This window comes from Mesorhizobium sp. B2-5-3, from assembly GCF_006441005.1.
In the GTDB taxonomy this organism is placed as follows: Bacteria; Pseudomonadota; Alphaproteobacteria; order Rhizobiales; family Rhizobiaceae; genus Mesorhizobium.
The window spans coordinates 608,016-721,532 of record NZ_VFUS01000001.1; the positions used below are offsets into that span (position 1 = coordinate 608,016).

Here is a 113,517-nt window from a genome sequence, read left to right on the forward strand (position 1 = left end):
CCGGCGTATCGTCGATTCCTATCTGAGGGACGGCGAGCCCGTGGGATCGCGCAGCCTGTCGCGCATCCTGCCGTCCTCGCTGTCGCCCGCCACCATCCGCAACGTGATGAGCGACCTCGAACATCTCGGCCTGATCTACGCGCCGCACATCTCGGCCGGCCGTCTGCCGACGCAGGCCGGCCTGCGCTTCTTCGTCGACGCCTTCATGGAACTGGGCGACCTCTCCGACGAGGAGCGGCGCAGCATCGAGGCGCAGGTGCGAGCCTCCGGCTCGGGCGCCACGCTGGAACACATGCTGACCGAGGCCAGCCAGATGCTGTCGGGCATGTCGCGCGGCGCCGGCCTGGTGCTGGCCGCCAAGAACGAGGTGGCGCTTAAGCACATCGAGTTCATCCAGCTCGAACCGACCAAGGCGCTGACCGTGATGGTGTCGCAGAACGGCGACGTCGAGAACCGGGTCATCGATCTGCCGGCCGGCATCACCGTCTCGCAATTGCACGAGGCCTCGAATTTCCTCAACGCCCATATTCGCGGCCGTACGCTGGCCGAGGCGCGGGCGGAGGTCGAGCGTATCAAGGAAGAGACAAGGGCAGCGCTCGACACGCTGTCGCAGGACCTGGTGGAGAAAGGGCTGGCGGTGTGGGCCGGCGCGGAAAGCGGCCTGCCGGCGCGCCTGATCGTGCGCGGCCGCGCCAATCTGCTCGAAAACGTCACCGCCCAGGCCGACATCGAACTCCTGCGCCACCTGTTCGAGGACATGGAGACGCAGGACGGGCTGATCCAGCTGCTCGACCTCGCCGAGGCGGGACCGGGCGTGCGCATCTTCATCGGCTCGGAAAATAAGCTTTTCTCGCTCTCCGGCTCGTCGCTGGTCGTGGCACCCTACCGCGACAAGGACGCCCGCGTCGTCGGCGCGCTCGGCGTCATCGGCCCGACCCGGCTCAACTATGCCCGCATTGTCCCGATGGTCGACTATACGGCGCAGCTGATATCGCGCATGCTGCGCTGAGAGCTGGGATCGATCCAGACGGCCGAGGAGAGAAAAGATGGCGCTGGAATCGTTCAAGGCCCAGATCAGCCTGCTGCTGGAGGAGATGGTCAACCAGCCTGAGGATGTGCGCGAAGTGCAGGAGCAATTGCGCGAGAAGCTGCGCGAAATCCGCGCCATGGGCATGCCGCTGCCGGCCGATCTCGTCGAACTGGAAAAGAACCTCGACGCCGATCTCGATCTCGACGCGGATAGCTGACCCGAATTCCTTCAACTCCCCGTGTCGTCCGGAACGACTGCCGAGCCCGCCCGTTCCCTTGATGCATGTGACTTCGGTCTTGGGACAACGACATGCATGAAGAAGCGAGAAGCTGGAGACTGGGATGATCCGACTTGCCGGCGCCGTGGTAATCGCTGCTGCCTTGCTCTTCGCCGCGACGGCATTGGCTCAGCAGGAAGAGCCGGTGCTGAAGGGCGCGGCCGCATTCGGTGACTGGCGGGCCGATGCGCCGGGCGTGCGCCGGTTGATCAGCCCGCAAGACCAGCCCAGGCCCTATGTCACCAGATCCGCCTCGAACGGCGCCGGTCCGGTGCAAAGGCCGCAAGGCGCCGAGCCGCGGCTGCCGGCGGGCTTTTCGGCGGAACTGATCGCTTCGGGCATCGACAATCCGCGCGTCGTGCGCGTCGCGCCCAATGGCGACCTGTTCGTCGCCGACAGCGAGGCCAACCAGATCCGCGTCTACCGTCTCGGCGAGGGCAGCGCGAAACCTGTCAGGGACGGCATCTTCGCCCGCAATCTCAACCAGCCCTACGGCATCGCCTTCTACCCGCCTGGGGACAACCCGCAATGGGTCTATGTCGCCAACAGCGACAGCATCGTGCGCTTTCCCTACCGCGATGGCGACCTGGAGGCCTCCGGCGAGCCGGAAACCATCGTCCGCGATATTCCGGCCACTCATCACTGGACCCGCGACATCGCCTTCTCGCCGGACGGCAAGACGCTGTATCTCTCGGTCGGCTCCGGCTCGAACGCCGCCCAGGACATGGCAAGGAAACCGCGGGGCGGGCTCGACGCCTGGGCCAGGTCGAAGCCGCTCGGCGCCACCTGGGGCGCGGAGGAAGGCCGCGCCGACGTCAGGGCTTTCGACCCGGACGGTAGGAATGGGCGCATCGTCGCCACCGGCCTGCGCAACTGTTCGGGCATGGCCATCCAGCCGGCGGCGGGCGCGCTGTGGTGCGTGGTCAACGAGCGCGACGCGCTCGGCGACAACGTGCCGTTCGAATATGCGACCGAAGTGAAGGAAGGCGCCTTCTACGGCTGGCCCTGGTACTATATCGGCGACAATGAGGATCCGCGCCACAAGGGCGCGCGTCCCGACCTTGCCGGCAAGGTCACCGTCCCCGACATTCTGATGCAGGCGCATTCGGCGCCGCTCAACATCGCCTTCTACGACGGCAGGAATGTCCGCGCAGGATCCGGTTTTCCGGCCGAATACAGGGGCGACGCCTTCGTCGCCCTGCACGGTTCGTGGAATCGCGGCAACAGGACTGGCTACAAGGTGGTGCGGCTCAAGTTCAAGGACGGCAAGCCGACCGGCGAATATGAGGATTTCATGACCGGCTTCGTCACCTCCGGCGGCGAGGTCTGGGGCCGGCCGGTCGGCGTGGCGGTGGCGAGCGACGGCGCGCTGATCGTCACCGAGGACGGCAACGGCACCATCTGGCGCGTGACCTACGGCGACGGCCGGTCCTGATCCGCTGGGAGGCCTCGAGCACGGGGCATGCCTGGTGCAACCAAATCCGGCTCCAGGCAATTCCCGCCCGCGAAACTCTGTGCGACAAGGCGCCGTCCCAGCAGTTTCGCGGACGCAAGGCTCGATCCATGACCCTCACCGGCTTTCTCGCCTACAGCGCCGCCCTCGGCTTGGCCGCGGCCATTCCCGGCCCCGGCATCACCGCGCTTGTGGCGCGCGCGCTCGGTTCCGGCTTCCGCTCGTCGCTGGCCATGTCCTTCGGCCTGATGCTCGGCGACCTCCTTTATCTCACCGCCGTGGTGCTTGGGCTTGCCTTTGTCGCGCAGACCTTCGGCCTGGTGTTCCTCGCCGTCAAATGGGCCGGCGTCGCCTATCTCGCCTTCCTCGGCTGGCGCTTCTGGACCGCCGGCATCACGCCCGAGACGGTCGAGGCCAGGAAAGGCAAGGGCGGGCTAGCGTCGAGCTTCCTCGCCGGCCTGACGGTGACGCTCGGCAATCCGAAGACGATGATCTTCTATCTCGCCATCACGCCGACCATCGTCGACCTCAAGACCATCACGCTGGCCGATTACGGCATCCTCGCCGCACTCACCGTCCTCGTCCTGTTCGTGGTGCTGGTGCCTTATCTGGCGCTGGCGGCCAAGGCGCGCTGGTTCCTGCGCTCGCCGCGCGCCCTGAAGGCGCTGAACCGCACCGCGGCCGGTTTCATGGTCGGCGCGGCGGCGGCGATCGCCGCCCGCCAATAGGGCCATTTTTGCCAAGGCATTCCGCCGGACTGGCTTTTGCGGGAACGCTTTTCCGAGGCCGAGGCGTTTTAGACACGGGCCCCACTCGGATATTTTCGGGCGACGGTCTATCTTGCGTCCGTGGAAGGCCTATCTTGGCGGCCATCCGTCTGAGATCAGTTCCATCCGCCTGACATTCTGGGAGCCAAACCAATGAACAAGTTCGCCGCCTCCGCTCGTGTTCCCGGCCGTGGCCGCATCTACAATTCCATCACCGATACGATCGGCGACACGCCACTGGTGCGGCTCGACAAATTCGCCAAGGAGAAGGGCATCGCTGCCCATCTCCTTGCCAAGCTCGAATTCTTCAACCCGATCGCCTCGGTCAAGGACCGTATCGGCGTGGCGATGATCGAGGCGCTCGAGGCATCGGGCAAGATCGCTCCCGGCAAGACGACGCTGATCGAGCCGACTTCGGGCAATACCGGCATAGCGCTTGCCTTCGCTGCCGCCGCCAAGGGCTACAAGCTGATCCTCACCATGCCCGAGACCATGTCGGTCGAGCGCCGCAAGATGCTGGCGCTGCTCGGCGCCGAACTGGTGCTGACCGAAGGGCCGAAAGGCATGAAGGGCGCCATCGCCAAGGCCGACGAACTGGCGGCCACCATCCCCAACGCCATCATCCCGCAGCAGTTCGAGAACCCGGCCAATCCCGAGATCCATCGCACGACGACTGCCGAGGAGATCTGGAACGACACCCATGGCGAGGTCGACATCATCGTCTCCGGCATCGGCACCGGCGGCACCATCACCGGCGTCGGCCAGGTGCTGAAGAAGCGCAAGCCTTCGCTGCATGTCGTCGCGGTCGAACCGGAAACCTCGCCGGTGCTGTCGGGCGGCCAGCCTGGCCCGCACAAGATCCAGGGCATCGGCGCCGGCTTCGCGCCAAAAATCCTCGACACCACCATCTATGACGAAATCGTCACGGTCTCGAACGAGGATTCGGTCGCCAATGCCCGCCTCGTCGCCCGGCTGGAAGGCGTGCCGGTCGGCATCTCCTCGGGCGCCGCTTTGCAGGCGGCGATCGTCGTCGGCTCGCGGCCGGAGAACAAGGGCAAGAACCTGGTGGTGATCATCCCGTCCTTCGCCGAACGCTACTTGTCGACCATCCTGTTCGAGGGCTTGGGGGCGTAGGGTCTTCGTTGGGCGAAGCGATACGGCGCGTCGCCTGTCGAGTTCCGACACGCTCTCTTCTGCCCTGCCGGGCGCTTAACACAAAAGGCGCTTAACCTGGCCCGCTGAAAAAACCCGCGGTGGCGGCTGCCACGGGCTTGAGCAGCGCCCTGCTTCCGGTTCATATCGCCCCCGGCCCCCGCAGGGCCGGCGGAGGACCTCATGTACAAGCTCTACACCCGTCCCGGCAGCGGCGGCTTCGTTGTCGAGGCGGCCCTGGCGCTGGCCAAGGCGCCGTTCGAGCAGATCGACGTACCGAAATCCGATCGGCCCGATCCCGCTTTCCTCCACATCAGCCCGCTGAACCAGGTGCCGGTGCTGACCTTGCCGGACGGCCGCTCGCTGACCGAATCGGCGGCCATCTGCATCCTGCTCGCCGAACGCCATCCGCGGGCCGGGCTGGCGCCGGCGGCCGATGAACCGGCCCGCGCCGACTTCCTGCGCTGGATGGCGTTCATGTCGTCCGCCCTCTATCCGGCGGTGCTGCGTTTCTACTACGCGCCGCGCTACACGGCCGACGCCGACGGCGCCAAGGCCGTCAAGCAGGCGGCCGTGGCCGAGATGGACCGCGGCTTTGCCGTCGTCGATGCCGCCTTGCGCGGCCGCGACTGGCTGGCAGGCGAGGCGATGTCGGTGGCCGATATCTATTTGGCCATGCTGGTGGCCTGGCATCCCGACAGCGGCAAGGCACGCACTGCCTGGCCCGACATCGAACGCCTGTGGGCCAGGCTTCGCGAGCACCCGCTGATGAAGACGCTCAACGCATCGCACGAAATGTGGCCGGGCTGAACAATTCATCGGCAAAGCACCGCGCTCAGGCATTTCAATGCCTGAGCGTCGCGCGTTTTCCCTGCAGGAAGCGGCGTACCGCCGGATCGCTTTCAAGGCCGATCGCACGGTCATAGGCTTCGACCGCCTGCGGCACCTGGCCGAGCCTGGCCAGAAGGCCGGCGCGCGCTGCCCAATAGGGCTGGTAATCATTGAGCCGCTTGTCGTCGCCAAGCACGTACAGCGCCGCCAGCCCCGCCACGGCGCCCTCGGCTTCGGCGATCGCCACCGCGCGGTTGATCGCCACCACGGGCGATCGTGCGATCGAAAGCAACGCGTCGTAGAATTCGCGGATCGCCACCCAGTCGGTCTCGCCGCTCAGCCGCCGCGCCGCGTGAACGGACTGCACGGCCGCCTCGAGCTGGTAGCGGCCGATCACGCCCATGGAGGCGGCGCGGCCGAGCAGGGTTTCCGCCTCGTCGATCAAGGCATGATCCCAAAGCGCATGATCCTGCTCGGCGAGCGGCACATAATCTCCGGACCCATCGCGGCGCGCGGTACGGCGCGCCTCGGCGAACAGCATCAGCGCAAGCAGGCCCAGCGCCTCCGGTTCGTCCGGCAGCAGCGAGGCCACCAGCCTGCCGAGCCAGATCCCTTCGGTGGCCAGGTTCCGGCGCCGCGTCTCTGTGCCCGCCGGGTCGGACCAGCCCTCGGCGAAGGTCGCGTATATGGCCTCCAGCACGGTATCCAGGCGCTCGCCGAGTTCGGCCCGCTCCGGTACGCGGAACGGAATGCCGGCTTCACGGATGCGGGCCTTGGCCCGCACCAGGCGCTGGCCCATTGTCGCCGGCGGAACCAGGAAGGCGGAGGCGATCGTCGCGGCGTCGAAACCAAGCACGGCCTGCAGGATCAGCGGCGCGCGCACGCCAGGTTCGATCGCCGGATGCGCGCAGGCGAACATCAGCCGCAGCCGTTCGTCGGGCAGGTCCTGGTCGGTCATGCACGCCTCCGCCTCCTCGGCAATCAGCTTGAGATGGTCGCGGCCGGCTTCGCTGGTGAGCCGCCGCCGCACCGCGTCGACACGCCGCCGCCTTGCCACGGCAAGCAGCCAGGCCTCCGGCTTTTCGGGCACGCCGGTTCGTGGCCAGCGTTCGAGCGCCGCTGCAAAGGCGTCGGCCAGCGCGTCCTCGGCGGCGGCCACGTCGCGCGTGGGCGCCGCGAGCCAGGCGACCAGCTTGCCGTAGCTTTGCCGGGCGGCGGCCTCGGCGGCTGCCCGGGCAATCTGCGAGCTGCTGTCCATCACATCGTCATTTCTTGGGCATGTATTCGGCCATTTCCCAAATCGGCCGCAACTCGACCGTGCCTGTGCTGGCCGCCGGGCAGCGCGCCGCCCATTCGATGGCGGTATCGATGTCGGCCGCTTCGATCATGTAGAAGCCGGCAAGCTGCTCCTTGGTGTCGGCATAGGGGCCGTCGATCACGTTGGTCTTGCCGTCGGTGATCCGCACCGAGGTGGTTGCCTGAGTCGGGCGCAGCCTTTCTCCGGCCAGCCACGCGCCGGATTTCTTCAACGCTTCGGTATAGGCGCCATAGGCCGCGCTCATCTGTTGAGCCTTCTCGATCGGCGTGTTCGCCAGTGCGGCTTCGTCGTTGTTGATCAAAAGCATGTATCGCATGGGTCTTCTCCCGTGGTTTCGTAGGCCGCGTCCTTGCGAGCCGGACAGATGTCGCGCGGCAAGGGCCGATTTCGACAGGTGCCGGAAAAAATCTTTCGGCCACGGTCGCGTCCCGCGCAAGCCGGGAGCTGTTTCCGCATCCATTCAACCGTTCGTCTAATGAATGCAATTGCGGGTTGGCATTTGCGGCCCGCCGTCTAAACTTGGCCGGTTCGCATCGAGGAGGTGGTGCGGCAGCCAATATTTCAGGGAGGAAACCGGATGTTCCATTTCAGAACGAAGTTCGTTGCGGCCGGCGCAATGGCGCTATCGCTTGGGCTCGGCATTGCCTCGGCCAGGGCACAGGAATTCATCAACGTGCTGACCGGCGGCACGTCGGGCGTCTACTACCCGCTCGGCGTGGCGCTGTCGGAAATCTACAGCAAGGGCATCGCAGGCGCCCGCACCCAGGTGCAGGCCACCAAGGCTTCGGTCGAGAACCTCAACCTGCTGCAGCAGGGCAAGGGCGAGATCGCCTTCGCGCTCGGCGATTCCGTCAAGATGGCCGCCGAAGGCAATGCCGAGGCCGGCTTCCCCGGCAAGCTCGACAAATTGCGCGGCATCGCCGCCATCTACCCCAACTATATCCAGATCGTCGCCAGCCAGGAATCCGGCATCAAGACGCTGGCCGACCTCAAGGGCAAGAGCCTGTCGGTCGGCGCGCCGGCCTCCGGCACCGAGCTCAACGCGCGTGCCATCTTTGCCGCCGCCGGCCTGAAATACGAGGATCTCGGCCGGGTCGAATACCTGCCCTTCGCCGAATCGGTCGAGCTGATCAAGAACCGCCAGCTCGATGCCACGCTGCAGTCGGCCGGCCTCGGGGTCGCCTCGATCCGCGATCTCGCCACCTCGGTGCCGATCAACGTCGTCGCGGTGCCGGCCGAGGATGTCGCCAAGATCGGCGCCCCCTATCTGTCGGTGGTTATCCCCAAGGGCACCTATGAGGGCCAGGCCGAGGACGTCGCGACCGCGGCCGTCGGCAATTTCCTCGTCACCCGCGCCGATGTTTCCGACGAGACGGCCTATCAGATGACCAAGCTGATGTTCGAGCATCTCGACCAACTAGCCGCCGCCCACGCCGCCGCCAAGGCGATCGACCCTGCCAAGGCGCTCGACGGCATGCCGGTGCCGCTGCATCCGGGCGCGGAACGCTATTACAAGGAGAAGGGGCTGCTGAAGTAGGCGAGGACTATCTGAGATGTCTTCGCACTGTCATTCGCTCATTTTGGAGTGCATCGGATGAGCGAAACAACGCATGGAACGACAGCCGACGGCAAATCCTCCACCTTCCATCTCCCCGTCGCCGAAGAGCAGGTCGAAGGCTTGCCGCCGGGCTTTGGCGAGGGCATCGCCGGCAAGGCTGCCTTCCTCATCGCCGTCGCCTTTTCCGTGTTCCAGATCTACGTCGCCGCCTATGGCAGCATCCCGAGCCAGGTGGTGCGGGCCATGCATGTCGGTTTCCTGCTGCTGCTCGGCTTTGGCCTGATCGCCAACCTGCGCGCCCGAAGCCTGCCGGCCAAGGCCGTGTTCTGGGCGTTCGGCGTGCTCGGCTTCGGCACCGGCCTCTACAATTGGGTGTTCTACACCGACCTCATCCGCCGCTCCGGTTTCCTCACCACGCCGGATCTTGTCGTCGGCGCGGTGCTGGTGGTGCTGGTCTTCGAGGCGGCCCGGCGGCTGATGGGACTGCCGCTGGCGATCATCGCTTTCATCTTTCTCGCCTATTGTTTCGTCGGCAACCATCTGCCGCCGCCCTTCATCCATCGCGGCTACGATTTCGCCCAGCTCGTCGACACTTTCGCCTACGGCACCGAAGGCATATACGGCACGCCGGTCTATGTCTCGGCCGCCTATATCTTCATCTTCGTCGTCTTCGCCGCCTTCCTCGAACGCGCCGGCATGATCGCGCTGTTCAACGATTTCGCGCTCGGCCTGGTCGGCTCGTGGCGCGGCGGCCCGGCGCAGGTCTGCGTTTTGTCCTCGGCGCTGATGGGCACCATCTCCGGCTCCGGCGTTGCCAATGTCGTGGCCAGCGGCCAGTTCACCATCCCGCTGATGAAGCGCTTCGGCTTCCGCTCGGCCTTCGCCGGCGCCGTCGAGGCGACCTCCTCGATGGGCGGCCAGATCATGCCGCCGGTGATGGGCGCGGTCGCCTTCATCATGGCCGAGACGCTGAACATCCCCTATGCCGAAGTGGTCAAGGCGGCGATCATCCCGGCGCTGCTCTATTTCGGCGCCTGTTTCTGGCAGGTGCATCTGGAAGCCGGCAAGGCCGGCCTGCACGGCATGGCCAAGGCCGAACTGCCCAATCCCTGGGATGCCGTGCGCCAGCACTGGCCGCTGGTGCTGCCGCTGGCGGCCCTCATCTATCTCCTGTTTGCCGGCTACACACCGATCTTCGCCGGCACGATGGGGCTGGCGCTGACCATCGTGCTCATCCTCGGCACCCCACTGGCGGCCCTGATCGGACCGCTCGCCTTCCGCGTCGTCTTCTGGCTGGCGCTCGGGCTTGCCGCCGCCTCGTTCATGCGCTTCGGCGTCAACATACTCGGCCTCGTCATCGCCGCTCTCGTCGTCGCCTGCTTCGCCTTCAAGGGCGGGCGCGAAACGCTGCGGATCTGCGTGGATTCACTTGCCGAAGGGGCTAAGAACGCGCTGCCGGTCGGCATCGCCTGCGCCATCGTCGGCATCGTCATCGGCACGCTGACGCTCACCGGCATCGCCTCCACTTTCATCGGCTGGATCATCTCCATCGGCCAGGACAATCTGTTCCTGTCCCTGGTGCTGACCATGCTCACCTGCCTGGTGCTTGGCATGGGCATCCCGACCATTCCCAACTACATCATCACCTCCTCGCTGGCCGGCCCGGCGCTGCTGTCGCTCGGCGTGCCGCTGGTGGTCAGCCACATGTTCGTCTTCTACTTCGGCATCATGGCCGATCTCACGCCGCCGGTGGCGCTGGCCGCCTTCGCGGCCGCCCCGATGGCCAGGGAAAGCGGCCTCAAGATCGGCATCCAGGCGACCAAGCTTGCCATTGCCGGCTTCGTCGTGCCGTTCATGGCGGTCTACACGCCGGCGCTCATGCTGCAGGATCCAGGCCCGATCGCCGCCCAGTTCGGCTACCCCGTCGAGGTCGCCTACATCGTCGTCAAGGCGTGCATGGGCATCGTGCTGTGGGGCGCCGCCGCCGTCGGCTTCCTTGCCAGGCGCATGGCGTGGTGGGAACGGCTCATCGCCTTCTGTGCCGGCGTGCTGCTGGTCGCGGCGATCCCGCTCACCGATGAGACAGGCTGGGCATTGTCGTTTGCCTGGATCGGCTGGCATTTCTGGCGTGCGCGGCGGGCGACGGCCCAAGCATGAGCCTGTGTATCCTTGCCGCCGGCAAGACGGTGACGCTGGCGGCCGCCGCCTTCACCCTCTCCTGGACGCATTCGGTGGAGCGCACGCGCTGGGAGGAACACTGGAAGGTGATGCCTTCCGGCCTGCAAGTCACCGAGGCGCGCATAAAGGGCTCGGGCGCCGGCATGGAACCACCGGAGGGCGCGGTGCTGCGAGACGGCTGGTGGGTCTATGCTCCGAAGGTCGGGCCGCAGCGAAGCCTTATGCTCGCCGCCTCCGGCGCGACCGGTGATGGTTGGACACTGTGCGCAGATCAGGGTTGCCGAGAACTCGGCAAGGTGGCCGGCGGCACGATCGTGCTGGAGCCGTGTGCTCCGGACGGCACGAGCCTGCCGCGGTAGCGCACTATCATCCCGGCTGGAGCCAGCGCCGTCGAAGACGGTCAGCGGATGGCTTGCATCGAAGGGTATTCAGAAGGACGGCTTGGACTGGGCCCGACTGGACTGGGGCCGACTGGGCTGGAGAAGGTCGCTTACGCGGGCCTCGGCGGCTCGTGTCCTGAGACATTAAGCCGGCGAAGGCGGTCTCAAAGCCGCGGCGATGTCGCACGCCGCCGATCGGCGAAGGTCGGGCGCTCGGCGCGATAGGTGGTGGCGCGCGACTCGACGTCAGGCCTGCAGATGCGGCTGTTGTGTCGGCTCTCGAAAGTCATGGTCAGTGCGCGCCCAGCGAGGTGCCGCGACGAGCGCAGGCCGGGCCCGGCCCGCGCATGTAGTAGCGCTCGGGCCGATAGGTCGGCGCGACGAATTCGCGGATGGCTGCGGCATAGCCGATGAGGTGCGTGAGGAAGTTCATTTTACCTGTCCCTGTCCCGACTTTCGGGTGTCCCTTCCGAATTGCGGAAATCATAGCGTCGAGGCGTGAATAGTCGGTGAACGCGATGTTAATTTCTGGTCGAAAACCCGTCGCTTCATGGCCGGAATGCGGCTGATTCGGGGTCTTTCCACGCCTTTTGTCGCCATTTCGGCGTGTGTGACTTTTGCATCACATATGTTTCGTTTGGATGTCGCCTGGGTGCGGTTGCGTTTCAGCTTTCGCCCTGGCGGGAGAATTTTCCTTGCTCGCCGCCGCAAGTCCGGAACCCGGCCTGGGACGAGACGTTGATTCTTCGAGCCGGCATGGCCGGCCCATGGGGCCGCCGACCTGCGGCCCCACGCTAACCCGCAACCGCAAGAGCAAAGGAAGGGCCGCAATCATGGGCTTCTTTTCGAAGGACATCAAAACCCTGGACGACCTCTTCGTGCACACGCTGCGCGACATCTATTATGCCGAAAAGCAGATCGAGAAGGCATTGCCGAAGATGATCGACAAGGCGACGGATCCGCAGCTGAAGGCCGGCTTCGAGAAACATCTCGAGCAGACCAGGGGCCATGTCGAGCGCGTCGAGCAGGTGTTCGAACTGCACGGCGTCAAGGCCAAGGAGGTCAACTGCCCGGCCATAGACGGCATCCTCGAGGAAGCCGACGACGTCAGCGGCGACGTCGACGACAAGGAGGTGCTGGATGCGGCGCTGATCGCCTCGGCGCAAGCGGTCGAGCACTATGAGATGACCCGCTATGGCACCTTGATCGCCTGGGCCAAGCAGCTTGGCCGCAGCGACTGCGCCAACGTGCTGGCCAAGAACCTCAAGGAAGAGCAGGCGACGGATCGCAAGCTGACCGAAATAGCGGAAAGCAAGATCAACCTGCAGGCCGCCGAATAGGGGCTGAAAGAGCCGGGGCCGGTGGCAATCGCGCCGGCCTTGGCTCGACCGGATTGGAACCGTTGGGGTCGTCGTCCGTTCCAGCCAGGTCTTTCTCTACAGGAAATCATCATGGCGCCGCGTCCCGCCTGGAGAGGCTATCTGAAGCTTTCGCTGGTCACCTGCGCCATCGAACTGACCAATGTCGTCACTCATGCCGAGAAGGTCTCTTTTCGCATCCTCAACCGCGAGACCGGCAACACGGTGAAGCGCGTCTATGTCGACGCCGAAACCGGCAAGCCGCTTGAGGATGGCGACGAGATAAAGGGCTACGAGGACGACGATGGCAAGTTCATCCACATCGAAGAGGACGAGATCGAGGCCATCCAGATCGAGTCCTCGCACACGATGAGCCTCGACGGCTTCGTCGACAAATCCTCCATCGAGCAGATCTATCTCGATACGCCCTATTACGTCGCGCCGGCCGACAAGGTCTCGCAGGACGCTTTCGCCGTCATCCGCGACGCGATGGCCGGCAAGAAGATGGCGGGCCTGGCGCGCATCGTGCTCTATCGGCGCGAACGTCCCGTGGTCATCGAACCGCTCGGCAAGGGCATGGTGCTGACGACGTTGCGATACGACAACACGGTGCGCCAGCCGGACACCGTCTTCGGCGACATCGAATCGGTAAAGACGGATCAGGAGATGACCGATCTGGCCGAGCTCATCATCGACAAGAAGAAGGCGAAGTTCGATCCCTCGAAATTCGAGGACAAGTATGAGGATGCGCTGCTCGAACTGATCCGCGCCAAGAAGGCGGGCCGCAAGGCGCCAAAGGCCAAGGCGGCGCCCAAGCCGTCCAACGTCGTCAATCTTTTCGACGCTCTGAAGAAGAGCCTTTCGTCGGACGGCGGATCGGGCGAACGCCGCGGCAAGGCCTCCGCGAAAGCCAAACCGGCGGTCAAACGCGGCAAGCCGAGAGAAGCCGCGCCCAAGCGCAAATCGGCGTGAGGACATCAAGGGATGGCCAGCCTCGAACAATATCACGCCAAGCGCGATTTCAGGAAAACCGCCGAACCCCCCGGCAAGGTCGCCCGCGGCAAGAAGAGCGAGGCCGGCGGCATCTTCGTCATCCACAAGCACGCCGCGACCAGGCTGCATTACGACCTGCGCCTCGAACATGCCGGTGTGCTGTGGAGCTGGGCGGTGACGCGCGGGCCCAGCCTCGATCCGCACGAGAAACGGCTCGCCGTGCATGTCGAGGACCATCCGATCGACTATGCGCCGTTCGAGGGCACCATTCCCAAGGGCGAATATGGCGCCGGCTCGGTCATCGTCTGGGACGAGGGCACATGGGTGCCCGAGGGCGATCCGGCCAAGGCGATGAAGAAGGGCCATATCAACTTCGAGCTCAACGGCCACAAGCTGCACGGCCGCTGGCACCTGGTGCGGCTGAGACCGCGCCCCGGCGAGAAGCGCGACAACTGGCTGCTGATCAAGTCGGACGATGGCGCGGCCCGGCCAGGCGAGGATATTCTGGAGGAAGCGCCGAAATCGGTGAAGTCGGGCCTGACGATCGAGGAGGTCGGGGCGGGCAAGGCCGCGAAAGGGGAGAAGGCGAAAGTCTGGCACTCCAACAAACCGGCCGCCGAAAAGGCGAAGGCCGGACACGCAAAGCGCCTCGACTTCATCGAGCCGCAACTGGCCACGCTCGAGCGGGAAGCGCCGCCGGGCGAGGACTGGCTGCATGAGGTCAAGTTCGACGGCTATCGCATGCAGGCGCAGATCGCCGGCACGGACGTGCGGCTGCTCACCCGCACCGGCCTCGACTGGACGAAGAAATTCGGCGACGCGATCGTCGCCGAGCTCGCCGGATTGAAATGCAGCGACGCCATCATCGACGGCGAGATCGTGGTGCTGGCCGACAGCGGCGTCTCTTCCTTCGCGCTTTTGCAGGCCGACCTGTCGGCGAAGCGCACGGATCGCTTCATCTACTACGTCTTCGACCTGATGCGGCTGAATGGGCGGGACCTGCGCCGCGAGCCGCTGGTCGAGCGCAAGCAGGCCTTGCAGGAATTGCTGGCCAGCCAGCCGGAGGATTCGGCGGTCCGCTTCAGCGACCATTTCGCCGAGCCCGGCAAGGTGATGCTCGAGCATGCCTGCCGCATGGGACTGGAAGGCGTCGTCTCCAAGCGCGCCGACGCGGTCTACCGAAGCGGGCGCGGGCCGTCCTGGGTGAAGTCGAAATGCACGCTGCGACAGGAGTTCGTCATCGCCGGCTACCTGCCGTCAGACAAGACCGGGCGCGGGCTGCGTTCGCTGCTGCTTGGCTATTTCGAGGCCGGCAAGCTGCACTATGCCGGCCGCGTCGGCACCGGCTTCTCGACCGGCGGCGCCAATGCCCTGAAGAAGAAGCTCGATGCGCTGCAAACGAAGTCGTCGCCCTTCGACAAGGCCGTGCCGAGGGGCAAGGGCCTGGTCTGGGTGAAGCCGGAGCTTGTCGGCGAAGTGGAGTTCCGCAGTTGGACCTCCGACCGTATAGTACGCCACGCCTCGTTCCAGGGGCTGCGCGAGGACAAGCCGGCGGAGGAAGTCGTGCAGGAAAAGCCGAAGGCACCGACAGGCAAAAGCACGGCCCGGGCCAAGCCGGCGTCAAGCGGCGCAACGCCGGCAAGGGCGGCAACCACCACGGTGAAGCTGTCCCACCCAGAAAAGCTGCTGTGGCCCGACGAAAAAATATCCAAGCAGGGGCTGCTCGATCATTACGCGCTGGTGTGGCCGCGCATGAAACAATTCGTGGTCAACCGCCCGCTCAGCCTGGTCAGGGCCCCTGATGGTGTCGGCGGCCAGCGCTTCTTCCAGAAGCATGCCTCGCCCGGCATGCATGACAAGATCGAGAAGACGAGGGATCCCACGGATGGCGAGGAAATCCTGTTCATCCGTGACTTCGACGGCATCGCGGCACTTGTCCAGCTCGGCGTGGTCGAGATCCACATCTGGGGTTGCACCATCGACGAGCTCGAACGTCCCGACCAGATCGTCTTCGATCTCGACCCCGATGAAGGCGTCGACGTGAAGGCGGTGCGGGCGGCGGCACTCGACATAAGAGGCAAGCTTGACGAGCTGTCGCTGCCCAATTTCGTCAAGACGTCGGGTGGCAAGGGCTTTCATGTCGTCGTGCCGCTGAAGCCGTCGGCCAACTGGGAGGAGGTGAAAGGCTTCGCCCATGATTTCGCGCGCGCGCTGGAACAGGGCGCGCCCGACCGCTACACCGCGACGCTGTCCAAGAAGGCGCGCACCGGCAAGATATTCGTCGACTATCTGCGCAATGGCAGCGGCGCGACCACGGTCGCGCCCTACTCGTCGCGGGCCAAGAAGGGTGCCACGGTGTCGATGCCGGTGACCTGGGCCGAGATCGAAGCCGGCCTGCCGCCGAACGCATTCCCCATCGGCGACAAGACGACGCTGAAGCAACTCGCGGAAGCCGATCCGTGGAAGGATTTCTTCAAGAAGGGGAAGGTGTTGAAGCGGGGGTAATCCTGCCCGCATTTGCAGCGCGGCGATCCTTCGCGCCTGTCCCGCCGACGAATCGATGCTGGCAACAGCGCCGATAGCTCAAGCCAAAAACACCTTCTCGAACGCCTGTTTGCCGGGCGGCGAAAAAATCACGGCGCGGCTGTCCTTCTCCCGGCGCGCCCATTTCTCGGTGAGGATCTTGTCGAGGATGGCGGCGCCCAGCGTGCCGGCGAGATGCGAGCGCCGTACGCTCCAGTCGAGGCAGGCGCGGCACACCGGCCGCCGGGCCTTTGCCTCCACATCGATGCCCATCGTCGCGAAATGCGAGGCGGCCGAAGGCGCCAAGCGGATTTCGCCGTGGTCTCGCAGCAGCAGTCTCCGGTCGATGAGGCGGTCGAGCATCGCCACCGCCTGCTCGCCGGCAAGATGATCGTAGCAGACGCGCGCCACGCGCATGGCCCCGTCGCGCGGGCCCGGCCGCACGCGCCTGGGGCCGATGGTTTCGGCGACGCCGGCGATGGCTTCGATCATTTCAGCCACCTGCGGCCCGGCGAGCCCGTAATAGCGATGCCGGCCCTGGCTTGCCACGGTCAGCAGCCCGCCTTCCATCAGTTTCGACAGATGCGAGGAGGCGGTCGGCATCGATACGCCGGCCTCGAGCGCCAGTTCGCTTGCCGTCAGCGCCGTGCCGCCCATCAGTGCGTTGAGCATGTTGGCGCGGGCCGGGTCGCCGATCAGGCTGGCGATGCGGGCAATGTCGGGTCCTTCGCGCATAGTTTCATCCCTATCGAAGCATTCTCGCCAGATAATCACTATCCTTCGCTGAGCTCAAGGAGCGCTGACGATGCTCCTGACAGGAAACTGCTTAGCACAACGGCGTAGGCGACGTTTCGACAGAGATCGAATTATCTGTGCGTCAACTCAGGGAGACCGAAATGACCATCACCTGCTTCATCCGCTACGAGATCGATCCGTTCGGCAAGGCCGCGTTCGAGGAATATGCCCGCAACTGGGGCCAGGCCATTCCGCGCTGCGGCGCCGACCTGATCGGCTACTACGCGCCGCATGAAGGCTCGGCCACGACCGCCTATGCGGCCTACAACATAGAAAGCCTGGCTGCCTATGAAGCCTATAGGGCCCGGCTTGCCGCCGACCCGGCCGGCAAGGCAAACTACGAATTCGCCCGCCGTGAAAAATTCATCCTCAAGGAGGACCGCATGTTCCTGAAACTGGCGTCCGGCCCGCACGCGAAGCTGGTGCTGCCGTGATCGCCGTCATCTTCGAGGTCGAGCCGGCCGCGGGCAGGCGCGATGCCTATCTGGACATCGCCGCGCAGTTGCGGCCGCTGCTTGAAGGCATCGATGGCTTCATCTCGGTCGAGCGCTTCCAGAGCCTCGCCAATCCGGACCGCATCCTGTCACTATCGTTCTGGCGCGACGAGGAAGCGGTGAAGGCCTGGCGCAACACGCAAGAACACCGGCAGGCCCAGCAGGCCGGGCGCGGCGGCATCTTTGCCGGCTACCGCCTGCGCATCGCGCACGTCGTGCGCGATTATGGCTTGAGTGAAAGGCAACAGGCGCCGGTGGATAGCCGGGCGGTGCACGGGTAATCGGCAGGTCCTTCCCCCTATGCGTTCCCGATCAGCACGCCCGCCGCGAACACCAGCGCGCCGCCGAGCACCACCTGGAAGGCCGCGCGCAGGAAGGGTGTCTGCATGTAGCGGTTCTGGACGAAGGCGATGGCCCAGAGTTCGAAGAACACCACCACGGCGGCAACCGCTGTCGCCGTCCAGAAATGCGGGATCAGGTAGGGCAGCGCATGGCCGAGGCCGCCGAGCGTCGTCATGATGCCCACGGTCAGGCCGCGCTTGACCGGCGAACCCCGACCCGACAGCTTGCCGTCGTCGGAGGCGACCTCGGTGAAGCCCATCGAGATGCCGGCGCCGATCGAGGCGGCGAGGCCGACGAGAAGCGTCTGCCACGTGTCATGCGTGGCAAAGGCGGCGGCGAAGATCGGCGCCAGCGTCGATACCGAGCCGTCCATCAGTCCGGCCAGTCCCGGCTGCACATAGGTGAGGATGAACTGGCGCTGCTCGGCCGTGGCCTCCTCGACCTTCACGGTGCCCGGCACGTGCTGCTGCTCCAGCCGCTGCGCCATGCTCTCATGGCTCTGTTCCGCCGCCGCCAGTTCGTCGAGCAGCTTTCTGGTCGAGGCATCGGTGGTGCGCCTGGCCGCCTCGACATAGAACAGGTAGGCCTGCCGCTCCATCGCCTCGGCCTGGCGGCGTACCTGCTCGATGCCGAGCGGCTTGACCAGCCAGTCGGGCTTGCGCTCGTAATAGCCCTTCACATGCTCGCGCCGGATCAGCGGAATGCGCTCGCCGAAACGCCTGCGGAAAAGCTCGATCAGCGCGTCGCGATGACCGTCCTCCTCCTCGGCCATGTCCTCGAACATCTTGGCCGATTGCGGAAAATCCTCCGCCAGCCCATCCGCATAGGCGCGATAGATGCGCCCGTCGTCTTCTTCCGACGAGATGGCAAGCGCCAGGATCTCCTGTTCGGAGAGCGAATCGAAGGAGCGGCGGCCGAAGCTGAAAACACGGGAAAGCATGAGGAAATCACCCTAGTTTAGAATTGTTCTAAACTAAAGTTTGCTGCCGCATCGGTCAATCGTGCGTCTGGGCGGCAGTCAAGATTTGTTGAAGCAGCCATCCGGCGCCGGCCCTTCATTATCGGCAAATGTTCACTTATATGACGGAACTCAAGCCAACAACCGAGGAAGCCGCCGATGACTGCAAAGCCGCACGCCCATCACTTCGACCCGAAACCCGTCCTCGACCTCATAGCCAGCATCGAGGCCGATCTGCAGCGCCTGAAAGGTCTGGTCGAGCAGCAGATCGAGAAGTTCGATCCCGCCAACCCGCACAACAAGACCCTCGACGGCAAGCTGACCGAGGAAGGCGTCGAGTGCTGCTACCGCATGTTCGACGAAGGCAAGTCGCGCTATTCGGTCTCCCAGCAGATGAAGATTTCCTTTGCCGCCGCCACCCATCGCTTCAATGCCTGGCGCAAGGCCGGCGGCAACAAGCGGCAGCGGACGTTGTTGGGGTGAGGGTTGAACTGGACGGACCGGCAGGCAGGTGACTGCCAGCACTGCCGGCCGTCGTGATCCCAAACCTTGTGACGGTTACATTTTTTTGTTGGCCTCGCGCGGCCCTTTGCGTGCACCATGGCCGGACCACATCTTACAGGACCCGCCATGACCACGCCTCCCGGCATCGCCGATATCCACGCCGCCGCCGCCCGGCTCTCCGGCCTTATCGTCGAGACGCCGCTGATCGAATCGCCCGAGCTCAACAGCCGCTTCGGCGGCCGCATCCTGTTCAAGCCGGAAACGCTGCAGCGTACCGGCTCGTTCAAGTTCCGCGGCGCCTACAACAAGCTGTCCTCGCTATCGGCCGAGGAGCGTGGCCGCGGCGTGGTCGCCTTTTCCTCGGGCAATCATGCGCAAGGCGTTGCCGCTTCCGCCGCCATGTTCGGGGTCAGGGCGGTCATCGCCATGCCGTCGGACGCACCGGCCATGAAGATCGGCAATGTCCGCAAGATGGGCGCCGAAGTGGTCGCCTTCGATCGCGTCCGCGAAGACCGCGTGGCCGTGGTTCGGCCTTACGTGGAGAAGGGCATGGTCCTGGTGCCGCCCTATGACGATCCCGCCATCATCGCCGGCCAGGGCACGATCGGCCTCGAACTGCTGCGTCAGGCCAAGGCGCTTGGCGTGAGCCTCGACGCCGTCATCGTTCCCTGTGGCGGCGGCGGGCTGAGCAGCGGGATTTCGATCGCGGTCAAGGACGGTTCGCCCGCCACCGCCGTCTGGGCGGCAGAGCCGGAATTTTTCGACGACACCAGCCGGTCGCTGGCCAAGGGCACCAGGGTAGCGAATGAGCCCGGCCACACCTCGATCTGCGATTCACTTCTCGTCGCCGAGCCGGGCGCGCTCACCTTCGAGATCAATCGCAGGACGCTGGCCGGCGGCATTGCCGTCTCGGAGGAGGCGACGAAGCAGGCCATGCGCGACGCCATGGCCCATCTCAAGCTGGTCGTGGAGCCCGGCGGCTGCGTCGGGCTGGCGGCGCTCTCGTCGGGCAGGATCGACTTGGCAGGCAAATGTGTGGCCGTGGTGCTCTCTGGCGGCAATGTCGATTTCGACGCCTATGCCAAGATCATGGCTGCTGCCGCCTGACGCCCGCCCCGCGTGGCAGGGCGGGCAGCCTTTGTTGTTTCGCAATTCCGGATGGAAACCGCTGCGCACTTTTCCTGGAATTTGCCCCAGTGCCGTCAGTCGATAACCTTCACGATGCGACGGGTTCCGGGATCGACGAGGACGGTCTGACCGTTGACGACGACATAGCGGTACTGCACATCAGGAACATCGATCGCATGCAGCTCCACAGTGTCCGGCAAGGTCGAGCCGATGGCCAGCTGGACGCCCAGCAGGTCGACCGAGGCGATCGGCTTCTTGTGCACATATTCGCGGATGACGGTCTCCTGCTGCGGCTCGATGATCACGTCCTGAGCGGCGGCGGCACCGATTCCGGCCGCAAGCAGAAGCCCGGCCGCGGTGGCGGAAAGATACAGTCTCATCATTGCCTCCATTGCTGGTCGATAGAGCGCAATACAGTTGCAAGTCTGCGCTCTATCTCGTTGTTTTGACGGCATTCCGCCTCCCGCCAGATGATCCGGCCGGACTTCGGGGTGCCAAAGGCTTCGCTTGCACTGAGGGGGCCGTCTTGGCCCGCAAGTGGCAGCGGCGAGGCTGATCGACAACGCCGGGGCAGAAGCATGGTTCCAACGGGAGGGTCCAGGTTCGATGGAACCCTGGACCGCCCCAGCGGCTGTTTTCAGTCCAGCGTGCGGCGGAAGCGGACAAGGGCGACGCCGGCAAACAGCGCCACGAACACCACCAGCCAGCCGATCTCCACGGCCACCGCCGGCAGCTGCGCGCCCTTCAGCATGACGGCACGGGTAATGCGCAGGAAATGCGTGAGTGGAAAGATCTCGCCAAAGATCTGTGCCCAGCCCGGCATGCCGCGATAGGGAAACATGAAACCCGAAAGCATGATCGACGGCAGGAAGAAGAAGAAGGTGAGCTGCAAGGCCTGCATCTGCGTGCGCGCAACGGTCGAGATCGTGTAGCCGAGCAGCACCAGGGACAGCACGAACACCAGCACCGCCGACAAGAGCAGCGTCATCGACCCCGTAAAGGGGATGGCGAACAGAAGCTTCGACGCCGCCAGCACCACCACGACCTGAACCGCGCCGACCGCCAGATAGGGCAGCACCTTGCCCAGCATGATCTCGAGCGGGCTCGACGGCATGGCGAGCAGGTTCTCCATCGTGCCGCGCTCTGTCTCGCGCGTCAGCGCGATCGAGGTCATCATCACCATCGTCATCTGCAGGATGACGCCGAGCAGGCCGGGGACGATGTTGTATTGCGAGATGCCCTCCGGATTGTAGCGCCGGTGCACGACCACATCGAGCTGGCCCCGGGCGGCCTCGGCGGCGGCCTCCTGCATGCCTTGCGCTCTGAGCAGCGCCTGGCCGGCGACGGTGCTGAGCGTCGAGATGGCGCCGCTGGCAACCGCCGGGTCGGTGGCGTCGGCCTCGATCAGGATCTGCGGATTGTCGCCGCGCTCCACCCGCCGCGCGAAATCGGCCGGAATGGTGACGACGAAGGCGACGTCGCCGCGCGCCATCAGGAATTCGGCCTCCTCGGCACTTTGCGCCACATGGTCGAAACGGTAGTAGCCGGTGGTCTGCAGCGCCGAGACCATGGCGCGCGTATAGGGATCGCTGCTCGTCGCCACGAGTGCCGCCGGCAGGCTCTTCGGGTCGTTGTTGATGGCGTAGCCGAACAGCACCAGCTGTATCAGCGGCACGCCCAGCATCATGGCGAAGGTGATGCGGTCGCGGCGCATCTGGATGAACTCCTTGATCAGCAGCGCGCCGAGCCGGGCGAAGGAGAAGACCGCGTTCATGCCATGTTGTCCTTCGAGCCGGACATGAACTGGATGAAGACGTCCTCGAGGCTGGTTTCGCCCGGCGCAACCGTCACGCCCTTGTGTTCCTGCTCGACATCGGCCAGCGCCGTCTCCAGCTTCTTCCTGTCGGCTCCCACGACATGCAGCGTCGCGCCGAACGGCGCCACCTGGTCGACGCCCGGCCGGCCTTCGAGCGCTTGCGCCACCTGGTCGAGGCGCGGGCCCTGCAGGACGAAAGTGGTCAGGCCGGCATTCCTGACCACCTCGGCGACGGTGCCCGTCGCCAGCATCTTGCCGTAGGAGATATAGCTGATGCGATGGCACCGCTCGGCCTCGTCCATGTAGTGGGTGGAGACCAGCACGGTCAGCCCGCCGCTCGCCAGCCGGTGGATCTCGTCCCAGAACTCGCGCCGCGCCTTGGGGTCGACGCCGGCCGTCGGCTCGTCGAGCAGAAGCAGCTTGGGCTTGTGCATGATGCAAGCGGCTAGCGCCAGCCGCTGCTTCCAGCCGCCCGACAGCGTCCCGGCGAGCTGGTTGCGGCGTGTCGTCAGACCGAGTTCCTCCAAGGTCCTGGCGACATGCTCCTCGACCGGCTTCAACCGGTAGAGCCGCGCCACGAATTCGAGGTTCTCGCCGATCGTCAGATCCTCGTAGAACGAGAATTTCTGCGTCATGTAGCCGACCTCGCGCTTGATGCGCAGGCTGTCGGTGAGGATGTCGAAACCCAGCACCGTGCCTTCGCCCTCGTCCGGGGTCAGCAGGCCGCACATGATGCGGATGGTGGTGGTCTTGCCCGAGCCGTTGGGGCCGAGGAAGCCGACGATCTCGCCTTCCGCCACCGTCATCGTGACATTGTCGACGACGGTCTTGTCGCCGAAGCGCTTGACCAGTCCGTGCACGTCGATGACGTTCATTTCCCTGAAACCGCCAGCTCGACGTCGACGATCTGGCCCGGCTGCAAGGCGCCGGCGCTGCCCTCCGGCCGCGCCTCGACGAGGTAGACCAGCTTCTGCCGGTTCTCCAGCGAATAGATCACCGGCGGGGTGAATTCCGGATCGGGCGAGACATAGCTGACGCGCGCCTTCACATCCGGGCCGCAGCCGTCGCAATGGACGCGGAGCAAGGTGCCGACCTTGACCGAGGAGAAGGCGGCTTCCGGTATATAGACGCTGAGCTTCACCGCGCCGTCGGGCAGCACGGAGATGACGGGCGCGGTCGGACCTGCCGTGTCGCCCGGATTGCGAATGACGTCGCTGACGCGGCCCGGAGAAGGGGCCGCCAGGGTGCGCTTGGATAGCCGCCACGCCGCTTGGTCGAGCGCGGCCTGTGCCTGCTTGACCTGACTTTCGGCGGCCTTGATCGTCTCGGGACGCGCCGGCAGGCCGCCCGCGGCGAGATTGGCCTGCGCCTGTCCGACCTGCGCGTTGGCCGTCTCCAGCGTGGCCGAGGCGGTGTCGTAGTCGGCCTGCGTGCCGGTGCCGCGCTTGAAGAGGTCGGCAGCGCGGTCGTATTTGCGTCTGGCATCGTCAGCCTGCGCCTTGGCCATGTCGACCTGGGCCTTGAGGGCGGCGATTTCTTCCGGCCGCTTGCCTACCTGCAGATCGGCAAGCTGCGCCTGCGCCTGGGCGAGACTTGCCGTGGCCTGTGCGACCGCGATTTTCGCGTCGGCGTTTTCCAGCGTCACGATCGTGGTGCCCGATGTGACGCGATCGCCGCGCTTGACCGCGACGGTCTCGACCTGCGCCACCTCGATCGGCGCCAGCAGCACATAGTCGCCTTCGACATAGCCGACGGCCAGCGGAGAAGCCGGTGCGCAGGCGCCGAAGAGTTGAGCGGCAAGCGGCAGCGAACAAAGAAAGCTCATCGTCTCGATCCCTTCCGGGCGGCCAGTATGGCGCTGAGGTTGTCCGATGTGACGGCCGCCACCTTGGCGGCCTCGGCGGCGCCGATCTCGCGCCAGCCCATGCGGCGCATGACCGCCTCGCGGCCGATGCGGAAATAGATGACCTGTCCGATCAGCGTGAACACGGTGAGCCGGGTCGCCTCGCTCTCGGCCGCCTCGCCGGTCGCCTGTTCCCAAAGCAGGCACAGGCGCCGATGCGTCGGCTCGAACACGCCGTCATAGATGCGGTCGAGCGCCGCGGTCGGGTGCGAGAGCTCGCGCAGCACGAACTGCACGATCTCACCGGCCTGCGGCTGCGCCACGACGAAGCCCACCATCCGCTCCAGCGCCGCGAACAGCTGCGCGCGCGCCGTCTCGGGGTTCGCGATTGCCGACGCCCCCGCCTCGCCGAGTGCCTGGCCGGCGACCGATTGTATGGTGTCCACGATATGGTCGGCGGCGGCGAGGCGCAGCCCCTCCTTGCTGCCGAAGTGATAGGCAATGGAACCGATATTGGCCTTGGCCTCCGCCGCGATCTCGCGCGTGGAGGTGCCGTCGAAGCCTTGTCGTCCGAACAGCTTGAGCGCCGCGCGGACCAGCGCTTCACGCGTCATCTCCGCGGCGGGCGGCTCGCGGCGAGGAGTTCGGGCTTCGGGCGGTTTGATCATGCGGCAGACTTTAATCAATCGATTGATTAAAGTCAAATCCGATCCCGGACATGGCTTGCCATGCCGGCCCGCGCGGGCTTTAGTGCGCGGCCATGGGCAAGGAAGTCGAGCGCAAGTTCCTGGTCTCCGGCACGGCATGGCGGGATCTGGTCGAGGCGGACATCCGCATCCTCCAGTTCTATCTCGCCGCCGCGCCGGGACGCACGGTGCGCGTGCGCATCAGTGACGGCGCCTCGGCCAGGTTGACGCTCAAATTCGGCAGCAAGGCGCGCGAGCGCGACGAATTCGAATATCCCATTCCGCTGGCCGACGCCGTGGAGATGCTCGGCTTCGCCATCGGGCGTGTCATCGAGAAGACACGTCATCATGTTAGGCATGGCGGCTATCTCTATGAAGTCGATGTCTTTGGCGGCGCGCTGGCGGGGCTTGTGATGGCCGAACTCGAGACACCGGACGATGTCCCGGACGAAATGCTGCCAGACTGGCTCGGCCGCGAAGTGACTGGCGAACAGAAATTCTACAACGCGTCGCTCGCCCTCGGGGGGATTCCGGAGATCGCCGCATGAGCTTTCGCATCGATCCGCGCCTGCCGCTGACCGGCGAGGTCAGGCGTATCCTGGCCGAGGAAATCGGCAAGGCGCTTGCTCATCTCGACATGGCGCGTGACAGGCCGGAACAGGGACTGCACAAATCCCGCAAACGACTGAAGAGCGTGCGTGCCTTGTTACGTCTGGTTCGTTCCGGCGGCGAAACATTCTGCCGCACGGAGAATGAATGTTACAGGCAGGTCTCGGCGTTGCTCGCCGGACCGCGCGAGGTGACCGCCTTGATCGAGACGATCGACCGCCTGGCCGACGCCTTTCCGGGGCAAAGCGCCGGTCACGGCCTCGGCCCCGCCCGCGATCGCCTGGTGATGCGCCAGCACGCGCTTCATGCCGGCGCCGGTCTCGATGCGGCCATAAAAGCTGCCATCGCCGCCTGCCAGGAGGGCCTCGAACGCGTCGGCAGGCTGTCCTTGCCGGACCAGCCGGAGCAGGCCGCCGACATTCTGGCGGAGGGCGCCCGCGCCATATTGCGGCGCGCGCGCAAAGCGCTGGACAAGGCGGCCTCGAGCGGCGGGGCCGAGGATTTCCACGACTTGCGCAAGGCGGCCAAGACCCACAGCATGCATCTGTCGCTGCTCGGCCGCCTGTGGCCGACGCCAATCAAGGCTCGTCGCAAGGCGGTCGACAAGCTCGCGGAGCAACTCGGCGAACTGCACGACGTCTTCGTCATGCGCGCGATGCTGGAGGCCGGCGGCGAGCCGCTTGGGCCGCCCGGGGATACGAAACTCCTTGGCAAACTCCTGAAGCGTTCCGAAAAGAGCCTGAGGAAGTCCTGCCTTGCCGAGGCGGCCGAACTGTTCGGCGACAGTCCCAGGCGCTCGACGAAGAAGCTGGCCCGCAAGGCGCGCGACGATCTTGCCGGCGCCCCGCCCGCGGAGGAATTGGCGGCGAGGTGACGTGACGGCATTAATCGCCGGTCATGCGGGCATTCGCCGTGTTTGGCTCGCGGGGAGGGAGCTGGCCCTCCATTCGCGCACCGGCATCCGCACCGACGGCAAGTCGATCCTCTATGCCCCGCTGATGAACGAGGGCGAAGTCGCGGCGCTGAAGCTCGATTGAGAAGCCAGATATTCCGAGCGGACTCACGAGAGTCTTTGCCACATGGGCCGGGCGGATCTAAAACCAGCCGCCATGAGAATGGTCGTCCGCCGCCCGCTCGCCCGCTCGGACCTGCCGCACGATACGGCCGCTCTCGCGCGCTATCTCATCGGCAAGATCGTGGTCCGGGAATTGCCCGAAGGCATTGCCAGCGGTCGCATCGTCGAGACCGAGGCGTATGTCGCCGGCGATGCTGCCGGGCACGGCTTCAGGGGAATGACCCCGCGCAATCGCTCGCTGTTCCTCGAGCGCGGGCATGCCTATGTCTATCTCGCCTACGGCATCTCATACATGCTGAATGTCTCGAGCGAGATGCCCGGCATCGGAACCGGCGTCCTGATCAGGGCACTCGAGCCGCTCGACGGCATTTCGATCATGCGGCTCAATCGCGGCATCGAGCGCCTGCGTGACCTGGCGCGAGGACCGGGAAGGCTCGCCATGGCGTTGCGGATCGACCGTTCGCTCGACGGGCTCGATCTTTGCCGGGAAGGCCCTCTATGGCTTGCAAGCGATGGCCGCGACCCCGGCGAAATCGGGCAGGGCGTTCGGATCGGCATTTCGAAGGATGCCGACCGCCTGCTGCGATTTTACGTCCGGGGAAGTCCGTTTGTCAGCGGTTCACGATCGCTCAACCCATGAGAGGTGCTTCCCGGCGCGTTGAAAGGAAGAAGAATGCAAGCTACTGCGCTGCCCTTTTTCCCTCCAACTGCGCCTGCGCTGCCCGGATCGAGGCGGCGTAGGTCACCAGCGGGCGCTTGAGGCCGTGGTTGATCAGCGTGCGTCTTGTCTGCGGCGAAGCGCCAGATATGACAAAGCGCACGCCGGCGCGTCTGGCCTTGTGCGCCGCACCCTCGATGACATTGGCCGCGGTCGAATCGAAGAACGGCACCGCCGAGCAGTCGAGGATGAAGTTCTTGCGCTGGTCGGCGATGCGGTCGAGCACCGCGCCGACGGTCGAAGCGGCGCCGAAGAAGAATGCGCCGGAGATGCGGTAGACGACGGTGTCGGCGTCGGTCGCGTCCCTGGAATCATAGACGCTCTCGCGGTCGGCGACGTCCTCAGGCACCAGCGTCTGGTCGGCCTCGACGGCGATGGATTTCGCCATGCGGTCGATGAACAGGATCGAGCCCAGCGCGAAGCCGACAACGATGCCTTCGGTCAAGTCACGGAAGACCACGATCAGGAAGGTGGCCATCAGCACCAGCGCATCGCCGCGCGAGGCGCGCAGCAGCGTGGCGAAAGCCTGCTTCTCGAACATGTTCCAGCACACCACCGCCAGCACGCCGGCGAGGGCGGAGAGCGGGATGTAGCTGGCCAGCGGTGCTGCCGCCAGCATCAGGAAGAGCAGGATCATGGAGTGGACCATGCCCGAAACCGGCCCGTGCGCGCCGGCCCGCACATTGGTGGCGGTACGGGCAATGGTGCCGGTGGTGCAGATGCCGCCGAACAGGGCCGAGGCGATGTTGGCGAAGCCTTGCGCCACCAGTTCGCAGTTGGAACGGTGCCGGCGGCCGGTCATGCCGTCGGCGACGACGGCCGACAGCAAGGATTCGATGGCGCCCAGCAACGCGAAGGCGATGGCGTCCGGCAGCACGTCGATCATCCTGTCGAGGCTGACGGGGGGAAGCGCCGGCCATTGCAGGCTGCGCGGGATCCCGCCAAAGCGCGTGCCGATCGTCTCGGCCGGCAGCGCAAACAGCGCCACCGCGAGCGACGCCAGACCGATGGCGATCAACATCGCCGGCCATTTCGGCCGCCAGCGCTTCAGGAAAGCGATGGTTGCGATTGTCAGCACCGCCACGAAGGTCGCCGCGAGATTGATCGTGCCGGCCGCCTCGCCGATCGCCGTCAGCTTTGACACCAGCGGGCCTGGCTCCTTGCCGGCGAGCTTCAGCCCGAACAGTTCGACGATCTGGCCCGAGAAGATGATGACGGCGATACCGGCGGTAAAGCCGACCGTCACCGGATAGGGAATGAACTTTATGTAGGTGCCGAGCCGCAGATAGCCGATGGCGATGAGGAAGATGCCGGCCATCATCGTCGCCAGCAACAGCCCGTCCACGCCGACCCGCGCGACCGTCGCCGCCACCAGCACGATGAAGGCGCCCGCGGGGCCGCCGATCTGGAAACGGCTGCCGCCGAACGCCGAGATGATGAAGCCGCCGATGATCGATGTGTAGAGCCCGCGCTCCGGCGTCACCCCGGATGCGATGGCGATTGCCATCGACAGCGGCAAGGCGACGATGGCGACGGTCAGCCCGGCGATGGCATCGGCCCTGAGATGTTCGAGCCTGTAGCCTTCGCGCCAGACCGTCACCAGTTTCGGTGTGAACAGTTCGGAAAAAGTCGGCTTTGCCGGCCCATGGGTCGGTTTGCGCGCGGTTTCGTTGAGTGTCTGCCCGATCTCGTCCATGGACTGCTTCCGCACCTGAAAGGCGGCGGGATCGTCGGCAGGACTGTCGGCGGTCGCCGTCGCGACTTATGCCGGCTCAGCTTTCGGATTGGGCGGCACGGCAGGCTTGAGGCGCACGCCCCGGCCGCCGCGCTCACTGGGTTGATTCTCGCCGATCAGCTCCACCCCGGCCTCGTCGAGGGCCTGGATGACCTTCATCAGCGTATCGACCACGCCCCTGACCACGCCGTCGCTCGCTTCCATGCGCTGGATGGTGGGAAGCGAAACGCCGGCGCGCTCGGCGAGCGCCTTCTGATCGATGCCGGCCAGCGCCCTCGCGGCGCGCATCTGCGCGGCAGTGATCATCGGCCGGGATCCCCGTCTGAGTCTGCGGATATGATGTATAATACGATCATTATGATGTTTCAAGCATCAGGATGTACGCTTGAGCCTTGATCATCATCGCTATCGAGCATTTTTCGGATACTTCCCGAGCATTGAGAGCTATGGTGTTCCATCTGGGGCAGGGGATAACGTGGTTGACCATTTTCAAGACATTGACGACATCGGCATGCCTGGTATCGGTGGTCCTTCTGCTAACCGGCTGCGGACACTTGATCAACCGGCTGATCTGACCGCTTCCCGGTCGAGCGTCGTCAGACGTCGTCACGCACCACCCTGCGCCGTTGCAGGACCCTTGCCGCCAACCAGCACAGCATGGCCCAGGCAAAGCCCGCGCACCAGCCGGCCAGCACGTCCGACGGCCAGTGGACGCCGAGATAGATGCGGCTGATGCCGACCAGCACCGTCGTCATCACGGCGAGCGCCAGAACATAAATCTTCGTCGTCCGGCCCTGCAGGAAGCGCGCCGCAAGCGAGCCCAATGTGAGATAGGTCACCGCCGAAAGCATCGCGTGGCCGCTCGGGAAGGAAAGCGAGGTCTCGTTGACCAGATGCGAGACGAGCTCGGGCCGCGGCCGGTCGACGCCGAGCTTCAGCAGGCTCGACAGCATCTGGCCGCCCGCCACGGCGACGAAGATGAGAAGCGCGGTCCCGGGCCTGCGGATCAACAGCAGATAGATGATCGTCGCCGCCGTGATCAGCACCAGCACGCTGGTGCTGCCGAGGCTGGTGATGTCGCGCATCGCCCCTTCCATCCATGACGGGCCGATCGGGATACCGGGTTGGCCGGCCTGGCGGAAGGCAAGCATGATTTCAGCGTCGAAGGCGTGCGGCGTGGTGGCCCGTGCCACCTCCATCAACTCCACGAAGCCCCACAGGCCGGCGGCGACGACAAGGCCGGCCAGCAGCACCGGGAATTCGACCCGGCTCAGCAGAGCCTTTGCCGCAGTCTTCATCGAACCTCGTTTCGCAACCATGGTTTGCCGGTCATCGCCCTTGCACATAGGGCCCGAGCGTGATCAGCGCCACGGCGGCAATCGCCAGCACGATGCCGGCCGCCTGCAGCGTATTGATGCGCTCGCCGAAGAATATCAGCGCCACCAGATTGACCGATACCAGCTGGATGACCGCCGACAGGCTGAACGACACCGACATGCCGAACTCGCGAATCAGCCGCAGCATGATCAGGTTGCCCAGCGAATAGAGCGCAAGCGTCAGCACGATCTTGCCCAGGCTGGGCGCCATCCCCCATTGCTTGGCGGCCGCCGCCGCCAGCAGAAAGATCACGGTCGAAAGACCGAGCTGAAGTAACCCCGAAAAACTCACGCTGCCCTCGATATTGATGCCGGTCGTCCGTGCCTTGTTTCGCAAGCGCGTCGCGACGTCAAGCAACTGCCGTGGGACCAGGCTCTTGTGTCGGCAGGACCGAAGCGCCAAAGTCGCGGCCACTACCCTGCCCCTGCGGGTGGGGGCGAGGAGCGTGGCGTGCGATTTCTCGAAACCTTGTCGCGGCGCTGGAACGGGCTTACGCTGGCGCTGCAGTTCATCATTGCCGGCGGCTTCGGGCTGCTTGCGGTGATGCTGGTGGTCGGCTTCTGGGTCACCGCGCAAATCCGCGAAAGCGTGCTCCACAATTCGGCGGCCACGACTGCCCTTTATGTCGACAGCGTGATCGCTCCGCTGCTCCCCGATCTGCGCACGAACCATCAGCTCGATGACGCCGTCAAACGGGCGCTTGACGAGACCCTCGGCCAAGGCGCGCTCGGCAAACGGCTGTTTTCCTTCAAGTTGTGGCGTCGGGACGGCACGGTGCTGTATTCGAAGGACACGGCCTTGATCGGCCGGCAGTTCGGCCCGAGCGCCAACCTGCGTGCCGCCTTCGCCGGTAATGTCGTCGCCGAGTTCAACGAGCTAGGCGACGAGGACGACAAGGAGGAGAGGGCCGCGGGCGTGCCGCTGCTGGAAATCTACAATCCAGTCCGCGAACCCTGGTCGGGCGAGGTGGTCGCCGTCACCGAATTCTACGAGATCGCCGACGATTTCCAGGCGGCTCTGGCTTCCGCCTTGCTGTCGAGCTGGCTGATCGTGGCCGGCGCCACGCTGACGGCGCTGCTGCTGTTGTCGGGGATCGTCATACGTGGCAGCCGCACCATCGACAAGCAGCGCGGCGTTCTGCAGGGTCAGGTCTCCGAGCTGCAGGCGCTGGTTTCGCAAAACCGGGCGCTGCGCCTGCGCGTCCAGCAGGCGTCGCGCCGTGCCACGGCGCTCAATGAACGATACTTGCGTCGCATCGGCGCCGACCTTCACGACGGGCCGGCTCAGCTCGTCGCGCTGGCGGCGCTGCGTGTGGACAGCCCCGCCATTTCCGGCGAGGGTGCCTCCAGCGACAGCCGCAACGCCGAGATCGCCATGATCCGCATGGCGCTGGACGACGCGATGCGTGAAATCCGCGGCATCTGCAACGGCCTCGTCCTGCCGCAGATAGAAACGGCCGCGACCGGCGACATTCTGCGTCTTGCCGTCGACGAGCATCAACGCAGGACCCGCAGTTCCGTGGCGCTGACCCTATCCAGGCAGTTGCCCGAACTGGGCGCTTCGGAGAAGATCAGCATCTATCGCTTCGTCCAGGAGGGGCTGAACAACGCTTATCGTCATGGGCAGGGCAAGGATCAGGAGGTGAAGGCCGGGATGACAGGCGGCAAGTTCTTCGTTGAAGTGTCGGATGGCGGGCCCGGATTCGACCCGAGGCGAGCCGAGGGCCTGGGGCTCGCCGGCATCAGGGAACGTATCGAAAGCATTGGTGGCCAGTTCGAGACCACGACCGGGCCACAGGGAACACGATTGATGATTACGCTAGCCGTCGAGGATCAACCATGATCGGTACCATCCGTGTCGCCATTGTCGACGACCACCCGCTGTTTCGCGAAGGCGTTACCCGCAGCCTGTCGGAGATCGGCGGCTTCGAAATGGTGGCCCAGGGCGCCACTGCGCAGGATGCCGAACGCATCGCCTCGACTTTGCAGCCCGACATATTGCTGCTCGACATCAGCATGCCGGGTGACGGCCTTGCGTCGGTGGCCGGCATACTGGGTGCCAATCCCGGACAGAAGATCGTCATGCTGACGGTCTCGGAGGCCAATGCCGACGTGGCGCGGGCGCTGAACGCCGGTGTGCGCGGCTATGTGCTGAAGGGGGTCGGCTCGCGCATGCTGGCCGAAATCCTGAATGGTGTAGCGGCCGGCGAGACCTATGTGTCGCCGACCCTGTCGGCCCGCCTGCTTTCGGACCTGCAATCGCTGCAGCCGGCCAACGGCAGGACGGATCGTCTGCGTCAGCTCACCGGACGCGAGGCCGAGATCCTGCAGCTGGTGGCGGAAGGGCTGAGCAACAAGGAAGTGGCGCTGCGGCTGGCACTGCAGGAAAAAACGGTCAAGCATCACATGACCGGTGTGCTGTCCAAGCTCAACGTCCGCAATCGCACCGAGGCGGCGCTGCTGATGCGCGAAGCGCGGGATCGGGCCGGCAGCTAATCCTGGTCGGCCGCAAGGGATCCCCGGTTTGGGATAACGACACGCATAAATGAAAACCTGAAGCGCGGTGCAGCAGCGGAACGCTCCAGGGCAAAAAAGACGGCCCCTATACGGGGCCGGAGCGACAAGGTCACCTCCGCCGGGGGGCGGCGGAGGTGACACGTAAAGCGGGCGATGCCTATTGCCCGCTCTACAACCCCTTGAGGCGGCTTATATCCGCCGCCGTCGCAGGGCGCTCGACGATCGTGCGGCCCAGAGCGTCGGTCATTTTGAAGCGACCCTTCTCGATCTCTTCCCCGAAGCCGTTAGGGTGCTGCACCACGATCTTGTTGTCGTCTATTTCGACACGATCGCCGGTTGTTGCGTTCACATGCTTGCCGGAGCTGTTGGCACCCTTCCCCTTGCCGTTGTTGCCGCCGCCATTGTTCCCGTTGCCGCCAGCGTTGCCATTGTTGCCTCCGGCGTTGCCATTGTTGCCGCCGCCGTTATTTCCATTGCCGCCATTGCCGCCATTGCCGTTACCGCCACCACCGCCATTGCCGCTGTTCCCGCCAGGCTTGGCTTGGGCGCTGGACGCGACAATGCCTGCGGCGGAACCGTGAAAATCGAGGTGATAGGGGGCTATGGTCAGCGCCAGTGCCGGCACTGCTCTCAGGGCCAGCCAGCAACAATGAGCCATGATCGAGCTGCGCATCAGTCCCTCACTTGATCGGACCGGCAAAATTCAGAGGCCATCTCGTGCAGGTACGCGACCATCGGCGACATGGCGTGTTCGTGTAAGTGGCCCACGACCGATGCCGCGGCAATCCGGACCTTCGCCCCGATCGGTTTAGGACCTTGGTCCGAGTTTCAAACCGGATGTGGCGCGAGGTTCGCGGTCAAGCTGGCGGGTGCACGAATGTCACGAAAGTGTGACCGATCGTCTATAAGGGGTCGAAACGCGTGACACGCTCCAGCCATCCAGCCAGAGGCAGACCATGACCGACCATCGCTCGCCCGACGCCCGATTCCGCACCAGCCTGCTTGAGGAAAACGACGGTCCGGCGACCAACCCCACCGAAAACCGCACCATGGGCGAAATCATTGCCGAACGGTTTTCCCGCCGCGCCTTCCTCAAGGGCTCGCTGGCCGTCTCTGCCATTGCCGCCACCGTCAGCCCGCTGGCGCTCGTGGCCGCCGACGATGCGCGTGCCGCCGAGGGCTCCGCCTTCTCGTTCGAGGAACTCGAAGCCGGTATCGACGACAAGCACCATGTCGCGCCGGGCTACGATGCTGACGTGCTGTTGCGCTGGGGCGATCCGCTGTTTGCCGATTCGCCGGAGTTCGACCCGGCCAGGCAGTCGGCTGAGGCCCAGGCAAGACAATTCGGCTACAACAATGACTATGTCGGCTATATCGGGATCGATGGCTCCGCCGAGCACGGGCTGCTGGTCGTCAACCACGAATACACCAATCCGCATCTGATGTTCCCGGGCATCGCCAAGATCGTCGAGAAGGACGGCAAGAAGGCGGCCGAACTCGCGCCGCTCTCGAAGGAGCAGGTCGATGTCGAGATGGCGGCACATGGCGGCACCATCGTCGAGATCCGCAAGGAAGGCGGCAAGTGGCAGGTGGTGCGCGACGGCAAGTTGAACCGCCGCATCACCTCCAACACCGAAATGGCGCTGTCGGGCCCGGTCGCCGGTCATGACCGCGTCAAGACCAATGCCGACCCATCCGGCACCAAGGTCATCGGCACATTCAACAACTGCGCCGGCGGCGTCACGCCTTGGGGCACCTATGTCATGGCCGAGGAGAACATCCACGGCTATTTCTCCGGTGAACTGCCGGAAGGCCATAAGGAAGCCGCCAATTACAAGCGCCTCGGCATTCCGGAAGGCGCCTATGAATGGGGCGCGCATTACGATCGTTTCGACCTCGCCAAGGAGCCGAACGAGCCCAACCGTTTCGGCTGGATCGTCGAGGTCGACGTCAACGATCCGACATCCACGCCGAGGAAGCGCACCGCAATGGGCCGCTTCAAGCATGAAGGCGCCGAATCGATCATCGCCAAGGATGGCCGCGTCGTCTTCTATCTCGGCGACGACGAGCGCTTCGAGTACGTCTACAAATTCGTCACCGCGGGCCGTTTCGATCCGGACGACCGCGCCGCCAACATGAACCTGCTCGATGACGGCACGCTGCATGTCGCCAAATTCGCCGCGGACGGTACGGTGGAATGGCTGCCGATCGTCTTCGGCCAGGGCCCGCTGACGGCCGAGAACGGCTTTGCCGGCCAGGCCGACGTGTTGATCGAGACGCGGCGTGCCGCCGACCTGCTCGGCGCCACCAAGATGGACCGCCCCGAGGACATCCAGCCCAATCGTGTCAACGGCAAGGTCTATGTCATGCTGACCAACAATTCCAAGCGCAAGGCCGACCAGGTCGACGCCGCCAACCCGCGCGCCGACAACGCCTTCGGCCATATCATCGAGATATCGGAGGACGGCGGCGATTTCGCCGGCACCAGGGGCAGATGGGAGGTGCTCCTGAAATGCGGCGATCCGGCGGTTGCCGATGTCGGCGCCACCTTCTCCACCGCCACCACGGCCAATGGCTGGTTCGGCATGCCCGACAATTGCGCGGTCGATTCAGCCGGGCGCCTGTGGGTCGCCACCGACGGCCAAGGGCCGAAGGCTACCGGCCGCACTGACGGCCTGTGGGCGGTCGACACCGAAGGGCCCGCGCGCGCGACGTCAAAACTGTTTTTCCGCGTGCCGATCGGCGCTGAAATGTGCGGGCCGCTGTTTGCGCCCGACGATCAGACCGCCTTCGTCGCCGTCCAGCATCCAGGCGACGGCGGCGAGGATTGGGAGGCGTTCGGCCGCCCGTCCTATTATGAGGATCCGTCGACGCGCTGGCCCGATTTCAAGCCGGACATGCCGGTGCGGCCGGCGGTCGTCGCCATTACCAGGCAAGGCGGCGGCAAGATCGCGATTTAGAGGGCAATTCCAGGAAAGTGGGGTTCCGTCCGACGCGTAAAACGAACCTCCAGCCCGGTTCAGCGGCCCGAATTGGCGATCCGCCGGGCAATCCGCTCGGCGATCGCCTTGGCCTGGATGGCGGCATTGGCGAAGCAGCCGCGGATGCTCGGCCGCATGCCGGTGAACCAGAGGCCAGGCAGTTTCGGATCCGCATCGCCGCCGTTGAAGACCGGAACGCCCTTGCCGTCGAGCACGCCGAGATTGCCGACCATCTGCTCAAGCCCGGTGCGGTAGCCCGTCGCGGCAATGACGATGTCGGGATCGATCAGGCTGCCATTGGCCAGGATGACGCCGTCGCGGGTGAATTCTCGCACCCCCGGCACGACGGTGATCCTGCCCGCGCGGATGGCGTCGATCGCGCCCTCGTCGGCGGCGATCGCTGTGTAGTCGGTGGTCAGGCGGCTGGCGCCGCCCACCGGTGCCGGCGGCACGCCGAATTTCGTCAGGTCGCCGAAAACCAGGCGCTGCGTCAAGGCGATCACCGCATCGGCGACCCGCAAAGGCAACCGCGCCATCAGCGGCGACAGCCGGTGCACGGCAATCTTGCCGATGCGCTTGGGCAGGACCGACGGACCGTTGCGGGCCGACAGCCACAGCGAGGCGGTGCTTGCCTGCGCCAGGTGGTTGAGCGCGTCTATACCCGAGTTGCCGGCGCCGACGACCAGCACCTTCTTGCCGGCATAGTCCTTCGCGTCGCCGAAATCCGCCGAATGGATGATGCGGCCGGCGAAATCCCGCATTCCTTTCCAGTCGGGGATGAACGGCTGTCTGTCGCGGCCGGTGGCGATCACGACGTGGCGCGCCAGGCGCATCCCGGCGCTGGTCTCTATCGCCCAGTGGTCGCCCCTGAACAGGACCGCCTCGACGGCGACGCCGAGCTCCACCGGCAGCCGGTTCGCCTCGCTGAAATCGTTCAGATAGCGGATGACGGCGGTTCTGTGGGGGAAGGCGAGCGTGCCCTTCGGATAGGCAAGGCCGGGAAGTGCCGAAAGGTCGCGGTGAGTATTGAGGCGCAGCTGCTGGTGACGCCGATGCCATGGCTCGGCCAACCGGCTCTCCTTTTCCAGGATCGCCGTCGCCACGCCGGCCTTGACCAGCGCCTGCGCTGCCGCGAGACCGGCGGCGCCGGCGCCGATGACGATCGCCGGTTCGATAGTTACCGTCTGGTGCGCTGCCGGTCTGATTGTCGTATCTGCCATTCGCTCACGAACCCCATTCCACCCTTGTGGCGCTTCCGCCGACACCGGCAGAACGCCCTCCCGCGCATGATCCATACAGCAGATCGGCCCCGGATTTCGAGGCCATGCGCCGCACCGCGGTTGCGTCCTATATGGCATATACGCGAGATCGGCGATAATCAGGTCGCGGCAATGTGATTGATTCGAGATCCGGGGGCTGGCGGATCTCTGTTACCGGTACAGGAATCCGAAGTCCTCGAAACGCTTTTTTCGGCTTCCTGTGCAAAATCAAGGCGCCACGGCGTATAGCGTACCCGGGTGCGCGCCGCAGATGCACGCGGAATCTCGACCCATGCCCTCCTTGCGGATCTATCTCGACAAAATCCTCGAGCGTGCCTCGCCAAAGGTCGAGCGCCAGGCGTTCACCCATGCCGAACGGCTGGCGCTGGTGCGCCGCCACGGCGACTTCTCACTCGCCTACTCCTCCGCCGTGCAAGGCAGGCTCTCCTATTTCGGCGACGCCGACGGTTACATCGCCTTCGGCACCAAGATGAAGCATCATTTCGCGCTCGGCGACCCGGTCGCCGATCCGGCCCATCGGGCCGACTATATCAGGCGCTTCGTCGAGACCGCCGGCAGCCCCTGGTTCGTGCAGATCGGCGAACAGTCGGCGCGGGTGCTGGCCGGGCTCGGCTACAAGGTCAACCGGCTGGGCATCGACACCCGTCTGCCGCTGCCCGCACACGATTTTTCCGGCAAGCGCAACGAAACCGTGCGCTACTCCGAGCGCTGGCTGTTGAAGAAGGGCTTTTCGTTCGCCGAGGACAAGCGGACCATCTTTCTCGACGAGATCTCCCGGCTTTCGGCGAACTGGCGCGGCGACCGCATCGTCAAGCGCTGGGAAATGGGCTTCCTCAACCGGCACTTCGCCGATCATGTGGGCGTCGACATGCGCCGCTTCGTGCTGCACGGCCCTGATGGCGAACTGGTCGCCCTGCTCGACTTCGATCCGCTGTTTCGCGGCGGCAAGGTCATCGGCTACACCACCGCCTTCAAGCGCAAGCACATCGACGCCTCGCCGCATGCCGAGGTCGGCCTGACCAAATTCGCCGTCGACCGCTTTCGCGAGGAAGGCATTTCGGTCGTCACGCTCGGGCTCTCGCCGCTGGTCGACGTCGGCCCCAGCGGATTCGCCGAAAGCGATTTCTGGCGCAACGCCTTCCAGCGCGCCTATGATTCGCCCTGGGTCAACCGCCGCCGCTTCAACCTGCAGGGGCAGGCGGCGTTCAAGCGCCGTTTCCACGGCATCGAGGAGCCGGTCTACGTCGCCTTCCGCAAGGGAACCTATGTCGAGATGCTGGGCCTGCTGCGGCTGGTGAAGGCGATCTAGCTCTGACCGCGGCTCAGCGTGGCTTCGCCCCTCAATTCCTCAGCCGGTAGCCGGTCCTGAATATCCAGGCGACGGTCGCCACGCAGATCAGCAGAAAAACCACGGTCATGCCGAGGCTGATGCCGACCGAAACGTCCGATTTTCCGAAAAAGCTCCAGCGGAAGCCGCTGATCAGATAGACGACCGGATTGAACAGCGTCACCGTGCGCCAGGCGCCCGGCAGCATGTTGATGGAATAGAAGCTGCCACCCAGGAAGGTCAGCGGCGTGATGATCAGCAGCGGCACCAGTTGCAACTGCTCGAAGCTCCTGGCCCAGATTCCGATGATGAAGCCGAACAGGCTGAAGGTCACCGCCGTCAGCACCAGGAAGGCCAGCATCCAGAACGGATGCTGGATCGAGAGCGGCACGAACAGCGAGGCCGTCGCCAGAATGATCAGGCCGAGGATGATCGACTTGGTGGCGGCGCCCCCGACATAGGCGAGGACGATCTCGAGATAGGAGACCGGAGCCGACAACAGCTCGTAGATCGAGCCGACGAATTTCGGGAAGTAGATGGCGAAGGAGGCGTTGGAGATCGACTGCGTCAAAAGCGACAGCATGATCAGCCCGGGCACGATGAAGGCGCCGTAGCTGATGCCGTCGATCTCGGTGATGCGCGAGCCGATGGCCGAGCCGAAGACGACGAAATACAGCGACGTCGACAGCACGGGTGAGACGATGCTCTGCAAGACGGTGCGCAGCGCGCGCGCCATCTCCACCCGGTAGATCGCCCATACCGCGCGCAGGTTCATGGCTCTTGCCTCAGAAGATTGACGAAGATCTCCTCCAGCGAACTGTTCTGCGTGTCCAAGTCGCGGAACTGGATGTCGGCGGCCTCGAGATCGCGGATCAGCGACGCCACACCGGGCCGGTCGCTCTGGTTGTCATAGGTGTAGGTGATCTGCCCGCCATCCGGCGACAATTCCAGGGCGTAGTGCGAGAAGGCGTCCGGAATGGCGCCGAGCGGGCTGCGCAGTTCCATCACCAGGCGCTTGCGGCCGAGCTTGCGCATCAGTTCGGCCTTGCCCTCGACCAGGATGATCTCGCCGCGGTTGATGACGCCGACGCGGTCGGCCATCGCCTCGGCTTCCTCGATATAGTGGGTGGTGAGAATGATGGTGACGCCGTCCTCGCGCAGCCGCCGCACCATCGCCCACATGTCCTGGCGCAGTTCGACGTCGACGCCGGCCGTCGGCTCGTCGAGGAACAGCACGCGCGGTTCGTGCGACAGCGCCTTGGCGATCATCAGCCGCCGCTTCATGCCGCCCGAAAGCGTGATCGCCTTGGCGTCCTTCTTGTCCCACAGCGACAGGTCGCGCAGCACCTTCTCGACAAAGGCATGGTTTGCCGGCTTGCCGAACAGGCCGCGGCTGTAGTTGACCGTCGCCCAGACGCTCTCGAAGGCATCGATGGTCAGTTCCTGCGGCACCAGCCCGATCAGGCCGCGCGCGGCGCGATAGTCTCTGGTGATGTCGTGGCCATCCACCGTGACGCTGCCAGACGAACGGTTGACGATGCCGCAGACGATGGAGATCAGCGTCGTCTTGCCGGCGCCGTTGGGGCCAAGCAGCGCGAAAATCTCGCCGCGCTCGATATCGAGATTGATTTCCTTCAGCGCCTTGAAGCCGGTGGCGTAGGTCTTGGTGACCCCGGAAATGGAGATGACAGGCTGCATGGCTGAAAACGGCTGCTTGAAAGAGGACCCCAGATATAGGACGAATGTCGCCGCATGCAACCGCAAGTCAATGCCGCTGCTGACAGTTCTCGACATTGCCGCCGCATGGCGCTGCGGCGTTCCGCCTCGCGGCGGGACGCCGCTTTGACCGGCTGGCCCTACAAGCCTATTCTCCGCTTATTAGAAGCAGCCGGAGCCCGCCATGGACCCGCTCATCCTTTCGCGCATCCAGTTCGGTGCGAATATTTCGTTTCATATTCTGTTTCCAGCCATCACCATCGCACTCGGCTGGGTGCTGCTTTTCTTCAAGCTCCGCTACAACGCGACCAATGATTCGGCCTGGATGCGCGCCTATTTCACCTGGGTGAAGGTGTTCGCATTGTCCTTCGCCATGGGCGTGGTTTCCGGCGTCACCATGAGCTTTCAGTTCGGCACCAACTGGCCGGGCTACATGGAAACGGTCGGCAACATCGCCGGGCCCCTGCTGGCCTACGAAATCCTCACCGCCTTTTTCCTCGAAGCGGCCTTCCTCGGCATCATGCTGTTCGGCTTCCGCCGCGTTTCCAACCGCATCCACACGCTGGCGACCGTGCTGGTGGCCGGCGGCACCACCGTGTCGGCCTTCTGGATCATCGCGCTGAACTCGTGGATGCAGACGCCGGTCGGCTTCGAGATGCGCGACGGCGTCGCCCACGCCGTCGACTGGTGGGCGATCCTCTTCAATCCCTCCATGCCCTACCGTCTCGTCCATATGCTGCTCGCCTCCGGGCTTACGGTATCGTTCCTCATAGCCGGCCTGTCGGCGCTGCGCTATCTCAAGGGCGACCGCTCGGAATCGATGTGGAAGGCGCTGCGCACCGGCGTCTTCACCGCCGCCATCCTCATCCCCATCCAGATCCTTGCCGGCGACCAGCACGGCCTGAACACGCTCGAGCACCAGCCGCAGAAGATCGCCGCCATGGAGGCCAACTGGAACACCGGCCCCAACGTGCCGCTGGTGCTGTTTGCCATTCCGGATGAAGCGGCCAGGGAAAACAGGTTCGAGGTGACCATTCCCGACGGGGCGAGCTGGATCCTGCGGCACAGCGCCGGCGGTGTGGTGCCGGGGCTCAACGACTATCCCGGCAACCATCCGCCCGTCTTCCCGGTGTTCTGGGGTTTTCGCGTCATGGTCGGCACGGGCCTGTTGATGCTCGCCGTCTCCTGGTCGGCCGCCTTCTTCCTCAAGCGCCGTCATAGCTTGCCGAGGCCGCTGGCGCTGCTCATGGTGCCGATGACCATCTCCGGTTGGGTGGCGACGCTCGCCGGCTGGTATACGACGGAGATCGGCCGCCAGCCCTGGCTGGTGACGGGCGTGCTGAGGACCGCCGACGCCGTCGGCCCGGTGGCCGGCAGCCATGTGGCGCTGACGCTGGCCGTCTATCTCGCTCTCTACGTGCTGTTGCTGATCGCCTATCTCGGCGTTCTGGTCCACCTAGCGCTGAAGGCGGCCAAGGACGGCGACACCTCGCCGCTGCCGGGCGTGCTCAACAAGCCGATGTCGCAGCCCGCGGCTGGCGAGTAGGAGAGAGAGAAATGACCTATGACTGGCCGACCCTGCTCCCCCTCATCTTCGCCGGCCTGATGGGCCTCGCCATCCTGATCTACGTCATTCTCGACGGCTTCGATCTCGGCATCGGCATCCTGTTCGCGGCGGCCGAGGACGCCGAGCAGGACACCATGATCGCCGCCATTGGCCCGTTCTGGGATGCCAACGAGACCTGGCTGGTGCTGGCCGTCGGCCTTCTGCTGGTCGCCTTTCCGATGGCGCATGGCGTCATCCTCAGCGCGCTCTATATCCCGGTGTTCGTGCTTCTGGTCGGCCTCATCCTGCGCGGCGTCGCCTTCGACTTCCGCGCCAAGGTGGCGACGGAGCGCAAGCATCGCTGGAACCGCATCTTCTTCCTCGGCTCGCTCATCGCCTCGCTGGCGCAAGGCTATATGCTGGGCGTCTATGTGCTTGGCCTCGACTTCGGCCTGGGCGGCATGGCGTTCGGCGTGCTGGTGGCGTTCTGCCTGGCGGCGGCCTACGCCGCGATGGGGGCGGCCTGGGTCATCTACAAGGCCGAAGGCGACTTGCAGAAAAAGGCGGTGCGCTGGCTGCGCACCACATTGGTGCTGACCGCGCTCGGCATGGCTGCCGTGTCGCTGGCCACGCCCTTCGCCAGCCCGCGCATCTTCGCCAAATGGTTCGTGCTGCCCGAAATGCTCTATCTGTCGCCGCTGCCGATCCTGTCGGCGCTGCTGTTCCTGTGGCTGTGGCGGCAGACCTCTCATCTGCCCAGGCCCGACGACCGCCATTCGCTGACGCCGTTCCTGACGCTGGCCGCCATCTTCGCGCTGGGCTTTGCCGGGCTCGCCTGGTCGTTCTATCCGTTCGTGGTGCCCGACAGGCTGACCATCTGGCAGGCGGCTTCCGCACCCGAAAGCCTGGCCATCATCCTGGCCGGCACCGTGGTCGTGCTGCCGATCATCATCTTCTATTCCTTCTATGCCTACCGCGTGTTCGGCGGCAAGGCGAGGGACCTGACCTACGATTGAAGGGCCAGGCGACGGCGCGAAATCATCGCCTCCGCCTGCCGCCTGTCGCCTGCCGGAAAGACAATATTCATCTTCACGCGGAATAACCTTCCGCGACATGCTGCGGCCTGATGGCAGCGGTCCGAGAAGAAGGGCAATGCAATGCGCGGTGTCCCGGTTGCCTCGATAGAACACGATCCGCAGGCGCGGCAGCGCTACGCAGTTTTCCCGGGAAAATCGCTACGCCGCTTTCCTGGAATTGCTCTGGTCCTGATCCGCCTGGTCACGCTGATCGCCGCGCTTGCGCTGGCCGGCCTGCTGCCTGTCATTCAGCCCGCTTATGCCCAGCAGACGGCCAACTGGGCCGGTGTCTGGGACACCAAATGGCGCGGCGGCGGCGCCCAGATCACCTTCGAGCAGGACGGCGCCGAGGTGAAGGGCGTCTATCCCCTGTATGACGGCCGCATCGAAGCCAAGGCCGAAGGCGAAAAGCTGTTCGGCCGCTGGTTCGAGGGCAGTCGCCAGGGCGAGTTCAGCTTCGTCATGGCGCCGGACGGCGCGAGCTTCATGGGCCGTTTCGAATCCGCCACCGCCGAATGGTGGACGGGCGTGCGCGTCGACGCCGCCGAGACCCTCAAGGTCGACCAGACCAGCCCGATGACGACGATGCGCTCATTCCTGCAGACCATGAACGAGAGCGGCGCCGACAATGTGCCGCGCGCCACCGGCGGCGGCATGGGCCTTGCCGCGCTGGCGGCCGGCCTCGTCGACGTCACGGAGGCCGATCGCGGCGGCCTCAACATGCCCGATTACACCAAGCTCCTGTTTTCGGTGATCGACAACGCCACCTTGCGCCTGTGGAACCTGCCGCATGATGCGATCCCCGGCGACGAGGTGACAGCCAGGCTGCAGCAATATGGCAGCAAGGTTTTCTTCGACGTCACCTTCCGCCGCAAGGCCGGCGAATGGTTCATCGTCGGGCCGCAGCTCGCCGTGCTGCAGGCCAAGCTCGCCGAGTTCCAGGCGGCGCGTGGCGAAGCCCCCGACATGGTCGACGATCCGGCCAAGCTCGCCTCGCCGCGCGACACGTTCAAGATGCTGCTCGGCGGCATCGCCGACCAGAATGGCGGTTCGACGCAAACGGCGCTCGACATGCGCGGTTACAATCCGGCGGTGCGGTCCGACGAGGCGGTTCTGCTCGAGAGCTATCTCAAGAAAGTCATCGACCGCATCGGCTACGTCTACTGGCAGGAAATTCCCGACGATCCCCAAAGCAACACGCCCTATGTGTATTTCGAGCACCCGGCCGGCAACATCGTCGTCGCTCCGGTGGGGACTGAGAAAGGCGGCAAGCTGTGGAAATTCACGCCGGAAACGCTGGCCAACATCCGCACGCTCTATGCCGATATCGAGGATGCGCCGGTGGCGCCGGAATTCACCGCCTTCGCCAGCAACGATCCCTTCTTCGCCACGAGGGGCCTTGCCCGTGAGATCAGCCCTGCCCTTTTGACCCGCGCCGGGCCGATCGAACGCTGGCAATGGCTGGGGCTCGGCATTGCCGTGCTTGCCGGCATCGCCTTCGGCTTCCTTGCCAACGCCGTCATCGTGTTCTTCGCCCGCCGCGGCAGGAGTTCGGGGCGGGCCGGCTTCTTCCGCGTCGTCGAATGGGCGGTGCGCTCGATCTTCCTCGGCCTGTTCCTGCTGTTTGCGCTGCGGCCGCTCGGCTTGCCGCAGGTGATCGCGGCATCCGCCAAGGCGGCGGCCTGGAGCCTGATCCTGATCGGCGCGGTTCCCGTCGTCTGGCACCTGATCGGCAAGATCGCCGAGCGCTACCGCGCCACCTTCAACGTGCCCGGCTACCACGAGACGCTGATCTCGCTGCTGACCGGCGTGGCGCGCATCGCCGCCCTGGTGGTCGCCTTCCTGCTCCTGGCTGAGGTGCTGGCGATCCCCTATCAGGGCGTGCTGGCCGGCCTCGGCATTGGCGGCCTGGCGGTGGCGCTGGCGGCGCAGCCGACGCTGCAGAATTTTCTTTCCGGCCTGACGCTCTATGCCGACCGGCCGGTCAGCGTCGGCGACTTCTGCAAATTCGGCAACCAGTCCGGCACCATCGAGCATATCGGCATGCGCTCGACCCGCATCCGCTCGGTCGACCGCACGGTGATCTCGGTGCCCAATTCCGACTTCGCCGGCATGCAGATCGAGAACTACGCCCATCGCGACCGCACCCGCTTCGCCACCACGCTGCAGCTGCGCTACGAGACGACGCCCGACCAGCTGCGCTACACGCTGGCGGCGCTGCGCAAGCTCCTGATCGCTCATCCGCGCGTCATCGACGACCCGTGCCGCGTGCGCTTCGTCGGCTTCGGCCCCTATTCACTCGACATCGAGGTCTTCACCTACATCACGACCGCGGATGGCTCGGAGTTTCTCGCCATCCGCGAGGACATATTGCTGTCGATGATCGCGGTGATGGACGAGGCCGGCGCCCAGTTCGCCTTCCCGGCGCAGTTGGAATACAGCGCCGCCGACCTGCCGCTCGACCAGGAAAAGCGCATCGCCGCGGAAAAGCGGGTCAGCGCCTGGCGTGAGGAGGAAAAACTGCCTTTCCCCGATTTCAGCCAGCTCGACAGGCTGGAGCTCAACGACAGCCTGCCCTATCCGCCGCCGGGCTCGGTGCAGTACCGCGAAGCCCAGGCCGCCCCGGCCACGGTCGAAGCCAAGGCCTCGCTGGAGAAGGCGCGGTGGAGCCTGCCGTGGCGGAAGAGGGTGTAGCCTTCTTCGCAGGAGAGGCCGCGATCCCTCGCGCCCCCCTCTGGCCTGCCGGCCATCTCCCCCACGAGGGGGGAGATTGGATGTCGCGACGGCTTTCGCCAATTTCTAACGTTGACAGCGGGGCGGGACGGCGAGGCCGCCGATCTCCCCCCTCGTGGGGGAGATGCCCGGCAGGGCAGAGGGGGGCGCCGTCCCGCCGACCTGTCGTTCTTCTCACCCTGCGAAGACTCAATTGCTGGCCGACAGCACCAGCACCGGCTTGTCGCTGTAAAGCTTCGGGAACAGCGTCTTCAAATTCGCCACCTTGGGCAGGTCGTTGTAGACGATGTAGGGATAGGTCGGGTTGAGCGTCAGGAAATCCTGGTGGTACTCCTCGGCCGGATAGAAGGTCTTGCCGGTTTCGATCGTGGTGACGATGGGTTTGCCGAACAGCTTGGCCTGGTCGAGCTGGGCGATGTAGCTCTGCGCGATCTTCTTCTGCGTGTCGTTTTCGGCGAAGATCGTCGAGCGGTACTGCGTGCCCTGGTCCGGACCCTGGTAGTTGAGCTGGGTCGGATTGTGGGCGACCGAGAAATACACCTGCAGCAGCTGGCCATAGGTGACTTTGGAGGGATCGTAGGTGATCTCGACGGATTCGGCATGGCCGGTGCGGCCGGTGCCCACGGTCTCATAGACGGCGTCGTCCTTGGTGCCGCCGGTGTAGCCCGAGACAGCCTTGGTGACGCCCTTGACGTGCTGGAACACGCCCTGCACGCCCCAGAAGCAGCCGCCGGCGAACACTGCCGTCTCGCTGCCGCCCGCGGCCTTTTCATCCAGCGCCGGTGGTGGGATCACCACGGCGTCTTCCGCCGAAACCGCTGGGGTGAGCCAGAAGGCGGCGCCCGCGACGGCGAGCGCGAAAGCTGCGAGCGCGCCGCGGACGAAGCCGCTCGAACGGTTCTTGATGTCGGTCACGGTTGCACTCCTCATGGCTTGCATAGGGTCCAGTCTATTGAATTAGCGGAGCCGGCGCGATGCGCGAGTTGCGGCGGAGGCTCACATTCTCGTGCGGCCCCAGCGGGTGCGTAACTCTCCGCCGCGGCTTGACCTAGTTGGCAGGCTTCATCGCATCCGTCGCCGGCTTCATCGCGTCAGTCGCCGGTTTCATGGCGTCCGCCGGTTTCATCGCATCGGCGGCGGGCTTCATGGCATTTGTGGCCATCGGGTCGGCCGGCTTCATCGCATCGGTTGCCGGTTTCATCGCGTCCGCGGCGGGTTTCATGGCGTTGGTGGCCTCGTCGGCCCGGGCGATGCCGCCGGCCAGCAATGCCGTCGAGCACAAAGCGAGCGCAAGCGCCGGCAGCGTCAGGCGGGAAAGAACGGTCATGATGGTCTCCTTGGTTGGGTGGCGCGCCCTCGCGGCGGCCGGCTGTTGCGGCGCCGCAGGCGCGGCGTTGCGCAATTTCTGATGGTCTCTCCCCGCAAACGGGAAGTTCCCGGAGGTAAGCTAATCGGCGGCGGCGGCCAGGATCGGCCCGCCGCCGGGCGACTGCACCAGCACGGCGGTGCTGAGGCCATCGGCGGCCGCCGGCACGTCGAGCGTCGTCGCCTCTCCGGTCCAGCTGCCGAGCTTCTTCAGCGCATGCACGACATTGCCGTGCGGCAAGGTGCGGCCGGTGTTCTCGCCGCGCGCCACGGGCACCTCGACGACGCCCCTGGCATAGCGCACCAGCCAGATGTCGGCTTTGCCGCCCGGCACGCTCCCCGCGCCGATGCTGGCCTTGCCGCCATCGAGCGACAGCGACGGTCCCTTGACGCGGCCGCTCGCCGCAATCAGCCGTTCGATCTCGCCGGGCGCGGCGCCGACCGCATCGGCATGGCCGTTGACCACCACCTGCGGCGTGAACGGCCCGTCACGGCCGAGCGGCGGCTCGTAGCTCACCTGGCGCTGCGTGAACTCCTGCCGGCCGAAAATGTCCTTCCAGCCGAGATAGTCCCAGTAGGTGACGTTGAAGGACAGCGCCAGCACGCCGGGCTGGTCCTTGACCTTGATCAAATTGGCATTGGCCGGCGGGCAGGACGAACAGCCCTGGCTGGTGAACAGCTCGACAACGGTAAGCGGCTGCGCCGCGGCCGCACCGAGCGACGCCGCGAGCGCAAGCGCGCCCAGGCTGGACACTGCGAGAAACCTGCTGCGTTTGGCTTGCGACATGGAATTGCTCCGTGGTGACGGCGCCGCGATGCGCCGCTCATATCCCCACTTCGTCGCCAATTGTCGCTTCGTTACAGCGCTCACCGGTTTGTGATGAAGGTTGGTCGGGCTCCAAGAGGCCGGAGATTGGCAAAGGCCATCGCGACAGCCGATCTCCCCCCTCGTGGGGGAGATGTCCGGCAGGACAGAGGGGGGCGTCGTAGAGCACCTACCTGGACGCGGTTCGACAGCCGTTGTCGCGACGGCAGAGAGTAGGCGGCAGATCGGGAAAGTGGAGGACGAGTTCCGTGGACCCAGGCAAGGCCGGCGGGGCAGCGCCCCCCTCTGGCCTGCCGGCCATCTCCCCCCACGAGGGGGGAGATCGGCAGCTTCGCCTCTATTGCGTCAGCACCGTTTGCGAGGGGCGCTGGTTGAAGTCGCATTTGCCCATCACGGTGTAGAAGAAGTCGGCGTTGACGACGGGCGCCGGCACGGCGGAGCCGCCGTCTTCCCAGGCCTGGTAGCCTGTCTGGCCGCACGGCACGGCGGTGAAGATATCGACGGTCTGGCCCGTGGCGATTTCGGGCATGTCGGTCGGGCTGGTGCCGATATAGAGCCGGTTCGAGGTGTTCGGGTCGTTCGACCTGAGCGTGGTCGGCTGGGCCGGTTTGGCCGTCGCGGCGGAGGGCACGTCCATCTCCAGATAGAGCTGGTCCATCTGACTGACGTCGATGACCGCGCCGGCGCTGTTGGCCGGCGTGGTGGTGCAGACGGTCTGCCGCATGACGCCGTTGCCGTCGGTGCTGGTGATGGCGCCGGAGGGCGTGTTGTCGAAATTGGCGACCGTCGTGGTGTTGCACACCTGCTGCTGCACCTGGGTAAGCGTGGTGCCGCTCACGGTGGAGACGGTGGTGGTGCCATAGCCCTTGGGATCGCCGCCCTTGTTGTAGACATAGCTGATCTGCATCAGCTTCTGCTTCGTGGTCGAGCCGAATTGCGTGCCGTAGAGATACATCGTCTTGTCCCACCAGCCCGATGCCTTCTCGATCTTGAAGGTGGTCTGCACCAGGGCCGCCGCCTTGTTGACCGCCGAGGTGACGCCGACCGGCACGGTGTTGATCCTGGCGATCTGCATGAAGTCGGTCGGCATGGCGAAGCTCGCCGAGGCCTGCGCCGTGGCGGTGCCGTTGGACGCGATGGTGAAGCTCACCAGCGTGGCGGTGCCTTGCCCGCCATTGGCCGCAAAGGTGTCCCGAAGCATCTGTTGGCGGGTCGCCAGCGTCGTCGTCTTCGGCAGCGTGGTGATGGCCAGCGTCGCCGCGTCGAGCGCCTGCTGCATGTTGGACCGGGTCTGGACCGCCGATGTATAGTCGACCGAGAAGCCGACCACGGTGACCAGCGGCACCAGGCTGATGAAGAACAGCGGCATCATCGAGCCGCCGCGAGAGCGGGCGAACCTTCCTGCAAGCCCCGGCATTTTTTCTTACCCCAAAAAACGGTTACCTGCGGGGGAACTAACATGCGCCGGCAAACCGGGGTCTAAGAGGATCGTTCAAAGTTTAAGCATCCGGCCGTGCCCGCCGGCCGTTTCGGGCTTTTCCGCCCGGCTCACCGCTTTGTGATGACCGGGGGGCGCCTTGCGCCGCAAGCCTTGCCGCAGCAAGCCGCCCCTGCTAAAGCGCGCGGCATGAGCACGCCCCTCGACCACATCAGGAATTTCTCCATCGTCGCCCATATCGACCATGGCAAATCCACCCTTGCCGACCGCCTGATCCAGCTGACCGGCGGCCTGGAGCTGCGCGACATGAAGGAGCAGGTGCTGGACTCGATGGACATCGAGCGCGAGCGCGGCATCACCATCAAGGCGCAGACGGTGCGATTGAAGTACCGCGCCAACAATGGCGAGGACTATATCCTCAACCTCATCGACACGCCCGGCCATGTCGACTTCGCCTATGAAGTGTCGCGCTCGCTCGCCGCCTGCGAGGGCTCGCTGCTGGTGGTCGACGCCTCGCAAGGCGTCGAGGCGCAGACGCTCGCCAATGTCTACCAGGCCATCGACAACAACCACGAGATCGTCGTGGTGCTGAACAAGGTCGACCTGCCGGCCGCCGAGCCCGAGCGCATCCGTGAGCAGGTCGAGGAGGTGATCGGCATCGACGCCTCCAACGCCGTGCTGATCTCGGCCAAGACCGGGCTCGGCATTCCCGATGTGCTGGAGGCCATCGTCCACCAATTGCCGCCGCCGCGCGAAGGCGACGCGAGCGCGCCCTTGAAGGCGATGCTGGTCGACAGCTGGTACGACGCCTATCTCGGCGTCATCGTTCTGGTGCGTGTCATCGACGGCGTGCTGAAGAAGGGCCAGACCATCCGCATGATGGGCACCGGCGCCAAATACCTGGTCGAGCGCACCGGCGTGTTCACGCCCGCCCGCATCAATGTCGAGGAGCTCGGCCCCGGCGAGTTCGGCTTCTTCACCGGCTCGATCAAGGAAGTGGCCGACACACGCGTCGGCGACACCATCACCGAGGACAAGCGCCAGACCGCGCACGCCCTGCCCGGCTTCAAGCCGGCGCAGCCGGTGGTGTTCTGCGGCCTGTTCCCGGTCGACGCCGCCGATTTCGAAGACCTGCGCGCCGCGGTCGGCAAGCTGCGCCTCAACGACGCCTCCTTCTCCTACGAAATGGAAACCAGCGCCGCGCTCGGCTTCGGCTACCGCTGCGGCTTCCTTGGCTTGCTGCATCTGGAAATCATCCAGGAGCGGCTGGAGCGCGAGTTCAACCTCGACCTGATCGCCACCGCGCCGAGCGTCGTTTACCGGCTGCTCCTCAACGACGGCTCGGTGAAGGAGCTGCACAACCCGGCCGACATGCCCGACGTGGTCAAGATCTCGGCCATCGAGGAGCCGTGGATCCGCGCCACGATTCTCACCCCCGACGATTATCTCGGCGGCATATTGAAACTCTGCCAGGACCGGCGCGGCATCCAGGCCGACCTCTCCTATGTCGGCAAGCGCGCCATGCTGACCTACGACCTGCCGCTCAACGAAGTCGTCTTCGACTTCTACGATCGCCTGAAATCGATCTCCAAGGGCTACGCCTCGTTCGACTATCACCTCACCGACTACCGCGAGGGCGATCTGGTGAAGATGTCGATCCTGGTCAATGAGGAGCCGGTCGACGCGCTCTCCATGCTGGTCCACCGCACCGCGGCGGAAAAGCGCGGCCGCCAGATGTGCGAGAAGCTGAAGGAACTGATCCCGCACCATTTGTTCAAGATCCCGATCCAGGCCGCGATCGGCGGCAAGGTCATCGCCCGCGAAACCATCTCCGCCCTGCGCAAGGACGTGACGGCGAAGTGCTACGGCGGCGACGTGAGCCGCAAGCGCAAGCTCTTGGACAAGCAGAAAGAAGGCAAGAAGCGGATGCGCCAGTTCGGGAAGGTGGATATCCCGCAGGAGGCGTTTATCCAGGCGCTGAAGATGGGGGATTGAGGGGGCCTTATCTCGCTTCCTGCCTAATGCGCAACGTCTCTAACGGAAGCTAGACTGGGGAAATCTATGTGCAGCGGTATACCTCATCCCGAGGAGTTCAGGCGCCAGCACTTCTAATCGCGGTCAACGCAGATTTCGCTTTCTGAGTAAGGTGCCGCTGTTCATCGGGATCGATCGACTTCAAGACCCCGAAAATGCCAGCAATTGCCGGGTGATGCTGCACAAACTCGACAGGGTTCCTGATCGCTCGCTGAAGGTATCCGCGAGCCCAATTACGCCACTCGACGGGAAGATTAAGACCCTCATTGATCACTACCCCTGTGACATCCATTCTGTCGCCTTTGCCCAAGAATCGCGTTTTCTTAGGGTTCAGATCAAAACCGCTGCTCTCGACAAATGCAGTTACCTCTTTAAGAAATTCATTATCAATACGGGTCCGAGCCGAAAAAGTAAGGTCGTCCGCATATCTAGTGTATGTGATGTTCCTCGCCGCGGAGAGTTCTGAGACAGTTTGGTCGAAATTATCAAGAATGAGATTTCCGATCAGTGGACTCGTGGGCGCGCCGGTCGGAGCTTCGTCGTCCAGAGACGTTAGCCTCGCAAGAAAGTCTGAGCCAGCGGCGCTGTAACCAAGATTGCGGAAAACACCTACTATCATCTGCGCCGTAATACTGGGAAAGAATCTCGATATGTCGAGGTTCAGCAAATGCTTAGCTCCGGCATGCGCCGCCGCGTTGGTAATGTAGCTTCGGCCTTTGCGAAAGCCGTGAACTGCTTCCGCCATTTCTTTTGTTATTAGGATATTGTCATTAATCCACCACTGCATGACCTTGAGATATGTCTTTGGCGTTCGTATAATTCGGTTGGTTCCATCGGCTTTCTTTAAAATAAACGTTCGGTAATGAAATCGAGGCCTATGCAGTATTTGCCGTATTATGGAAGGGGAAATTCCGAGATAAGACGCTAGATGAATTTCGTTCTCCAGGTATGGTCTACCAGTCCGGTTCGCGAACGCGCCTGCGGCCTCACTTTCCTCAGGGAAAGAGGCTCGCGCAAACGCTAGGTAGTCGTCAATTCGTGGGGAATTATAGTAAGAACGGGGCGGCATTCGACAACACCAATCCTGAGATTGCTTAGTGCGTGCTTTGTAAGAGGCGCTCGAGAACTCCGCTCGTGGCTGCAATGCAGCCATTCTCGAGCGGCTCTTACAAAGCACGCCTTTTTACACGCAAGACCTGAAAGCCAGGACACTGATTCAGTGTCCTATCTAGTGCCGCCCCGCGAATCGATGATATTGTTTGCGTTGCGTCTTCATCAAGAACAATCTCGCGTTGTCCAAAGTTCTTTCGTTTACAAGTCGCGCAACTATTCCCATACCTTTCGCATCCAGCACGAAAGTGCCCTTCCTGACGTCAACAAGGAGGCCATCTCTCCTCATTTTTTCATGGACTGTGGCAACGATAGTTCGGACGCTATCCGTCACCTCAATACCCCAGATTTCCGTATACGCTTTCAAAATGTCCTGCACTCGCGCAGGTTGAATAATTCGCAGCGCCACCAAATATAGTTCGGAGGTAGAAAGTTCACGCTCGGCCATAGAGCTTCTCTATTCGAATCTTTGCGGCTATCGTCTCCATAAATGTGTCACAAATTTCTAGGACGCCGTCTTTATCCACATAGGGATGATAGTGCACCGTTGCGTGATTTGTTCGTGCAAACTTAATGACGCCGTCATTGATGTAATTAAGCTCTCCCTCATATTTTTTATCCACGACTATGAGCATATCTTCACATAGGTCTCTCTGTGAAACCCAATCGCCAATTTCACAGAAAGATCCGGGGCTTGATGGTAGCGCGATTAGTGCATCCGAATGATTTAAGATGTAATGACGCTCGTATAACACCGCGTTATTCAACGGCCCATACTCGGCTTTCCCAGTTTCCCGCAGCTCATTATCTTCGCCTAAATAAATTGTATGCCCCCTCGCTACGAGCGAGTGAAAGAGAAAATATCTCAGCCGACTTGCATCGGTTGCATCGTTAATTGCAGTATCGGCCGCATCAACGGTAACGATATATGGTCCTGCGAGGAAAACGTCGAATTCTTCTGCCGCTCGTGCCGCTTTATCAATCGCCTGTGCAGCTGCGACTTTTCGTAATTTGTTAAATACCGACACGTGCACACAGCCTCAGTTTTGCCGACGCTATTTGTATCGCGATGGGCAAGTCAAGCGATTACCGAGCAATTGATGTGGAAGGCGGGTTGCATGACATTCATTCACGTGTCTTCTGTAAATTGCTGTTTGGCGGTCGATCGCAACTGCAAAGCCAGAACGGTGGCTGGCCATTTCAGAACGTCTCGCCATGGAGTATCGTCTCCCCACCTGGGGAGACGTCAAATGCGGCCCACTTCGGACACCGTCGCCGCGATCGGCCTTACGATCGGCGGCGCTTTCGGTATCGTCGGTACCTTCGTCGCCAGCAACCCGCTGCGCGAAAACGCTTTGGCTGATCGACGGGGCTAGGCTCCTGATGGCGGCTCACTGCTGGCGATAAATTATACGCGGCTGACAATGATTGAGTGGTGGCTGGGTTTCTAACCTTCTGCCGGTGAGACCTACTCATGGCCGGCGATGCGGCGAGGCTGAGGGCCTGCGTGCCCTCCTGTCTCGGCGGCATCTCGCTTGGGCAGCGGAGCTCGTCATGGTCAGCGAGCCCAGCACTTCGCGCTCTGGATGCGGCTCATCGCGCTTTGAGCGCGCTTTAATTTCAGGCGTCGGCGCCGCCCCTCATCTGGCTGCCGCCATCTTCTCCCCGTAAAACGGGGAGAAGGACGCGGTTGTCACCGCTTTCGCCAATCGCCAGCGTTGCAGGGATGAAGCCGGCGTTGCGGTCAGCTTGCCTTCTCCCCTTGTGGGAGAAGGTGGATCGGCGCGCAGCGCCGAGACGGTTGAGGGGTGCGTGACGGAGTGAGGCGTTGGGATTTTCTGGTTTGGTTCAGTGGTTGTTGACGTGGCCCCAAGCTGGAACACCCCTCATCCGACCTCGCTTCGGGGCGAGCCACGGGTCTCGCCCCGTCCTTCGGACCCCACAAGGGGAGAAGGAAGAACCAGCGTTGGCGCCGCCTTACCTGACGGTCGAGCGGCTAGCACTGGAGATGCTGATGGGGCGGCAGGATGGCGCTGGTTCCTCGCCCCACGCAGTGGGGGCGAGGAAATCAGGTCGGCGCTGGCCTCACACCTCCAGCCACACCTTCTCGAAATGCTGCTCCAGGGCCTGGTGCTGTTCGCAGCCTTCGACGCCTTTGCGATACGTCCGATAGACCGAGCGCCAGTAGGGTTGGATGATGATGCCGCTGTCTCGCAAATTCTTCTCGATGCCGGCCATGATCTCCTTGCGCTGGGCGGCGTCGGGGGTGGCGAGCGCCTTGTCGAGCAGTTCGTCGAACTCCTTGTTGGCGTAGGCGCTTTCGTTCCAGGCGGCGCCGGATTTGTAGGCCAGCGCCAGCACCTGGACGCCGAGCGGGCGGCCGAGCCACTCGGTGCAGGAGAAGGGATATTTGCTCCAGTCGTTCCAGAAGGTGGCGGCGGGCAGCACGGTGCGCTTGATCTTGAGGCCGGCCTCGCGCATCTGCGCGGCTATGGCGTCGCCGGTGCTCTTTTGCCATTCGACGTCGACCGAGATGAGCTCGTATTCATGGTCCGCCTTGCCGGACTCGGCGAGCAGCTTCTTGGCCGCCTCGACGTCGCGCTTGGCCGGGCCGATATCGGCATATTCGGGGTGCATGGGGCCGACATGGTGGTTGTCGGCGGGCTTGCCGCGGCCGCCGAGGCCGAGCGCCAGCACGGCGGAGTTGTCGACGGCGAGCTGGGCGGCGCGGCGCACCTTGACGTCGTCATAGGGCGCGTTGGCGACGTTGAAGCGGGCGACGATGGTGGAGCCGGTGGCGATCTCGGAATTCTTCAGGCCCATCTGCTCGGTCTGCGAGACGGCATCGGAGGCGGTTTCGTGGTCGGTGTCGATCTCGCCGGATTCGAACGCCGACAGCATGGCGTTGGGGTCGGAGCCGTAGTCGATCCACTGGATCCCATCCAGGTAGAAGTCGCCCTTCCACCAGGGCTTGTCCTTGCGCTTCACCTCGGCGCCCGTCTCGGCGTCCCACTTCACCAGCTCGCAAGGGCCGGTGGTGATCGAAAGCGCCTTCAGCGGATCGCCGTCGCCCTCATAGGAGCGGTGCATGATCAGCGCGGGATAATCGGCCATGCCGGCGATCAGGGAAATGTCGGGCTTGGGCAGGTTGAGCTTGATGGTGAAGTCGTCGACCTTCTCGATGCCGCCATCGACCACCTTCTTGGTGTCGGCATTGACCAGCGCGCCCATGCGCGCGGCGACCGAATTGCCGGCAACACCGGCTTCGCACCAGCGGGTGAGGTTGTGGACGACGTCGTCGGCGTTGAAGGCGTCGCCGTTCGACCAGGTGATGCCCTTGCGCACGTGCAGCGTGAGCGTCTTGGCGTCGTCGCTCATCTCCCATTTTTCGAGCAGCCAGGGCTCGAAGGAGAAATCGGTGTTCCAGCGCACGAGATATTCGTTGCAGTGGCGCGCGACGTTGGACATTTCGACGCCGTCGAAGGTGCGCGGATCCTTGAAACCCTTGACGTTCATGGCGACACGCAGTACGCCGCCCTTCTTGGGCTCCGCCGCGCGGGCGGGCGTGGGCGCCAGCCCGCCCAGGGCAAAAGCGCCGGCGGCGCTGACGCCGAGCCCGGCCATCAGCGCCAGATATTCGCGCCGGTTGATGGCGCCGCTCCTGAAATCCTCGGCGACGGGTTTGGCTTTCGGGTGCAGTTTCCTGCCGGTCAGCATGAATTTCATCGTCGTTCCCTCTTGTTGGGCGCCCGGCCGACCGCGTGCGCGGGGGCGAATGCGGCTCGCCGGACGCCATTGCCTGAGGGATGATAGGGCGAGCTTACGCAGCGGAGTGTTCTGGAATCCGCAGGACTTGTGCGCTGCTCCGCAGGAGGTTCGCATGAAGGGGGCGCGCGAAGGCCTTCACCTTCGTCATCCACGGGCCTGCGCGGCGTCGCTGCGCTCCTTGCTTCGCCCGTGGATGACGAGGTCACCCCCAGATCATCAGCGCGGCCAGCCCGACGATGCCGACCACCAGCCGCCACCAGCCGAACAGCGCATAGCCCTTGCGCGAGACGTAATCGAGCAGCAGGCGTACCACCAGCAGCGCGGTGACGAAGGCGGCGACGAAGCCGACGGCGATGATCGGCAGGTCGGCCGACGTCAGCACGTTGCGGTTCTTGAACAGGTCGAAGGCGAAGGCGCCGACCATGGTGGGGATGGCGAGGAAGAAGGAAAATTCCGCCGCCGCCCGCTTGTCGACGCCAAGCAGCAGCGCGCCGACGATGGTCGAGCCCGAGCGCGAGGTGCCGGGGATCAACGACAGGCACTGGAACAGACCGATCTGCAGGTAAAGCCGGGTCGGGAAGCGTTCGACGTCGCGGTACATAGGCTTGAGCTTCATGCGGTCGACGGCGAGCAACACCACGCCGCCGATGATCAGCATGATGCAGATCAGCCGCGGCGATTCGAACAGGATGGTCTTGATGAAATCATGCGCCAGCGCGCCGATGATGGCCGCCGGCAGGAAGGCGATGAGGATGCCGATGACGAAATGCCGCGTCAGCCGGTCATGCGGAAGGTCGAGCAGCATCTGCCACAAGCGCCGGAAATAGACGCTCAGAATGGCCAGGATGGCGCCGAGCTGGATCAGGATCTCGAAGGCCTTGCCGGTCGAGTGGAAGCCGAGAAAGTGGCCGGCGAGCAGGATATGGCCGGTCGAGGACACCGGAATGAACTCGGTCAATCCCTCCAGCAGACCGAGCAGCAGGGCTTCGACGATTGTCTGGCTTTCCATTGGCTACCTCGGCATTCGCTGGATGGGCTGACAGGGCTTGCTTGTCATGGCGCCGAACTCCCCCTATAGGTCGCAACACCCTGACGGCCCGCTTACCGGGCGGCCAAGACTTACCGGTGCGCCCGGCGATTCGCCAGTGTGGCAATCCGGAATTCGCCATACCCGGGAGGAGCGCGATGCGCGAATTCCGGATTCTGAGCCACACTGCCAACTTCAAGTTCTGGTGTGGTTTGAATTTGAAGTTCCTGAACGCGGATGCCGTTGAGGGGCCAGGAACTTCAAATCCAAACCACCAGTGCGCTTTATCATCGCGGAACCATGCTGACGCTTTTCCATCATCCCATGTTCGCCTCCTGCCGGTTCGTGCGCCTCGCTTTCGGCGAGTATGGCGAGGAGCTGGCGCTGATCGAGGAGAAGCCGTGGACGCGGCGCAAGGAGTTCTTGGCGCTGAACCCGGCCGGCACGCTGCCGATCCTTTTGGCCGAGGGCGACGTGCCGATCGTCGGCGCCACGGTCATCTCGGAATATCTCGACGAGACGCGCGGCGTCCTGAAGCGCGACAAGCGCCTGTTCGCCGAGGACCCGATGCAGCGCGCCGAGATCCGCCGGCTGACCGACTGGTATCTCCACAAGGCCGAGAGCGAGGTCACCCGGCATCTGGTGCGCGAGCGCGTACTGAAGCCGGTCATGCCGGAAACCGCCGGCGGCGGCTCGCCCGATTCGGCCGCCATCCGCGCGGCGCGGGCCAACATCCGCCAGCACATGAAATACACCAACTGGCTCGCCGGCACCCGCCACTGGCTGGCCGGCTCGAGGGTCACCTATGCCGACCTCGCCGCCGCCGCCACCCTGTCTGTGCTCGACTATCTCGGCGAGATCGACTGGCGCGAGCACACCGCCGCACGCGAATGGTACACGCGGGTCAAGTCGCGGCCTTCGTTCCGGCCGCTCTTGACCGACCGCGTGCGCGGCCTGTCGCCGGTGTCGCATTATGCGGACCTCGACTTCTGACGCCGCAAAACTGCGCGCGCTGATCGACGCGCAGGCGCGGCGCGCCGGTTTCGAGGCGGTCGCCGTCACCACCCCCGATGCGATCCCGCTCGCGCCGGCCCGGCTCGCCGCCTTTGTCGCGGACGGGTTCCACGGCTCCATGGGCTGGATCGCCGAGACGCTGCAACGCCGCAGCGAGCCGTCAAGCCTGTGGCCGCAGGTGCGTTCGATCGTCGTGCTGGCGATGAACTACGGGCCGGACCACGATCCGCGTGACCTGTTGGCCAGGCGCGACCGGGGCGCGATCTCGGTCTATGCGCAAAACCGCGACTATCACGATGTGATGAAGGGCCGGCTGAAGGAAATCGCCGGCAAGATCGTGGCGCGGGCGGGAGGCGACGTCAAAGTCTTCGTCGATACCGCGCCCGTCATGGAAAAGCCGCTGGCCGAGGCCGCCGGGCTCGGCTGGCAAGGCAAGCACACCAACCTGGTCAGCCGGCAGCACGGTTCCTGGCTGTTCCTCGGCACCATTTTCACAACCGCCGAACTGGTCCCCGACATGCCGGAGGAGGACCATTGCGGCTCCTGCCGCGCCTGCCTCGACGCCTGCCCGACCGATGCCTTCCCGGCGCCCTACCGGCTCGATGCGCGGCGCTGCATCTCCTATCTCACCATCGAGAACAAGGAGCCGATCCCGCATGAATTCCGCGAGGCGATCGGCAACCGCATCTATGGCTGCGACGACTGTCTCGCCGCCTGCCCATGGAACAAGTTCGCCAAGGTGGCGTCCGAGGCCAAGCTCGCCGCGCGCGACGATCTACGCGAGCCGGCGCTGGCCGATCTCCTGCGGCTGGACGACACGGCGTTTCGCGCCTTCTTTTCCGGTTCGCCGGTCAAGCGCATCGGCCGCGACCGCTTTGTCCGCAACGTGCTGATCGCCGCCGGCAATTCCCGCGATGCCGGGCTTGCCGGCGCCGTGCGCGCCTTGCTCGCCGACGCCTCGCCGCTGGTGCGGGGCGCGGCAATATGGGCGCTGGCGCGGCTGGTGCCGGAGGCCGAATATTGCGAACGCGCCGCAGCCGGCCTGAAAACCGAGAGCGACGCGGCCGTGCGCGAGGAATGGGCGCGGCCGGTTCCAGCCAGGGCGCCTGCATGAGTGAAAAGCGGATATTCATCTTCGGCGCCGGCTATTCGGGCAAGGCTTTTGCGCGCGCCAACCGGGATTCCGCCAGGACGGTCCGCGGCACGACGCGCTCCGCCGAGAAATTCGAGGCGCTCCGCCAGGCCGGCATCGCGCCGCTGCTGTTCGATGGCGCGCTGACCGGCGAACTCACCAACGCGCTGGCGACAACAACCCATCTGGTGATCTCGATCGCGCCCGAGGAGGCCGGCGATCCCGTGCTGAATGCCGCCCGCGAGGCGATCGTCCGGATGCCTGCGCTCGAATGGATCGGCTATCTCTCCACCGTCGGTGTCTATGGCGACCATGGCGGCGCCTGGGTCGACGAGACGGCGCAATGCCGGCCGGTGTCGAAACGCTCGGCGATGCGGGTGGCGGCCGAGCAGGATTGGCTGCGGCTTGGCCGCGAGATCGGCCGGCCGGTGGCGGTGCTGCGGCTCTCCGGCATCTACGGCCCCGGCCGCAACGCCCTGGTCAACCTGGAAAACGGCACCGCGCGGCGGCTGGTCAAGCCCGGTCAGGTGTTCAACCGCATCCACTGCGACGATATAGCCGGCGCGCTGTGGCATCTCATCGGGGATAATACGGGCGGCATCTTCAACGTCACCGACGATGAGCCCGCGCCGCCGCAGGACGTCGTGGCCTATGCCGCCGCGCTGATGGGCATCACGCCGCCGCCCGAAATTCCCTTCGAGGCCGCCCAACTTTCGCCCATGGCGCGGTCCTTCTATGGCGAGAACAAGCGCGTCGCCAACGCGGCGCTCAAGGCGGCGGGCTACCGGTTCCGCTTCCCGGATTACCGCGCCGCCTTCGACCATATGTGGGCAAGCGGCGACTGGCGCGACGGCGCGCCGCGCAGCCCGATGAAACGCTGACGCATTCCGTGACACGGTTTCGGGCCGGAATGCGTCGGAAAAGAAAACAGGGCGGTTGACCGGTTTGTGAAAAACGGAACCGCTCCGGCGATCGAAGCAACGTCCATTGCGTGCTATGATTCGGGCTTGGGTTTGCGGCGGGGGTTCATGGAGACAGCGATGCGGCTCGGCAAGCGTTCACAGCTGGCGGCGGCTTTTGGCCTGCTCGCCCTCACAAGTCTCGCCGCGCGGCCGGCAATGGCCGAGGAACGCGCAAAGGACCTGTTCGGCGCCGAGAGACTGCCGGCGGCGACCGCGCCGCAATCCTTCGGCTTCTACTCCAAGGGCTGCTTTGCCGGCGGCGTCGCCATCCCCATGGACGGCCCGACCTGGCAGGTGATGCGGCCGTCGCGCAATCGCCGCTGGGGCCATCCGGCGATGATCGCGCTGGTCGAGAACCTGTCGCGCGATGCCGTCGCCGACGGCTGGCCGGGCCTTTTGATCGGCGACATCGCGCAGCCGCGCGGCGGCCCGATGCTGACCGGCCATGCCTCGCACCAGATCGGGCTCGATGCCGACATCTGGCTGACGCCGATGCCCAGCCGGCCGTTGTCGATGGCGCGGCGCGAGACGATGAGCGCCACCTTGATGGTCGACGAAAAGACGCATCTGGTGAAGGACGCGCTGTGGACGTCGGCGCATACGCGGCTTTTGAAGCGCGCGGCGAGCTATCCCGAGGTCGAGCGCATCCTGGTCAATCCCGGCATCAAGAAGAAACTCTGCGACACCGTCAGGGGCGACCGCTCCTGGTTGCGCAAGATCAGGCCGTTCTGGGGCCACGACTATCACTTCCACATGCGCATCGGCTGCCAGCCGGGCTCGCCCAACTGCAAGGCGCAGGAAGCGACCCCGGCCGACGATGGCTGCGGCAAGCCGCTGGCCTGGTGGTTCACGCAGGAACCGTGGCGGCCCAACAAGAACCCGGACGCGCCCAAGGCGCGCGACCTGATGACCATGGCGAACCTGCCGAGAGAATGCCGCGCCGTGCTCGACGCGCCCGGGCCGGCTTCGGTCGAGGCCGCCACCTACCACGGCGGCGCCGTGCCGGTCGCGGTCGCCGCGCCCGAACCCGAGGCGCCGTCGCTGCCCGCCACCGCGGCCAGCGGCACGGCCGGCCTGCCAGGCATGGTGAACGCCTTCACCGCGACGCCCGAGATCGGCGTGCCGGTGCCGCGGCCACGGCCGGGAAACTGACCGCGTCAGTTGACGCCCCGGCGCTTCGCCGCCGTTCATCGTTATCCCGCGAGCAGGAGGGCCGGCATTGCAAACGCAGGATATAGGCCTTCGCCGCGTCGTCCGGTGGGTGGCCCTTCTGAACCTGGGCTACTTCATCGTCGAGTTCGCCGTGGCATCTGCGATCGGCTCCGTGTCGCTGTTCGCGGACAGCGTCGATTTCCTGGAAGATGCCTCGCTCAATTTGCTTATTCTCGTTGCCCTGGGCTGGGGCGCACGCAGCCGCGCAAGGGTCGGCATGGCTCTGGCGGCGATTCTTCTGGTGCCTGCCTTGGCAACGCTCTGGACGGCTTGGGTCAAGTTCAACCTGCCGGTCGCGCCGTCGCCGCTGCCGCTGTCGCTTGCGGGCGCCGGGGCTTTGGCCGTGAACCTGTCTTGCGCGTTCATGCTGGCGCGCTTCCGCCATCACGGCGGCAGCCTGACAAAGGCCGCGTTCCTCTCCGCGCGGAACGACGCCTTTGCCAACGTCGCTATAATCGCCGCGGGCCTTCTCACCGCCGTGATCTGGCATTCTGCGTGGCCCGACCTGATTGTCGGCCTGGGAATTGCCGCCATGAACGCCGATGCGGCCCGCGAGGTCTGGTCCGCTGCCCGCGAGGAGCACAAGGCGGCAGCCTAGTCGCGGCCGTTCACCTCATAAATTGGTCGTGCGCACCATCGGTTTCGAAAACCGTTTCCCTTTTCAAACTCATGCGCTAGTCAACGGGAGAACGGCAATGGGCCGTCGGGCGCCGGGGACGGACGAGAAAGCATGCCAAACACAGGCGACGACGACACGGCGCTGCGGTTCCCGATCCTGATCGGCGACATCGGCGGCACCAATGCGCGCTTCTCGGTCGTGCTCGACGCCAATTCGGAAGCCGGCGAGCCGGCGATCGTCCAGACCGCCAGCTACAACACAATCGACGAGGCGATCCAGGCGGCGGTGCTCGACCGCTCCTCGGTCCGCCCCAATTCAGCGGTGCTGGCGGTGGCCGGCCCGGTCGATGGCGACGAGATCGAGCTCACCAATTGCCCGTGGATCGTCAAGCCCCGGCAGATGTTCGCCAGCCTTGGGCTCAGCGACATTGTCGTGCTCAACGATTTCGAGGCGCAGGCGCTGGCCGTCGTGGCGCTCGGCGAAGAGCACATGGAAAAGATCGGCGGCGGCGCGCCGGAGCCCAATGCAGGCCGCGTGGTGCTCGGTCCCGGAACCGGGCTCGGCGTCGCCGGGCTGGTGCACGCGCTGCGCCACTGGATCCCGGTGCCCGGCGAGGGCGGCCACATGGACATCGGCCCGCGTTCTAGCAGGGATTTCGAGGTCTTCCCGCATATCGAGAAGATCGAGGGCCGCATTTCGGGCGAGCAGATCCTGTGCGGACGCGGCCTGGTCAACGTCTACCGGGCGGTGGCCAAGGCGGACGGCAAACCGTCGCCCTTCACCACGCCGGCCGAAATAACCGCAGCGGCACTTGCCAGGACCGATCCGGTCGCGCAGGAAGCGCTGGAGATCTTCGTCACCTGTCTTGGGCGCACCGCCGGCGATCTCGCCTTGGTGTTCATGAGCCGCGGCGGCGTCTTTCTCACCGGCGGCATCGCGCAGAAGATCGTGCCGGCGCTGAAACAGGGCAATTTCCGCGCCGCCTTCGAGGACAAGGCGCCGCACAGCGAATTGATGCGCACCATGCCCGTCTATGTCATCACCCATCCGCTGGCGGCCCTTCTGGGCCTCGCCGCCTATGCCAGGAACCCTTCGCTGTTCGGCGTGCAGACCGCGGGCCGCCGCTGGCAGGCCTAGGCTGGGTCGCATGACGGACCAGGCGTCCGTCCGGTCCCGCGACGAAGTTAATCAGCCGCGGGCATAGGCAAGCCGGCCGCTTGGCGCTAAGAGGGGCGCCAGAAGGGATGCTGTGTGCAGCCCGGTCTTGCCAAGCGGAAACCACGAAGCGCTCCCGATTTGACACTCCAAGCTCCACATAAGCAGAAAGCCACTCCCGGCGAGGTCTGGGCGGTGCTGCGCCGTATCATCGCCGAGAACGGCCGCGACTACCTTTGGTCCTACATCTTTGCCGGCGCCTGCCTGCTGGCGGTATCCGCCACGACCGCCTTCACCGCCTGGATCATGAGCCCTGTCGTCAACCAGATCTTCTACGAGCGGCGCGGCGATCTGATCGTGTGGATTTGCGCCGGCGTCATGGGCGCCTTTCTCGTGCGCGGTTTCGCCGGCTACGGCCAGGCGGTGACGCTGGCGACCGTCGGCAACAATCTGGTTGCGCGCTACCAGCGCCGCATCTTCGATCACCTGATGAAGCTCGGCGTCGGGTTCTTCAACGACACGAGATCGGGCCGGCTGGCGGCGCAGGTCAACGAGAACGTCAACGGCATTCGCGACCTGCTGTCGATGACGCTGACGTCGATCGCGCGCGACGGGGTGACGCTGTTCGGGCTGCTCGGCGTCATGATCTACCAGGATCCGGTCCTGTCGCTCAGCTCGCTGGTGATCGGGCCGCCGCTCATCTACACCGTTGTCTACCTGATGCGCCGGGTGCGCCGCATCACCCGCGAATCGGTGCAGATCAACTCGCGGCTGATCGGCGCCATGCAGGAAGCCACGCAAGGCATCGCCATCGTCAAGGCCTTCACCATGGAGGACGAGCTGTCGCGGCGCATCAGCCAGCTCGCCAACAGCGCCGAGCACCGCGGCAACAAGATCGCCCGCGTTTCGGAACGGCTGTCGCCGATTTCCGACATGCTGGCCGGTCTCGCCGTCACCGGCGTCATCGCCTACTCCGGCTATCGTGCGCTCGTCCTCGGGCAGCCGCCGGGCGCCGTCTTCTCCTTCATCACCGCGCTGATGCTGGCCTACGACCCGGCAAGGCGGCTGGCGCGCATGCAGGTCGGCATGGAGCGCGCGTTGGTCAATGCGCGCATGATCTACGAAATCCTCGATCTCGAGCCGCAGCAGGGCGATGCGCCGGGAGCCGCCGAGGCCAATTTCACCACGGGCGAAGTGCGGTTCAACAATGTGAGCTTCCGCTATGTCGAGGAGGCACCGGTCCTGCAGGACCTTAGCTTCGTCGCCGCCGCCGGCAAGATGACCGCCATCGTCGGCGCCTCCGGCGCCGGCAAGACGACGCTGGTGGCGCTGCTGCAGCGCTTCTACGACGTCGAGTCGGGTACGATCGAGATCGACGGCCAGGACATTTCGAAGATCACCAAGCAGTCGCTGCGCAGCTCCATCGCCTATGTTTCGCAGCAGCCCTATCTGTTCGAAGGCACCATACGCGACAACATCCGCTATGGCCGGCTCTCCGCCACAGACGCCGAGATCGAGCAGGCCGCGCGGCTGGCCCAGGCCGACGGCTTCATCCGCCAGCAGCCGCTGGGCTACGACACGCCCGTCGGCGAAAACGGCGCGTCGCTGTCGGGCGGCCAGCGCCAGCGTGTGTCGATCGCCCGCGCCATCGTCCGCCAGGCGCCGATCCTGCTGCTCGACGAGGCGACCTCGGCGCTTGACAATGAGGCGGAAGCCAAGGTCCAGGAAGCGCTGACCCACGTCATGGAGGGGCGCACCACCATCGTCATCGCCCACCGGCTGTCGACGGTGGTCAATGCCGACCACATCATCGTGCTGGAACAGGGTCATCTGGTCGAACAGGGCACCCATGCCTCGCTGATGGCCGACCCGCACAGCGTCTATTCCCGCTTCCACCGGGTGCAGGGCAGGAAGGGCCTGGGGCTTGTCGATGACGGCGCGCCACCCCAAACTCCGGCGCCAGGGCCGACGCAACCTATCGAGACGCACGGCATCGCCGGGAGCGCGAGATGAGTGAAACGCCGACAGCCGACAGACCCGCGGGCGATATGGGCCTGGTGGTGGTGGGCGCCGCCGGCCGCATGGGCCAGACGCTGATCCGCGCCATCCACACAATGCCGGGCGCACGCGTCGCCGGCGCGATCGAGCGGCAGGGATCGCCCTATCTCGGCAAGGATGCAGGCGAGCTTGCCGGCATCGGCATCATCAATGTGCCGATATCGGACGATCCGCTGCCGGCCTTCGCCGGGGCGGACGGCGTGCTCGATTTCACCGCGCCGGCTGCAACCGTCGAATTCGCCGGCTATGCGGCGCAGGCGCGCATCGTCCATGTCATCGGCACGACCGGCTGCTCGGCCGACGACGATGCCAGAATCGCCGCCGCGGCGCGCCATGCGACGATCGTCAAGTCGGGCAATATGAGCCTCGGCGTCAATCTCCTGGCGGTGCTGGTCGAACAGGCCGCGCGCGCCCTCGACGCCGGGGATTTCGACATCGAGATCCTCGAAATGCATCACAGGCACAAGGTCGACGCGCCGTCCGGCACCGCTCTGCTGCTGGGCGAAGCCGCCGCCGCGGGGCGTGGCGTGCCGCTTGCCGGCAACGATGTGCGCGTCCGCGACGGCCACACCGGCGTGCGCAAGCCGGGCTCGATCGGCTTCGCAACCCTGCGCGGCGGCTCGGTGGTCGGCGACCACAGCGTCATCCTGGCCGGCACCGGCGAACGCATCACGCTCGCCCATCATGCCGAGGACCGCACCATCTTCGCCCGCGGCGCCGTCAAGGCAGCCCTGTGGGCGCATGGCAGGAAGCCCGGCCTTTACTCGATGCGGGACGTGCTCGGGCTTGCCTGAAACGATCCTGGACCGTTTTCATCCCCATGCAATTCCGGACAGAAAACCGCTTCCCACTTCTGCTGGAATTGCTCAGATCCCAGAGGAGCAAAAATGTCGAGAACCCTCGTGCTCGTGCGCCACGGCCAGAGCGAATGGAATTTGAAGAACCTGTTCACCGGCTGGCGTGACGTCGACCTGACCGAACAGGGCCACGCCGAGGCCAAGGCAGCCGGCCGGAAGCTCAAGGCACGCGGCCTGAAGTTCGACATCGCCTTCACCTCGGCGCTGGTCCGGGCGCAAAAAACCTGCCAGCACATTCTTGACGCCGTCGGCCAGAGCGACCTGAAAACCGTCCGCGACCAGGCGCTGAACGAGCGCGACTATGGCGACCTCTCCGGCCTCAACAAGGACGACGCGCGCAAGAAATGGGGCGAGGAACAGGTGCATGTCTGGCGCCGCTCCTACGACGTGCCGCCCCCCGGTGGCGAAAGCCTGAAGGACACCGGCGCCCGCGTCTGGCCTTATTACCTGCACGACCTCCAGCCGCATGTGCTGCGCGGCGGCACGGTGCTGGTCGCCGCCCACGGAAATTCGCTGCGCGCGCTGATCATGGCGCTGGACGGCAAGTCGGGCGAGGAGATCGTCAAGCTGGAGCTCGGCACCGGCGTGCCGGTCATCTACACGCTCAACGCCGATTCCACCGTGGCGTCGAAGGAAGTGCTGGAGGGCTGACCGGTCCGGAGCCGGCAGTCGGAGGCTGCGGCTCTTGCCGGGCATGGCCTTTTGTGAAAGCCGATTCCACCTTTCGGGATCATGTTCCAAAAACCGCGTTGACACACACCGCTTGCCCGCTTATTGAGCCCGCACCAGCCCAGATGGCGGAATTGGTAGACGCGCACGGTTCAGGTCCGTGTTCCGCAAGGAGTGGAGGTTCGAGTCCTCTTCTGGGCACCATTTTTTCCCGACTACCAACGGGATCAATTAGACAAGCCTTTTCAATTCATTGCGCTCGCCCTTGTGTGTTAAAAAGGTGTGCATCAATGCATTTCCGGTTGGTTCGACCCGTGAAGCGAAACGGCACCATCAATCAGCAATTCAACCAGCGCATTCCGGCTGATGTGCGGGACCATGCGGTAGGCATGACGCTCCACATTCCGGTAGGTCCGCAGATCGTAAGGAAAACGATCACCCACGAGAATCACGCTATCCGCGTGTCGCTGCGGGCCTCTACGCCAAGCGAGGTGAAGAGCCGGCAGGCGCAGGTGGTCGGTTATCTGGAAACCGTTTGGCAAGGGCTTCGCGATGCTCCCATGGTTTTGTCGCACAGGTAGGCCGTGGCGCTCTCCCGCGACGTTTACGGATGGAATTCTCTGGCGGAGATAGACCCGGAGCTGTCTGACGCGGAGAGCGCCTTCACGGGAGAGATCGGTGGCGGAGTCTACAAGAATGCAATGGCTAGACTAGAGGGGCGTTGCGGACAACAGCGCCGGGCAGGGGGCGCAAAAGCGAGGCACTTTTAGACAATCCAATAAGGGCGGAGCGAAGGCAGAGAGCACGGGGGGAACCCCGCCGTCCTCTACGGTTTTGGCAACTCAGGCATGTGCCCCCTGAAATTTCATTCCGGTACCCTCTATTGCCCGCGAAGGTAGGCCGAGCATTCATCCCGCCTTAAGATCGAAGCCTCCAGCTTCCCGAACGAGACCATGAGCGGTCATGGTGACAAATGTGTTCGTCACGTTGATACTGCCGGTGGGTTTGAAGGGGAGGTTTCCTTGCGCGTGCTACGACGTCATCCGCCTACACCGGAGCAAATCAATATAGTCAGGAGGATTCAACAAGGTGTCTCGTTAATACGTGGATCAGCCGGCAGCGGGAAGACCTCGACTGCGCTCACCGCACTCCGTGCGACAACCGGCACCACTGTAAATCAGCTGAGGAACGAAGGGGCGCTCCCTGCGAATGTTCTAGTCCTCACTTACTACAACTCCCTCCGTGGCTACATAACCGCCGTCGCAGAGGTTGAGCTGGCGGATTACGCGGATGACGCGCAGCTAGTTATAATGACATTCGACAAATGGGCGTTTGCAACGTTGGGGTGGCGCGGGCACCTCGATATCGTAGCGTGCGAGAACCAGCTTCTGGCACTCTGCTTCCCGTTTCCGAGGGACACGAATTTCGCTATCGACGAGGCGCAGTACGTTCTCGGTCGATTTAGACCCAACGCTCTGGATGAGTACTTGGTCCGGCCACGAACTGGGCGAGGTAACGCACCTAGCATGGATCGCCCTATGCGCCAGCGGTTCCTCGACGAGGTTGTGCGACCTTACCTGGAATGGAAACGGGCGCGCGGCGCTCGGGACTTTCATGATCTATCGTTCGCGATGGCGGATGCAGTCCCCTCGGTGACATACGATGTGATCGTGATCGATGAGGCTCAAGATCTTTCCGCGAACCAAATCAGAGCCGTTATGGCTCACGCTGCACCTGGCGCAACGATAACAATCGTGACAGATACGGCTCAGAGAATTTATCCGAGAGGTTCTCCTTGGGCCGAGGCGGGGGTCCTCCTGCACCCAAACCGCAGCTTTCGGTTGACAAGGAATTACCGAAATACCCGCCAAACCGCTTCATTAGCCGCAGCCCTGGCCAGCGGCTTGGTGTTGGATGAAGACGGTAGCCTACCCGATCCGGCTTTGTGCACTCGTGACGGCCGGCTCCCGGTGTTTCTACTCGGCAGGTTTCGAGAGCAACTGAGATGGGTCGTAGACTGGCTGTCGACTGTCGACTTGGAGCGTGAAACCGTCGGTTTCCTTCACCTAAAGGGTGGAGGCTGGTTCGATGACATAAGGGAAGGCCTTTCGGACGGCGGCTTTGAGTACTGCGAACTACAAGGTGTGAATGAGTGGCCTGAGCACGGCCCCAACATCGGACTATGTACGTTTCACAGTGCCAAGGGTCTTGAATTTGATCACGTGGTGATGATCGGGCTTGCGCAGGAGAATGCATCTCACGGCGCCGAGATTGAGGACGACCGCTATGCTGCCCTAAGGAGGCTTCTGGCGATGGGTGTGGGAAGAGCCCGCGAGACGGTCATTTTGGGTGCAAAGCCGGGTGCCGAGTTAAGTGCGTTGCATTTCATCGCAGCGGACACGGTGGAGGTTATTCGCTTATGACAATTCCCGAACGGGTAGCTGAGCGGGGAGTGCAGGAAATAGTACACTTCACCACCAACCATGGGTGCCTCGGTAGTCTGTACACCAAGTTACTCCAATCCCGTCAGCAGCTGAGAGGCGACCCGCTGGTGGAGTACCTTTTCGAGCCTAACGTTGCGTTTCGAAAGGATACCGCGTTTGTTGACTACGTGAGCCTTTCCGTTTCGCACATCAACACCGACTTTTATCGCACATGCGCTGATTCCTGGCATCGGGATGAGCCCATTTTTTGGTGTATCATGTCGTTCGACCCAGCCGTCCTGGGGCATCCCGGCGTGATATTCGCCACCACAAACAACATTTACACCGGGGTCACCCGAGGGCAGGGGCTAGCCGGCTTCGACGGTATGTTCGCAAAAACAATCACACGATGGCACGGCAATGTTGTACACCGGGCTAACCACTTACCTGCAAATCTTCCGACATGCACTCAAGCAGAGGCACTCGTCCCCACTGCCGTGTCGACCGATTATCTTCAACGAATTTACGTCCAATCTGCCAACGATCAGTCCGAAGTAGTTGGATTCACGAAGGCGACCTTTCACCGCGACATCGACGTCGTAGTTGATCCAGCCAAATTCGGTTCACGCATATGACGACAGACACCCAACGAAAAGTTACCCAGTCGGCGCTTTGGGCAGCATATGGTGATGCTCTGGGTTTCATAACTGAACTCGCAGATGCGGATCGTATTTTGTTTCGTTCTGGCCATCGGGAAATCGAACGAACGGTTAGCTGGCGAAGGAAAGTGGGAAGCCGGCCGGGGGTCACAGTCGAATTTCCAGCCGGCACTTACTCAGACGACACCCAACTAAGGCTAGCTACTTCGCGAGCAATACGGGCCGATGGCTCATTTGACGTCGCCGCCTTTGCGAAAGTCGAACTTCCAGCTTGGTCGAACTACGCTTTGGGAGCCGGGCTTTCTTCCCGCGAGGCAGCAGCTAATCTAGCCCGCACGTCCGCCACTTGGTACTCGAACTTTTTCTCAAGTCGCCGCTCGGATTATCTCAATGCTGGAGGTAACGGTGCGGCCATGCGGATACAACCTCATGTCTGGAGCATGCCTTTAAAAACGGGCTCTGAGCAGCTCACGTTGAATGTAATCAAGAACACCATATGCACTCATGGCCATGCTCGCGCTATTGTCGGCGCTTGCTATCACGCTCACGTGCTTCACTTTGCGCTGGCAAACGCACGCCCTCCAAAAGCCCAGGAATGCTTCCAGATCGTCGAGCGGTTTTCGAACCTGACCGATATCGTCACCAGCGACCAAGACCTTAGGTTACTTTGGCTTGGGCAATGGGAAAGTAAGGTGGGTAAGCGGTTTGCGGACTGCGTAAACGTTGCCTTGTCGGAAATGCAAGACGATCTAGAGCGCGTCGCTTCTATAGAACTTGGCGAGCCGGAGCAAATGTATCACACGGCTTTGGCACAGCTGGGCGCCTTTGACGACGCGACGCGAGGGTCGGCTACCAAGACGTCCATTGCGGCTTCATTCTTATCTGAAGTGTATGAAGCTGGCTCTCCGGAGCACGCTTTGACAACCGCAGCCAATTCTCTTGGCTCTGACACAGATTCGATTGCGACGATGGCCGGCGCGATCCTGGGTGCTTGTACCCGCGAAGCACTAAAGCATCCTCTTCAAGACAGGAGGCATATTGAAGCTGACGCACAACGGCTAGCTGCAACTGCGGAAGGTATCTCTGTCCCAACATTTGGTTACCCCGACCTTCGGGGCTGGAAACCAGAAAGAGCCGCCGTGGACGCAATACTCGCGACAAAAGACGGCCTTGTCTTGAACGGCATAGGCCGGCTCACGGTGCTCAGTTCCGAAAGCTACCAAGAAAGTGACGGGATTTCGCTGCGCTGGTTTCTGCTGAACGGCGGGCAAACCATCCTTGGGAGGACCCGTGACGTCCCCACCTATTCGGAAGATGCATCCGATAACGTGGTTTCCGCCAGAAGCTCAGTTGAGGCAGGAAAGAAGCGGAAGATTCTATCACCAAAGCTCAAGAACCTTTTTGCAGACAGGACTTCGGAACGTCCCCGGAGTACCGCGAACCCGGACCAGCAAGGAACTCCAGAACCTACCTTGAACGAAACTCTTCAGATGGTCATCGCTAGCAAATTTGATGCTCGCCTTATCGGCGAGGCGCTGCTGGAACAAGCTGATGCCGGCCACCCGGACTTCGTTGAGAGGGGGATTGCGATGGTCGCAAATATTTTGACCGCCTACGAGGCTCGTGGGAGAAAGCGCGGGTGACGCAGCTTCAAAGTTGTGGAGCAGCGCTGTGTTGCATCTTCTCGACGCAGTTCGATTTTTTGTGAAGAATCAAGGAGGAGGAGGCTTGAGAGCGCAATCCTCTTCGGGGCACCAAATTCCCGTCTCTGAACCGTTCGACGGTTCAGAGACCCAACAAAAAAAACCCGGTTCGTCCGGGCTTTTTTTGTTGCCCGTGCGACCGATCGCATCGTCATTCCTGCCAACAGAAAGCCGCAGGGATTTGCCCGACATCATGCGCACGCCCGCCGGGAAACGTGCGCTGTCGATGGCCGTGCCCTTATCGCACGGAGCCTGTCACCGTCCGGTCGACGGCGGGAACGGATTTGCGGTCGTTGCCGGCAAGTGCGGCGATGATCAGCAGGCTGGCGACGACCGGGACGAACAGGACCGCCACGCGGGCTTGCACGTAAAGAATGGCGCGCCATTCATTGCGCTTGTCAGGGCTGTCGCTCATCATACACTCTCTGTCATGCCCCTCCCGGGCGCTGACATAGCGACGAACGGTTAAACAACCCCTTCCGAAATCGTTAATCGGCGGGAATTGCGCGGGTTCAGTTCAATCCGATCCGCTTTGCGCCTTGCCTGAACAATGCCTCCGCGTCCGCCTCGAAACGGAACGTGCCGATGAAATCGTCGGCGCGGTAGTCCGGCAGCGCCTTGCGGAGGGCGGCGGCGAAATTGCGTGCCTCGTCGAGCCGCCCGGCCAGCGCCAGGCAGTGTGCTGCTATCGCCAGGATGATGGCGTGGGCATTGGGCCGCGCCGCCGCCTTCAGCGCCCATTCTGCCGCTTCCTCGAACTGGCCGAGCCGCACATGCGACATGGCGCGCGCGCCCAGCATGCCGAACAGCAGCGGGTCGAAAGGGCTGAGATGGCGCGAATGGTCGGAGGAGCCGATCGCCGACTGCGGATCGCCTGACTGCGAGTGGACGAAGGACAGCGCATAGTGGCCGAGCGCGAAATTGGGGCTGAGCTCCACTGCCCGTTCCAATTCGAAGAGCGATCCGTCCTGTTCGCCGCGCAGCCACAGCGCCCGGCCCATCGCCCAGTGCGCGGCAGGGTTCTGTTCGTCAACCAGGAGACTGTGCCCCGCTGTCTCGTAGGCCAGCGCGCTTTCGTGGTCGCGGTCGCCCCAGCGCTGGAAAGCGCTTTGCCAATGGGTGAAGGACAGGCCGGCATGGGCGCGGGCGAAGGTCGGGTCGAGCGCCGTCGCCACGCTGAAGAAATGCTGCGCCAACTCGTTTTCCGGCTGGGTGAAGCGATACATGTGCCAGAGGCCGCGGTGATAGGCCTCCCAGGCGTTGAGCGAGTTGGGTGCCTTCAGCATGGCGCGGTTGCGCTCGACCGTCTCGATCTCGGCCGAGATAGACGAGACGATCGCGTTGCCGATATCGTCGAGCACGCCGAAGAGGTCGTCGGCCCGGCGCTCGAAGCTCTCGGCCCAGACGATCCTGGCCGTGCGAACCTCGATGAGCTCGACGGCGATGATGACGCGGCCGGCCACGGTGCCCACCGTGCCGGTGGCGACATAGTCCACATTCAGCTGCCGCCCCGCTTCCTGCGGCGCGATGTTTTTCTCGGCGAGCGCGAAGACCGAGCCGCGCGCGATGACGAAGAAATCCCTGAGCTTGGCCAGACGCGTGATGATGTCATGGGTCAGGCCGTCGGCGATCCCGCCGCGCGTGCCGCAAGGGCCGGCAGTCTCGACGAACGGCATCACCGCCAGCGAGGCGTGGCTGGGCTCCACGCCCGCCGGAGCGGGCGACGGCGGCGATGCCGCGATGCCGGCGGGCTGCGCCGAAAGCCGATCTACCGCCGGCCGATCTATCGACGGCCGATCTTCCGCTGGCCGATCTTCCGCTGGCTTGTCGCGCAGCGCCTGCCAGGCCGCGCGCACCGGTCCGAAGTCCAACCCTTCCGATTGGAACAATTGCGCCGTCGCCGTCAGGTGCTGCTCGGCCGCGCCGATGGCGCCGCGCCCGGCCAGATGCGTGAGCAGCGCCAGATGCGCGCGGCCGTCGAACGGCGCCAGCTCCACCCACCGGTCAAGACCGGCTGCTGCCGCCTCCGAACCGGGCGGAACCGCCGCGACCAGGTGCTCCAGCACGGCGGCGTGAGACGACTGGAAGCGGCGGCGCTGCGCGATCAGCCAACTCTCGAAAAACGGACTGCGGTCGAGCTCCAGACCGTCGAGAAAGTCGCCGGCGAACAGCTCCGACAGCGATCGCAGGCGCTCCGCGTCGAGCGAGGCGATCCCTTGCGCGGCGGCGGCGCTAACCTCCAGCGCGTCGACGAAACAGCCGTCGAGGCGCAATGCGACCGTGTCGTCCTGTGTCTCGACCCGACGGTGCCCCGGCTCGTCGAGGACGGCGCGAAGCTTGCTGAGGCACCAACGCAACTCGCCCCTGGGGTCGTTCGGAACATCCCACAAGAGCTCGCACAGCCGAGCGCGTCCGACCGGATGCGGCGCCAGCGCCAGATAGGCAAGCAGCGCGCGCAGCTTGCGCGATGCCGGCAATTCGGCCCGCACGCCATCGCGCACGACCGCGAACGGCCCGAGCAGGCGCACGGCAAGAGCGGGCTTGCCGCGATCCAGGCTCGGTCGAGCGGATTCCACGTGCATTTCCACGCTTGCTCCCACGCTTCCTCCCACGTTGGCCGGTCGGCCCTCGTTTATCACCGAACACGGCATGAACGCACCCGGTTGCGAGTTGCGCGCCGGGATGCGGGCAGCCGCATTGCCGGCACGTCGAGCGACCCTAGCGCGGCAAGGTCTCGAAACCTCGCCGCCCAAGCCGCCGGTTTGTAACCGGCCCGTGACCGCAAGGTACCAACACAGACGAGGAGACCAGATATGTTGCAGCAAGCAAGAATCAGAACCACGGCCGGCCGCGGCCGCCTGTTCGACAGCATTTTGGACACGGTCGGCGACACGCCGGTCATCCGCATCAACAATCTCGGCCCGGCCCACGCGACGATCTACGTCAAGGCCGAGTTCTTCAACCCGGCTGCCTCGGTGAAGGACCGGCTGGCGCTCAACATCATCGAGGAGGGCGAGCGCAGCGGCGCGTTGAAGCCGGGCCAGACCATCGTCGAGGCCACCAGCGGCAACACCGGCATCGGGCTCGCCATGGTCTGCGCGCAGAAAGCCTATCCGCTGGTCGTCACCATGGCCGACAGCTTTTCCGTCGAGCGCCGCAAGCTGATGCGCATGCTGGGTGCCAAGGTGGTGCTGACGCCGCGCGCCGAAAAGGGGTTCGGCATGTACAAGAAGGCCGTGGAGCTGGCCGAGGCCAATGGCTGGTTCCTGGCGCGACAGTTCGAAACCAGGGCCAACGCCGCCATCCACGAGGCGACGACGGCGCGCGAGATCATCAATGATTTCGCCGGCTCGCGGCTCGATTGCTTCGTCACCGGCTACGGCACAGGCGGCACAGTCGTCGGCGTGGCGCGCGTGCTGCGCCGTGAGCGGCCGGATGTGCGCATCATCCTGTCCGAGCCGGCCAACGCCCAGCTCATCGGCAGTGGCAAGGTGCAGCAGCGCGGTGCCGACGGGGCGCCCGCCGCCAGCCACCCGGCCTTCGAGCCGCATCCGATCCAGGGCTGGACGCCTGATTTCATCCCCAACGTGCTGCAGGAAGCGGTCGATGCCGGCCTCTATGACGAGGTGATGCCGATCGCCGGGCCCGAGGGCATCAAATGGGCCAAGGCGCTGGCGCAGAAGGAAGGCATCTTCACCGGCATTTCCGGCGGCGCCACCTTCGCCGTGGCGCGGCAGGTCGCCGAGAAGGCGCCGGCCGGATCGGTGATCCTGTGCATGCTGCCCGACACCGGCGAACGCTACATGACGACGCCGCTGTTCGACGACATCGATGCCGAGATGGACGCCGACGAGATGGCGCTGTCGCGCTCGACGCCCGGCTGCCAGTTCCCGGCGGCTTGACGGGAGGCTGTCATGGACGTCGCGCAGGAAACCCCTGGCACTGTGGCCGAGGAGACGCTTGACCCCCTGGACTGGGCCGATGTGCAGGCCCTGTCGCACCGGGTCATCGACGATGCCGTCGACTATCTGCGCGACGTGCGCGACCGTCCGGTCTGGCGGGAGGTGCCGGCTGACGTGAGGGAGGTCTTCGCCGCGCCCCTGCCGCGAACGCCGGCGCGGCTGGCCGCCGTCTATGGCGAGGTCTCCCGCACCGTGATGTCATACCCGATGGGCAACATCCATCCTCGCTTCTGGGCCTGGTACATGGGCTCGAGCAACTTCACCGGCGCGCTCGGCGATTTCCTGGCGGCGATCCAGGGTTCCAACCTCGGCGGCGGTAACCATGCCGCCGGGCTGATGGACTGCCAGGTCGTCAACTGGTGCAAGCAAATGCTGGGGTTTCCCATCTCGGCCAGCGGCACGCTGGTCAGCGGCGGTTCGATGGCCAACATGATCGGGCTGACGGTGGCGCGCAACGTTAAGGCCGGCATCGACGTGCGCGAGCACGGCGTCGCCGCCATCGAGAAGCCCCTGCGCTATTATGGCTCGGATCAGCTCCATTCCTGTCACCGCAAGGCCATGGAGGCGCTCGGCCTTGGCAACCGGGCCTTGCGGCGAATACCGACCGATTCCGGGCTGCGCATCGACATCGCCGCCTTGCGGGCGGCAATTGCCGAGGATCGTCAGGCGGGCTTCAAACCGGCCTGCGTCATCGGCAATGCGGGCACCGTCAACACCGGAGCGATCGACGACCTGCGGGCGCTTGCCAAGCTGGCGCATGAGGAAGACCTCTGGTTGCATGTCGATGGCTGCATCGGCGCCCTGGTCGCCATCGCTCCGCAGAACGCCCATCGCGTCGCCGGCATCGAATGGGCCGATTCGATCGCGCTCGATCCGCACAAATGGCTGCACGCGCCGTTCGAGGCCGGCTGCGCCCTGGTCAGGGACGCCCTCGCGCATCGCCGTACCTTCGCCGTGACGCCCGAATATCTGGAATCGACGCCGCGTGGTCTCGCCTCCGGCGAATGGCTGCACGACTATGGTTTGCAGACGTCGCGCGGCTTTCGCGCGCTCAAAGTATGGATGGCGCTGAAGGAGCATGGCATCGACAAATTCGGCCGCCTGATCGACCAGAACATCGCGCAAGCGGCCTATCTCGCCGGACTGATCGAGGACGAGCCGTCGCTGGTGCTGATGGCGCCGACCACGATCAACATCGTCTGCTTCCGGCATCGGCTTGCCGGGGCGTCCGGCGAGGAGCTTAAGCGGTTCAACACGGAGATCATGCTGCGTTTGCAGGAACAAGGCATTGCGGCACTGTCGGACACGACGGTGCAAGGCCAGCATTGCCTGCGCGTGGCGATCACCAACCACCGGACCCGGCGCGACGATCTTCACCTGCTGGTGCGGGAAACGCTGCGGCTGGGACGCCAGATCGCGGCGGAGGCGGCTTCCTAGTTCGCGGCGGCCATGCGAGTCTGCCGGCATGATTCGAAAGGTCCAATCGTGACGCTCTTTCGCGCGGCCACACTCGCGGCATTGGTTTTCACCACCTCGGCTGGGGCTGCCGACATGGCTTTCTTCGTCAAGAACCAGCGCGGGCAGGCCGTTGCGGTCGAACTGTTCAGCCGCGACCGCGAAACGGTCTGGCCGGGCGACGACAAGGTGTTCCTGATCGATCCCGGCTCACGCAAATCGGTGCCGATTTCGTGCAATGAGGGCGAACGCATCTGCTACGGCGCGTGGGTCAACGGCAATGACGCCATCTCGGCCGGCGTCGGCCCGGACAACGACCGGCCCTGCGACGATTGCTGTTTCATCTGCGTGGACCATTCGACCGAGACCGTCGACCTGGTGGAGTAGCGCCAATCTCCCCAAAATTAGTCCGGGATTGTCGCGGTCGCCCCCTTTAGCGATCGCCCGCCCCGTGCAATGCCCGCAAGGCGGCCGGGTGGGCCGTTTATTTTTGGGGGATATCATGTTCTACGCCTATGCGCGCCGCTCGCTGGCCGCGCTGTCTCTTGCCATGCTGCTGGTGCCGTCGGCCCATGCCGGCGACGTCACCTTCGCCATCAAGAACAGCCATCCCAATGCCATGCGCCTCGAGCTCTACAGCCAGGACCGCGACTATGTGTGGCCGGGCAACGGCAAGGATTTCTACCTCGATGACGGCGAGACCAGGCAACTGCCGGTCTCTTGCGACGAGGGCGAATCGATCTGCTACGGCGCCTGGGTCGACGGCGACGAAGGCACCTATTGGGGCGTCGGCCCCGGCGACAAGGAAAAATGCGACGATTGCTGCTATACCTGCAGCGGCGGCGAGACCGAGGAGATCGAACTGGTTCCCTGACCGGCTTGCCAGCTTGACGCTTTTCCTGCCTGGGGCATAGCCTGCAAGAACAGCACCCAAAGCACGCCGCATCCAGGCGGCGTGCGTCAGGCAACAGGAGCAAGGCGATGGCAGGTCCGGTCGAGGGCGAGAAGATAGACGTCGGCTTTGCCGGCCGGCGCTGCATCCATTCGCGCAATTGCGTGCTGGGCGATCCGCATGTCTTCGTGCCGAACGCGCCGGGAGAGTGGATCCATCCCGACGCGGCCAGCGTCGAGAAGATCGTCGCCATTGCCGAAAGCTGCCCGTCAGGCGCCATTACCTATGTCAGGAAGGATGGCGGGCCGCAGGAAAGGCCGCCGGTGGTCAACACCGTGCGCATCAGGGAAAACGGCCCGCTGGCCGTCCACGCCGAGATTATGCTCGACGGCGAGACGTTACACCGCGCCACGCTCTGCCGCTGCGGCGCGTCGCAGAACAAGCCGTTCTGCGACGGCAGCCACAACAAATCAGGGTTTGCCGCCACCGGCGAGCCGGCGCTGAAGGACACGCCGGCGCTGGACGCGCGCGACGGGCCACTCAAGGTTACGCCGACGAAAGACGGGCCGCTCAAGCTCGAAGGCAATGTCGAAATCGTCACCGGCACCGGCCACACGGTCGACCGCACGCAACGCGCCTTCCTATGCCGCTGCGGCCATTCGGCGAACAAGCCGTATTGCGATGGGTCGCATAAAAAGGTTGGGTTCGTGGGGTAGGTTGACCCTGCCATTGAAGCTGCCAATCTCCCCCCTCGTGGGGGAGATCGAACCCCTCCCGTGGCCCAGCGCTCTCAGCTTTATCGTCCGGCCGCTATAGGTTAAGGGCGAGAAGCATTTTCCTATCTGCTCGGGCCATCATCAGACATGACCAAGACCAAGCCAAAACCTCTTTTCCTCGGCATCGACACCGGCGGCACCTACACCGATGCCGTGCTGTGGTCCGAAACCGAAGGCCCGCAGAGCGGGCCGAACAAGGGAAAGGTGCTGGCCAAGGCCAAGGCTCTGACCACCAGGCACGATCTCGCCGTTGGCATTTCCGGCGCCGTCGACGCGGTTCTGGAAAAAGCGGTCACCGATCCGGCGGCCATCAAGCTTGTCTCCATGTCGACGACGCTTGCCACCAACGCGCTGGTCGAGGGCCAGGGTGGCCGCGTCGCGCTGGTGATGATCGGCTTTTCCGAGGCGGACCTTGCCCGCGATGGGCTGAAGGCGGCATTGGGCACCGATCCGGTCGTGTTCTGCCCCGGAGGCCACGATGTGCACGGCAATACCGCCAAGCTCGATCTGTCCGGCCTCGAGGCGGCGCTGCCCGGACTCGGCGGCTCGGTCTCGGGCTTTGCCGTCTGCGCCTATTTCGCCACCCGCAACCCGGCGCACGAGATCGCCGCCCGCGAGCTGATCCGGGAGAAAACCGGCCTGCCGGTCACCGCGAGCCATGAATTGTCGGCCAAGCTAGGCGGTCCGCGCCGGGCGCTGACGACGCTGCTCAACGCCCGGCTGATCTCGATGATCGACCGGCTGGTGGCGGCGACCGAGGGCTTTCTCGAGGCGCGCGGCATCGCGGCGCCCCTGATGGTGGTGCGCGGCGACGGTGCGCTGGTGTCGGCGGCGTTCGCCCGCCAGCGGCCGATCGAGACCATTCTGTCCGGCCCGGCCGCCAGCCTGGTCGGGGCGCACCACATGACCGGATTGGAAAACGCGGTGGTTTCCGACATCGGCGGCACCACCACCGACGTTGCCGTGCTCGACAAGGGCCGGCCGCGGCTCGATCCGGAAGGCGCCACCGTCGGCGGCTTTCGCACCATGGTCGAAGCGGTCGCCATGCGCACCTTCGGCCTCGGCGGCGATTCCGAAGTGGCGTTGGAAGACGGCGCTCTCAACCCCAGGCTCCTGCTTGGACCGCGCCGGCTGGTGCCGCTGGCGCTGGCCGGCATGGTGCATCGCGAGGCGGTTCTGGCGGAACTCGAGCGCCAGCTGCGCGCGCCGAACACCGGCCGCATGGACGGCCGTTTCGCGGTGCGCACCGGCGTGCCCGACCGTCTTGCCGCCGGGCTGACCGCTCCGGAAGCAAGGCTCTATGAAGCGATCGGCGCAATGCCTTTGCCTCTCGACAGGCTTTTGACCTCGAATGCCCAGAACGCCACCCTGAACCGCCTGGTGTCGCGCGGGCTGGTGCACATTTCAGGGTTCACGCCGTCGGATGCGGCGCATGTGCTTGGCAAGCAGGCGAACTGGGATGCCGCGGCCGCCCGCCTCGGCGCAGAGCTGTTTGCGCGCAAGCGCGACGGCCGCGGCCAGGCGATCGCGGCCTCTCCCGAGGCGATTTCGGAGCGCGTGCTGGCGGCGCTGACGCGCTGGTCGGCCGAATATATCCTCCAAACCGCCTTCGCCGAGGACGGGCTCGACGGTGCGTCCACCGTGGCGCATGCGCTGGTGCAGCGCGCCGTCGACGCGCATCCCGGCATTGCGCGCCTGAGCGTCGCGCTCGACCGGCCGGTGGTCGGCCTCGGTGCCTCCGCGCCGCTGCACTATGCCGGACTGCCGCCATTGGTCGGCAATGACTGCGTGGTGCCTGATGACACCGATGTCGCCAACGCGCTCGGCGCCGTTGTCGGCCAGGTCCGGGTATCGGCGGAGGCGCGCGTCAGCCAGCCCAAGGAAGGTCTGTTCCGTCTTGCCTCGGGCGAGACCGTGCGCGATTTCCTCGACGAGGCGGCGGCGATCGCGGCGGCCGAGGCCGATGTGCGCGCCATCGTCGCGGAGCGCGCCAGGGACGCCGGCACCGACAGCGCCGAGATCGATGTCGCGACCGAATTCCGCGTCTCCACCGTCGAAGCCCAGCGTATGTTCATCGAGGCGCATGTGGTGGCGGTGGCTTCGGGCAGGCCACGGATCGCGGTGTGATGGAGGGTGTAATCTCCCCCCTTGTGGGGGAGATGGCCGGCAGGCCAGAGGGGGCGCTGTCCCGCCAGCGTCTCGGAGCAGCGCCCGCTCATACTCGACGTCGACCGACTGCACGAAATACCGAAACTTGCCGAGGTCGGCATTCCTTCGCGCCCCCTCTGCCCTGCCGGGCATCTCCCCCACTTGGGGGGAGATTGGCAGCGTCGCCGCCGGCACCAAGCCTAAAAACCGCGCCTACCTGCCTTGCCTTCACCCTAAGCTGAATTGACCCTGCACTCCCAACATGCCAAAGGCCCGCGAAAGCCTTTCATCTGGAGCAGCCTGATGACCGATCGCGTCGAAATCGCCGGATTGCGGATCGCCCGCGAACTTCATGACTTCGTTGTCAACGAGGCCGCTCCGGGCACCGGCATCGATCCGGACAAATTCTGGAACGGCTTTTCGGCCATCGTCCACGACCTCGCTCCGAAGAACCGGGCACTGCTGGCAAAGCGCGACGCTATCCAGGAAAAGCTCGATGACTGGTATCGCGCCAATGGCGCGCCGGTCGACATGGAAGCCTACAAGGCCTTCCTGAAGGAGATCGGCTATCTCGTCCCCGAGGGCCCGACCTTCTCGGTGACGACCGAAAAGGTCGATCCCGAGATCGCCGTCGTCGCCGGGCCGCAGCTTGTGGTGCCGGTGATGAATGCGCGCTATGCGCTCAACGCCGCCAATGCGCGCTGGGGCTCGCTCTATGATGCGCTTTACGGCACCGACGCGATTCCCGAGACAGACGGCGCCGGGAAGGGCAACGGCTTCAACCCCGCGCGTGGTGCGAAAGTCGTCGCCTGGGCCAAGGACTTTCTCGACCAGTCGGTGCCGCTCACATCGGGCAAATGGGCCGGCGTCAACGGCCTTTCGCTGGCCAATGGCGCGCTGCGGCTCAGCGCCGGCGCCGGCTCGACCACCCTTGCCGATGTCAGGCAGTTCGTCGCCTATCGCGGCGATGCCGCCAACCCGCAAGCCGTGCTGCTGGTCAGCAACGGCCTGCATATCGAGATATTGATCGACCGCGACAACCAGATCGGCCGCACCGATCCGGCCGGCATCGCCGACATCATCCTGGAATCGGCGCTGACCACCATCCAGGACTGCGAGGATTCGGTCGCGGCGGTGGATGCGCAGGACAAGGTCGTCGTGTACCGCAACTGGCTCGGCCTGATGAAGGGCGACCTGGCCGAAGAGATCACCAAGGGCGGCCGGACCTTTGTCCGCAAGCTCAACCCCGATCGGTCCTATACCTCGCCCAATGGTGGCACGGTGACGCTGCCCGGCCGCTCGCTGATGCTGGTCAGGAATGTCGGCCACCTCATGACCAATCCGGCGATAACGGACCGAGACGGCAACGAGGTGCCGGAAGGCATCATGGACACCGCGCTGACCGCGCTGATCGCGCTGCACGATATCGGGCCGAACGGCCGCCGCGCCAATTCCCGCGCGGGCTCGATGTATGTCGTGAAGCCCAAGATGCATGGACCCGAGGAAGTCGCCTTCGCCGTCGAGATATTCGATCGCGTCGAGGCCTTGCTCGGCATGGCCGAAAATACCATCAAGATGGGCATCATGGACGAGGAGCGGCGCACCACCGTCAATCTCAAGGAGGCGATCCGCGCCGCCAGGGAGCGCGTCGTGTTCATCAACACCGGCTTCCTCGACCGCACCGGCGACGAGATCCACACCTCGATGGAAGCCGGCCCGATGATCCGCAAGGGCGACATGAAGCAGGCCGCCTGGATTTCCGCCTATGAGGCCTGGAATGTCGACACCGGGCTGGAATGCGGGCTTGCCGGCCATGCCCAGATCGGTAAGGGCATGTGGGCGATGCCCGATTTGATGGCGGCGATGCTCACCGAGAAGATCGCCCACCCCAAGGCCGGCGCCAACACCGCCTGGGTGCCTTCGCCGACCGCGGCGACGCTGCACGCCACCCATTATCACAAGGTCGATGTCCACGCCGTCCAGGCGGCGCTGAAGAGCCGGCCGAAGGCCAAGCTCGACGACATCCTGTCGGTGCCGGTCGCGGTGCGGCCCAACTGGTCGCCGGCCGATATCCAGGCGGAGCTCGACAACAATGCGCAAGGCATTCTGGGCTATGTCGTGCGCTGGATCGACCAGGGCGTCGGCTGCTCGAAAGTGCCAGATATCAACGATGTCGGCCTGATGGAGGACCGCGCCACGCTGCGCATCTCCTCCCAACACATCGCCAACTGGCTGCATCATGGCGTCTGCACGGCCGACCAGGTGATGGAAACGATGAAGCGCATGGCTGATATCGTCGACCAGCAGAACCAAGGCGACCCGCTCTACCGGCCGATGGCAGCCGATTTCGACGGCTCCGTCGCCTTCCAGGCCGCCTGCGACCTCGTCTTCAAGGGCCGCATCCAGCCCAACGGCTACACCGAGCCGGTGCTGCACGCGCGGAGATTGGAACTGAAGGCGAAGGGAGCGGCCTGAACCGGAGATTTGGAGCCGCCGGCGTTCCGTTCCCCTCCTCTCGAGCGAGAGCGCGCTACGCCGCCTGCGCCACCCGCTCCGAACTCATCCGGTAGGAGATCGCTTCGGCGAGATGAATGCGGCCGACGGTCTCGCTGGCGTCGAGATCGGCAAGTGTTCTCGCGACCTTCAGCACGCGGTGATAGGCCCGCGCCGAGAAGCCGAGCTTTTCGCTGGCGTCCTTGAGCAGCGACAGGCCCGATGCGTCGGGCATGGCGATCTCTTCGATGACCGCCGGCGCGCAATGCGCGTTTGTGGTGGCGCTGGTGACGCCGAGCCGTTCGAAGCGCTCGCGCTGGAGGGTGCGGGCACGCGCCACGCGCAGCGCCACGTCGGCGCTCTTCTCCGCCCGGTCGGGCCGGATCAGGTCGCTGGCCGAGACCGCCGGCACCTCGATCCTGAGATCGATGCGGTCGAGCAGCGGTCCCGAGATGCGCGCCTGGTAATCGGTGCGGCAGCGTTCGCCGCGCAGGCAGCGATAGCCGGGCTCGCCGGCCATGCCGCAGCGGCACGGGTTCATCGCCGCCACAAGCTGGATGCGCGCCGGATAGGTGACGCGGTGGTTGGCGCGCGCGATCATGCAGTCGCCGGTCTCGAGCGGCTGGCGCAACGCGTCGAGCGTCTGCGGCGTGAATTCGGGAAATTCGTCGAGGAACAGCACGCCGTGGTGCGCGAGCGACACCTCGCCCGGCCGCGCCCGGATGCCGCCGCCGACCATCGCCGCCATCGAGGCCGAATGGTGTGGCGCGCGGAACGGCCGCCGGTCGGTCAGCTTGCCCTCGCCGAGCTCGCCGGCGACGGAGGCGATCATCGATACTTCGAGCAATTCCTTCGGCGCCAGCGGCGGCAGGATCGACGGCAGCCGCTGCGCCAGCATGGACTTTCCCGATCCGGGCGGGCCGACCATGAGCAGGTTGTGCCCGCCGGCCGCCGCCACCTCCAGTGCCCGCTTGGCGGTTTCCTGGCCCTTGATATCGGCAAGATCGGGCAGGTCGCGCGCCGCGGCATGGATGCCGGCCTCCGGCCGGGACAGCACCTGCGTGCCGCGGAAATGATTGGCGATGGCAATCAGGCTGCGCGGCGCGAGTATGTCAAAGTCCTTGCCGGCCCAGGCGGCTTCCGGGCCGCAGGCGAAGGGGCAGATCAGGCCCTTGCCTTCAGAATTGGCCCCAATCGCGGCCGGCAAGGCGCCGGCGACGGCGGCGATAGTGCCGTCGAGCGATAGTTCGCCAAGCACGACATAGCCGGCCAGCATGTCGCCCGGAATGGCGCCAAGCGCCGCCATCAGGCCGAGCGCGATCGGCAAATCGTAGTGGCTGCCCTCCTTGGGCAGGTCGGCGGGCGCTAGGTTGACAGTGACCTTCTTGGACGGCATCGACAGGCCGGAAGCATGCAGTGCCGCCTGCACCCGTTCGCGGCTTTCGGCCACCGCTTTGTCGGCCAGGCCAACGATGTGCATGTTGACCTTGCCGGGCGCGATCATCACCTGCACGTCGACCGGCACGGCCTCGATGCCCTGGAAAGCAACCGTGCGAACCCGCGCCACCATGTCTTGCCCCCGGATCTGGGCTTGCCCCAAGCCTTTTGCAATCAGGCCGCGAAGGGCCTGGGCCGGAGACAATCACAGTTCCTCGGCTAAATCAAGAACATTACAGGAACACGCAATCGCTTGAGTTGCGGCGCGATTGTCTCCGGTTGCAAAAACGGAACATGGTTAATACAAAATGAAAACGGCTATTTCCGCTTGGCCTCCACCGCGTCCCAGAACAGGCTGGCGATGTCGGCGCCGCCGAAGCGTTTGACTTCGCGCACGCCGGTCGGCGAGGTCACGTTGATCTCGGTCATGTAGTCGCCGATGACGTCGATGCCGACGAGGATGAAGCCGCGTTCCCTCAGTGCCGGCCCGATGCGGGCGCAGATCTCGCGCTCGCGCTCGGTCAGCTCGGTCTTCTCGGCGCGGCCGCCGACATGCATGTTGGAGCGGGAATCGTGCTCGGCCGGCACCCGGTTGATGGCCCCGACCGGTTCGCCGTCGATCAGGATGATGCGCTTGTCGCCCTTGCGCACGTCCTTCAGGTAGCGCTGCACGATGTAGGGCTCACGGAACAACTGGCCGAACATTTCGAGCAGCGAGGCGAGGTTGCGGTCGGCCTCCAGCAGGTGGAAGATGCCCGCGCCGCCATTGCCGTAGAGCGGCTTGACGATGATGTCGCCGAATTCCTTGCGGAAGGCGGCGACCTCCTGGGGATCCTTGGTGATCAGCGTTTCCGGCATCAGGTCGGAAAACTCGGTGACGAAGATCTTTTCCGGGCTGTTGCGCACCCAGGCCGGGTCGTTGACCACCAGCGTCCTGGGGTGGATGCGCTCCAGTATGTGCGTGGTGGTGATGTAGTTCATGTCGAAGGGCGGATCCTGTCTCAGCAGGATCACGTCCATCTCCGACAGGTCGGTTCGCACCTTCTCCCCCAGCGAATAGTGGCTGCCCTTCTCGTCGCGTACCTGCATCTCCTCGATGCGGGCGAACACCTTGCCGTCGCGCAGCGACAGCCGGTCGGGCGTGTAGTGGTAGAGCTGATGGCCGCGCCGCTGCGCCTCCAGCGACAGCGCGAACGAAGTGTCTCCGGCGATCGACACGGTGGAGATGTGGTCCATCTGGACGGCGATTTTCAGCTTCATGGCAGGTCCCCAGCACGGTCGATGAGAGAGCGATATAAGGGTCCCGGCGCCTTCTGCCAATCGGGCCACGCCTCTAGCGGTCGAAGACCAGCCTGGAATAGCCGAGAAAGGACAGCGCCATGGCGGCCAGCGAAGCGAAAGCAAGGGCGGCCAATGGCGGGGTTGTCGGCAGGACGACAAGGATGGCGCAGTAGACCAGATAGTTGGCGATGCTGGTGGCTATGCCGATGCTGCCATAGCGGGCACCTTCCCGCACCAAGCCGCGGCTCGACGGCGAGAAGGTCAGATGCCGGTTTATCTGCCAGGTGACGCAGAGTGCAAAGCCGATGGACAGCATGCGGGCGCTGAAAGGGCCGAGCGGCGTGACGGCAAGCAGCAGCCAGAGGGCGGCCGCGTCGGCGACGAAGCCGATGCCGCCGGCAAAGAGGAAGCGGATAAGACGGCTCACCGCTTCATGCGGCGCGAGGCGTCTTGCCTGGGCCGGCCTTCGCGGCAGTCGGCTCGCTGGCGCGCTCGCGCCGCTCTATGCGGCCCGAAGGCATCGACAGGTAGAAGATGCGCTTCTGTTCGGCGCGGCCGCGCGACACCGAATCGAGGATCACCCCGGTCACACCGGCCAGCATAGAAAGCAAGAGCAGGCCTACCGACAGCACCCATGTCGGCATGCGCGGCACCAGCCCGGTCTCGGCGAATTCGACCAGCACCGGCGCCATCAGGAACAGGCTCGACGCCAGGAAGACCAGGGCGAAGGCGCCGAAGAAGCGCAGCGGCTGCGTTTCCTTCATCAGCATGGCGAACATCCAAAGGATCCTGGCGCCGTCGCGAAAGGTCGAAAGCTTCGACGACGAGCCGTCCGGCCGCTTGCCGTAATCGAGCGCGATCTCGCTGACGGGCAATTTGAGCTGCGAGGCATGAACAGACATTTCGGTCTCGATCTCGAAGCCGCCGGAGACGGCCGGGAAGCTTTTGACGAAGCGCCGGGTGAAGACCCGGTAGCCCGAGAATATGTCGGTGAAATCGCTGCCGAACAGCCCTTTATAGAGGCTGTTGAAGACGCGGTTGCCGAAGGCATGGCCGGTCCTGCCGGCATCGTTGGTGACGCCGCGCCGGGTGCCCACCACCATGTCGGAGCGCTCGGTCAGAAGCGTGTTGATCAATTGCGGCGCGTCTTCCGGCGCATAGGTGCCGTCGCCGTCGGCCATCAGGTAAATGTCGGCGTCGATGTCGGCGAACATGCGCCGCACCACATTGCCCTTGCCCTGGCGCGGTTCGCGCACCACGATGGCGCCGGCCGCGCGGGCCCTGAGCGCGGTCAGGTCGCGCGAATTGTTGTCGTAGACATAGACCGTCGCCAAAGGCAGCGTCTCGCGGAAGCGCCGCACCACCTCGGCGATCGTCAATTCCTCATTGTAGCAAGGCAGCAGCACGGCGATAGAGGGTTCGTAGCGAAGCTCTTGCGGCATTTTCCTCTCCGGGTGCCTCGCCGCCACGCGCGGTTCGCGCCGAAAGTCAGGCGCATTCAGGCGGTTTTACTATTTATTGAAGCCGTTAAGGCTAGGTTTAAGGCCGGACCGTACGAGTGTCGATTGGCCGGAAAGGCCCGGCATTCCTGCCAGAGGCGATGGGGATGAGCACAGCCAGCAACGGCGCTTCCACCTGGAAGTCCGACATAGCGTTTGCGTTGCTTGCCGCCTTGCTGCTGCTGGCGCTTGATCTTTATGCCGGATTCCCGCAACTGGCCAACCCGGCCGGCGACAATGACAGCCTGCTGCAACTGGTGGAGGTTCGCGACCTCCTGGCCGGCCAGGGCTGGTTCGACCTGCACCAGTACAGGATGGGGCTGGAGGGTGGCTTCGTCATGCACTGGTCGCGGCTGCTCGACGCCCCGCTGGCGCTCGGCATGCTTGCCCTGTCGGCCCTGACGGGCAGTGCCGCTTTGGGCGAGCAGGTCGTGCTGGTGCTTTGGCCCCTCCTGCAATTCTGGCTCGCGCTGTTCTCCATCATGCGCGCCGCGCGCGCTTTCGCCGGCGAGCACGCGGTCCTGCCCGCCGCGGTGGTCGGCGGAGCGGCCTTGTATTATCTCGGAATCTTCTCGCCCGGCGCGCTCGATCACCACAATGTCCAGCTGATGCTGACCCTGGCCGGCCTGGCTTTGCTGCTTGAAGCCCCTCGCCACCGGACCGCCGCCCTGTTTGCCGGCGCGTGCGCCACCCTGGCATTGGCGATCGGCATGGAAAGCGCCCCCTATGCTGGAACCCTGGGCGCCATCGTCGCCCTGCTGTTCCTCGTCAGCGGTGGCGGCGAAAGGCTGATCGCCAGGGATTTTGGCTTGGGCGTCACCGCCGTCTCGGCCCTTGTTTTCATCACTACCATACCGGCGTCGGCATGGGGGCAGACGCAGTGCGACACCTTCTCGACCGTGCACTTCGTGGTTGCCGCGCTTGCCGGCGCCGGCCTTGCGGTCATCGCCTCATGGGGCGCCGCCAATGCGACGTACGGCCGTCGCCTGGTCTCGCTCGGCCTGCTGGCGTTCGTGCTTATCCTTGTCGTGATGTTTCTGTTCCCGCAATGCCTGGCTGCCCCCTATGCCGGCCTCGACCCGCGCCTCCAGCAGATGTGGCTCGGTCATATCGACGAAGCGCAGTCGATATTCCAGCTCGTCGCGGCCGATCCGGCCAGAGCGGTGGCGCGCTTCGCGACGCCGCTGGTGGCGATCGTCCTGATGGCGCTGCGTCTCGGCAAGGGCGGCTGGCGGCGGCAGGACAGTCTCGTCGGCGCGCTGCTGGTGGTGGCTTTCCTGGTCAGCGCCTGGGAGGTCCGAGGCTCGACCTTCTCCATCGCCTTCGCGGTGATCCCGCTTTGCGCCTGGATCGCCAAATGGCGGCAGCGCGCCGAAAACAGTCCGTCCGGTGGCTCCGTGCTCCGTATGGCCGCAGCCTGGCTGATCTCGGTCAATGCGGTTTGGTCCAGCGCTGCCGAGGCGGCATCGAGCGCCTTCCAGACCGGTGCGGCCGTCACCAATGCCGGCATCGATGCACCTTGCAACAGCAAGGCCTCGTTCGCCGCGCTCGCCCGCATGCCTGACACCACGGTGCTGGCCATCTCCAATCTCGGCTCGCCGATCCTGGCCTTTACCGGTCATCGCGCGCTCGCTGGGCCCTACCACCGCAACGTCGCCGGAAACCTGCTCGTATTCGATGCCTTGCTGGGCTCGGCCACTGACGCGAAAGCCGTCGTGGCAAACCATCGCGTCGGGATTGTCGCGCTCTGCCGCGGCAATCCCGAAACCAGGCTTCTCGCAACCAAGGCGCCTGACGGCTTTCTGGCCGGGCTGATGCATGGCAGCGTGCCGGATTGGCTGGAACCGGTGGCGGAGACCCAGGGCGCGCCGCTGGAGCTCTATCGCGTTCGCACCGCCGGTTGAGAATCCGCCTGAGCGACGGCGCCCTTGAGCCCGGGCGGCTTTGCGGAGGGCAACGCGCTCCAGCGGCGAAAAATCGATTTTCCCGATACGTTTCCTAAAGGGTTTGCTGCCAGTCTCGGAAATAAATTCCGACTTCGAGAAACAGGGACACCGATGCAAACTTCGTTTGGCACCGGTCAGGCAAACAGGGAGAGCACGGATCTGGCATTCACCGATCCGTTGACCGGGCTTGGCAACCATCGCCGCTTCTTCGACAAGGTCGATCGCCTAATCAGCGACCGTGCCGACGATCCCGCGCCCTTCACCGTCGGCATTCTCGACCTTGATGGATTCAAGCCGATCAACGATCTGTTCGGCCACAAGGCCGGCGACGACATCCTGATCCAGGTGGCGATGCGCCTGCGCGCCTCGATGGACGGCCATTCCACCGTCTGCCGCATCGGCGCCGACGAATTCGCCTTCCTCTATCCGCTGGTGTTCAGCGAGGAGGCGGCCGCCGAAAAGTCGCGCATGCTGATCGAAATCCTGTCGGCCCCGTATGATGTCGGCGAACGCACGGCGAGGCTGTCGGCCTCCGTCGGCTGTTCGCTGTTCTATTCCGGCGACGAGACCACCGAGATCCTCATCAACAAGGCCGAAACGGCGCTTTACCATGCCAAGCGATCCGGCCGCGGCCGGGTCGTCGTCTATACCCGCGAAATGGAAGAGGCGGCCAAGCGCGTCACCCGCATCGAGCAGGCGCTGCGCCGCGCCGTCTCGGCCGGCGAGGTGGAGCCGCATTTCCAGCCGATCGTCGACCTCACCACGCGCCGCACCATCGGCTTCGAGACGCTGGCGCGCTGGACCGACCGCGATCTCGGCTCGGTGCCGCCGACCGTCTTCATTCCGATCGCCGAGGAGCGCGGCATCATCGGGCCGCTGTCGCAGCTAGTGCTGCGCAAGGCGACCGAGGCGGCGAGGAGTTGGCCGAAGGACCTGTTCCTGTCCTTCAACCTGTCGCCCTCGCAACTCGTCGACCAGAACACCGGCCTGCACATATTGGCGATCCTCGACCGTACGGGCTTCGATCCGCGCCGGCTGGAGATCGAGATTACCGAGACCGGCCTGATGAACGATCCGGCCTCGGCCGCGCAGATCGTCGAGGACCTGCGCCGCGTCGGCATCCGCGTCTCGCTCGACGATTTCGGCACCGGCCAGTCCTCGCTCGGGCGGCTGCGCGAATTCCATTTCGACAAGTTGAAGATCGACCGCGCCTTCGTCTCCTCCATTCTCGATGACCGCCCGTCGGAGCACATCATCCGCGCCATTCTCGCAATGTGCGAAGGGCTCGGCATGGATGTCGTCGCCGAAGGCATCGAGGAAGAGGCGCAGGCCGACCGCCTCGTCCAGTTCGGCTGCGCCGGTGGGCAGGGCTATCTGTTCGGCAAGCCGGCCGATGCCGACGCCACGCTCGGCTATCTCCGCGATTCCTTCCGCGGCGCCTTGCGCGCCAAGGCAATCTGACCGGGCGATTGACCGGTCCTCGATCGAGGACCGGCCGTGCCTGTGCGTGGTCTCCAGGCTTTTTGTCAGACATAAGCCTCAAAATCCGTCTTTTCGCCCTTGCCCGCCGGATCGGTCTGGCTAGGATGCGCGCCGGTCAACCCGGGAGACGAAAACCATGATGCCATCGGCACGTTTTGCCGACCTCGAAGGCGCTTCGGTGCTGATCACCGGCGGCGGCTCCGGCATTGGCGCGGCATTGACCGAGGGTTTCATGCGCCAGGGCGCCAAGGTCGCCTTCATCGACATCGCCGACAAGCCCAGCACCGCGCTTGCCGACCGCATCGAGAAAGAGCTCGGCCGCCGGCCGCTCTACCTCAAGTCCGATCTGCGCGACATCGAAGCGCTCCGGGCGTCTGCCGCGAAGGCGGCCGAAGCGCATGGCGACGTCACCGTGCTGGTCAACAATGCCGCCTGGGACGAACGCCACGCCGTCGAAGACGTGACGGTGGAGTTTTGGGACAACAACCAGGCGATCAACCTCAGACCGCATTTCTTCACCGCGCAGGCGGTGGCGCCGGGCATGAAGCGGGCCGGCGGCGGCTCGATCATCAATTTCACCTCGACCTCCTACCTGATCAACCACCCCGACATGCCGGCCTACACCGCCGCCAAGGCGGGCATACTCGGCCTCACCAAGGGTTTGGCCGGCAAGCTCGGGCCCGACCGTATCCGCGTCAACGCCGTCGCGCCCGGCTGGGTCATCACGGAACGGCAGCAGGAACGCTGGGTGACGGAGCAGGCGCTTGCCTCTCATGTCGCCAAGCAGTGCATCAAGGACGTCATGCGGCCGGACGATTTGGTCGGCACCGTGCTGTTCCTGGCCTCGGACGCCTCGCGCATGCTGACCGCGCAAATGCTGATCGTCGACGGAGGTTTCCTGTGAGCCCCGGGTTTGCCGGCCCCCGATTTGTCGGCAATGTGCCGGCGGTCGCGGCGCTCGATTGGGGCACGACCCGGCTTCGTGCCTGGCTGATCGACGGCGGCGGCAAGGTGCTTGCCGAGCGTCGCGGCGACGACGGACTGATCACCGCGCGCGAGAAGGGCTTTTCCCGGGTTCTCGAGGGTCATCTCGCCGCCATGGGCGCGCCGGAAACGCTGCCCGTCATCATCTGCGGCATGGCAGGCTCGCGCCAGGGCTGGCTCGAAGCGCCCTATGTCACGCTGCCGGCGCCGATCGGCGCCATCCTGGCCGGCGCGGCCCGCATCCCGGGGGAGAGCCGCGACATTCGTATCGTGCCCGGCCTTGCCCAACGCCTGGCCGATGCGCCAGACGTCATGCGCGGCGAGGAGACACAGCTTGCCGGCGCCGGTTTGCCGGCAAAGGGGCGTGAAATCGTCTGCATGCCGGGCACCCATTCGAAATGGGTTCTGGTTGAGGACGGCGCCGTTGCCGGCTTCGGCACATGGCCGACCGGCGAGCTGTTCTCGGTGCTGGCCGCGCATTCGATCCTGCGCCATTCGCTCGGCGAGCATCCCAAGCCGGTCGACCCGCAGAACCCTTTCTTCCGCCGCTGGTGTGGTGCGGCGTTGACCGAAGGTGGCGACGTCACCGCAAAACTGTTCTCGATCCGCGCCGCCGGTCTGCTCCAGGACATGAAGGCCGACGATGCCGCGGCCTGCCTGTCGGGCCTGCTGATCGGCGGCGAGATCGCCTCGGCGAGGCGCCGCCAGGCCGCGGGCGCCACATCGGTGGTGCTGATTGCCTCCGGCGCGCTTGCGGCGCTTTATCGGCAGGCGCTCGGCCTTGCCGGGCTTGGCGTGCGGACCGTCGACGCGGATGAGGCGGTGCGTGCCGGCCTGGTCGAGGCGGCGCGCGAAAACGGCATGATCGCCAGAACCGGAGTTGCCTGATGAACCAGACCGCTGCGTTCCCGAAGCTCAAGCGCGGGCTGGTCGCCATCCTGCGCGGCCTCAAGCCTGCCGAGGCGGTGGCGATCGGCCAGGCGGTCTTCGATGCCGGCATCGAGGCGATCGAGGTGCCGCTCAATTCACCCGATCCGTTCGCGTCCATCGCCGCCATCGTCAAGGCGCTGCCGCCGGCCGCGCTGGTCGGCGCCGGCACGGTGCTGACGCCGGCCGATGTCGATGGCTTGCACGAAGCCGGCGGCCGGCTGCTGGTCAGTCCCAACATCGATGCCGAGGTGATGGAACGCGCGCTGCAATACGGCATGGTCACCATGCCCGGCGTGTTCACGCCCACGGAGGCCTTCCTGGCGATCCGGCTCGGCGCCTCGGCGCTGAAATTCTTCCCGGCAAGCGTGCTCGGCGCGTCGGGCATTTCCGCCATCCGCGCGGTGCTGCCGGCTTCGACATTGGTCGGCGCGGTCGGCGGCGTCTCAGAGAAGGACTTTGCCGGCTACAAGGCGGCCGGCGTCACGGTTTTCGGGCTTGGTTCCAGCCTGTTCAAGCCGGGCATGAGCGTCGAAGACGTGGCCGCGCGGGCCCAGGCGGCGGTGACGGCCTGGGACGCGGTGTTCGGCGGAGACGCAGGATGAGCGAAGCGATCGTTTCGGTTTTTTCCGACCATGTCTGCCAGCTCGGCGAGGGGCCGAGCTACGACCCCGCCACAGACACGCTCTACTGGTTCGACATAGTCAAGGGCCATCTCCTGGAAAAGCGCCTGTCCGGCGGCGCGGCCCAGGTGCACGAGCTTGGCCGGATGGCCAGCGCTATCGCCATCATCGACGACAAGCGCCAGCTGATCGCCACCGAAACCGGGCTTTTTGTCCGCGACGTCGCCACCGGCAGGATGACGCTGCACACACCTGTCGAGGCCGACAATCCGGTCACCCGTTCCAACGATTCCCGCGTCCATCCCTGCGGCGCCCTTTGGACCGGCACGATGGGCAAGGGCGAGGAGAAGGGCGCCGGCGCGATCTACTGGTTCTTCAAGGGCGAATTGCGCAAGCTGTTCTCCGACATCACCGTGTCGAACTCGATCTGTTTTTCCGCGGACGGCGCGCTCGCTTATTACACCGACACCTCGACCGGCCTGTTGATGCGCGTCGCTTGCGATCCGGCGACCGGCCTGCCGGCGGGCGAGCCGAAAGTGTTCGTTGATCACCGGTCGGCCAAGGGCTTCGTCGACGGCTCCGTGCTCGACCGCGACGGCATCCTGTGGAATGCCGTCTGGGGCGGCAAGGTGGTTAAGGGCTACGCCCCGGACGGCAAGCTGGTGCGCACGATCGCCATGCCGGTGACGCAGCCTTCCTGCCCGGCCTTTGTCGGCAAGAACGCCAGCCGGCTGGCGGTTACATCGGCCTGGCACGGCAAGGACGACAAGCAGCGTCAGCTCGACCCTCAGGCCGGCATGACCTTCCTCCTCGACATCGAGGTCAATGGCCGGTTCGAGCCCCGCGTGCTGATCGCCTAGGGCACCTCAGGTGATGCCGGCCTTTTCGGCTCGGCCTGACGCGAGTCTCGGTACCCCGATGCACCGCGTCTGACGGGATCATTCGGCCGGCTGTCACGCAGGCGTCCGGCCCGCGTCGGTTTCGCGAAAGCCTGGCGTCTTCGCCATGCGATGGTGTGGAATTGCACCATTGGGAATCATGTCATGTCCAGCCCCAGGCTGATCCTCGTCCATGAGCCGGAAAAGGCCTGCCTCGAGCGGCTCCTCGCCGAAGGCCACGCGCCGGAGCGTGCCGCCGAAATCGCTTCTTACCTGGCGCAATCGACCGATCTCGCGCATGAGTTCGACGCGCTCGCTTCTGCCTTCAAACGGCGCGATCTCGGCTTCGCAGCGGTGGAGCTGGACGATGCCGCCGATATGCTCGCCAAGGCCGATCCGGCGGCCACGCTGGTCTGGACGCTGACCGACGGCATCGCCTATTTCCGGGGCGGCACGGCGCCCGCGCTTGCCAGGCTGAACGGCCTGAAGACGATCGGCGCCGAGGACTCGCTGTTCGCGCTCTGCCAGGACAAGTTTCGCTCCGGCGCCGTGCTCGGCGCGCTCGGCCTGCCTGTGCCGCAGGCCGGCCTGGCGCGCAACGGACAATGGCTGGTCGAGCCGCCGGTTTCCGCCGCCGGCTGGTTCGTCAAGCCGAACCGGCTCGGCGCCAAGATCGGCATCTGGCAGGATTCGCGCTGCGGCGATCTCGGCCACGCGCTGGAGCTTAGCCGGCGTGTTTTCGCCGCCTATCGCGACGACGCCGTCGTCCAGCCCTATGTCGGCGGCCGCAATGCGCGCGCCAGTTTCCTCGGCCTGAGGCCGGACACCGGCGTCGAAGCGCTCGGCGTCGCCTTCGTCGAGTCCGGCGGCGATTTCCAGACCATGGAAGACAGCCTGGCGCTTTACGGCGAGACCGGCGAGGCGGCGAAGGCGGCGGGCAAATACGCCGAGCCGCTTCTGCTTCCGGTCGCCGAAAGCCAGCCGGTCGCCGATGCAAAAGTCCGCGCGATCGCCGAACGGCTGATGAGCGGGCTCGGCCTGCGCGACGTGTTCTCCATCGATCTCCGGATCGAGCCCGACGACACCGTTCACCTCATAGAATTCGAAGTCTGCCCCGGCCTGCCCTGCTTCGATTTCCGCGCCTATTGCCGGTCGCAATGGAACCTGGAGCTCGCCGACGCCATGGCCGAAACCGCCGCGAACCGAATGACCCGTTAAAGCGCGGCAAGATTGCCTGCCGTACGCTATCCCAAAGGCATTCGCTCGAATGTCTGCAAGGAAGGATCTATCCTGTCCCAGGCACGGCCGCGGATGGCATATGTGACCACCTGCGGATTGAATTGGCCGGGATCGTCAAGGCTGGTCGCGTGGACCGCTATTAATTCCGGCATTGCGACCTGCGTCAGGTAGACCGGTGTTCCACAGGTCGGGCAGAAGGCATGGATCTTCTCGTTGCCGCTGTCGCCCGCCACCCGCCAGGTGCTCGCTTCGCCCGTGATGATCACATCGGCTCGCCGGGGGAAAGTCAGGTAGGAGCTGTGGCCCGTGCCGCTTCGCTTCTGGCATTCGTGGCATTGGCAGTGGTTTTCGAAGATGGGCTCGCTGCTCGTTTCATAGCGGATCGCACCGCATGCGCATCCGCCGCTATAGCGTTTGGTCATTGTCGTTTTCCCGCAGTCGGATTTGCTGGTCAGGCCGATTTCGGCTTGGCGAAAATATCGATGCCGCTGCCGGTTTCCAGGAAGGATTTCATGCTGGACAGCACCGCCGGCCATCCCTGGCTGACGCCCTTCGCCATGCCGCTGCCGGCTTCGAGTTCGTCATGGCTGACGGTCAGCCGCACCATCGTGTCGTATTCCTCGATGGCGAACGTCACCCGGCTGTATTTCGACGGATCGTCGGCCTGCGAAGCGTTTGCCCAGGTCATCACGAGACGGGTCGGCGGCGAGATCTCGACGACCTTGCCGACCAGTTCGACGGTGCGCTCGTCATTGGCGCGGATATGTTCCCATTTCGATCCCGCCTTCCAGTCCGAGACGTTCTCATGGCCCCAGTAACGCCGTGCGATGTCGGGCCTGGTTATGGCCTCGAACACTTTTTGCGGCGTCGAGCGGATGTAGGTCACGTAGACAAAGCTGGTCGTCTCTGCGGTCATTTGTCTTCTCCTTCGAGTTCCTGTTTCAGGTCGTGCAGCAGGCTGAGCCGCTGGCGTTCGAATTTGCGCACCCAGCGCTCGTAGACCTCGTGCAGCGGCACGGGATTGATAAAATGCAGCTTCTCGCGGCCGCGTTTGACCGTGCTCACCAGATTGGCCGCCTCCAGCAGGTCGATGTGCTGGGTGGCGGATTGCCTGGCCATATCGAGATGTTCGCAAAGCTGGCCCAGCGTCTGCCCGTTCTTCTCGCACAGAAGATCAAGCAGCTTTCTGCGTGTCGGGTCGCCCAGCGCCTTGAAAACCTTGTCCGCGTCCATCGGGTTCACTCTGATGTGAAGCCATAATATGCAGGTAAATACCTGCATGTCAACCCGCGATCGGCCGGCATCAAAATTACCCCCGTGTAAGGGCTGTTCGGACGCGATTGCTAAAGGGATTATGCGTCAGCCATGTCGTGGCCGTTGTCGAACGACTGTGCCGGTTGTCGCTCAAAGACAACCGGTCGGGGCGCCGCCTGCTGGGCCAGGCTGCGGGATGTGAACCTCAGGACTCGTGCAAAGGCCGCGGCCGGCACTGATGCCGGCCGGGATAGCCTCAGACGCCCTCGACCAGCACGATCTCGCCGTCGGCGACCTTCTGGCGAATGGCGGCGGCGCGCTGGTATTCAGGTGAATGGTAGCAGTCATGCGCGGCGGCAAGCGTCTCGAACTCGATGACGACGTTGCGCGCGCGGCCGGCCCCTTCTGCCTTCTCATGCTCGCCGCCGCGCGCCAGGAATTTCGCGCCGAAGCGCTCGAAGGCCGGCTTGGCGGCGGCGACATAATCCTTGTAGCCTTCCGCGTCGCGCACATCGACGCGGGCGATCCAGTATCCCTTGGGCATCCTTCTTCTCCGAAGCCGTTCGTTGGAAATTATGCCGAGCGCATTTCGTCGAGGATGGCTTCAGCCGCCGCGCGTCTGTCCGCCGCGGCGACGATCGGGCGCCCGACGACCAGATGGCTGGAGCCGCTGCGGATGGCATCCGCCGGCGTCATCACGCGCTTCTGGTCGCCATGGTCGCTGCCGGCGGGGCGTATGCCTGGCGTTACCACCGCCATGTCGGGCCCGACGATGCGGCGCACCGCCTCTGTTTCCGCGGCCGAGCAGACGATGCCGCCCATGCCGGCATGCAGCGCCTGTTCCGCGCGCCGCAGCACCAGCGTGTGCGGGTCGTATTCGTAGCCCGCGTCGATCACGTCCTGTTCGTCCATCGAGGTCAGCACGGTGACGGCAAGCAGGCAAAGCTCGCTGCCTCTCGCCGCCTCGACCGCCGCCCGCATGGTCTTCGGGTAGGCATGCAGCGTCAGCATGGTCATGCCCATCTTGACGATGTTCTCGACCCCCTTGGCCACAGTGTTGTCGATGTCGAGCAGCTTCATGTCGAGGAAGATCTTCTTGCCCCCGCTGGCGAGCTCCCTGGCGAAATCGAGACCGCCGGCGAAGGCGAGCTGGTAGCCGATCTTGTAGAAGGAGACGACGCCGTCGAGTTCGCGTACCGCCTTCTCGGCCTCTTTCAAGCTCGGCACGTCGAGGCCGACGATCAGCCTTTCGCGCATTGTGTCGGTCTGCATGGCGTTGGCGATCACGGCTCGACCCGGGTCGACAGCATGCGCGAGGTTTCGATCAGCGTGCGGCATAGGTGCTCCATGGTTCGGTGCAGTCGTTCGTCCTTGAAACGCCCGTCCTCGTCGAAGGCGTTGCCGCCTTCCGGCACCGAGCATTCCGGCGTCACCACCTCCATCTGGCAACGCACCAGCACGGCGCGCAGATGGTTGATGCAGCGTATCCCGGCGAAGTGTCCGCTGGAAGACGAACTGAGGCCGGCGACCTTGCCGGCAAACGGCCTCACCGCACGGCCGCCATCCTTGCGCACCCGGCTCACCCAGTCGATCGTGTTCTTGAGCAGCGGCGGAATGGAGCCGTTATATTCGGGCGTGGCGATCAGCAGCCCGTCATGGGCAATGATCATCCGGGCAAGTTTCAGGGCGTTTTCGGGGACGCCTTTTTCCTTCTCCAGATCCTCATCCATGATCGGCAAGGGATAGTCGCCAAGCGAGATGCGAGTGACCTCGGCGCCTTGCACCGCAAGTTCCTTCTGCGCCACGTCGGCGGTCCTGCCACTGAAGGCCCCGGCCCGGACCGAGCCGGCAAAGACGAGGATTTTTGGGATCACTGCCATTGGCCAACCTTGTTCCCGGACAGGTACAGCCAGAGCCCGCTCAAATCAATGCAGATCAGGCAAAGCGTCATCCTCGGGCTTGCCCCGAGGATCTGCCAACGCATCCAAGTCAGACATTTTCGTCCCCATGCCCACCGCATCTGATACCGCTATGCGGCAGATCCTCGGGACAAGCCGCAGGATGACGACTTTCGAAGACATTCACGGTCGGCTTCGCAATCCCTAATGCGCCTCGCGCCGGTAGATCCACAGCTGCGTCGGCGGGATGTTGCGGATGATGAAGTCGAAATGCTTGACCGTATAGTCGCCGCGGCCGGGCGGGATCGGCGACATCGGGCCGTAGGTCAGCTGCACGATCGGCCGGCCGGCCGGAATGCGGTCAAGCAGGCTTTCGATATAGGCGATGCGCTGGGCGACCGGGAAGTTGAGCAGCGGCACGCCCGAGACCACCGAATCGAACATCATCCCGCTCTTGTCGCCAAGCGTGGCGTTGAGATTGAAGGCGTCGCCCTCGATGACGTTGACGCCGGGATAGAGCCGGCGCAGATGGCGCACGAAATCGGTGGAATATTCGACCGCGTAGAGGTTTTCAGGCTTCACGCCCTGGGCCAGTATGGCGCGGGTGATGACGCCGGTGCCGGGGCCGACCTCGAGCACGGGCAGGCCGGACTTCGGGTCGACGATCGAAGCCATCTTGCGAGCGGTGATGGAGCTGGTCGGCACGATCGAGCCGACCGTCTTCGGCTTGTCGATCCAGCCCTTGAAGAACTTCAGCTCGTCGTCGAACTTTTCGGCAAGCGCCTTCCGCAGTCCCGGACCACGTGTCATGCAAGCTCTCCTCAGCGCTCCCCTGAGAGCTACTTAACACCTAAGCCGCCCAAGGCAAGGCAGGGTCATGCCTATGTCGTGGATAAGATAGTTTTCGTCGCGTCTAAAAATGCGCGCCTACTGCGGTTTTCACGGCGCGTGTTGGCCGCCCGGCAGGTGAGGCGCAGCGCCGACACCGGCAAGGCAAGCCACACGCGCACAGGCCGTCGATCAACGCTCGCCGAACGACTCGAAAAAGTCCTTCATGCGGGCGAAAAAGCCGCTCGACTGGGGGGAATTGTCCTGTGAGGAGAGCTGTTCGAATTCCTCCAGCAGCTCGCGTTGGCGGCGCGACAGGTTCTGCGGCGTCTCGACCGCCGTCTGGATGTAGAGGTCGCCGACATTGGGCTGGCGCAGCACCGGCATGCCCTTGCCCTTGAGGCGGAACTGGCGGCCGTTCTGGGTGCCCTCCGGCACCTTCACCTTGGTCTGCGTTCCGTCCAGCGTCGTCACCTCGAACGAGCCGCCAAGGGCGGCAGTCGTCATCGAGATCGGCACCTTGCAGTAGAGGTCGGCGCCGTCGCGCTGGAAGAATTCGTGCGGCTTGACCGCGAGGAAGATGTAGAGGTCGCCCGACGGCCCGCCGCGCAAGCCGGCTTCGCCCTCATTGGCAAGCCGGATGCGGGTGCCGTCCTCGATGCCGGCTGGGATGTTGACCGACAGCGACCGCTCCTCGGTGACGCGGCCCTGGCCGGCGCATTTCGGGCACGGATCCTTGATCGTCTGGCCGCGGCCCTGGCATTGCGGGCAGGTGCGCTCGATGGAGAAGAAGCCTTGCGTGGCGCGCACCTTGCCGTGGCCGTTGCACATCGAGCACGTGACCGGCTGGGTTCCGGGCTTGGCGCCGGTTCCCGAGCATTCCGAACAGGAGATCGAGGCCGGCACGCGGATCTGCGCGGTCTTGCCGGCAAAGGCCTCTTCCAGTGAGATTTCCATGTTGTAGCGCAGGTCGGCGCCGCGCTCGCGGCCGCCGGAAGAGCGGCGCTGGCGGCCACCCATCATGTCGCCGAAAATGTCCTCGAAAATGTCGGCGAAGCCGCCGGCGCCGAAGCCGTGTGCGCCGCCGTTCATGCCGCCCTGCTCGAAGGCCGCGTGACCGAAACGGTCATAGGCCGCGCGCTTCTGCGGATCCTTCAGCGTCTCGTAGGCTTCGTTGATTTCCTTGAACTTGTGCTCGCAGGCATGGTCGCCCGGATTGCGGTCGGGGTGGAACTGCATGGCGAGCTTGCGGAAAGCGCTCTTCAGTTCCTTGTCGTCGGCACCCTTGTGCACGCCCAGCGTTTCGTAGAAATCAGCTTTCATTTTTTCCCGCTGTCCGGATGCTCAACGTCTTCATGCAGTGTTGCGTCGTTTGCCGGCACGTTGCCACGATTTAGGATCGGCGCAGCCCGGATGCTAGGGCCGGTGCGGAGCTGTTCGTGTTTTTCGACGATTTTTTCCGCACTTTTTCTGCCAGGGTTGCAAAAAAGCCCGGCTTTGCGCCGGGCTTTCCGCTTTATCTTGCCGTCAGCCGGTTCAGGCCGACTTCTTCTTGTCGTCGTCCTCGTCGATTTCCTCGAAATCGGCATCGACCACATCCGAGTCCTTGGCGGCGTCCGCCTTGGCATCGGCTTCCGCCGCTTCCTTCTGCGAGGCCTCGTACATGGCCTGGCCGAGCTTCATCGAAGCCTCCGCGAGCGCTTGGCTCTTGGCTTCGATTTCCGCTGCGTCGTCACCCTCGGTAGCGGTCTTCAGCGCCGCGATCGCGTCCGATATCGCCGTGCGGTCGGCTTCCGAGACCTTGTCGCCATATTCCTTCAGCGACTTCTCCGAGGAATGCACCAGCGCCTCGGCCTGGTTGCGGGCCTCGACCAGCGCGCGCCGCTTCTTGTCGGCGTCGGCATTGGCTTCGGCATCCTTCACCATCTTCTCGATGTCGGCGTCCGAAAGGCCACCCGAGGCCTGGATGCGGATTTGGTGCTCCTTGCCGGTGCCCTTGTCCTTGGCCGAAACGTTGACGATGCCGTTGGCGTCGATGTCGAAGGTGACCTCGATCTGCGGCACGCCGCGCGGGGCCGGCGGAATGCCGACCAGGTCGAACTGGCCGAGCGCCTTGTTGTCGGCGGCCATTTCGCGCTCGCCCTGGAAGACCCGGATGGTCACGGCCGACTGCGAATCCTCAGCCGTCGAGAACACCTGGCTCTTCTTCGTCGGGATCGTCGTGTTGCGCTCGATAAGCCGGGTGAACACGCCGCCCAGGGTCTCGATGCCGAGCGACAGCGGGGTCACGTCGAGCAGCAGCACGTCCTTGACATCGCCCTGCAGCACGCCGGCCTGAATGGCGGCGCCGAGTGCGACGACCTCATCGGGGTTGACGCCCTTGTGCGGCTCCTTGCCGAAGAACTGCTTCACGATTTCCTGGATCTTGGGCATGCGGGTCATGCCGCCGACCAGCACCACTTCGTCGATCTCGCCCGCCTTCAGGCCGGCATCCTTGAGCGCCGCCTTGCACGGATCGATGGTGCGCTGGACGAGGTCTTCGACCAGGCTTTCGAACTTGGCGCGCGTCAGCTTCAGCGTCAGGTGCTTGGGCCCGGTGGCGTCGGCGGTGATGAACGGCAGGTTGATCTCGGTCTGCGTCGTCGACGACAGCTCGATCTTGGCCTTCTCGGCAGCCTCCTTGAGGCGCTGCAAGGCAAGCTTGTCGTTCTTCAGGTCGATGCCCTGTTCCTTCTTGAACTCGGCCGCCAGATACTCGACGAGGCGCATGTCGAAATCCTCGCCGCCGAGGAAGGTGTCGCCATTGGTCGACTTCACCTCGAACACGCCGTCACCGATCTCGAGCACCGAAATGTCGAACGTGCCGCCGCCAAGGTCATAGACGGCGATGGTCTTGCCGTCCTTCTTGTCGAGGCCGTAGGCGAGGGCAGCCGCGGTCGGCTCGTTGATGATGCGCAGCACTTCGAGGCCGGCGATCTTGCCGGCGTCCTTGGTCGCCTGGCGCTGGGCGTCATTGAAATAGGCGGGAACGGTGATGACCGCCTTCTCGACCTTCTCGCCGAGATAGGCTTCCGCCGTTTCCTTCATCTTCTGCAGGATCATGGCCGAGATCTGGCTGGGCGACTGCTTCTTGCCGCCGGCCTCGACCCAGGCATCGCCATTGTCGCCCTTGACGATCTTGTAGGGGACAAGCTTCTTGTCCTTTTCCGTCACCGGATCGTCATAGCGGCGGCCGATCAGGCGCTTGACCGCGAAGATGGTGTTTTCAGGATTGGTGACCGCCTGGCGCTTGGCCGGCTGGCCGACGAGACGTTCGCCGTCGCCCGAGATGGCGACGATGGAAGGCGTCGTGCGCGCGCCTTCCGCATTCTCGATCACCTTCGGCTCCTTGCCGTCCATGATGGCGATGCAGGAGTTGGTGGTGCCGAGATCGATACCGATTACTTTTGCCATTTTTCTAGTCTCTCCGCTAAGCAGGCTCTCAGGACCCGTAAGGCGTTCCGACGAAAGCCCCTGTTCACAAGAAATCCCGTTCGGCAACCGCTGTTGCGGCGCTGGACGGCTTGGCGCGTATATAAGAACAGGCGGCATCGGGCGCAAGCATTCTGCGCAAGGCTTCCACCATCCTCGACAGCGGATGGCGAAACGGCCCGATTACGCCTGCGCCCGAGGCATCGCGTCCGCCCGCTTCGCGGCGTCTGAAAGAATAGCCGGGCCCCACAGTGAACCTTTCCGCCTCCGCGTGCGACTGACGCTCAGGCGCCGCATGATGCGGCCACGGGAAAGGGAGCCACCATGACCAGCACCCCAGGGACGCCATGGCCTCCCCGACCAACAGGAGCTCGGCGCGACCATCGTCTTCGCGACAGGGTCGATGCGCTTGGCTTTCCGCTGGTTCCGTTGACCCTGCACAGGAGCAGGCGTATCGTAATTATGAGGAAAGCAGACAATTCGATCGGGGACGAACGTGCTGGAACGCCGCGCCTTGCGCTGGTTTGCGCGGCAGGATCGGTTGGTTCTCCGTTAGACTTCGGGGGGAGTTCCATGTCTCGCGATCACCGCCGGTTCGCGCCCTCTCGTGCCGGCCGTTTGGGCGGCGTGGCGAAGGCCGCCAGCGCCTTTCTTGTCCTGGCGCTGACCGCCGGCCTATGGCTTGGCGGCCCCGCGCGGGCGCAGGAAACCCGGATCATCTATCCCGGCTCGATGGCGGTCACCGGATTTTCCGGCACCGTCATTCCCGATTTCGACTCTTCAGATTCCGAAAAGGGGGGCCTGCCGCCCGGCGTCGATCCGATTGACGAGACCTTCATCGACACGGCGCGCGCCACCTTGCGCGTTTTCGACGTTTCAAGCCTGGGCGGGCCGGCCTCCGGCCAGCTCGTCTACACGCCACCGCCTTTCGAGGTGACATCAGGCCAGATCGGCCAGGTGTTCGGCCTCACTTATGATGACGGCATGCGCGATGGCGCCCCGTCAGGCGTTCCCAATCTCTATGCCGGCGCCACCTCGCTGCACGGCATCCGCATCGTCACGCCTGACGCCGACGATGACGGCCGTCCGGAGCGGCAGCACCGCGGCATGGCAGGCGCTGCCTTCATGGAGGGCCAGTTCGGCACCGAGAACGGCGGCCGGCCGGGCACCATCTGGAAGGTCGACGGCATCACCGGCCAGGTCGCCAAATTCGCCGACATCGACACCAACAGCGGGCCCGGCATCGGCAATCTCACCTTCGACCCCATCCACCGCCAAGTCTTCGCCTCCGACCTCGATACCGGTCTGATCCATCGCATCGACGCCAATGGCGCGCTGGTCGACACGTTCGACCATGGCGTCGCCGGGCGCCCGGCGCATGGCCTGGCTCCGGTCACCGACGATGGCGCCGTCATGGACATACAGGGCGCGGCCTTCGACACGGAAGACCCCGAGACCTGGGGCTACACCCAGGACGAGCGCCGTGTCTGGGCCGTCGCCTATCATGGCGGCCGGCTCTATTATTCCGTCGGCGAGAAGGCCGAGATCTGGTCGGTGGGCATTGCCCGCGACGGCCGCTTCGCCGGCGATCCCCGTTGGGAGCTGACGGTCAAGGCCGACAAGGACTACGCCGTCACCGACATCGCCTTCGACGATAGCGGCTTCATGTACCTGGCCCAGCGCGGCCCGGTCGAGAACCGCTACGACTACAGCCAGCTCGCCGATTCCGGCAAGGGCGAGGTCATCCGCTACTTCAGCGAAAACCCGGACGATCCGGCAACGGAATCGGTCTGGGTGGAAGCGCCGCAGGAATATGCCGTCGGCTTCCCGCAAGGTTTCAGGCAGTCGGCCGGCGGGCTGGACCTGCAATATGGCTACGACGCCGAGGGCGATCTCGACACGTCGGCCTGCACCCGGACGCTGGTCAACACCGGCGATAAATTGCGCGACAATCCGGCTCTTGCCGAGCGGCTCGCCGCTGGCGGGCCGCTCGCCGTGCATGGCGTGCAGATCACGCCCAGGGAGCTGGTCAAGCCGGCCAATGTGCCGCCTTTCGGCTCCCGGTTCGTCGACTTCGACGGCTATTTCGAGGACCCGGAAGTGGAAGGCCATGTCGGCGACGTCGCCGTCTGGCATCCCTGCGAGGGCCGCGCCGGCTATTATGAGGAAATCCCGGGCGGCTATCTGCCACCGTTCTATCCGCCGGACTTCCAACCGCCCGGCAACCTGCCCCCTTGTCTCGATGTCGACGATGTCAGGTATTTCTGCACACCGCGCGGGCTCGAGGCGGACCTTTATCTCCATGACCATGCCGGCCTCGGGGGCGATTCGATCAAAGCCCAATCCAGGACGCCAGGCGTCGGGGTGACCTCGCCCATGTCGCATGTGCCTGGCAAGCCATACACGATCGGCATCACCGGCCACGATCCGGGCGACACGGTCGATGTCGGACTCTGCTTCTACAGGAAGTCCGAGGACAAGGGCGGCTACTACCCTTGCTGCAAGATGACCTTGCCGCTCAGAACGCCAGCCGTCAGCTGCGAACGCTGAGGAGGGGACGATGAACAATCTCGCACTCTCCCCGCTGGGCGTCGCCGACAAATCAACCGTCATGAACACGAGGCGCCTGTCTTTTGCCAGGCGCGCTGCGCGCTGGCTGGTGGCGGCCGGTATCGCGGTCGCCATGCTGCCGGCGCTGCCGGCACTTGCCGAAGACACGGCTCCGGCCAAGACCGTCCAGGCCGCCAGCCCGGATAAGGAATTCAAGCTCGACAATCCGCGCATCATCAATCCGGAGCCCGGACGAGCCGTGCCGTTCTTCACCAAGACCGGCGGCCAGCGAAGCTGCGACTATGTCTTCTACACTTTGAGCTTCGGCCTGCGCGGCGCACCGCAAGGCTTCGCCAGCCCGGGGTTTGCGGCTTCGCTGCAGACGGTCCGGCTCGACTTCAAGGACCAGCTCCCGCATGGCTTGCAGATCGTCAACATGCAGGTCTCCGGTGACGGCACCGATGCGTCGGGCGGACCTCTGCCTGGCGCCGTCATCAGCAATTCGGCCGGCCCCAACGACACGGCAACGGTTTCGGATTTCCGGATTTCCGCTTCCGACCTCGACGGCTTGGGCGCACTGGGCGAACGCGTCATCACGTTCCGCATCACCGCCAGGATCGACCACGCGGCGTTCCCCGCGCCGGCGACGGTCGACAATCAGGGCCTGATCAAAGTCACCGTCGGCACCGGCACGGGAACCATTATTCCCTCACAGGATCCGGGCAAGCCGGACGACGGCAATTTTCTCACCGGCGAAAAAACCTCGATCCGGGTCGACCTGACCAAGTGCAATCCGCCACCGCCACCTCCCGGCAAGGAATGCTTCAAGGTGGAGCGCGGCACGGTCGACTGCGTGCCCGGCGGCGGCGCGTTCATCTACCATATGCCTGTCGGTCCCGAGATGGGCGGCAGGTGGGTGCAGCTTTCGACCGCCACGCCAGGCATCACCATCGTCCCCGACACACAGAAGGTGCCGGCCGGCGGCGGTGTGCTGAACTGGAAGATCGTCGGCGCCTCGCCCGGCGACGTCATCCACCTCGTCGTCACCGGCATCGAGACCTATGCCGGGCCGAAAGAGGGTTGGGGGCTCTGCTGCACGCAGACCATCGACATCGTCATCCCGCGCGACCAGAGATGTCCGCCCAAGGACAGGGAACCGGACCTGAAGGTCGAGAAACGCGCCGATGTCACGCGCTGCACGATGGGCGGCGGCTGCGACTTCAGCATCCGGGTCACCAATGTCGGCGACGCGCCCTACAACGGCAAGATCGTGCTCGACGAGGTGACGCTGCCGGCGGGCTCGACGCTCGATTCGGGACCCAATCCGCCCTGGACCTGTGTGCCCGGCGCCACCCCGATGATGTGCACCCATCCGGTGACCACGCTCAATCCGGGGGCTTTCATCGACCTGGAGTTCGGCTTCAAGCCGGCTGGCGGCTGGCAAGGCAGCAGCTTGCGCAACTGTGCCACCTATAACTATGCCGCCAGCGGCAAGCCGCTGTTCGGCAGCCAGGCCAACGACCGTGGCTGCGCCTCGATCCCGATCTGCCGGCGTGGCGATCGCGATCGCGACTGCCGGCCGCCGGTCGAGAAGAAGGCCGACCTGATCCTGAAAAAGCGTGCCCGCGCGGAAGCCTGCACCGCCGATGGCGTGTGCAGCTTCGTCATCGACATCATCAACAACGGCACCTCGACCTATAACGGGCCGCTGACCGTGGTCGACACCTATCCCGGGGGCGCGCCGGCCTCCTCGACCTTTGGCCCGAGCCCACCCTGGACATGCGGTCCGAACGGCCCCGGCCAGTTCCGTTGCGACAATGCCGGCATCTCGCTGCCGCCGGGAGCTTTGACGGCGATCGTCGTCAAGGCGGTGGTGCCGGCCGGCTACCGGTCGGACACGGTCGAGAATTGCGCCGAGGTGAAACCGATCCCCGGCGAAACCGACCTCACCAACAACCGGGCCTGCGCCAAGCAACGCATCCCTCGTCCCAATGGCGGCCAGCCTGTCCTGCGTATCACCAAGACATGCGGCGGTTCGCTGGCGGGTGCCGCTTTCGTCTCCTGCCGCATCACCGTCAGCAATGCCGGCACGGCTGCCCCCACCGGTCCGGTGCGGGTCAACGATGCCGCCACTTTGGTGTCGGGCGGCGCGCCCGTCCAGATCCAGACCGTCACATCAGACGGCGCGGAATGGGCATGCGGGCCGGTTCCGGCCGACACGCTGGCGTGCCAGATTCCAGGCGCCGTCATGACACCCGGAACCAGCAGGCACTTCGACGTGACGGTTTCGGCCAACGGCGAGTTCGAGAATTGCGCGCGAGGCTCCTACGGCCCGGCGCAGGGCGAGGACGTCGTCCATCCGGTCGGCCGGGCCTGCGCCAAGGGCGGCGGGGTCTCGTCCATCCGCGTCGAGAAGACCGGCGACCGCGAGTGCCGGCCCGGAGAACCCTGCTCGTTCGAGATCACCATCACCAACGACGGCCCGGCGGAATTTTCCGGCCCGGTCCGCATCGGCGATGCGATCGGCGTCGAAGGCCTCGGCCGGCTGGAAGGCGTCGCGATCACCTCGATCGAGCCGCCCTTCGGCTGCTCGCCGGAACCGGCGGCCTTGCCTGCATCCTGCATCGCCGACCTGACGCTTGGCGCCGGCGAAAGCCGTGTCCACAAGGTTACCGTGGTCATCCCCGACGACAGCCGCCTGGCCAATCTGCAAGGCAGCGTCAACGGCCAGAACTGCGTCGGCGTGCTTTCTCGCCATACGCGGGTGCAGGGCGGGGGCGATGTGCTTTCCCGCGACCAGGCCAACACCCAAGCCGATCGCGGCAAGGCCTATGCCTGCCATCCCTTCGCCATCAGCCATGAGACGAAGAAGGAATGCTCGGCAGGCTTCGTCATGAACGACGCCGGCCGGTGCGTCTGCCCGCAAGGCACCACCTATCGCAACGGCCAGTGCTCGTCCGGCGGCGTCATCATCCCGCCGAAGGAGCCAAAGCGTTGCGTGCTGCTCGAGGGCCAGGTCCGCACAGAGGATGGACGCTGCGTCTGTCCGCGCGGGACCGAGCTGGAGAATGGCGCCTGCGTCAAGACATCCAGGCCGGGCTGCGCGATACCGGGATCGGTGCCGACATCGAACGGCCATGGCTGCACCTGCCCCAAGGGCACGCATCTCGATCGGGATGCCAACGCCTGCGTACGCGACAGGCCGAAGCCCGAGCAGTGCACCATCCGTGGCCAGGTCCACGGCGCGGACGGCGACTGCGTCTGCCCGAGGGGGACCGAGCTGCGCAATGGAGTGTGCCGGCGCAAGCAGCCCGATGTGGAGCAGTGCGACATTCGCGGCCAGATCCACAACAAGCGCGGCGAGTGTGTCTGTCCGCGTGGAACCCGGGTGATCGACGGCGCATGCCGCCGGTCCAGGCAAGAGAGCGAATGCGCGCCGGGCTCGCAAATGGTCAACGGCCAGTGCCAGCCGATCTTCAGGCGGCGTTGCCCGGAAGGCATGATCGGCCGTTATCCAAACTGCAGGCCGGTGCGCGGGCAGCCCTCGCTGGAACTCAACCCGGGCATGCTGCTGCAGCAGGTTCTGCCACGGCGCAGGCCGCAGTCCGAACAGCAGCAGGATACGGCTCCAAACAGAATCCTGAATCTCCAGCAGCAGTAACCATCGCCTGAAGGCACATCGGAAGCCCCGCCGGAGCAATCCGGCGGGGTTCTTCGTGGCCGGGCAGGCTGAAGCTGCAACACGAAGAGGACGCCGCACTACCCCAGCTGTGGAACCGCCAAGCTCGCACCCTCGACAAGTCAGCGGCTGCGCTTTAGGCAGTGATCAGATGAAAAAGGCGCTCGGAAAGGCCCCGTCATCATGACGAAAAAAACCTTGATCGCACCTTCGGTGCTGGCTTCGGACTTTTCGAAGCTGGGCGACGAGGTCGAAGCCGTTACGGCAGCCGGCGCCGACTGGATCCATCTCGATGTGATGGACGGCCATTTCGTCCCCAACATCACCTTCGGCCCGCCGGTGATCAAGGCGATCCGCGATCGCACCAAGACTTTCTTCGACTGCCATTTGATGATTGCGCCGGCCGATCCCTATCTGGCCGCCTTCGCCGAGGCCGGTTGCGACGGCATGACGGTGCATGCCGAGGCCGGGCCGCATCTCGACCGCTCGTTGCAGACGATCAGGAATCTCGGCAAGAAGGCCGGCGTTTCGCTCAATCCGGCAACGCCGGAAAGTGCGATCGAATACGTGCTCGACAGGCTCGACCTGATCCTGATCATGACCGTCAACCCGGGTTTCGGGGGCCAGGCCTTCATTCCGGCAACCGTCGACAAGGTGAGGCGGGTCAAGGCGCTGATCGGCGGCCGGCCGATCCGCATCGAGATCGACGGCGGCGTCTCGCCCGAAACCGCGCCGCTGGTGACCGCCGCCGGCGCCGATGTGCTGGTGGCCGGCGCCGCCATCTTCAAGGGCGGCAGCGTGGAAGCGTACCGGGCAAATATAGAGGCGATCAGGACGGCGGCCGACAAGGCAGCCGGCTAAAAGCACCGCACAAGAACCGATGGAGGCCAGGATCTCCCCACGTGGTCAATCCTGGGGACCTGCACTGCGCGCTTCGCTGCGGCTGGCCCCGCGACAAAAGCGATGGGCAGGATAAAAGGCCTGATTCGGTCCCACTGTTCGGTGTCTTTTGCGCGCGACGGAAAAGAGGTTCGCGCGGAGGCACGGAAGAACAGGTGATCCTGCATATAAACACGTTAAATTTCCGCCGGTTGTAGCCGAACACGATTTCGTTCGACCAGATATAGGATCGTGCATATTTCTTTGTTCTAAAGTACAATGACGCGATCTCCCGCTTGAGCGCGTCGAGGCGCGCGCGGTAGGGTACGTGTACGGAAAGGGAACTGTTTCTCGGACTCGAATTGCCCAGGACCAGATTTGGGGACAAGGAGCCGATTTTGACATACGCAGCTGCCAATCTGAATGACGACGGCACAGGCTCGAAGAGTACGCTCGCCAGCACTGTCTATCATCAACTCCGTGCCGATCTTCTGCGGGGCGCCTTTGAAACCGAGAGCAAGCTGCGGGTTGAGTGGGTTGTTTCCAAATATGGCGCCGGCGCTTCCCCGGTTCGTGAGGCTCTCAATCGCCTGGCCTCGGAAGGGCTTCTCGGTCGGCATGACCAGCGAGGCTTCTTCATCATGCCGGTCAGCGCGGCAGAGCTCGAGGAATTGACGCGTACCCGTTGCTGGCTCGAGGAACGGGCGCTTCGCGAATCCATCGCCCACCGCACCGCCGAATGGGAAGAACAGCTGGTTCTGGCGTTGCATCGGTTGGGGCGCACCTCACGTCTCATGCCAACGGATCTGTCCTCGCTCAATCCGGACTGGGAGAGACTGCACCGCACTTTCCACCGTGCGCTGATCTCGGCCTGCCGGTCGCGATGGCTGGTGGGGTTTTGCGACCAGCTTTCCGATCACGCCTACCGCTACCGCCGAATGGCCAGTAACGGCGAAGGCATCCAGCGCGACGATTTTGCAGAGCACCGCCTGATCGCGGAAAATGCGCTGGACGGTAATGCCGACGCCGCGGTCGAAGCCCTGCTCAATCACTATCGCCTGACGGCAGCGATGTGCATGGAGCGCTTCAAGCAGGTCGAAGCATCAGAGCCGGCCAGCGCCAGGGCCGAGCGCACGCCACGTTAGCGCCGCATCGCGCCCCAAGCCTTTGCCGCCCCAGCCTTTTACCGCCAAAGCCTTCCGCTTTCGCCCGGCGACATGATCATGGCCGCCGCGTGGAGCCGCCCTTGCGGGCTTGACGGGTCGGCAAGAACCACCAACAGTCTGGCGCCGTGCAAAGCGGCCGAACCGGAAGACAGGCCCGGCTCCGTCCGATGCATGCCTTTCGCCGCCAGACGCAGGAAGACCTCATGAGCAATCATCTGTTCGACATTTTCCGGTCCCGGATGCCGAAGCCCGGACGCCTGTTGATGCGGACGGATGACGGCCGCGTGCTGACCTATGGCGACATGCTGGCGCGCTCGGCGCAACTGGCGCACGCGCTTTTGCAACTTGGCGTCGAGCCCGGCGACCGGGTCGCGGTGCAGGTCGAGAAGAGCCCGGAAGCTATGCTGCTGTACCTCGCCTGCCTGCGTGCCGGCGCCGTCTTCCTGCCGCTCAACACCGCCTATACGCTGGCCGAACTCGCCTATTTCTTCGGCGACGCCGAGCCCCGGCTGGTCGTCTGCGATCCGGCACGGGCAGCCGACATCGAAGCCCTGGCGCAAAAATGCGGAGCCCTTGCCATCACCCTCGACGGCAAGGGGCAAGGATCGCTGGCGGACCAGGCGTCGCGGCAATCGCCCGACTTTCACGACGTCGCGCGCGGTCCCCACGATCTTGCGGCGATCCTCTACACGTCGGGAACGACCGGCCGCTCGAAAGGGGCCATGCTCAGCCACGAGAACCTCGCCTCGAATGCGCGCGTGCTGGTCGACTATTGGCGCTTCACATCGGACGATGTGCTGATCCACGCACTGCCCATCTTCCACACCCATGGGCTGTTCGTCGCCACCAACGTCATCCTGATGGCCGGCGCCTCGATGCTGTTCGAGCAGAAATTCGACGCAGGGCGCATCGTCTCGCTCTTGCCGGACGCCACGGCGCTGATGGGCGTGCCGACCTTCTATGTCCGGCTCTTGCAGCAGGACGGGTTGACCCGCGAGGCGGCAAGAAACATCCGCCTGTTCGTTTCCGGCTCCGCGCCGCTGCTGGCCGAGACGCACAGGGCCTGGCGCGAGCGCACAGGCCACGCCATTCTCGAGCGCTACGGCATGACCGAGACCAATATGAACACCTCGAACCCCTATGATGGCGAGCGCCGCGCCGGCACCGTCGGCTTTCCCTTGCCCGGCGTGTCGTTGCGCATCGCCGACCCCGACACTGGCAGGCCGCTTGCCCAAAGCGAGGTCGGCATGATCGAGGTCAAGGGGCCGAATGTCTTCTCCGGCTACTGGCGCATGCCGGAAAAGACCAAAGCGGAATTCCGCGACGACGGCTTCTTCATCACAGGCGATCTCGGCATGATCGACCCCGACGGTTATGTCCACATCGTCGGCCGCGGCAAGGACCTGATCATCTCGGGCGGCTACAACATCTATCCCAAGGAGCTCGAGAGCGAGATCGACGCGCTTGACGGCGTCCTGGAAAGTGCCGTCATCGGCGTTGCCCATCCCGATTTCGGCGAAGGCGTGACGGCCGTCGTGGTTCGCTTGCCGGCTTCGACCGTCACCGCTGCCGAGATACTCAATGCCATTGCCGCGCGCGTGGCGAAATACAAGCATCCCAAGCGCGTGGTCTTCGTCGACGAATTGCCGCGCAATACCATGGGCAAGGTGCAGAAGAATCTGCTGCGCGATACCTACAAGGACCTTTTTTCCATAAGCAGTCCCGCCAGCTAAGTCGATCCAGGCAAGGATACCTCATCCCGCTTGTTTGGACGGGGAGCATCGCGACAGTTTCGTGCGGTCGCCTGGGCACTATCGGGGGAACAAGAGACCGACGACATGCTCGGCCAGCGCCAGGCTTGCCGTCAGGCCCGGGCTCTCTATGCCGAACAGGTTGACGATCCGGCCCGCGCCGTGGTCGGCCGGCCCCTGCACCATGAAGTCGGCCGCCGGCTGGTTCGGGCCCGACAGTTTCGGCCTGATCCCGGCATAGGCCGGCAGCAGGGCGCCGTCCCTCAGATCCGGCCAATAGCGCCGGATCTCGTCATAGAAGACCGTGCTGCGGCCGGGATCGACCGTATAGTCCGCCTGGCCGATCCATTCGACGTCGGGGCCGAAGCGGGCGCTGCCGCCGAGGTCGAGTGTCAGGTGCACGCCCAGGCCGCCATTGACCGGCACTGGATAGATCAGCCGCGAGAATGGCGACCGGTCCGAAAGCGAAAAGTAGTTGCCGCGCGCCAGCCAGAGCGGCGGCACGAGCTCTGGCGGGAACCCTTCGATGCTACCGGCCAGCGCCTGCGCGTCGAGCCCTGCGGCATTTACGAAAGCGCCGGCTTTCAACGCGAACGTCTCGCCGTCGCCATCGCGCGTGGTGATACGAATCCCGTCGGCCTCGACCGTCGCCGCTGCGACGGCGGTCAGGAAGGCGAACGACGCACCGGCCGCCTCCGCGTCGCCGCGCAGCGACAGCATCAGCCCCTGGCTGTCGACGATGCCCGTCGACGGCGACAGCAGCGCCCCGGCGCAGCTCAGCGCCGGTTCGAGGCTTTCTGCCTGCGCGGCGGTCAGCAAATCGAGGTCGTCGACGCCGCATTGTTCCGCATTGGCCCGGATTGCATTGAGCCGAGGCAGCTGGCCCGGTCCGACGGCGACGATCAGCTTGCCGGT

103 protein-coding genes and 1 tRNA gene (2 of these 104 running past the window's edge) are annotated in these 113,517 nt (G+C 64.8%); 62 read left to right on the forward strand and 42 right to left on the reverse strand.

What is annotated here, in order from left to right:
• The 6 genes from hrcA to FJ867_RS03235 form a co-directional block, all read left to right on the forward strand.
• Nucleotides 1–1,009 carry the 3' portion of a heat-inducible transcriptional repressor HrcA gene (gene hrcA / locus FJ867_RS03210; RefSeq protein ID WP_140514128.1) on the forward strand. The gene continues 89 nt to the left of window position 1, outside the view, so only the last 1,009 of its 1,098 coding nucleotides appear in the window; its start codon lies off the left edge, out of view; the stop codon is at nucleotides 1,007–1,009.
• A gap of 37 nt (nucleotides 1,010–1,046) precedes the next feature.
• Nucleotides 1,047–1,247, forward strand: coding sequence for a hypothetical protein (locus tag FJ867_RS03215; RefSeq protein ID WP_140491810.1), 201 nt, complete (start codon nucleotides 1,047–1,049; stop codon nucleotides 1,245–1,247).
• Between the two features lie 124 nt (nucleotides 1,248–1,371).
• The gene (locus FJ867_RS03220; RefSeq protein WP_140491808.1) at nucleotides 1,372–2,742 is read left to right on the forward strand and encodes a sorbosone dehydrogenase family protein; all 1,371 of its coding nucleotides are present in this window, start codon (nucleotides 1,372–1,374) and stop codon (nucleotides 2,740–2,742) included.
• Between the two features lie 128 nt (nucleotides 2,743–2,870).
• On the forward strand, nucleotides 2,871–3,488 hold the full coding sequence (locus FJ867_RS03225) for a LysE family translocator (protein ID WP_140514131.1): 618 nt from the start codon (nucleotides 2,871–2,873) through the stop codon (nucleotides 3,486–3,488).
• A gap of 192 nt (nucleotides 3,489–3,680) precedes the next feature.
• Entirely contained in the window at nucleotides 3,681–4,661 is a 981-nt protein-coding gene (gene cysK, locus FJ867_RS03230) for a cysteine synthase A (RefSeq protein ID WP_140816516.1), read from the forward strand.
• Between the two features lie 201 nt (nucleotides 4,662–4,862).
• Nucleotides 4,863–5,489, forward strand: coding sequence for a glutathione S-transferase family protein (locus FJ867_RS03235; protein WP_140514133.1), 627 nt, complete (start codon nucleotides 4,863–4,865; stop codon nucleotides 5,487–5,489).
• 34 nt (nucleotides 5,490–5,523) lie between these two features.
• Here the strand turns inward: FJ867_RS03235 and FJ867_RS03240 are convergent, their stop codons facing one another.
• Both FJ867_RS03240 and FJ867_RS03245 read right to left on the reverse strand, forming a co-directional pair.
• Nucleotides 5,524–6,768 (reverse strand): RNA polymerase sigma factor, encoded by a 1,245-nt coding sequence (locus FJ867_RS03240; RefSeq protein ID WP_140559153.1) that lies wholly within the window; start codon nucleotides 6,766–6,768, stop codon nucleotides 5,524–5,526.
• A gap of 7 nt (nucleotides 6,769–6,775) precedes the next feature.
• Nucleotides 6,776–7,144, reverse strand: a complete 369-nt coding sequence (locus FJ867_RS03245) for a YciI family protein (RefSeq protein ID WP_140491798.1) — start codon at nucleotides 7,142–7,144, stop codon at nucleotides 6,776–6,778.
• Nucleotides 7,145–7,405: 261 nt separating this feature from the next.
• On the opposite strand from FJ867_RS03245, the gene FJ867_RS03250 reads away from it, so the two are divergent.
• Genes FJ867_RS03250 through FJ867_RS03260 form a run of 3 tightly spaced genes read left to right on the forward strand, consistent with a single transcriptional unit; the run spans nucleotide 7,406 to nucleotide 10,923 of the window.
• Entirely contained in the window at nucleotides 7,406–8,365 is a 960-nt protein-coding gene (locus FJ867_RS03250) for a TAXI family TRAP transporter solute-binding subunit (protein WP_140514134.1), read from the forward strand.
• Nucleotides 8,366–8,422: 57 nt separating this feature from the next.
• Nucleotides 8,423–10,543, forward strand: a complete 2,121-nt coding sequence (locus FJ867_RS03255) for a TRAP transporter permease (protein WP_140524415.1) — start codon at nucleotides 8,423–8,425, stop codon at nucleotides 10,541–10,543.
• Nucleotides 10,540–10,923 (forward strand): DUF1850 domain-containing protein, encoded by a 384-nt coding sequence (locus tag FJ867_RS03260; RefSeq protein WP_140524413.1) that lies wholly within the window; start codon nucleotides 10,540–10,542, stop codon nucleotides 10,921–10,923. Before FJ867_RS03255 ends, FJ867_RS03260 begins: the two co-directional genes overlap by 4 nt.
• Before the next feature lie 313 nt (nucleotides 10,924–11,236).
• Here the strand turns inward: FJ867_RS03260 and FJ867_RS03265 are convergent, their stop codons facing one another.
• The gene (locus FJ867_RS03265) at nucleotides 11,237–11,377 is read right to left on the reverse strand and encodes a hypothetical protein (RefSeq protein ID WP_013892047.1); all 141 of its coding nucleotides are present in this window, start codon (nucleotides 11,375–11,377) and stop codon (nucleotides 11,237–11,239) included.
• A 400-nt stretch (nucleotides 11,378–11,777) separates the two neighbouring features.
• Between FJ867_RS03265 and FJ867_RS03270 the strand changes: the two genes are divergently transcribed.
• The 3 genes from FJ867_RS03270 to ligD all read left to right on the forward strand — a co-directional run bounded on the left by FJ867_RS03270 (nucleotide 11,778) and on the right by ligD (nucleotide 15,800).
• Nucleotides 11,778–12,284, forward strand: coding sequence for a ferritin-like domain-containing protein (locus FJ867_RS03270; protein WP_140491790.1), 507 nt, complete (start codon nucleotides 11,778–11,780; stop codon nucleotides 12,282–12,284).
• Nucleotides 12,285–12,395: 111 nt separating this feature from the next.
• The gene (locus FJ867_RS03275; RefSeq protein ID WP_140563823.1) at nucleotides 12,396–13,274 is read left to right on the forward strand and encodes a Ku protein; all 879 of its coding nucleotides are present in this window, start codon (nucleotides 12,396–12,398) and stop codon (nucleotides 13,272–13,274) included.
• A 12-nt stretch (nucleotides 13,275–13,286) separates the two neighbouring features.
• Nucleotides 13,287–15,800, forward strand: a complete 2,514-nt coding sequence (gene ligD / locus FJ867_RS03280; protein ID WP_140816518.1) for a DNA ligase D — start codon at nucleotides 13,287–13,289, stop codon at nucleotides 15,798–15,800.
• A gap of 78 nt (nucleotides 15,801–15,878) precedes the next feature.
• Here ligD and FJ867_RS03285 read toward each other — a convergent pair whose 3' ends face one another.
• Nucleotides 15,879–16,553: a winged helix-turn-helix domain-containing protein gene (locus FJ867_RS03285; RefSeq protein WP_140563819.1), complete on the reverse strand. Its 675-nt coding sequence runs from the start codon at nucleotides 16,551–16,553 to the stop codon at nucleotides 15,879–15,881.
• 161 nt (nucleotides 16,554–16,714) lie between these two features.
• Between FJ867_RS03285 and FJ867_RS03290 the strand changes: the two genes are divergently transcribed.
• Entirely contained in the window at nucleotides 16,715–17,047 is a 333-nt protein-coding gene (locus tag FJ867_RS03290) for an NIPSNAP family protein (protein WP_140491782.1), read from the forward strand.
• A complete protein-coding gene (locus FJ867_RS03295; RefSeq protein ID WP_140816520.1) occupies nucleotides 17,044–17,388 on the forward strand; it encodes an antibiotic biosynthesis monooxygenase in 345 nt (114 codons plus the stop codon). Before FJ867_RS03290 ends, FJ867_RS03295 begins: the two co-directional genes overlap by 4 nt.
• A 17-nt stretch (nucleotides 17,389–17,405) precedes the next feature.
• Here FJ867_RS03295 and mbfA read toward each other — a convergent pair whose 3' ends face one another.
• Entirely contained in the window at nucleotides 17,406–18,389 is a 984-nt protein-coding gene (gene mbfA, locus FJ867_RS03300; protein ID WP_140685324.1) for an iron exporter MbfA, read from the reverse strand.
• A gap of 177 nt (nucleotides 18,390–18,566) precedes the next feature.
• On the opposite strand from mbfA, the gene FJ867_RS03305 reads away from it, so the two are divergent.
• Both FJ867_RS03305 and FJ867_RS03310 read left to right on the forward strand, forming a co-directional pair.
• Nucleotides 18,567–18,890, forward strand: coding sequence for a hypothetical protein (locus FJ867_RS03305; RefSeq protein WP_140491777.1), 324 nt, complete (start codon nucleotides 18,567–18,569; stop codon nucleotides 18,888–18,890).
• A 147-nt stretch (nucleotides 18,891–19,037) separates the two neighbouring features.
• Complete coding sequence (locus FJ867_RS03310) at nucleotides 19,038–20,018, forward strand: threonine/serine dehydratase (protein ID WP_140491775.1); 981 nt, start codon at nucleotides 19,038–19,040, stop codon at nucleotides 20,016–20,018.
• 95 nt (nucleotides 20,019–20,113) lie between these two features.
• Here FJ867_RS03310 and FJ867_RS03315 read toward each other — a convergent pair whose 3' ends face one another.
• The 5 genes from FJ867_RS03315 to FJ867_RS03335 form a co-directional block, all read right to left on the reverse strand.
• Complete coding sequence (locus tag FJ867_RS03315) at nucleotides 20,114–20,419, reverse strand: DUF1236 domain-containing protein (protein ID WP_140491773.1); 306 nt, start codon at nucleotides 20,417–20,419, stop codon at nucleotides 20,114–20,116.
• A 257-nt stretch (nucleotides 20,420–20,676) separates the two neighbouring features.
• Entirely contained in the window at nucleotides 20,677–21,813 is a 1,137-nt protein-coding gene (locus FJ867_RS03320; protein WP_140559144.1) for an ABC transporter permease, read from the reverse strand.
• Complete coding sequence (locus tag FJ867_RS03325) at nucleotides 21,810–22,730, reverse strand: ABC transporter ATP-binding protein (RefSeq protein WP_140816522.1); 921 nt, start codon at nucleotides 22,728–22,730, stop codon at nucleotides 21,810–21,812. The genes FJ867_RS03320 and FJ867_RS03325 overlap by 4 nt, the downstream gene beginning before the upstream one ends.
• Nucleotides 22,727–23,680: an HlyD family efflux transporter periplasmic adaptor subunit gene (locus FJ867_RS03330; RefSeq protein WP_140625296.1), complete on the reverse strand. Its 954-nt coding sequence runs from the start codon at nucleotides 23,678–23,680 to the stop codon at nucleotides 22,727–22,729. The genes FJ867_RS03325 and FJ867_RS03330 overlap by 4 nt, the downstream gene beginning before the upstream one ends.
• Nucleotides 23,677–24,366: a CerR family C-terminal domain-containing protein gene (locus FJ867_RS03335; protein ID WP_140816524.1), complete on the reverse strand. Its 690-nt coding sequence runs from the start codon at nucleotides 24,364–24,366 to the stop codon at nucleotides 23,677–23,679. Before FJ867_RS03335 ends, FJ867_RS03330 begins: the two co-directional genes overlap by 4 nt.
• 92 nt (nucleotides 24,367–24,458) lie before the next feature.
• Between FJ867_RS03335 and FJ867_RS03340 the strand changes: the two genes are divergently transcribed.
• From FJ867_RS03340 to FJ867_RS03350, 4 genes are all read left to right on the forward strand, one after another.
• The gene (locus FJ867_RS03340) at nucleotides 24,459–24,932 is read left to right on the forward strand and encodes a CYTH domain-containing protein (protein WP_140625294.1); all 474 of its coding nucleotides are present in this window, start codon (nucleotides 24,459–24,461) and stop codon (nucleotides 24,930–24,932) included.
• Nucleotides 24,929–25,867: a CHAD domain-containing protein gene (locus FJ867_RS03345; protein ID WP_140816526.1), complete on the forward strand. Its 939-nt coding sequence runs from the start codon at nucleotides 24,929–24,931 to the stop codon at nucleotides 25,865–25,867. The genes FJ867_RS03340 and FJ867_RS03345 overlap by 4 nt, the downstream gene beginning before the upstream one ends.
• Nucleotide 25,868: 1 nt before the next feature.
• Nucleotides 25,869–26,030 (forward strand): hypothetical protein, encoded by a 162-nt coding sequence (locus FJ867_RS28640; RefSeq protein ID WP_181168317.1) that lies wholly within the window; start codon nucleotides 25,869–25,871, stop codon nucleotides 26,028–26,030.
• A 78-nt stretch (nucleotides 26,031–26,108) separates the two neighbouring features.
• Nucleotides 26,109–26,708: a DNA-3-methyladenine glycosylase gene (locus FJ867_RS03350; protein WP_140816663.1), complete on the forward strand. Its 600-nt coding sequence runs from the start codon at nucleotides 26,109–26,111 to the stop codon at nucleotides 26,706–26,708.
• Between the two features lie 40 nt (nucleotides 26,709–26,748).
• Here FJ867_RS03350 and FJ867_RS03355 read toward each other — a convergent pair whose 3' ends face one another.
• The 4 genes from FJ867_RS03355 to FJ867_RS03370 all read right to left on the reverse strand — a co-directional run bounded on the left by FJ867_RS03355 (nucleotide 26,749) and on the right by FJ867_RS03370 (nucleotide 30,189).
• Nucleotides 26,749–28,482 (reverse strand): SulP family inorganic anion transporter, encoded by a 1,734-nt coding sequence (locus FJ867_RS03355; RefSeq protein WP_140816528.1) that lies wholly within the window; start codon nucleotides 28,480–28,482, stop codon nucleotides 26,749–26,751.
• Nucleotides 28,483–28,548: 66 nt separating this feature from the next.
• Nucleotides 28,549–28,827, reverse strand: a complete 279-nt coding sequence (locus tag FJ867_RS03360) for a helix-turn-helix transcriptional regulator (protein ID WP_140816530.1) — start codon at nucleotides 28,825–28,827, stop codon at nucleotides 28,549–28,551.
• A 290-nt stretch (nucleotides 28,828–29,117) separates the two neighbouring features.
• Nucleotides 29,118–29,819, reverse strand: a complete 702-nt coding sequence (locus FJ867_RS03365; RefSeq protein WP_140816532.1) for a phosphatase PAP2 family protein — start codon at nucleotides 29,817–29,819, stop codon at nucleotides 29,118–29,120.
• A 31-nt stretch (nucleotides 29,820–29,850) separates the two neighbouring features.
• Nucleotides 29,851–30,189 (reverse strand): hypothetical protein, encoded by a 339-nt coding sequence (locus FJ867_RS03370; RefSeq protein WP_140493450.1) that lies wholly within the window; start codon nucleotides 30,187–30,189, stop codon nucleotides 29,851–29,853.
• Between the two features lie 159 nt (nucleotides 30,190–30,348).
• Between FJ867_RS03370 and FJ867_RS03375 the strand changes: the two genes are divergently transcribed.
• Both FJ867_RS03375 and FJ867_RS03380 read left to right on the forward strand, forming a co-directional pair.
• Complete coding sequence (locus FJ867_RS03375) at nucleotides 30,349–31,740, forward strand: sensor histidine kinase (protein WP_140491753.1); 1,392 nt, start codon at nucleotides 30,349–30,351, stop codon at nucleotides 31,738–31,740.
• Nucleotides 31,737–32,393: a response regulator transcription factor gene (locus tag FJ867_RS03380; protein ID WP_140524397.1), complete on the forward strand. Its 657-nt coding sequence runs from the start codon at nucleotides 31,737–31,739 to the stop codon at nucleotides 32,391–32,393. The genes FJ867_RS03375 and FJ867_RS03380 overlap by 4 nt, the downstream gene beginning before the upstream one ends.
• Before the next feature lie 190 nt (nucleotides 32,394–32,583).
• On the opposite strand, the gene FJ867_RS28645 is transcribed toward FJ867_RS03380, so the two are convergent.
• Nucleotides 32,584–33,039 carry a hypothetical protein gene (locus FJ867_RS28645; protein WP_348640496.1) on the reverse strand — a complete coding sequence of 152 codons (456 nt, stop codon included), beginning with the start codon at nucleotides 33,037–33,039 and terminating at the stop codon, nucleotides 32,584–32,586.
• A 331-nt stretch (nucleotides 33,040–33,370) separates the two neighbouring features.
• Here FJ867_RS28645 and FJ867_RS03395 point away from each other — a divergent pair, with 331 nt between their 5' ends.
• Complete coding sequence (locus FJ867_RS03395; protein WP_140563801.1) at nucleotides 33,371–35,374, forward strand: PhoX family phosphatase; 2,004 nt, start codon at nucleotides 33,371–33,373, stop codon at nucleotides 35,372–35,374.
• A 59-nt stretch (nucleotides 35,375–35,433) separates the two neighbouring features.
• Here FJ867_RS03395 and FJ867_RS03400 read toward each other — a convergent pair whose 3' ends face one another.
• Complete coding sequence (locus FJ867_RS03400) at nucleotides 35,434–36,615, reverse strand: NAD(P)/FAD-dependent oxidoreductase (RefSeq protein ID WP_140524391.1); 1,182 nt, start codon at nucleotides 36,613–36,615, stop codon at nucleotides 35,434–35,436.
• Between the two features lie 331 nt (nucleotides 36,616–36,946).
• Here FJ867_RS03400 and FJ867_RS03405 point away from each other — a divergent pair, with 331 nt between their 5' ends.
• A complete protein-coding gene (locus FJ867_RS03405) occupies nucleotides 36,947–37,984 on the forward strand; it encodes a phosphatidylglycerol lysyltransferase domain-containing protein (protein WP_140524389.1) in 1,038 nt (345 codons plus the stop codon).
• A 31-nt stretch (nucleotides 37,985–38,015) separates the two neighbouring features.
• Here FJ867_RS03405 and FJ867_RS03410 read toward each other — a convergent pair whose 3' ends face one another.
• Entirely contained in the window at nucleotides 38,016–38,777 is a 762-nt protein-coding gene (locus FJ867_RS03410; RefSeq protein ID WP_140491741.1) for an ABC transporter permease, read from the reverse strand.
• The gene (locus tag FJ867_RS03415) at nucleotides 38,774–39,700 is read right to left on the reverse strand and encodes an ABC transporter ATP-binding protein (protein WP_140655140.1); all 927 of its coding nucleotides are present in this window, start codon (nucleotides 39,698–39,700) and stop codon (nucleotides 38,774–38,776) included. The genes FJ867_RS03410 and FJ867_RS03415 overlap by 4 nt, the downstream gene beginning before the upstream one ends.
• Before the next feature lie 202 nt (nucleotides 39,701–39,902).
• Here FJ867_RS03415 and FJ867_RS03420 point away from each other — a divergent pair, with 202 nt between their 5' ends.
• From FJ867_RS03420 to FJ867_RS03430, 3 genes are all read left to right on the forward strand, one after another.
• Entirely contained in the window at nucleotides 39,903–41,264 is a 1,362-nt protein-coding gene (locus FJ867_RS03420; protein WP_140655143.1) for a cytochrome ubiquinol oxidase subunit I, read from the forward strand.
• An 11-nt stretch (nucleotides 41,265–41,275) separates the two neighbouring features.
• Complete coding sequence (locus FJ867_RS03425) at nucleotides 41,276–42,280, forward strand: cytochrome d ubiquinol oxidase subunit II (protein WP_140524385.1); 1,005 nt, start codon at nucleotides 41,276–41,278, stop codon at nucleotides 42,278–42,280.
• 141 nt (nucleotides 42,281–42,421) lie between these two features.
• Entirely contained in the window at nucleotides 42,422–45,034 is a 2,613-nt protein-coding gene (locus FJ867_RS03430) for a mechanosensitive ion channel family protein (RefSeq protein ID WP_140816534.1), read from the forward strand.
• Nucleotides 45,035–45,262: 228 nt separating this feature from the next.
• Here FJ867_RS03430 and msrA read toward each other — a convergent pair whose 3' ends face one another.
• The 4 genes from msrA to FJ867_RS03450 all read right to left on the reverse strand — a co-directional run bounded on the left by msrA (nucleotide 45,263) and on the right by FJ867_RS03450 (nucleotide 48,681).
• Complete coding sequence (gene msrA / locus FJ867_RS03435; protein WP_140816536.1) at nucleotides 45,263–45,988, reverse strand: peptide-methionine (S)-S-oxide reductase MsrA; 726 nt, start codon at nucleotides 45,986–45,988, stop codon at nucleotides 45,263–45,265.
• Nucleotides 45,989–46,121: 133 nt separating this feature from the next.
• Complete coding sequence (locus FJ867_RS03440; RefSeq protein WP_140559132.1) at nucleotides 46,122–46,400, reverse strand: hypothetical protein; 279 nt, start codon at nucleotides 46,398–46,400, stop codon at nucleotides 46,122–46,124.
• A 120-nt stretch (nucleotides 46,401–46,520) separates the two neighbouring features.
• The gene (locus FJ867_RS03445; RefSeq protein WP_140816538.1) at nucleotides 46,521–47,225 is read right to left on the reverse strand and encodes a DUF1223 domain-containing protein; all 705 of its coding nucleotides are present in this window, start codon (nucleotides 47,223–47,225) and stop codon (nucleotides 46,521–46,523) included.
• Nucleotides 47,226–47,601: 376 nt separating this feature from the next.
• The gene (locus FJ867_RS03450; RefSeq protein WP_140816540.1) at nucleotides 47,602–48,681 is read right to left on the reverse strand and encodes a TadE/TadG family type IV pilus assembly protein; all 1,080 of its coding nucleotides are present in this window, start codon (nucleotides 48,679–48,681) and stop codon (nucleotides 47,602–47,604) included.
• Between the two features lie 210 nt (nucleotides 48,682–48,891).
• Between FJ867_RS03450 and lepA the strand changes: the two genes are divergently transcribed.
• The gene (gene lepA / locus FJ867_RS03455; RefSeq protein WP_140554696.1) at nucleotides 48,892–50,697 is read left to right on the forward strand and encodes a translation elongation factor 4; all 1,806 of its coding nucleotides are present in this window, start codon (nucleotides 48,892–48,894) and stop codon (nucleotides 50,695–50,697) included.
• Nucleotides 50,698–50,794: 97 nt separating this feature from the next.
• Here lepA and FJ867_RS03460 read toward each other — a convergent pair whose 3' ends face one another.
• Both FJ867_RS03460 and FJ867_RS03465 read right to left on the reverse strand, forming a co-directional pair.
• Nucleotides 50,795–51,889 (reverse strand): reverse transcriptase domain-containing protein, encoded by a 1,095-nt coding sequence (locus tag FJ867_RS03460; protein WP_140816542.1) that lies wholly within the window; start codon nucleotides 51,887–51,889, stop codon nucleotides 50,795–50,797.
• A 391-nt stretch (nucleotides 51,890–52,280) separates the two neighbouring features.
• Nucleotides 52,281–52,874, reverse strand: coding sequence for a hypothetical protein (locus tag FJ867_RS03465; protein ID WP_140816544.1), 594 nt, complete (start codon nucleotides 52,872–52,874; stop codon nucleotides 52,281–52,283).
• A gap of 222 nt (nucleotides 52,875–53,096) precedes the next feature.
• Between FJ867_RS03465 and FJ867_RS29255 the strand changes: the two genes are divergently transcribed.
• Nucleotides 53,097–53,222 carry a hypothetical protein gene (locus FJ867_RS29255; RefSeq protein WP_263486335.1) on the forward strand — a complete coding sequence of 42 codons (126 nt, stop codon included), beginning with the start codon at nucleotides 53,097–53,099 and terminating at the stop codon, nucleotides 53,220–53,222.
• A 709-nt stretch (nucleotides 53,223–53,931) separates the two neighbouring features.
• Here FJ867_RS29255 and FJ867_RS03475 read toward each other — a convergent pair.
• Entirely contained in the window at nucleotides 53,932–55,572 is a 1,641-nt protein-coding gene (locus tag FJ867_RS03475; RefSeq protein WP_140816548.1) for an ABC transporter substrate-binding protein, read from the reverse strand.
• Between the two features lie 244 nt (nucleotides 55,573–55,816).
• Complete coding sequence (locus tag FJ867_RS03480) at nucleotides 55,817–56,623, reverse strand: undecaprenyl-diphosphate phosphatase (RefSeq protein ID WP_140524368.1); 807 nt, start codon at nucleotides 56,621–56,623, stop codon at nucleotides 55,817–55,819.
• 318 nt (nucleotides 56,624–56,941) lie between these two features.
• Between FJ867_RS03480 and FJ867_RS03485 the strand changes: the two genes are divergently transcribed.
• The 14 genes from FJ867_RS03485 to FJ867_RS03550 all read left to right on the forward strand — a co-directional run bounded on the left by FJ867_RS03485 (nucleotide 56,942) and on the right by FJ867_RS03550 (nucleotide 71,044).
• Entirely contained in the window at nucleotides 56,942–57,634 is a 693-nt protein-coding gene (locus FJ867_RS03485) for a glutathione S-transferase family protein (RefSeq protein ID WP_140491712.1), read from the forward strand.
• A complete protein-coding gene (gene queG, locus FJ867_RS03490; protein ID WP_140580298.1) occupies nucleotides 57,615–58,769 on the forward strand; it encodes a tRNA epoxyqueuosine(34) reductase QueG in 1,155 nt (384 codons plus the stop codon). The genes FJ867_RS03485 and queG overlap by 20 nt, the downstream gene beginning before the upstream one ends.
• Nucleotides 58,766–59,668: an SDR family oxidoreductase gene (locus FJ867_RS03495; RefSeq protein WP_140816550.1), complete on the forward strand. Its 903-nt coding sequence runs from the start codon at nucleotides 58,766–58,768 to the stop codon at nucleotides 59,666–59,668. Before queG ends, FJ867_RS03495 begins: the two co-directional genes overlap by 4 nt.
• Before the next feature lie 147 nt (nucleotides 59,669–59,815).
• Nucleotides 59,816–60,901 (forward strand): penicillin-insensitive murein endopeptidase, encoded by a 1,086-nt coding sequence (mepA, locus tag FJ867_RS03500; protein ID WP_140816552.1) that lies wholly within the window; start codon nucleotides 59,816–59,818, stop codon nucleotides 60,899–60,901.
• A gap of 67 nt (nucleotides 60,902–60,968) precedes the next feature.
• Nucleotides 60,969–61,559, forward strand: coding sequence for a cation transporter (locus FJ867_RS03505; protein ID WP_140524360.1), 591 nt, complete (start codon nucleotides 60,969–60,971; stop codon nucleotides 61,557–61,559).
• A gap of 132 nt (nucleotides 61,560–61,691) precedes the next feature.
• On the forward strand, nucleotides 61,692–62,717 hold the full coding sequence (locus tag FJ867_RS03510; RefSeq protein ID WP_140524358.1) for a glucokinase: 1,026 nt from the start codon (nucleotides 61,692–61,694) through the stop codon (nucleotides 62,715–62,717).
• Between the two features lie 159 nt (nucleotides 62,718–62,876).
• Nucleotides 62,877–64,748, forward strand: coding sequence for an ABC transporter ATP-binding protein (locus FJ867_RS03515; protein WP_140816554.1), 1,872 nt, complete (start codon nucleotides 62,877–62,879; stop codon nucleotides 64,746–64,748).
• Nucleotides 64,745–65,587: a 4-hydroxy-tetrahydrodipicolinate reductase gene (dapB, locus tag FJ867_RS03520; protein ID WP_140514168.1), complete on the forward strand. Its 843-nt coding sequence runs from the start codon at nucleotides 64,745–64,747 to the stop codon at nucleotides 65,585–65,587. Before FJ867_RS03515 ends, dapB begins: the two co-directional genes overlap by 4 nt.
• A gap of 93 nt (nucleotides 65,588–65,680) precedes the next feature.
• Nucleotides 65,681–66,301 (forward strand): 2,3-bisphosphoglycerate-dependent phosphoglycerate mutase, encoded by a 621-nt coding sequence (locus FJ867_RS03525; RefSeq protein ID WP_140662534.1) that lies wholly within the window; start codon nucleotides 65,681–65,683, stop codon nucleotides 66,299–66,301.
• A 137-nt stretch (nucleotides 66,302–66,438) separates the two neighbouring features.
• Nucleotides 66,439–66,523 (forward strand) — tRNA-Leu (locus FJ867_RS03530).
• 86 nt (nucleotides 66,524–66,609) lie between these two features.
• Complete coding sequence (locus FJ867_RS03535) at nucleotides 66,610–66,900, forward strand: hypothetical protein (protein WP_140816556.1); 291 nt, start codon at nucleotides 66,610–66,612, stop codon at nucleotides 66,898–66,900.
• A gap of 372 nt (nucleotides 66,901–67,272) precedes the next feature.
• Complete coding sequence (locus FJ867_RS03540) at nucleotides 67,273–68,742, forward strand: UvrD-helicase domain-containing protein (RefSeq protein ID WP_140816558.1); 1,470 nt, start codon at nucleotides 67,273–67,275, stop codon at nucleotides 68,740–68,742.
• Nucleotides 68,739–69,377: a DarT ssDNA thymidine ADP-ribosyltransferase family protein gene (locus tag FJ867_RS03545; protein WP_140816560.1), complete on the forward strand. Its 639-nt coding sequence runs from the start codon at nucleotides 68,739–68,741 to the stop codon at nucleotides 69,375–69,377. The genes FJ867_RS03540 and FJ867_RS03545 overlap by 4 nt, the downstream gene beginning before the upstream one ends.
• A complete protein-coding gene (locus tag FJ867_RS03550; RefSeq protein WP_140816562.1) occupies nucleotides 69,374–71,044 on the forward strand; it encodes an ADP-ribosylglycohydrolase family protein in 1,671 nt (556 codons plus the stop codon). Before FJ867_RS03545 ends, FJ867_RS03550 begins: the two co-directional genes overlap by 4 nt.
• 298 nt (nucleotides 71,045–71,342) lie before the next feature.
• Here FJ867_RS03550 and FJ867_RS03555 read toward each other — a convergent pair whose 3' ends face one another.
• Nucleotides 71,343–71,519: a hypothetical protein gene (locus FJ867_RS03555; protein ID WP_181165187.1), complete on the reverse strand. Its 177-nt coding sequence runs from the start codon at nucleotides 71,517–71,519 to the stop codon at nucleotides 71,343–71,345.
• A gap of 97 nt (nucleotides 71,520–71,616) precedes the next feature.
• Entirely contained in the window at nucleotides 71,617–73,686 is a 2,070-nt protein-coding gene (locus FJ867_RS03560; protein ID WP_140816665.1) for a transcriptional regulator, read from the reverse strand.
• A 231-nt stretch (nucleotides 73,687–73,917) separates the two neighbouring features.
• On the opposite strand from FJ867_RS03560, the gene FJ867_RS03565 reads away from it, so the two are divergent.
• The 7 genes from FJ867_RS03565 (at nucleotide 73,918) to FJ867_RS03595 (ending at nucleotide 82,812) form a co-directional block, all read left to right on the forward strand.
• On the forward strand, nucleotides 73,918–75,006 hold the full coding sequence (locus FJ867_RS03565; RefSeq protein ID WP_140816563.1) for a pyridoxal-phosphate dependent enzyme: 1,089 nt from the start codon (nucleotides 73,918–73,920) through the stop codon (nucleotides 75,004–75,006).
• Between the two features lie 12 nt (nucleotides 75,007–75,018).
• A complete protein-coding gene (locus tag FJ867_RS03570) occupies nucleotides 75,019–76,503 on the forward strand; it encodes an aspartate aminotransferase family protein (RefSeq protein ID WP_140816565.1) in 1,485 nt (494 codons plus the stop codon).
• 48 nt (nucleotides 76,504–76,551) lie between these two features.
• Complete coding sequence (locus tag FJ867_RS03575; RefSeq protein ID WP_140554686.1) at nucleotides 76,552–76,908, forward strand: hypothetical protein; 357 nt, start codon at nucleotides 76,552–76,554, stop codon at nucleotides 76,906–76,908.
• Between the two features lie 115 nt (nucleotides 76,909–77,023).
• Complete coding sequence (locus FJ867_RS03580) at nucleotides 77,024–77,395, forward strand: hypothetical protein (RefSeq protein ID WP_140491675.1); 372 nt, start codon at nucleotides 77,024–77,026, stop codon at nucleotides 77,393–77,395.
• Nucleotides 77,396–77,502: 107 nt separating this feature from the next.
• Nucleotides 77,503–78,129, forward strand: coding sequence for a CDGSH iron-sulfur domain-containing protein (locus FJ867_RS03585; protein ID WP_140491673.1), 627 nt, complete (start codon nucleotides 77,503–77,505; stop codon nucleotides 78,127–78,129).
• Between the two features lie 147 nt (nucleotides 78,130–78,276).
• Complete coding sequence (locus FJ867_RS03590; protein WP_140655171.1) at nucleotides 78,277–80,316, forward strand: hydantoinase/oxoprolinase family protein; 2,040 nt, start codon at nucleotides 78,277–78,279, stop codon at nucleotides 80,314–80,316.
• Nucleotides 80,317–80,640: 324 nt separating this feature from the next.
• Entirely contained in the window at nucleotides 80,641–82,812 is a 2,172-nt protein-coding gene (locus FJ867_RS03595; RefSeq protein ID WP_140816567.1) for a malate synthase G, read from the forward strand.
• A gap of 55 nt (nucleotides 82,813–82,867) precedes the next feature.
• On the opposite strand, the gene FJ867_RS03600 is transcribed toward FJ867_RS03595, so the two are convergent.
• The 4 genes from FJ867_RS03600 to FJ867_RS03615 form a co-directional block, all read right to left on the reverse strand.
• Entirely contained in the window at nucleotides 82,868–84,400 is a 1,533-nt protein-coding gene (locus FJ867_RS03600; RefSeq protein WP_140514180.1) for a YifB family Mg chelatase-like AAA ATPase, read from the reverse strand.
• Between the two features lie 185 nt (nucleotides 84,401–84,585).
• Entirely contained in the window at nucleotides 84,586–85,527 is a 942-nt protein-coding gene (gshB, locus tag FJ867_RS03605; RefSeq protein ID WP_140514181.1) for a glutathione synthase, read from the reverse strand.
• A gap of 73 nt (nucleotides 85,528–85,600) precedes the next feature.
• Nucleotides 85,601–85,975 (reverse strand): GtrA family protein, encoded by a 375-nt coding sequence (locus FJ867_RS03610; protein ID WP_140514183.1) that lies wholly within the window; start codon nucleotides 85,973–85,975, stop codon nucleotides 85,601–85,603.
• A 4-nt stretch (nucleotides 85,976–85,979) separates the two neighbouring features.
• Nucleotides 85,980–86,990 (reverse strand): glycosyltransferase, encoded by a 1,011-nt coding sequence (locus FJ867_RS03615; protein WP_140625268.1) that lies wholly within the window; start codon nucleotides 86,988–86,990, stop codon nucleotides 85,980–85,982.
• 164 nt (nucleotides 86,991–87,154) lie between these two features.
• On the opposite strand from FJ867_RS03615, the gene FJ867_RS03620 reads away from it, so the two are divergent.
• The 7 genes from FJ867_RS03620 to FJ867_RS03650 all read left to right on the forward strand — a co-directional run bounded on the left by FJ867_RS03620 (nucleotide 87,155) and on the right by FJ867_RS03650 (nucleotide 95,105).
• The gene (locus tag FJ867_RS03620; RefSeq protein ID WP_140816568.1) at nucleotides 87,155–88,951 is read left to right on the forward strand and encodes a GtrA family protein; all 1,797 of its coding nucleotides are present in this window, start codon (nucleotides 87,155–87,157) and stop codon (nucleotides 88,949–88,951) included.
• Nucleotides 88,952–89,104: 153 nt separating this feature from the next.
• Complete coding sequence (locus tag FJ867_RS03625) at nucleotides 89,105–90,454, forward strand: EAL domain-containing protein (RefSeq protein WP_140491655.1); 1,350 nt, start codon at nucleotides 89,105–89,107, stop codon at nucleotides 90,452–90,454.
• Between the two features lie 157 nt (nucleotides 90,455–90,611).
• Nucleotides 90,612–91,379, forward strand: coding sequence for an SDR family oxidoreductase (locus FJ867_RS03630; RefSeq protein WP_140491653.1), 768 nt, complete (start codon nucleotides 90,612–90,614; stop codon nucleotides 91,377–91,379).
• Complete coding sequence (locus tag FJ867_RS03635) at nucleotides 91,376–92,347, forward strand: 2-dehydro-3-deoxygalactonokinase (protein ID WP_140514187.1); 972 nt, start codon at nucleotides 91,376–91,378, stop codon at nucleotides 92,345–92,347. Before FJ867_RS03630 ends, FJ867_RS03635 begins: the two co-directional genes overlap by 4 nt.
• Complete coding sequence (locus FJ867_RS03640; protein ID WP_140816570.1) at nucleotides 92,347–92,991, forward strand: 2-dehydro-3-deoxy-6-phosphogalactonate aldolase; 645 nt, start codon at nucleotides 92,347–92,349, stop codon at nucleotides 92,989–92,991. Before FJ867_RS03635 ends, FJ867_RS03640 begins: the two co-directional genes overlap by 1 nt.
• Nucleotides 92,988–93,869, forward strand: a complete 882-nt coding sequence (locus FJ867_RS03645; protein ID WP_140491648.1) for an SMP-30/gluconolactonase/LRE family protein — start codon at nucleotides 92,988–92,990, stop codon at nucleotides 93,867–93,869. The genes FJ867_RS03640 and FJ867_RS03645 overlap by 4 nt, the downstream gene beginning before the upstream one ends.
• A 183-nt stretch (nucleotides 93,870–94,052) precedes the next feature.
• Nucleotides 94,053–95,105 carry a D-alanine:D-lactate ligase-like protein gene (locus FJ867_RS03650; protein ID WP_140816572.1) on the forward strand — a complete coding sequence of 351 codons (1,053 nt, stop codon included), beginning with the start codon at nucleotides 94,053–94,055 and terminating at the stop codon, nucleotides 95,103–95,105.
• A 26-nt stretch (nucleotides 95,106–95,131) separates the two neighbouring features.
• Here the strand turns inward: FJ867_RS03650 and FJ867_RS03655 are convergent, their stop codons facing one another.
• From FJ867_RS03655 to dnaK, 9 genes are all read right to left on the reverse strand, one after another.
• Complete coding sequence (locus tag FJ867_RS03655; RefSeq protein WP_140816574.1) at nucleotides 95,132–95,548, reverse strand: GFA family protein; 417 nt, start codon at nucleotides 95,546–95,548, stop codon at nucleotides 95,132–95,134.
• 29 nt (nucleotides 95,549–95,577) lie between these two features.
• Nucleotides 95,578–96,042 (reverse strand): SRPBCC family protein, encoded by a 465-nt coding sequence (locus FJ867_RS03660; RefSeq protein WP_140816576.1) that lies wholly within the window; start codon nucleotides 96,040–96,042, stop codon nucleotides 95,578–95,580.
• A complete protein-coding gene (locus FJ867_RS03665) occupies nucleotides 96,039–96,359 on the reverse strand; it encodes a helix-turn-helix domain-containing protein (RefSeq protein ID WP_140514195.1) in 321 nt (106 codons plus the stop codon). The genes FJ867_RS03660 and FJ867_RS03665 overlap by 4 nt, the downstream gene beginning before the upstream one ends.
• 277 nt (nucleotides 96,360–96,636) lie before the next feature.
• Entirely contained in the window at nucleotides 96,637–96,924 is a 288-nt protein-coding gene (locus tag FJ867_RS03670) for a DUF1330 domain-containing protein (RefSeq protein WP_140491638.1), read from the reverse strand.
• 29 nt (nucleotides 96,925–96,953) lie between these two features.
• Nucleotides 96,954–97,667, reverse strand: coding sequence for an orotidine-5'-phosphate decarboxylase (pyrF, locus tag FJ867_RS03675; protein ID WP_181168315.1), 714 nt, complete (start codon nucleotides 97,665–97,667; stop codon nucleotides 96,954–96,956).
• The gene (locus tag FJ867_RS03680; RefSeq protein ID WP_140491631.1) at nucleotides 97,664–98,260 is read right to left on the reverse strand and encodes an NADPH-dependent FMN reductase; all 597 of its coding nucleotides are present in this window, start codon (nucleotides 98,258–98,260) and stop codon (nucleotides 97,664–97,666) included. The genes pyrF and FJ867_RS03680 overlap by 4 nt, the downstream gene beginning before the upstream one ends.
• Nucleotides 98,261–98,482: 222 nt before the next feature.
• Nucleotides 98,483–99,088 (reverse strand): phospholipid N-methyltransferase PmtA, encoded by a 606-nt coding sequence (pmtA, locus tag FJ867_RS03685; protein ID WP_140582727.1) that lies wholly within the window; start codon nucleotides 99,086–99,088, stop codon nucleotides 98,483–98,485.
• A gap of 210 nt (nucleotides 99,089–99,298) precedes the next feature.
• On the reverse strand, nucleotides 99,299–100,429 hold the full coding sequence (gene dnaJ, locus FJ867_RS03690; RefSeq protein WP_140491627.1) for a molecular chaperone DnaJ: 1,131 nt from the start codon (nucleotides 100,427–100,429) through the stop codon (nucleotides 99,299–99,301).
• Between the two features lie 213 nt (nucleotides 100,430–100,642).
• Nucleotides 100,643–102,559 (reverse strand): molecular chaperone DnaK, encoded by a 1,917-nt coding sequence (dnaK, locus tag FJ867_RS03695; RefSeq protein ID WP_140514198.1) that lies wholly within the window; start codon nucleotides 102,557–102,559, stop codon nucleotides 100,643–100,645.
• A gap of 342 nt (nucleotides 102,560–102,901) precedes the next feature.
• On the opposite strand from dnaK, the gene FJ867_RS03700 reads away from it, so the two are divergent.
• The 5 genes from FJ867_RS03700 (at nucleotide 102,902) to FJ867_RS03720 (ending at nucleotide 112,584) form a co-directional block, all read left to right on the forward strand.
• Nucleotides 102,902–105,127, forward strand: coding sequence for a hypothetical protein (locus FJ867_RS03700; RefSeq protein WP_140816578.1), 2,226 nt, complete (start codon nucleotides 102,902–102,904; stop codon nucleotides 105,125–105,127).
• A 10-nt stretch (nucleotides 105,128–105,137) separates the two neighbouring features.
• The gene (locus FJ867_RS03705; RefSeq protein WP_140816580.1) at nucleotides 105,138–108,788 is read left to right on the forward strand and encodes a hypothetical protein; all 3,651 of its coding nucleotides are present in this window, start codon (nucleotides 105,138–105,140) and stop codon (nucleotides 108,786–108,788) included.
• A 201-nt stretch (nucleotides 108,789–108,989) separates the two neighbouring features.
• Nucleotides 108,990–109,667: a ribulose-phosphate 3-epimerase gene (gene rpe / locus FJ867_RS03710; protein ID WP_140816582.1), complete on the forward strand. Its 678-nt coding sequence runs from the start codon at nucleotides 108,990–108,992 to the stop codon at nucleotides 109,665–109,667.
• Between the two features lie 416 nt (nucleotides 109,668–110,083).
• Nucleotides 110,084–110,830: a GntR family transcriptional regulator gene (locus tag FJ867_RS03715; RefSeq protein WP_140514205.1), complete on the forward strand. Its 747-nt coding sequence runs from the start codon at nucleotides 110,084–110,086 to the stop codon at nucleotides 110,828–110,830.
• 224 nt (nucleotides 110,831–111,054) lie between these two features.
• The gene (locus FJ867_RS03720; RefSeq protein WP_140662508.1) at nucleotides 111,055–112,584 is read left to right on the forward strand and encodes a malonyl-CoA synthase; all 1,530 of its coding nucleotides are present in this window, start codon (nucleotides 111,055–111,057) and stop codon (nucleotides 112,582–112,584) included.
• Between the two features lie 78 nt (nucleotides 112,585–112,662).
• Here the strand turns inward: FJ867_RS03720 and FJ867_RS03725 are convergent, their stop codons facing one another.
• Nucleotides 112,663–113,517: the 3' portion of an NAD(P)/FAD-dependent oxidoreductase gene (locus FJ867_RS03725; RefSeq protein WP_140685621.1), read on the reverse strand. It continues 258 nt past the right edge of the window; the window shows 855 of its 1,113 coding nt (coding positions 259–1,113); its start codon lies off the right edge, out of view; it ends in the stop codon at nucleotides 112,663–112,665.

Bases quoted from the DNA above. Each gene is read 5' to 3' on its own strand.
- FJ867_RS03215 (WP_140491810.1), top strand. From the start codon at position 1,047: ATGGCGCTGGAATCGTTCAAGGCCCAGATCAGCCTGCTGCTGGAGGAG.
- FJ867_RS03220 (WP_140491808.1), top strand. From the start codon at position 1,372: ATGATCCGACTTGCCGGCGCCGTGGTAATCGCTGCTGCCTTGCTCTTC.
- FJ867_RS03225 (WP_140514131.1), top strand. From the start codon at position 2,871: ATGACCCTCACCGGCTTTCTCGCCTACAGCGCCGCCCTCGGCTTGGCC.
- cysK (WP_140816516.1), top strand. From the start codon at position 3,681: ATGAACAAGTTCGCCGCCTCCGCTCGTGTTCCCGGCCGTGGCCGCATC.
- FJ867_RS03235 (WP_140514133.1), top strand. From the start codon at position 4,863: ATGTACAAGCTCTACACCCGTCCCGGCAGCGGCGGCTTCGTTGTCGAG.
- FJ867_RS03240 (WP_140559153.1), bottom strand. From the start codon at position 6,768: ATGGACAGCAGCTCGCAGATTGCCCGGGCAGCCGCCGAGGCCGCCGCC.
- FJ867_RS03245 (WP_140491798.1), bottom strand. From the start codon at position 7,144: ATGCGATACATGCTTTTGATCAACAACGACGAAGCCGCACTGGCGAAC.
- FJ867_RS03250 (WP_140514134.1), top strand. From the start codon at position 7,406: ATGTTCCATTTCAGAACGAAGTTCGTTGCGGCCGGCGCAATGGCGCTA.
- FJ867_RS03255 (WP_140524415.1), top strand. From the start codon at position 8,423: ATGAGCGAAACAACGCATGGAACGACAGCCGACGGCAAATCCTCCACC.
- FJ867_RS03260 (WP_140524413.1), top strand. From the start codon at position 10,540: ATGAGCCTGTGTATCCTTGCCGCCGGCAAGACGGTGACGCTGGCGGCC.
- FJ867_RS03265 (WP_013892047.1), bottom strand. From the start codon at position 11,377: ATGAACTTCCTCACGCACCTCATCGGCTATGCCGCAGCCATCCGCGAA.
- FJ867_RS03270 (WP_140491790.1), top strand. From the start codon at position 11,778: ATGGGCTTCTTTTCGAAGGACATCAAAACCCTGGACGACCTCTTCGTG.
- FJ867_RS03275 (WP_140563823.1), top strand. From the start codon at position 12,396: ATGGCGCCGCGTCCCGCCTGGAGAGGCTATCTGAAGCTTTCGCTGGTC.
- ligD (WP_140816518.1), top strand. From the start codon at position 13,287: ATGGCCAGCCTCGAACAATATCACGCCAAGCGCGATTTCAGGAAAACC.
- FJ867_RS03285 (WP_140563819.1), bottom strand. From the start codon at position 16,553: ATGCGCGAAGGACCCGACATTGCCCGCATCGCCAGCCTGATCGGCGAC.
- FJ867_RS03290 (WP_140491782.1), top strand. From the start codon at position 16,715: ATGACCATCACCTGCTTCATCCGCTACGAGATCGATCCGTTCGGCAAG.
- mbfA (WP_140685324.1), bottom strand. From the start codon at position 18,389: ATGCTTTCCCGTGTTTTCAGCTTCGGCCGCCGCTCCTTCGATTCGCTC.
- FJ867_RS03305 (WP_140491777.1), top strand. From the start codon at position 18,567: ATGACTGCAAAGCCGCACGCCCATCACTTCGACCCGAAACCCGTCCTC.
- FJ867_RS03310 (WP_140491775.1), top strand. From the start codon at position 19,038: ATGACCACGCCTCCCGGCATCGCCGATATCCACGCCGCCGCCGCCCGG.
- FJ867_RS03315 (WP_140491773.1), bottom strand. From the start codon at position 20,419: ATGAGACTGTATCTTTCCGCCACCGCGGCCGGGCTTCTGCTTGCGGCC.
- FJ867_RS03320 (WP_140559144.1), bottom strand. From the start codon at position 21,813: ATGAACGCGGTCTTCTCCTTCGCCCGGCTCGGCGCGCTGCTGATCAAG.
- FJ867_RS03325 (WP_140816522.1), bottom strand. From the start codon at position 22,730: ATGAACGTCATCGACGTGCACGGACTGGTCAAGCGCTTCGGCGACAAG.
- FJ867_RS03330 (WP_140625296.1), bottom strand. From the start codon at position 23,680: ATGAGCTTTCTTTGTTCGCTGCCGCTTGCCGCTCAACTCTTCGGCGCC.
- FJ867_RS03335 (WP_140816524.1), bottom strand. From the start codon at position 24,366: ATGATCAAACCGCCCGAAGCCCGAACTCCTCGCCGCGAGCCGCCCGCC.
- FJ867_RS03340 (WP_140625294.1), top strand. From the start codon at position 24,459: ATGGGCAAGGAAGTCGAGCGCAAGTTCCTGGTCTCCGGCACGGCATGG.
- FJ867_RS03345 (WP_140816526.1), top strand. From the start codon at position 24,929: ATGAGCTTTCGCATCGATCCGCGCCTGCCGCTGACCGGCGAGGTCAGG.
- FJ867_RS03350 (WP_140816663.1), top strand. From the start codon at position 26,109: ATGGTCGTCCGCCGCCCGCTCGCCCGCTCGGACCTGCCGCACGATACG.
- FJ867_RS03355 (WP_140816528.1), bottom strand. From the start codon at position 28,482: ATGGACGAGATCGGGCAGACACTCAACGAAACCGCGCGCAAACCGACC.
- FJ867_RS03360 (WP_140816530.1), bottom strand. From the start codon at position 28,827: ATGATCACTGCCGCGCAGATGCGCGCCGCGAGGGCGCTGGCCGGCATC.
- FJ867_RS03365 (WP_140816532.1), bottom strand. From the start codon at position 29,819: ATGAAGACTGCGGCAAAGGCTCTGCTGAGCCGGGTCGAATTCCCGGTG.
- FJ867_RS03380 (WP_140524397.1), top strand. From the start codon at position 31,737: ATGATCGGTACCATCCGTGTCGCCATTGTCGACGACCACCCGCTGTTT.
- FJ867_RS03395 (WP_140563801.1), top strand. From the start codon at position 33,371: ATGACCGACCATCGCTCGCCCGACGCCCGATTCCGCACCAGCCTGCTT.
- FJ867_RS03400 (WP_140524391.1), bottom strand. From the start codon at position 36,615: ATGGCAGATACGACAATCAGACCGGCAGCGCACCAGACGGTAACTATC.
- FJ867_RS03405 (WP_140524389.1), top strand. From the start codon at position 36,947: ATGCCCTCCTTGCGGATCTATCTCGACAAAATCCTCGAGCGTGCCTCG.
- FJ867_RS03410 (WP_140491741.1), bottom strand. From the start codon at position 38,777: ATGAACCTGCGCGCGGTATGGGCGATCTACCGGGTGGAGATGGCGCGC.
- FJ867_RS03415 (WP_140655140.1), bottom strand. From the start codon at position 39,700: ATGCAGCCTGTCATCTCCATTTCCGGGGTCACCAAGACCTACGCCACC.
- FJ867_RS03420 (WP_140655143.1), top strand. From the start codon at position 39,903: ATGGACCCGCTCATCCTTTCGCGCATCCAGTTCGGTGCGAATATTTCG.
- FJ867_RS03425 (WP_140524385.1), top strand. From the start codon at position 41,276: ATGACCTATGACTGGCCGACCCTGCTCCCCCTCATCTTCGCCGGCCTG.
- FJ867_RS03430 (WP_140816534.1), top strand. From the start codon at position 42,422: ATGCGCGGTGTCCCGGTTGCCTCGATAGAACACGATCCGCAGGCGCGG.
- FJ867_RS03440 (WP_140559132.1), bottom strand. From the start codon at position 46,400: ATGACCGTTCTTTCCCGCCTGACGCTGCCGGCGCTTGCGCTCGCTTTG.
- FJ867_RS03445 (WP_140816538.1), bottom strand. From the start codon at position 47,225: ATGTCGCAAGCCAAACGCAGCAGGTTTCTCGCAGTGTCCAGCCTGGGC.
- FJ867_RS03450 (WP_140816540.1), bottom strand. From the start codon at position 48,681: ATGCCGGGGCTTGCAGGAAGGTTCGCCCGCTCTCGCGGCGGCTCGATG.
- lepA (WP_140554696.1), top strand. From the start codon at position 48,892: ATGAGCACGCCCCTCGACCACATCAGGAATTTCTCCATCGTCGCCCAT.
- FJ867_RS03460 (WP_140816542.1), bottom strand. From the start codon at position 51,889: ATGGCTGCATTGCAGCCACGAGCGGAGTTCTCGAGCGCCTCTTACAAA.
- FJ867_RS29255 (WP_263486335.1), top strand. From the start codon at position 53,097: ATGCGGCCCACTTCGGACACCGTCGCCGCGATCGGCCTTACGATCGGC.
- FJ867_RS03475 (WP_140816548.1), bottom strand. From the start codon at position 55,572: ATGAAATTCATGCTGACCGGCAGGAAACTGCACCCGAAAGCCAAACCC.
- FJ867_RS03480 (WP_140524368.1), bottom strand. From the start codon at position 56,623: ATGGAAAGCCAGACAATCGTCGAAGCCCTGCTGCTCGGTCTGCTGGAG.
- FJ867_RS03485 (WP_140491712.1), top strand. From the start codon at position 56,942: ATGCTGACGCTTTTCCATCATCCCATGTTCGCCTCCTGCCGGTTCGTG.
- queG (WP_140580298.1), top strand. From the start codon at position 57,615: ATGCGGACCTCGACTTCTGACGCCGCAAAACTGCGCGCGCTGATCGAC.
- FJ867_RS03495 (WP_140816550.1), top strand. From the start codon at position 58,766: ATGAGTGAAAAGCGGATATTCATCTTCGGCGCCGGCTATTCGGGCAAG.
- mepA (WP_140816552.1), top strand. From the start codon at position 59,816: ATGGAGACAGCGATGCGGCTCGGCAAGCGTTCACAGCTGGCGGCGGCT.
- FJ867_RS03510 (WP_140524358.1), top strand. From the start codon at position 61,692: ATGCCAAACACAGGCGACGACGACACGGCGCTGCGGTTCCCGATCCTG.
- dapB (WP_140514168.1), top strand. From the start codon at position 64,745: ATGAGTGAAACGCCGACAGCCGACAGACCCGCGGGCGATATGGGCCTG.
- FJ867_RS03525 (WP_140662534.1), top strand. From the start codon at position 65,681: ATGTCGAGAACCCTCGTGCTCGTGCGCCACGGCCAGAGCGAATGGAAT.
- FJ867_RS03535 (WP_140816556.1), top strand. From the start codon at position 66,610: ATGCATTTCCGGTTGGTTCGACCCGTGAAGCGAAACGGCACCATCAAT.
- FJ867_RS03540 (WP_140816558.1), top strand. From the start codon at position 67,273: ATGAGCGGTCATGGTGACAAATGTGTTCGTCACGTTGATACTGCCGGT.
- FJ867_RS03545 (WP_140816560.1), top strand. From the start codon at position 68,739: ATGACAATTCCCGAACGGGTAGCTGAGCGGGGAGTGCAGGAAATAGTA.
- FJ867_RS03550 (WP_140816562.1), top strand. From the start codon at position 69,374: ATGACGACAGACACCCAACGAAAAGTTACCCAGTCGGCGCTTTGGGCA.
- FJ867_RS03555 (WP_181165187.1), bottom strand. From the start codon at position 71,519: ATGAGCGACAGCCCTGACAAGCGCAATGAATGGCGCGCCATTCTTTAC.
- FJ867_RS03560 (WP_140816665.1), bottom strand. From the start codon at position 73,686: ATGCACGTGGAATCCGCTCGACCGAGCCTGGATCGCGGCAAGCCCGCT.
- FJ867_RS03565 (WP_140816563.1), top strand. From the start codon at position 73,918: ATGTTGCAGCAAGCAAGAATCAGAACCACGGCCGGCCGCGGCCGCCTG.
- FJ867_RS03570 (WP_140816565.1), top strand. From the start codon at position 75,019: ATGGACGTCGCGCAGGAAACCCCTGGCACTGTGGCCGAGGAGACGCTT.
- FJ867_RS03580 (WP_140491675.1), top strand. From the start codon at position 77,024: ATGTTCTACGCCTATGCGCGCCGCTCGCTGGCCGCGCTGTCTCTTGCC.
- FJ867_RS03585 (WP_140491673.1), top strand. From the start codon at position 77,503: ATGGCAGGTCCGGTCGAGGGCGAGAAGATAGACGTCGGCTTTGCCGGC.
- FJ867_RS03590 (WP_140655171.1), top strand. From the start codon at position 78,277: ATGACCAAGACCAAGCCAAAACCTCTTTTCCTCGGCATCGACACCGGC.
- FJ867_RS03595 (WP_140816567.1), top strand. From the start codon at position 80,641: ATGACCGATCGCGTCGAAATCGCCGGATTGCGGATCGCCCGCGAACTT.
- FJ867_RS03600 (WP_140514180.1), bottom strand. From the start codon at position 84,400: ATGGTGGCGCGGGTTCGCACGGTTGCTTTCCAGGGCATCGAGGCCGTG.
- gshB (WP_140514181.1), bottom strand. From the start codon at position 85,527: ATGAAGCTGAAAATCGCCGTCCAGATGGACCACATCTCCACCGTGTCG.
- FJ867_RS03615 (WP_140625268.1), bottom strand. From the start codon at position 86,990: ATGCCGCAAGAGCTTCGCTACGAACCCTCTATCGCCGTGCTGCTGCCT.
- FJ867_RS03620 (WP_140816568.1), top strand. From the start codon at position 87,155: ATGAGCACAGCCAGCAACGGCGCTTCCACCTGGAAGTCCGACATAGCG.
- FJ867_RS03625 (WP_140491655.1), top strand. From the start codon at position 89,105: ATGCAAACTTCGTTTGGCACCGGTCAGGCAAACAGGGAGAGCACGGAT.
- FJ867_RS03630 (WP_140491653.1), top strand. From the start codon at position 90,612: ATGATGCCATCGGCACGTTTTGCCGACCTCGAAGGCGCTTCGGTGCTG.
- FJ867_RS03640 (WP_140816570.1), top strand. From the start codon at position 92,347: ATGAACCAGACCGCTGCGTTCCCGAAGCTCAAGCGCGGGCTGGTCGCC.
- FJ867_RS03645 (WP_140491648.1), top strand. From the start codon at position 92,988: ATGAGCGAAGCGATCGTTTCGGTTTTTTCCGACCATGTCTGCCAGCTC.
- FJ867_RS03650 (WP_140816572.1), top strand. From the start codon at position 94,053: ATGTCCAGCCCCAGGCTGATCCTCGTCCATGAGCCGGAAAAGGCCTGC.
- FJ867_RS03655 (WP_140816574.1), bottom strand. From the start codon at position 95,548: ATGACCAAACGCTATAGCGGCGGATGCGCATGCGGTGCGATCCGCTAT.
- FJ867_RS03660 (WP_140816576.1), bottom strand. From the start codon at position 96,042: ATGACCGCAGAGACGACCAGCTTTGTCTACGTGACCTACATCCGCTCG.
- FJ867_RS03665 (WP_140514195.1), bottom strand. From the start codon at position 96,359: ATGGACGCGGACAAGGTTTTCAAGGCGCTGGGCGACCCGACACGCAGA.
- FJ867_RS03670 (WP_140491638.1), bottom strand. From the start codon at position 96,924: ATGCCCAAGGGATACTGGATCGCCCGCGTCGATGTGCGCGACGCGGAA.
- FJ867_RS03680 (WP_140491631.1), bottom strand. From the start codon at position 98,260: ATGGCAGTGATCCCAAAAATCCTCGTCTTTGCCGGCTCGGTCCGGGCC.
- pmtA (WP_140582727.1), bottom strand. From the start codon at position 99,088: ATGACACGTGGTCCGGGACTGCGGAAGGCGCTTGCCGAAAAGTTCGAC.
- dnaJ (WP_140491627.1), bottom strand. From the start codon at position 100,429: ATGAAAGCTGATTTCTACGAAACGCTGGGCGTGCACAAGGGTGCCGAC.
- dnaK (WP_140514198.1), bottom strand. From the start codon at position 102,559: ATGGCAAAAGTAATCGGTATCGATCTCGGCACCACCAACTCCTGCATC.
- FJ867_RS03700 (WP_140816578.1), top strand. From the start codon at position 102,902: ATGACCAGCACCCCAGGGACGCCATGGCCTCCCCGACCAACAGGAGCT.
- FJ867_RS03705 (WP_140816580.1), top strand. From the start codon at position 105,138: ATGAACAATCTCGCACTCTCCCCGCTGGGCGTCGCCGACAAATCAACC.
- rpe (WP_140816582.1), top strand. From the start codon at position 108,990: ATGACGAAAAAAACCTTGATCGCACCTTCGGTGCTGGCTTCGGACTTT.
- FJ867_RS03720 (WP_140662508.1), top strand. From the start codon at position 111,055: ATGAGCAATCATCTGTTCGACATTTTCCGGTCCCGGATGCCGAAGCCC.